Source organism: Aureispira sp. CCB-E (assembly GCF_031326345.1).
Classification (GTDB): Bacteria; Bacteroidota; Bacteroidia; order Chitinophagales; family Saprospiraceae; genus Aureispira.
This window is the reverse complement of sequence record NZ_CP133671.1, coordinates 461,371-576,713: the sequence shown is the minus strand read 5'-3', so window position 1 is coordinate 576,713 and position 115,343 is coordinate 461,371. Positions and strand designations below refer to the sequence as shown.

Genomic DNA, 115,343 nt, shown 5'->3' with positions numbered 1-115,343 from the left:
GCCAACAAAGCTCATGAAACAATTGGATTACGGCAAAGAATATCAATATGCACACGATTATCCTGGTAATTTTGTCGACCAAGAATACCTACCTAAGGAAATTGAAAATACCAAATTGTATGAACCAGGTCATAATCAGCGAGAAAAAGGTATGCGCAATTATTTAAAGCATTTCTGGAAAGAAAAATATAATTACTAGCGCTATTGATATCCACTTAGTCCACTTATTTTTCCGATAAAAATATTAACACAAAATATGAGAATTATACTACAACGTGTCAAAGAGGCATCTGTTACAATAGAAGAAAAAATCAATGCTCAAATTGGGCAAGGCTTGCTTTTGTTATTAGGAATAGAACAAGAAGATGGTCAAGAAGATATTGATTGGTTGAGCAAAAAAGTCTTAGACATGCGCATTTTTAGTGATGAAGAAGGCAAAATGAATCGCTCTATAAGTGATCTTAATGGTGACATTCTAGTCGTCAGCCAATTTACACTTCATGCCAATATCAAAAAAGGTACTCGCCCTTCATTTATCAAAGCTGCTAGACCCGAAATAGCCATTCCTCTCTATGAGAATTTTGTAACAACCATAGAAAAAAAACTAGGAAAAACAGTCGCAACAGGTGTATTTGGTGCCGATATGCAAGTAGCTCTTGTTAATGATGGTCCAGTTACCATTATTATGGATTCTAAAAATAAAAACTACTAATTTCTTCTTCTATTTTAGCGTTCTACATACCATTCATTGAATAAAACTCGCCGTTCATTGAAAAAATTAAATAGAACTAAACATTATGGCTCTTTTTTGGTCTTGTTTGTGTTCAAAAATAAATAACTAAACTTGTCGAGTGGATCGATGTTAGTAACACGTGCTATTTAGACAAGAGTACATATAGTACGAACTATAGAGTATAACAAGCAACTAAGAAAGTAAAAAACAAGTATAACAAATCATGGATTCAATTACACAAGCGACACTTGGTGCAGCGATGGGACATGCCGTTTTGGGAGAAAAAATGGGTAATAAAGCTATTTTGGTAGGTGCAATTGCTGGTACGATTCCAGACTTAGATATATTTTCAAGGCTATTTCTAGATCATCAAGTCTATGGATTGGTTTATCATAGAGGGATTACCCATTCCATTATTTTTACGCTGGTGGCTTCACCAATATTTGCTTGGCTTAGTTTGCAGTATTACAAACAAGGCTGGCACAAAAGCGCCATGACTCAAAAAGTTTTAACAACTTGGTGGTTGCTTTTTTATGGAGTCATTGTTGCTGCCTTGTCTTACTTGACCTATTCTACCCAAAGTCTAGTAGCAGGTGGGTTGGTAGGTATTTTTGCTTTAGGTTTTATTCCATTGATTAATAGTTTAAAATATAACTACGAACATCGGGCATCCATTCAATATGATCCTTCTCTAAGAAACTGGACATTAATGTTCTTTCTTGCCTTTTTAACCCATTGGATTATTGATGCTTGTACCGCCTATGGCACTCAAATTTTTGAGCCTTTTTCTCGTTATAGGGTAGCCTTCAACAACATTTCAATTCTTGACCCGCTTTATACTGTTCCTATGATTATTGGCTTAGTAGGCGTCTTTTTTGCTAAGAAATATACCAAGCAGCGCTTTTGGAATTATCTTGGCATTTCTATAGCAACACTGTACATGGCTAGCACCTTTTATGGCAAATCTATCATGAATAAAGTCGTTGCAAACAGCCTTCAGGAGCAAGGAATTGAATACACAGAATACATTACTTATCCTACCATTTTAAATACGGTTCTTTGGCAAACAACAGTCGCTACAGATGATGCCTATTATTACGGAACCTATTCGCTATTGGATAAGCAGCCTACTATTGAGTTCATCAAACTTCCCAAAAATCACACTCTGATTGACAAATATCAAGGTGAAGAATATTTAAACATTTTACTTTGGTTTGCGAATGGTTATTATAACTTGATTGAACAACCCGACGGTAGCATTACGTTTAATAACCTTCGTTTTGGTATGATGGGCGTTCCTGAAGATAGTACTATTCCACTGGAAGATCGTTATATTTTTCGTTTTATTCTCACCGAAAAAGATGGTCATTTTGACGTACAAGAAGATAGAGATGTGGAACGCATCAAAGTTGGTGAAATGGCTCAGACACTTTGGAATCGCATAAAAGGCAAATAAAACCATGGAAGAACTGAAAGCAGTTATTCAACAACTTGTTCCCTTAAATGCTGTAGAATGGCAAGCACTAACTGCTTTATTTCGCCTTGAGCAATGGAAAAAAAATTCTTATTTTGCTCAAGAAGGACGTTATGCTAGGCGTTTTGCATTCGTACAGTCTGGCACTTTGCGGGCGTTTTATAGAAATGCTAAGGGAGAGGAATACAATAAGACATTTTTTACGTCTAGGCACTTTGTTGGAGCTTTCTCCTCTTTGATTAGCAAAGACATTAATCTTATTAACATCCAATGCCTTACACCCTGCGAACTCTTCGTTGCCGAGTATCGTTCGTTTACCAATTTGTTTGAACAGTATCCCAATATAGAACGCATTGCCAGACTCCTAGCAGAACAGTTTTTTATCCGAAAAGAAAAGCGAGAAATTGAATTGGTCATGCTAGAAGCGAAGGAACGTTATGCGATTTTTCAAGAAGAACACCCTTACTTAGAACAACAAATACCTCAATATCACATTGCTTCCTATTTGGGAATTAGCGCCACTCAGCTTAGTAGAATTAGAGGCGAACGAAAGTTGAAATAATGATATCTTTTGGCTTTTTTCTTTACCTATGTAAATGTTTTTGACTTAAGATTAGTAGAATTTTGTGTTGTTAGTTATATGCTTTAAAGACAACAAACAATACGAATTATGAAATTAAGTGGAAACAAAATTTTGATTACAGGCGCAACAGCTGGCATTGGCTTGGCTTTATTAAAAGCTTTTTTAAAAAACGACAATCAGATTATTGCTCTTGGAAGAAACGAAGCGCAATTAAAAGCATTGGCACAAAAAGATGCTCGAATAAGCCCTTTTGCTGGTGACCTTAGTTCTCAGGAATGCCTAGAGGAATTGGTTTTATTTATAGAACAAAAACACCCAGACTTAAACATTTTAATTAATAATGCAGGAATGCAGTACAATTATCACTTCTTAAAAGAAGCACACCTGCCAAGTAAAATCACCCAAGAAATTAATGTGAACTTCATCGCTCCTATTCAATTAATTGCATTATTATTACCTACTTTAGAACAAAATGAAAATGCTGCTATTATAAATGTATCGTCTGGTTTGGCCTTGGCACCAAAAAAAATGGCTCCTGTCTACTGTGGTACAAAAGCAGGAATCCACATCTTTTCGCAAGCCCTACGTTACCAATTAGATACCATAAAGGTTTTTGAAATCATTCCTCCTTTAGTAGATACGGCAATGACAGCAGGTCGAGGTAAAGGAAAAATTAGTCCGCAGCAACTCGCACAAGAATTTATGCAAGCCTTTCAAAAAGATGTTTTTGAAATCAATATAGGAAAGGTAAAATGGTTGAAAGTAATACAACGAATTAGCCCTTCTTTCGCTGCCAAAATCATGAAAGGAAACTAGGTTCGCCTACTTTACTATCTATACTAAAATTTAAAATACCTTTCGTACAAAAAAAGCACTACTCCCTGTAAAGGAATAGTGCTCTATAAAACTATATTCAGTTATATTTAGGATAGTTCCTATTTTGTTACAACAACTTTTTTCGTCGTGTGCTGTGTTCCTGTTTGAAGGACAACAAAGTAAACACCACTTGCTTGATTTGTAAGTTCTACTGGTATGCTAAACGAAGCATCTGAGTAAGTATACTCTCTTAATACTTGCCCCAATACATTGGTCAAACGCACCGTTGCTGTCTTAGCCTCTGTAAAGGATACTTGTACTTGGAACGTTCCTGCATTAGGATTTGGAATAACATCAAAAGTAGATAGATTTGGAATTTGATTCAAACCAACGATATTGATCGTTACAGATGCAACCGTTGTACAACCATTGGCATCCGTAATTGTCACATCGTAAGTTCCGTTATTAACCAATCCAGTTGCTGTTGCGGTTGTTTGGTTGTTTGCCGCAGCATCCCACTGATACGTGTATCCCGCTGTTCCACCTGTCCCTGCTGCTGTTGCAGAACCATCTCCATTATCAACGACTGTTCCAGAAAGTGCCGTTGTTGGTTCAGTCATAGTTACACTAGTAGACGTATTACAACCATTCGCATCTGTAATGCTGACAGTATAGGCATTCGCTGCCAAACCCGTTGCAGTTACCCCTACTTGTCCATCACTCCATATCGCCGTAGTTGCCCCTGTACCACCTGTTGTAGTAACGCTAGCAATACCATCTGCTCCTCCATTACAAGAAACCGCATTATTGACAGTAGCCGTGGCGACTAGTGCTGTTGGTTCACTCACGATTACAGCTACGTCCGTACTACAACCATTGGCATCTGTAATTGTCACAGTGTAAGCATTGGCAGACAAGTTGCTAGCTACAGAGCCTGTTTGTCCATTACTCCATGCATAAGTCAATGCTCCAGTTCCACCTGTTGCGGTGGCTGTAATTTCTCCATCAGATGCTCCATTACAACTGATTTGTGCTCCGTTATAATTACTAGAAACGGATACATTCGATGAAATTAAACTTGGATTGGTTAATGTTGCTGTTGTTGTGGTCGTACAGTTATTACCATCTGTAATTGAAACCGTGTAAGTACCGCTTGACAAAGCCGTAAATGAGCCTGTAAACTGATTGCCAGATCCAATATTGTAATTATAAGGTGCTGTTCCTCCTGTTCCCCCTACGGTAATACTTCCATCTGAACTACCATTACAAGTAGGATCCGTTGTATTCGACACGGCTCCCGTTAGAGCACTGGTGGGTTCTGTGATAGTAACAGGAACTGTTGTTGTACAGTTATTGCCATCGATCACTGTGATGGTATAATTATTGGCAACAAGCCCACTAAATAAACCAGATACCTGACTCCCAGAACCAATATTATAAGAATAGGCTGGTGTTCCTCCTACTGTCGAAATTTCAGCCATTCCAGTTGCTCCTCCAAAACAAGCAACATCTGAACTTGAACTCAACGAAGCTGTTAAGGCAGCAGGTTCGCCAATAGAAACACCTACTGTTGCTGAACAAGAAGCATTATCTGTAATTGTAATGGTATAAGTTCCTTGACTCAATCCCGCAAAAGTACCAGATGCTTGGCTTCCTGCACCTATATTGTAAGAATAGGCTGGCGTTCCTCCAGAAGCTGTCACCGTGACACCTCCATCATTCCCACCATTACAACTAACATCTGTTGTAGCCGCAATCGCTCCTGTCAAGTTACAAGATACAGCAGCTTGAATGTTGATGTTATCCACATAAACATGTTGTCCGTAACCTGATAAATTCAAAAAGGCAACTCGTACATGACTAGCACCATCGTAAGCACTCAAATCAACTGTTTCTGTGCGCCACTGTGCCGCTGTTGGTACAAAAACACTGGTTGCATCTGGTGCCGTTGCCAAATCACTTCCTCCTTTTAAATAAACAGGCGTATAGGATGTTCCACAATCCGAATTAATAGCAACAATCAAGGTATCGCTATAGGTAGCATCATAACGAGCATAGGCGACGTCAAAAGTCAATGATGTTCCTGTTTGACCGGTTAAATCCAAGGTAGGAACAAAGAACCAATCGTATTGACCTGCAAAATTAGCCGAATAATTATCCATATGCATGCATCCAACATCAACGGCTGTTCCAAAACCATTCACAGAGTTATCATAATCCCAAACATTACCATCTCCGTTTTGATCTAATAAAATAATATCCGTAGGAACAGCGCCTCCTCCAAATGCTTCTGCATAAGGCAATGCGCTTGTTGCTCTATATTGGCTCACAACAGACGTTTCATCGTTATTAGGATCTGCATCGGTCCCTGCATTAGGGTTACTAGTAAAGGCACGGAATGTAAAAATAGCTCCCCCTGCTGGAATATTAACTAGAGGCAAACTTACTGTTTCTGTAGCACCTGCTGCTAAAGATCCTGTCCAAGCAAATGTGCCTATTGTTCCTGTGTTAACTTGATAATTAATGGTTACCGATGTTAAGGTTGTTGTGCCAAAGTTCTCTAAAACCACCTCTGGGACAAAAGGATCGTCACAAATTGTCGTACTATCAACAGGGTTGGTAATACTTGAAATTCCTGCATCCAAACCATTGGCTACTGTTCCTGCTTGAATGTTGATATTATCGACAAACATACGTTGCCCATAACCTGATAAATTCAAAAAGGCAACTCGTACATGGCTAGCACCATCGTAAGCACTCAAGTCAACGGTTTCTGTGCGCCATTGTGCTGCCGTAGGAGTAAAAATAGTTGTCGCATCTGGTGCGGTTGCCAAATCACTTCCTCCTTTAAAATAAACAGGTGTATACGATGTTCCACAATCTGAGTTAATAGCAACAATCAAGGTATCGCTATAGGTAGCGTCATAACGAGCATAAGCGACATCAAAGGTCAATGATGTTCCTGTTTGACCTGTTAAATCCAAGGTGGGCACAAAAAACCAATCGTATTGACCTGCAAAGTTAGCCGCAAAATTATCCATTGCCATGCACCCTGTTCCTGCTGCTGCTCCAAAACCATTTACGGTCGTATTATGTCCCCACTCGTTTCCATCTCCATTTTGATCTAGTATAATAATATCGGTTGGTAGTGCTCCCCCGCCAAATGCTTCTGCATAAGGCAATGCGCTAGAAGTTCTGTATTGGCTCACAACAGACGTCTCGTCATTGGCAGTATTGCCATCTGTACCACCATTCGGATTACTTGTAAAAGCACGGAAGGTAAACACGGCTCCTCCTGCTGGAATAGCAACCGTTGGTAATGTTACGGTTTGTGTTGCTCCTGTTGCCAAAGATCCGGTCCAAGAAAACGTATTAATTGTTCCAGAGTTAACTTGATAATTAATCGTTGCAGATGTTAAGGTAGTTGTACCAAAGTTTTCCAAAACTACTTCTGGTGCAAAAGGATCGTCACAAATTGTTGTACTGTCAACAGGGTTCGTTATGTTTGAAATTCCTGCATCTAGAGAATTAACAGGCGTACAGGGGAAATAAGTACCCGCTAATGTAGTTATACCGCTATTATTAGGATCTAACCATACTTTTAACTGTCTATTCGCGGCAGCACCATTGGATGTCCAGTGATACGACATTTTACCATAAGCATCTGGACTATTTGGACTTGTACAAAAAGAGCTACCTCCTGTTAAGGTTCCTACAATTAGTCCAGCACTATTAAACAAAGGAGAACCCGAAGAACCACCTTCTGTGACACCATGTCCATTTGTTGTAGCAATCCAAGACAAGCCCCAATGGCTATTCAATCCTGAACCATTCCAACCTGTTGTTGCTGTTGTTGCTGAAAAAGTAGAAACTTTTTTGATGTCACCTGCTGGGTGGTGAATGCCATAACCGCCTGTAGTGGCAGCTGTACTTGCATTCCAACCTGCAAAAAATACATTATAACTAGATGGAATGGCATTGTTGATTTCTAATAGTAAAAAATCTGATCCATTGTTTCCACCACCACCATTACTATGCGCTCGCATGGTACAACCTGTCAAAGATTGATTGGCTAAGGTTCCTTGCGATGATGGACTCGTACATCCTGATGCTTGATAATTAAAGTAAAAAATCCACTGTCCAAAATCAGAAGCAGATGCTATTGATGAGTTCACTCCTTGTGTTCCTAGAGCACAGTGTAGAGCGGTTAAAAAATAGCGATCACAGTTTTGCAAGGCATTATTAACCATAGCTCCAGAACACCAACCCGCATTGCTACCTACTCGCACCAAAATACGCGCCACAGCATCCCGTTGCTGTATCTTTCCATTTCCTTCTGGCGTACAATTCACATTGACTTCGCAAGGATCAGAATCACCAAAATTATCCGCCGACTTGGCAAAACGATACATATTACCAATTCCGTCAATCGTAAATTGCCCTTGTCCAGCTACATTGGAAGGTTCCAAGTATTCTACAATAACATCATCGCTATGGATTGGTCCTAGAGCAAACTTACCACTAACTTGGTTGTTAGCACTCGTAAAACCACCTAAAACTTCTTTTTTGTCAATACTATAAACGTATAATTTTGCTCCTTGGGGAATTCTAAAATTACTAAAATACAAAACCATTCCCTTAGCATCTTTGGCTTGTATACGAGTTCTCCAGATTCGGTCTCCATTCGGATACTTATCCCAAACTCCTTGTGCGCCCAAGGCAATACTAGTTGATTGAATTTTAGTGTTAAACATCAAAACACCTTTTGCATCACGCTCTGTATTTTCATGGTTGATGGTAGCCATATCTAATGCAGGCATTGTTACTAAAGGAATATTTTTATTGAGGTAAAAAGCTGGCGTAAAACTTTTAGGCATAGAGCCATCGTTGATTTGCGCAAAAGCTGTTAAACTACAAATAAAAAACAACGTAGTGAGTAAACTAATTTTTTGCATACACTTTCTGTTTTTGTTTTTGGTTATAAGAATATGTCGATTTTAATTTTTGCATTAACTATCCTTTGCTTTTAGAATGTAAAAGCAAGAGAGATTATTTTTGGAGATAGTTTAAGAACCCAAATCCCCTTCTTTCTCCAAACAATACTGACATTATAGGTAGTAATTTGTTGCTTTTTTATTTTTTTTAACAACAAAAGATTAGCGAATTATTAAGCTAAAACACTCCTATATAAATTAGGAATTTTAGAGTATTGGTTTGTTATTATTTTTTCAGGACAAAAAGCGGATTATGAAAATTATTAAGTAAGTGGTCAGAAAAAATAATAACAACAAATGAGATTATTTTTTTGAACGATTACTTATTGCTGTCTATCTAATAATTTTCTAGCAGTACCTTTCTATGTCCTTAACAAATGCAAAATATCTTATCTGGGAGATATAAAAATCGGTCTGTTGAAATGATTGTCTATTCTTTTATTTTATAATACTCCATTGAAAAAATCAACGTAGTAATGTATTTAATAACAATTGTTAAAAATAACATTTTTTTGCAGTTTCCTCCCATTCCCTATTCAATATTTTTTGCAAAAACGAAAAAAATAGAAAACGACACCAACATTGCTATTCCTTGTGTACCAAGTTAATACTACCTAACATTTAGCACAAGGTAGGTGCAGAGTTATTGGAGCTTCTATTTAAATTAGATTGTTTAGTGCAAAAAACTAAGTTTACACTCTCATGAACGTAGCGAGTAATAATCAACAGAGTATTAATAGTAGTTAGCTGCGCAGCTAACTATTGTATTAAAATATCAGACATGTACTTCAATATTACATCATCTATCTTTTGTAGCGCAAAAATAAACGATTGCGAGAAGCAATTCTAGTCAAAAAAAAGCCTCAACTTTGATTTTCAAAACGAACACTAAACACACAAAAACCTACTAAGCAAATAATTACATATTCAAAAAGTAAATTTTCAACAAAAAACCTATTTCTCTTTCTTGTTTTCCTTTATCTTCTCATCTATGGTATCGTCTTCAACCTCTTCTGAAAATCCTTTTTTCCGTTTAGATTGAGAGTCACGACTAAGCTCGACGGGGGTCAAGTCTAATTCCATCATATTTTCCCATCCAGGATTTAAATTAATTGGCTTCGTGCTAGTAGTCAATTCAGCCTGTCGATTCTCCTCATAACTTCCGACATCCCAACGACCATTTGGCAATGCATCATGAATCACTCGAATTGTATAAGTATCCGTAGGAATGTTTTTATAAATAAAAGTCATTTGAGTAGAGTCCTTTACAATTGCTTCTTGCACTAAATTGCCTTTAGAATCTAACAACTGCACCACATATTGTAGCGTACTATCAGCATTTTTGATAACGGCTGTTACGCTCCCATACTTATCCTCTGGGTTAATCGTATAAATTCTAGATAATGTATCTTGATTCATCAAACCTAAATAATCCGTTACTCCTTCAGGCAAAATCATCAATTTATATCGAGCACCAATTTGCCATTGATACTCTAACTCTAAGTGTTGTTGAATGGCAATAGAAGGTCTGGGAACAGGCAAAAAAGTATCTTGCAACACCTCCTCATAGATTGTATCTAGGCTTATTTCCTCTGTAAGGCTATCGATTATTTCTGTTATTTTCATTTTGACCACGGATAAGCTAGTATCTCTTAATAGTAGAATTTGATTGGTATCTACAGCCACAATTGGTCTTGTGAAATGAAGTTTTAAATTTTCAAAAGGATGCTGTTCAATGGCAAGCGTATCTTGTAATGGAAGCAAGACAACGACAGGACCTTTGCTGCTTTTTCCTTCTGAAGATGCGGGACGTGCTCTTTTTTTATACCATCTCAAATTAGTAGCTGTTTCAAGGTACGCACGACGCTCCTTTGCTTTAACTTCTAGGGTATCTTTCAAGTTTTCAGCTTCATTTTGCAGTACAAACACCCACTTTCCTGTATCGGGCATGGTTCCATCAAACCATAATCTGAAAGTATCTTGTCCTTGTTCTATCCAAGTTTTAAAATCACTAGGAGCATCTAATAATTGAATGCGATTAGGACTTTGAACCTTATTATTTAAAGTCACTTTTAAAGCTCCGTATGCTTCTAGTTTACTACTAAGAACTCTTGTTTCAGCTCGCTCTTGAAACATTCTTAACCGAAACACAGGTTGTATGGTGTCATTAATCTGAAAAGAAGAATCTAAAAACGCAATGGACTCATTATTTTGGTTGTACTTATAATCTCTGTTCTTATCATCCAAAGCAAATATTCTATAACGCCCCTTCTTGAGGTACTCCAATTTAAAATTGCCTCGTGCATCTGTTTTGGTAAAATAGTATGGTTTTTCGGTTTTAGGCACACTGTCAGCTAAATTTTGATACAACATGACCCAAACATCCGCTTTTGGGGCTCTTGTTTCGGCATCAACAATCTGCCCAGAACAAGATAGCGAATCCAACTGAGGCCCAGTAGAAAAAACCATTTTTAGATTGGAGGCACTATTTCCTTCGGTAATATCTTTAATTGCATCACCAAAGTGAATGATATAGGTGGTACTATCTTTTAGAGGCTCCTTCCATTCTACAACAACAGATTTATTTCTAACTTTTATATCTGGTCTTTTTTCTAAAGGAGGAGAAATAACAACTTGTGTGTATGCCGCCTCCAATTTGACCCACTCATCAAAAGTAAGAATAACTTGGTTGTCTCTAAAGTTGGTACTTGGGTTGGGTGTCGAATATTTTTTGGTATGGATTCTAGGGGGCTGCTTATCTTGAGGTCCTCCTTCGGGCGCTCTAGGTTCTGCACAACTGAATACTAAACCTAAAAAACAAATGCTCCACCAATAACCTATAAGAGTTGAATATATTTTGTTCTGCACTGTACGTCGATATTTTTTTTTAACGATACAAAAGACGTGCTTTTTGAGAGAACTGACAATAATTCTACAACACTTTTCTCGAAATTAGTTTAATTATAACACAATTATCAACAATCCTCACAGTTCCTTAAGAAGAAGGAAGCCATATCCTTAGAGAATATGGCTTCTATTTATTTCATGGAAAAAAAATCATTGGTGATTATTAGACATTATCAAGAATTAATTTGTACGGCTAAAAAATAGCATTTTCCAATTTCTCTGCGTTGAAAAAAGACTCAAAGACCTACGAGTATGCTCGTTTTTTTCGCCTTGATAAATTGGAAAATCAATATTTTTATTTCTCATAAAACCAATTCGTGATAATATCTATTTTTTCTTTGCTTCTTTGATTTTTGCATTGATTTTGTCGATCAATTGATTTTGATATTCCATTTCAGAAGCTTGTTTTTCCTTGGCTTCATTTTGTTCTTCTATCACTTTCTGAGATTCGTCAATTGATTTTTGAGCTTTTTCAATGGCTTTCTTCTCTTTTTCTATTCTTCGTTCTTCTTTTTTCTGTGCTCGTTCGATTTTTTTCAACTCCTTATTCATTATCTTCAATTTCTTCTCCTCTATTTTGAGTTGTTCTTTCATTAGTTCTGCATAAACCATCAAATCAAATTGGCGCAAAAATTTCTCAGCAGCAGGATAACGCTCAGGGTGATCTTTGGAGGACAAATAAGTAACCCCCAAATTAAACCAAACGACAAGTTCTGCTCCATCTCCTTTTTGATTGATTTTGGCACGAACGTCAACCATGTTTTCACTCATTTCCTTCAACTCTGCATTGTCCAAAAAATACTCTCCTTGTTTGCGATCATAACTAAGTTTACCTTTGTATTTTTTAGCATAACTTTTCCAATTTTTAGCAATCGTCTTTGCCGAAGCTTTGGGCCAACTAACGACCAAGGCATTTGCAGAACCTTTGCTCATAGAACGAGTTTCTTCTGTTACTTTAAATGTAAATTCTGGTACTTGCGCCAACAAACCAGTTTGGAAAGCCAATAGTGTTACTATAAGTAGTAAATTTTTCATCTTAATATCGTATTTTAAATGTGTGATTTTTATCAAATTTAAGCCTTTTGATCTTAACAACAGGAGCATTTTCTTGCCAAAAGGACTTACATTTTCGCCAAATAGCGTTTATCATTATTTTTTGAAGTGGATTAAAAGAAAGAACATGGTATCCTTTTTCTTCCACCACCTTTGAAGTGTTTTTTATCATAAACAGATTGCCCTACCTGTATTATCAACAGCACGATTCATTAGAATGTTCAACGAGTGATATTTTGAAATACTAAATGAGTATTTATTCTTTTTTACAATCAAAATTCATTAAATTTAATATGGTTATTCGCTATCATTATTTCGTAAAAAAAACGTATCAATTTGATTAATAATAATATATTATTATTACTACTTAATTCCTTAAAGAATTTATAATCAAGCTAAAAACCCACGACCATAAAGTAGCAGCGCAGCTAAGTACTACACTATGTATTAAAGGTTATGCATGTAAAAAGTTATGAGAACAGTTACGATATCTTTTGATTTTTAACACTAGGGAGTAATTTACTCTTCTGCTCTTCTTTTACTGCGTGAGCCTTCGGGTTCTTGATAAAAGAAGCAAACCACGAAGTAGCACCGAAGGTAATCAAGACCCAACACTGCGATTAGATGATTTTTACTGCTTATACAAAATTTACTTACATAATCTTTATTATCTCTTTTTTAAAACACAAAATACAGTTTCTAATCACATACCTATCCTCACTTATTGATTAGAATCAAGCAACAAAATAGACTATTACTTAGAATCATTGTTTTTTCTTGATTGCTCAATATTGTTCTAGCGTCCCACTATTAGAAATAGTATCTCTACTCGTACACCTAATTAATATTTCATAAAAAATAACAGCTCAATGAAAACTTATCTACTTATTCTTTACCTTCTAGCAACTTGCTTACAGTACTTACAAGCACAAAACTATACCGTTTCTACTTATATCGGGGATGATGGAGATTATTGGTCTGGGGCATATATTTATAAATTTTTTAGCCTTGGTACAAATCTTTCTGACGAACAGGATTTGCCTTTCAATTTTGACTTTTATGGGCAATCTGTTAGCAGTTATCGAATTGCACATAGTGGATACATTACTTTTAATACAGCAAGTGCTGCTTCTATTAATTCCAATACGGCATTGCCCAATACTTCAGGTCCCAACAATGCCATTTATGCGCTTTGGGATGACTTTACAACAGCAAGTACTATTTCTACCAAAACCTACGGAACTGCCCCCAATCGAGTTCATCAAATTACTTGGGCAGGATTAAACTATCCTGGTGCAGCGCCTTGGCAAGACGATATAACTGTCAGCCTTAATTTATATGAAAACTGTGGTGATTTTGAAATCGTTGTTATAGATAATAATATCCTTCCCTCTTCCTCCTTCTATCCGATGCTCAATACAACTATTGGCTGTGAAAATGCAACAGGCACCTTAGGTACTCAAATAGCAGGAAGCCCGAACTATATTCCATCTGATCCCAGTTGGGACAAAGCATTGTACGAGGTACATCGTTTTCGTTGGAACGCTCCCATCGTTCATGATGCTTCCTTAATTGGGATTGATATCGACAATCATCTTTCCATAGGAAACCATACCTTAAAAGGTTCTGTAAGAAACGAAGGCGATGCTTCTCTGACTTCTTATGATATTAACTATAGCTTGAATAATGGTCCTACACAAACTGCTTCTATTTCTGGTGTTAATGCCAGTAATTCTCAAAAAAGCTTTTGGACACATACAGTTCCTATTCACATTAGTAGCCCTAATGATCAATATGAATTAAGAGTCTGGGTCAGCAACGTAAATGGTATGCCAGATGAGATGAGTTGCAATAATGTTTTAACCGAATACATCACAGGCATTAACAACAATAGCAGTCCTAAAAAAATACTCCTAGAAGAATTCACAGGTACTTGGTGTGGCTACTGTATTGATGGAGCAGTGATCATGGAAAATTTAGTTGCCCAACATGGTAGTAACTTGATTCCTGTAGCCATTCACGATGGAGACTCTATGGAATTCAACGATGGGCTTCGAACAGCATTTTCTGTAGCTGCTTATCCTTCAGGAATGATTGATCGAAAAAATAGTACTTCTGGTACAACGTATACCCAAGAACCTTCTGGGCGTGGAAGTTGGTCATCCTTAGTATCCAACCAATTAAATAGCTTTACACCTGTTGATGTTGACATACAACACTCTTGGAATCCCAACACAAGAGTTATCAACGCAACCGTTTCTGCTAATTATAGTGATAACTCAGCGGGAGATGCTCGCATTGTATTAATGGTTGTTGAGGATAGCCTAACTGGTCAAGGCAGCGGTTGGAATCAAGCTAATTATTACAATACAACAACTGGTCATCCTTATTATGGAGCGGGTAGTTCGGTTGTTGGTTTTACGCATCGTCATGTATTAAGAGATTATGTAGAAGGTGGCTGCTTTGGTGTGGATGGGGTTATTCCTCATCACGTTAGTGCAGGCAGTAATTATCAACACCAATTTCAATATACCCTCCCTCCCAATATCAATCCCAATAAAGTGACGTTGGTTGCGGCTATTGCCAAATATATGGATACCAATGACGCCATGTATATTGGAGTTAGAGGGCAACGTTATATTTACAATGCTGAACAAACGCATTTAATGACAATGACCAATACAGTTGCTATAGAAGACAACGCCGCTAACGTACTTGTTTATCCTAACCCTACCAATGCTCAAGTAAAAATTGATGTTAACAATTATAATGGCTCAATTATTACAAAAGTATTCAATCTTGCAGGGCAACTTTTAGAAACAAATAGCTCCACAACTATTGACCTTTCTAATTATGCAGCTGGTTTATACTTATTTCAAGTACATTATGAGGATAAGGTTAAGCATATCAGAGTCGAGAAGGTAGATTAAAATTTAGCAATACCAAATGAAAGGACAAAATGAAACAGAATACACTAGGTCTCTTTTGTTTTAACAGTGGTATTTTCAGAACTAAGCTATCATCAATTAGAGAGGCAACTTAAAAAATTAAGTTGCCTCTTCGATTAAATATTTTCTAAGAATAGTTAGCTACACTGCTACTATTCTAATATATGTCATCAACTAGAATAATTTTTCAATAACTTGCTCAATAGAAATACCTTCTGCTTCTGCTTTATAATTACGAACCACACGATGGCGCAATACATATTTTGCAATTGCCTTCACATCTTCGATATCTGGCGAGTATTTACCTGTAATTGCAGCATGACATTTGGCAGCAATAACCAAGCACTGTGATGCACGAGGTCCCGCTCCCCAAGAAACATAATTATTAACAAAATCCGTTGCCAATTCAGTATTGGGGCGAGATTTGTGTACCAAACCTACTGCATATTCCAATACATTGTCAGGAATAGGAATTTGACGCACCAACTGTTGAAAATAAACGATTTCAGCAGCAGTTAACACCGAGTGCACCTCTTGATTGTTGATAGATGTTGTTCCTTTTACAATATTTACCTCTTCTCTATAACTTGGATAATCTAAGAAAATATTGAACATAAAACGGTCTAATTGAGCTTCTGGCAAAGGATAGGTTCCTTCTTGCTCAATTGGGTTTTGTGTGGCTAGTACCAAGAATGGCTTTGGCAATAAGTGGCGATGCCCCGCAACCGTTACACTGCGCTCTTGCATGGCCTCCAACAAAGCTGCTTGTGTTTTAGGGGGCGTACGGTTAATCTCATCGGCCAATAAAATATTGGTAAACAAAGGACCTTTGTGAAAAGAAAAATTTCTTTGTTCATCCATCACCTCTGAACCTGTAATATCTGAAGGCATCAAATCTGGCGTAAACTGAATGCGTTTAAACTCCAAGTCCAAAGCTTTGGAAATTGTATTCACCAATAAGGTCTTAGCCAAACCAGGCACACCTACCAATAAACTATGTCCATCACAAAACAGCGAAATCAGTACAGTTTTGACAACATCTTCTTGACCAACAATTACCTTACCTATTTCTGCTCGTAACTTTTGATACGATTCTGCCAATGCATCAACCGCTTCTACTTCATTCTGAAATTTCATTATTTTTATTTTTACATATATTACAACCTGCAATTCAATAGAATAAAAAAATCTATTTCGTTACTTGCCTTAGCAACAACAGTTTGTAATGCATAAAGTTTATTTTGCTTACTTAATCTTGGTTCAAAATATAAAAAACTTGGGGCAATATCCTCTTTTTGGACTGTTAAAATATGTTTAATACTTCCTCCAATAAACAGAGGGAGAAATATTGACCAACTCTAACCCATCATTTTAACTACAAAAAAAGCTGTATGTTTGGCACACACAGCTTTAATTTTTTTGATTTAGATAACTTAAGGGCGAACACTATTCGCATCAAACCACTTTTTCAACGCCGCAGATGCTCTAGCTTCCTCCAACTGATCTCCTAAATTTTCCATTTTTATTTCTATATAATTATCCGCTATTTTTTTGTCAATCCAATCAACGATATAACGGCCTTTTTTAGATTCTAATGCAGCTGTTCTGATCTTAGAATAATCATCTTGTAGATTGGCTACATGTGGTTCTGTTCGCTTCAACAACTTAACAATTCTAAATTGTTTGTCTCCAGTTCTTGTCTCATATTCAATTACTTTCGTAATATCGCCCTCGTTCAAACCATCAATTGCAAAATAAATAGAAGGTTCCAAATCTCCCAATTCAAAATAAGGTTCTCCAGTCATTGGGTTCATAATTCGTCCAGCTCTTGTTTTGCTGAAATCCTCTTCCGAATACGTTGCAATTCCTTCTGCAAAGGTAATACTATCGCTCAAAATCAAATTGCGAATACTATCCAAATTCTGGTAAGCTTTTTCCCTATCTTCTGTTGTAATATCAGGTCGAATCAAGATGTGTCTGGTGTTAATTGTGTTTCCCAAACGATTGATTAATTGAATAATATGATATCCAAATTCTGATTTAACAACTTCCGAAACTTCATTCGGCTTCAACTGATAAGCTGCCGCTTCAAACTCAGGTACTAGTGTACCTCGGGGTTGCACGCCCAGATCACCTCCCAATGCGGCAGAAGCACGGTCATCAGAATATTTCTTAGCAAGTACAGCAAAGTCAACGCTATCTTCTACAATTTGTAGCATTAGATTGCGTGCCATTTTACGAGCTTTTGCATCTTCAATAGGGTTGATTTTAGGTTTGATTACAATTTCAGCTAACTCTACCTCTGAATTAAAATAAGGCAAACTATCTTTTGGGATATTCTTAAAAAATTCTTTTACCTCTTTGGGCGTAATCGTAATAGAAGACATAATTTGTTGCTGCATGCGTTGTTGTACCAACTGATCTCGCATTTGATCGCGCATAAAATCCTTCATTTCCAAAGGTGTCATCCCATAAAATTCTTTAAATTTTTCAGGATTGTTGTTCATATACGCCAATATTTGGGTTACACGACTGTCTAGTTGAGCCTGAACTTCCATATCTCCCACCACAACACTATCTTGCTCTGCTTCTGCCAACATCAGTGCATTTGCCAATAGTTGATCAAAAACCAACCAACGAGCATCTTTAGGCAAATCAGCTCCTTGACTTTGACTTTCTAACATTTTTAGTTGTGCTTCGACATCCGACTGTAAAATAATATGATTTCCAACTACTCCAATTACTTTATCTACTTGTTGACGTTGTGCTGACACCAATACAGAACCCAAAGCCCACAATAGCACCAATATCCAAATTTTTTTCATTATTATATTTATACTTATTATTAATAGTAATATTCCATGGTTTCTTTTGATTTCTTATCTGAAGAATAATCAAACACCTTTCCAATAAAGAGTATACATTCTTATTAATTACTTAAACGTTAATTCGGACACAAAAGTAAAGCTTTATCTTTGGATAACCTATCTATAATTTTCAATTTTTGAAATTATACCTTGCAAATCATATTAATAAACCTCAAAAGCACCTTCTTTTTTTGCCTTCTCATATACCTCTTTTCGAATGTCTTGCAATATTTTATTGCGACGTTGATGCAAAATAATTCGTTTAATCTCATCTTGCACCTGTGGCAAAGGAGCCGCATCTTCTTTGTCTCTATATTCAAAAATTTGTAATAGGTATTGATAATTATCATCCATTCTATCTAAAACAGATTGATTTTCACGATGCCTATTGCCTATTGCATCTTCAGGAAGCTCTTTGACCAATTTGTCATATTCTATCCAAAGATCTTCATTTAAGATATGCACCGTTTTATTTTTGGCACAAAAAAGCTTCACTCGTTCAAAATCTACTCCGTCATCAGATTTAAACCATTTTTTCAATTTTTGCAGCTCAGGAGTTCCTCTTTTTACTTTGACGAAATGACAGCGTGCCCAACTAATTCCTGCTTGGTATTGCTCTTTATTATTACTATAATAATCTGCCAATTCTTGGGGTGTCACCTCTGTATTCAATCGTTGATTAATCAAAGCTTCCTCATAAGCATTCATAATCAACGTTGCTTCATAAGCCTTGACCATTCGTTCAATTTCTTCTGTAACTCCAATATTTTGTTTGGCTACATTTAGCATCAATTGGTCTCGAATCCACTGCTCTGTGTGTACTTTTAATTGATATAAACTATCTTTGGGAGTCATTCCAGCGCCTATTCCAACAACTGCAGAGGGGTATAAGTACTGCCCTGCCGCTTGCGCTAAAGGTGTTTCATCTTTTTCTCCTGAGACAGTTCTTTTTTCCCCGCAACTCACCATTAAAGATAGACAAGGAATTAACCACACTATATATTTTACCATTTTATGTTTATTAATAGTTCATTGATTACTTTATGGCGTACTAATTTAAGCCTACTCGGTTGTCACTTTGTTGGTTTGCTACGCTGTTACGAACTGGTTTCAACGAACTACTATTTTTTATATTGAAAATTTAATTTGTTATAAAAGCTATCGTCGTTAAGCCTTTGTTTCTGTATAATTGGTCACCTCTTGGAACACATCCTCTATAGTGGATACTTTTTGATGCATTTCAAGCAAAATATTCCCCTGCTTGACCGCAAAATTAAAAATAGCTGGACGGATATCTTCTTCGCTCAACGAGGTGATTAAATAAGTATGTCCCTCCAACGCTCTTAGCTTCTGAATTGGAGCACAAGCCTTCAACTGCTTTTCATTTACTTCTTTTGCAAAAGTAACCATAATTTGTTTTTCCTTCGAAGCATTACTTTGTAGCATCTCGATAGTATCGTTAGCTACCATATTTCCTTGGTTGATGATAATAACACGATCGCAAAGTGCTTGTACTTCTTGCATAATATGAGAAGAAAAAATGACTGTTTTTTCTTTTCCAAACTCTCGTATCAACTTCCGAATTTCTATCAATTGATTAGGATCCAAACCAGAAGTAGGTTCATCCAAAATCAAGACATCTGGGTTGTGCAACATAGCTTGTGCCAATCCTACACGTTGGCGATATCCTTTAGATAATGAACCAACCAGCTTATGTTGTTCTATTGTCAAACCAGTCCGTTCTATCATTTCTTCGACAGCAGCCATTTTATTATTCACTTTGTGCAAACCTGCTACAAACAATAAATATTCTTTGACATACATATCTAAATACAAAGGGTTATGCTCTGGCAAATAACCAACCCTACGACGTACCTCTATTGGATTTTCTACAACATCATAACCACACACACTAATACGACCTGCCGTTTGAGGAATAAAACAGGTAATCATTTTCATCGTGGTTGTCTTTCCAGCACCATTGGGTCCCAAAAAACCTAAAATTTCTCCTTTCTTGGCTTCAAAACTAATATTATTAACGGCTTTTTGTGTGCCATATACTTTCGTTAAATTGGATACAATTACTGACATAATTATTAATTTTAATACTTCGTGGATTTTTTTACAAAAACAAAAAACACATCCCACTGACAATCAATCTAATTCAATTTTTCTTTCACGAAGTAATGTAATTTGATTTCTTCGCCTAATTCCAAGCCAAAGAATAGTTATTTTTATTCAAATTCAAATGGATTTGTGTCTTTATACAACAACCCATTTCCTTTTCTCGTTGCGATACTAAAACGGTCTAATTGGATGGCTTGTTTTTCACGATTCCAAAAAAATGTTTTCATTTTTAGTTTTTTAACATTATTATAAATAGGCTCGTGGGCAAAGCGCATAGATAAATAAAGCCGTTGCCAATCTCTTTGAGCATTGGTTTGTGCTGTAGCATCAACACCTTTCCAAACCAACAAAGAATCCTGTTCATCCCTTATTTCGACCACCAATGTTCCTTGGGGTTGGTACAACATCGTATCTACTACTCGTATGTCTACTGCCACATCCAAAAACTCATTATTTCGAGGCGTAAGTTGCTCCAAACTCATGGCAAAAGTAGGCCCCCATTCTCCCTCTTGTTGATAATAAGTATTAGCAGTTATCGAATCCTGACGAAGATTCGTTTTCTCTATTTGCCAACCAGCTTGTTCTGTTTTATCAAAATCCATATCTATCTCAAAATCAAACTCCCAAGCTACTTTCTGGGCTTCCTTATTCTTACTTAGAATATAATATTCGTAATTAATACCATAACTTCTTTGATACAAATAAGGATAATAATATCTAGCCATTTGCAGATGTGCCTCTGGAATTGATCCTACAATTAAATACGAAGTTACACTATTCTCCAAAATCTCCCTAAATTCTAAAAAAGAGATTGGTGGTTTAAAACTCTCTATGTGTTCAAAATTACTAGCATAGGCATCTTTATAATATTGCAAATATTCTGGGTTTTCTCCCAAAACAATACAAACATCCTTTGATTCATGTGCTGCTAAAAATGCCTTGGTGTGCTTAATAAAATGCTCGTAAGGATGGGTATGCACTGTTTTGAAATGTTGTCTTGTTACTACAAGAGTTGTGGTATTGATGCCTAAAATCACCCCTACTAATAAAAACTTCATCCGTGATGGTATGTCCTTGGGAAAAAAAGAACACCAAAAAAACAGAAAATAAGGCAATGAGAACAATAAATGCGATTCTCTCAAAATGGGTGATTTATAGACAGAGTACAAATAACCAAATGTTATAGGTGTTATAAATAGAAATAGACTTCCCCAACGTGCTTTTTGATTTTTTTTGAACGTCTGCTTTCCGTATTTCAGAATAGATCCAAACAATAATAATAAGGCAAAGCCCAAGCACCAAAAAGAATAATGAAAGATGTATTGAAGATGATTGCTAAAAAAGCTTGGTGTTGGAATTGCATACCATAAATGCCCATCGGCATGCAGTAATTGATAGGTTGTAATACTAAGATGTGGCAAAAACAGTACAACCATTGTTATTCCTGCTGCCACGTATTTTAATAGGATTTCTTTACGCATCCATGCAAAGCCCCAAACACCTAATATTCCTGCAAAAATAAGGCTAAAATAGTGGTTGTACATAGATGCTGCTCCCATCACAACAAAACCTATCCAATAGCGCTTTTCGGTTCGTTGTTGCATCAATAACTGCGTCCAACAATACGCCATTAATAAGGTGCAAAATAAACCACTTTGATATTGTCGAGCAATATGGCTCCACCAAATAGGAAATTGCAAGGTTGAAAAATAAGCCAAGACAATCAACCCCACTGTTTTCGAAAACCAAAGTGTCCCCAAACGATAGACCAACCACAACGATGCAATTGAAAATAGTAAAAAAGGGAGTTTGATTGCCCATTCAGAAGTTCCAAAGATGGATGTCCAATAATAAACAAAAACATACATACCCACAGGATGCGAATCAACTTGCTTGATGTTTTCTATAACAGCCCCTACTGAATCATAACTAACCTTTGACCAAGTGCTTAATTCATCATTAATGAACGAAAAATCCATTGGATTGCCAATTCGAAGACCAATCCCTATCAATATACACAACAGCAATAAGATTTGATCGCTGTTCATTCTTTGGCTTGATTCTGGAGCCATATTCTCATTCATGTAAGTATGAAGTTATAATTGGTTTAAATCAGATTTATCTAGAATTTATGCTTGTTATGAGGCAAAAAACGCAGCTCTAGCCTTGTTTTTTCAATGCAACAAGAGACAGAATGTCTCCTAAAGGTATTACAATATTAATTGTGACTTCATACTTAAATCCAATTACGTTCTTTGATTCTTTCCAATCCAATTTAAAGCAGCACTTAATTGAGGATGTGTTCTAATAAAGCCAGCAACATCGCGAGCCCAGACTTGGTATGCCAATTTGGACGGATGTACGCCATCGCTAAAAAATATAGCGTTCTCAGAGGGCACATTAAAGCGTTTTCGCCAATCGTTCATCGTAATTCGATTGGAATAATAATACGTATTTTTATGCAAACGAACCAACTTATCTAACTCTTCTCCCAACATCTTCTCCAAACTGCCCAGAACCATTTTAATTGTTTTGGTAAAAGCAGGAAGTTCTTTGATTGGGGGCATATTAATAAACACAATCGGAGCATCATTAAACTTCTTCTTAAGAGAGTGTATAAGCCGTTGAACATCTTTTTTCCATCTCGAAGGATTGTTCAATTGAAACGTATCGTTTCCGCCAAGCCCAATTACGACCAAATCAAATTCCTTTTCGGTAATCTGAGGCACAAGCATTTCCTCAACTTTTTTGGCTGTAAAACCTCGTTTAGCGTATACTTTCCATTCTACATTGATGTTAAAAAAAGCCGCTAGCTCTCTAGCCAAAGTACCTGTAAAACCTTCTTCATGCGTTTTTACGCCAACTCCTGCTATAGAACTTTCTCCAATTGCTAAAACCCTCAGTCTTTTATCAAGACTTCCTGAAGCCAATCCATTGCTCCCTTCTGCTTCTGGCAATTTAGGAAATTTTGCTTTGATTGCCCTTGCTTGAAAGTACATAATAGGAAGAAAAGGAATTGCCAAAATTACTTTTATAAAATATTTTAGGTTCATTCTTATAATAAATATTAATAAATAAGCGGACGAATATCTACAATGCTATTGTTAGATTTGTTTTAGGGTTTACTTAATTAACCACAATAGGAACTCTCGCAGGATATAGCATCCATCCTAATATCGGACCTGCAATAACATCTACTTGTAGTTCATACTGCCCTGGCTCCTCTGGCATTTTGACCCAAATATATTGATAATAATCACTTTGAGCTAGTAAGTCCACCTCCAAAGGGTTTCTATTTCCTTCCCAATCAAATACCTTTCCATCCTTCCACCAATGATAAGCGACTCTAATTTGATCTGAATTTAGCGATTTTGAACCAATATTTGTCAATTTGATTAAAATATTCTCTGTGCTATTGCTTGGATAGGGTCCCTTAGGATAGGTCTTTATCGTCAGAAACTTTCTCAATGTCTCTATACTATCTAGCTTTGGTACCCATCCGTTCAGGTAGCGGTATTTTCCTGATGGAAAGTTAAAATATTTTTTATTAACACTCTTGTGCTGATAAATGCTATCCGTTCGATCATAAAAACTCCGATAAGTAAACAAGTACAAATTTGTATCTTGCAATGTCTGCATATTCGCAGAATCTTGCCATAACCATTCTGTATCTCTGATTATCTGAATGGTTTTTCGGTCAGGGTTCAACCCAAATAATAACATTGATTCCATTCCTAACGTAAAACTTGGCTCACAAAATCCTGGGTTCCACCAATCTTCTCGCATAATAAATTTATTCCCCTCCATGTTCTGGGCTGTTTCAATGACACGATGCATATAATTCACTCGATGTGTAAAGGGCTCAATAGCCATAGAAATTAACACAAATCGATAGAGTATAAGACTAAAAATGGCAATACTAAACCATTGTTTTCCTTTCTTTGTGAATCGAGTACTCAAATCCATAAACAATGGATAACAGGCAACAAAAATCAATGGATAATAGCACTGTTCTTGGTATCTAGAATGGCGAATACCAGGATAAGTTAAAGCAATAATATATTGAGTTAAGATCAAGAAAATTAAATATCCGATAGCGATCCCATAACGGCGTTCCTTAATATAGAATCCAAAGGTAATTAAGGCAATAATCCATACTTCTTTGTAATACATTCCATAGAAACTAAATAATGGCTTCACATAGTTGTTCCATCCATAATTATAACCTCGCTCGGTGAGATTGAGTACAAATTGCTCCATTTTTGCAATTTCGTAACTGTGCGCTGTCAAACATTGCTTTATCACAAAACAGGTTATAACAGCCAATAATACTAGTACGTATTGTTTCCAATATTGAAATTTGTACCTTGCAAAATGCAAGAGTAGAATGCCTCCTATCATAAAAATAATCAACTGATAATTGATCACCATTGTTATCACCAAAAGAAACATATAGAGTTGGTGTTTCTTTGAAAAGTCATTGGTATTTAAGACAATAGCAAATAATGCTAAAAAGCCACTTGCATAATACAATTCAAACCCTGGAGCACAAAAACCATGTAAAATACCTATGGTTTGAGTCCCGACTAGTAACCACCCTATTTGATGATTATTCCAGCAATAACGCCCGATCCAATAAATGGCGTAAAAGAAGAGGACATGCCCCACCGAATAGGCTAATAGAACAATTTTGAGCGGCAACCCTAGTTTGATGCAGATCAATGGTAGCCATTGAGAGAAAATACGCATAAACCGATTCAGTTCCATCCAAAAACTTTCGTAGTGCACGACTTTAGAAAGAAAAAATCCCGAATCGCTATACAAGCGCTCCTGAAAAAACCACAACGCCAATACCGCCCAAATACCAAAGGCAATATGAGTCAACCAATCATTGATCTTTTGGTACTGGTCATTTAATTTCATTTTTCGTGATTTTCAAAACCAAAGCTTTAGTTGATACTATTCAAGCAACTTACTGGTAGCAATTGCCTCTAACAAATTTGATTGTTATTTATCTACAAATATCTCTAGTTTCAATTGATCAATAATAACATCCGTTGTTCCCTTATTCCAAACATAAACTTTCAACGTACACCCTGCCAAGGTATTGGGGTATGCATCAGCCACTTTGAGTTGATTCCATTTATTGGGGTTTAAACTTTGCTCTAGTAGACGTTCCCCTCTCCACAAAATAGTTTCCTGTTCATTTTGAATAGAAAAGACCAGCAAAGCTGTTGCCGTTTGGGAAATCTGCTCCTGCCCTACTTTCATCCAACAAGAGGTACTAATATATAGATTTTGATCAAGAAAGGAGTCTAAAGGATAAGTATATGTACAAGAATAGGTTTGAGCGTTTACGGTATAAGCAGTAGCACCTTTAAATACCTGTTTGTTTTGCAACAATTTAGGCTCATAAGAGCTCCAATATGGTGGTGGTGGCGTTTCAAAATCTAAGACACTATTCCTTAACAACACTTGATCTTCTTTTATTAACTCTGCCTTCATTTGCTCACCAATAAATGTCGATAGCCTCCTTGCAGATTGTTCCTCCAAATGATTCCCATCATAGGTAACATAACTAGTGCGGTTAGGAATGTCAATCCAAGTTCCGCCCACAGCTTCAAACTGAGTTTTGATCGCTTTTTCGGGATAATATTGCATTTCTATTGCTTCAAAATGCGCTGCGGCAGGAGGTCGAAATCCAAATACTTCTATTCCTTCGGCTTCCCATGCTGCTACTTTTTGTATTAAATTCTCTCGAACAGCGGTACTAAACTCGACTTTGGGATAGGTATTTTGAATATGCCAATATTCAATCCATTCGTCTCTTGGTAATTTATCAGAAGCAATCCAACCATTAGATTTATACACTTGATAATAGCCTGACTTCTTATCCAAGGCTTTGTTCCTTATCACCTCTGGGCTGGTCGGATCAAAAAAACTCAAATAAGGATTAATGTTTTTGCGTTGCCAAATTTCAATAGGATGTCGTTTTTTTTCTTGCCAATGGTGTGGATTGGCTAAGTTTTCATCTGCCAAAGAAGAAGCCGTTACGCCTAAAACAATCATGCGTCGGTTGGAATTAGAATCTAACAAGCTTGCCCCTACATTCATAAAGGCTGTATCTAAACCTGCCGATGAAAATCCATAATTAAAAACATCCAATGTATCGACCACTGTTAATGCTTCCTCTATCAATTCTGGATTAATTCCTCTATAAATTCTAGAATCACCAATAAAAACTACGTCATACAATCGATCGGGCGCTACTTTATTGCTCCAAAACCAATCGGACTGCATCGAAGAAGTAGGAATAGAAGGAAAATACCATCCTCCTATTGCCAACAAGACAAGCGTCAAACCTAAGCTATACAAGATTCTCTGATGGTACGTATGCATAAATTTAGAATTGAAAATAGATAAACTCAGAAGCAGGTCCTCTGAAATAAATACACGCCGTAATCAATACGGACATACTAACCGTATCGTATAGAACAGTTTTAGTCGCTAAACGCAAGGTTTTGTTCCTTCGTTTGATAAAATACCAAACCTCTATTCCTATCCCCAGCCCTAAAAATAGAACAGTGTTAAAATAGTGTGTGATAATAATATTCGTCCCCTCTAAATTAGTAGAAAATAAGTTACCTAGAATAGCCATGGCTTTCTCAAAACTTGGTGCTCTAAAAAAGACCCAAGCGATTACTACTTGAAACAATACTATTCCCAATGCAATTACTTTTCCAACTGCAAAACGATGCAAGTATTGAGGCCATTTTGTCAGACGCTCTACACTAAGGCAAAGGGCATGTATAACGCCCCAAATAATAAAATTAAGTGCTGGACCATGCCACAACCCCGAAACTATCATAGTTATCCACATATTGTAATGCCCTTTCCATTTAGAAGTTCGAGTTCCCCCCAAAGGAATATAGACATAGTCTCGAAACCATGTAGACAATGAAATATGCCATCTCGACCAAAAATCTCTCAAAGAAATAGCATGGTAAGGATGGTTAAAGTTGCTCTTAAATCGATAACCCATTAGTTTAGCTAGACCTCTTGCAATAGAACTGTAACCTGCAAAATCAAAGTAAATTTGAAAAGAAAAGGCAAGCATGACCATCCACCAATAAATACAGGAAGGTTGTGTATTGTTGTTCCAAAACGACTGATTTACAATTGGAGCTAAGTTGTCTGCAATAACCATTTTTTGAAAAAAACCATAGACCATCAACCGAAGCCCCAACCATATTTCAACAGCACCAACAGGCTGATTTTTTGCCAATTGCTGAAGCATATCTTTGGCTCGTATAATGGGACCTGCGACTAGCTGCGGAAACATGGACAAGTAAGCAAAAAAGTGCCAAATATTTTGTGTTGCCCGCAATCTGTTTCTATAAACATCTATGGTGTAGCTCATGGACTGAAACGTATAAAAACTAATTCCGACAGGAACAATGAGCGAAAAACTAGGCAAACGGCTGTACAAATCCCAATTTACACCAAACAATAGAGCAATATCATCAATGGTTCCTGCCAAAAAACCACTGTATTTAAAAATTGCTAAACTTCCGATGTTGGCAATGAGGGATATTATCAGCCAAAAACGCTTGTTAACGTCTCTTTTTTGCATTCTGAGCGCAGCACCATAATCAACCAAACCACTAAATACTATCAAAAACAAAAATCTCCAATCCCACCAACCATAAAAGACAAAAGAAAAAACGACAATGCAAACCCAACGAGTCAAGTCCTCTTTTTTTGCCCAAATCCAGACCAAAAAGAAAACAATAAAAAACACTAAAAATACAATGGAGTTAAAAAGCACGTTTCATCTATTTAGTAGCAATTAAGTCTTGTTAGTCTTTTAGTAATTGAATGCTAACTTGAAGATCATCTATCAATATAGGTTGTTGACTATTGTTCCAACAATAAACCTGCAATTGCTCTCCTTTCTTCTGAGGGGTGTATTGTAGGTGCTGTGTCATACCATTCCAAGCCGTTCCATCCAATAAATGTGTAGAAAGTTTTTCATTTTTCCAAAGTAAGCTTTCTTTTTCATGCTCAATAGAGGTAACCAAGGATATTTTTTTGCTAGCCTCTAAATCCACTCCTTTCACCCAACAGCTAGTACTAATTTGTATCTTTTGGTTAATCCACGAGCTATCTAAGGTTATTTTGTAAGAACAAGAATAATTAGAAGGCTCTACCCGAAAAGCGTTCTTACCACTAAATGCCTCTGTTTGTGTCAGAGCACTTTTAGGATAGTCTGTCCAAGAGCTATCCATTGGATATTCAAATAGCTGAATGCTTTTTGCTACTGTAGCATAAGAAGGTTGATTTTTCCCAAAGAAAGAATTGGGGCAATTAGGAGCGTTCACAAAATCTGTTATTTCCCAATCTATCGTTAAAGCATCTGTAAGTATTTTTTTATTTGAGGCATCCAATGCAATGGCAACAACCTTTTTTTGCTTGTGCGGATGCGTTGGATCTATTACAAATGGGTTAATCCACAAACCATCTACTGCATTTTTGGGCACAATTCTGTATTTTTGGATAGAATGATCCGCAAATTTTAGATAAATAAAAAACTGCTCGTCTTTGTAGAAAAAGCTCTTCATTCTTTGTACCAAAGCCTTATCAAATGAAAGTTTTGCTCGTAACAAACCCGCCATATTAGAAGGACTCTTTACCCATTCTCCCCATGTCGTTTGATTGGTTCGAATGATACTTGAAGTTGTCTGTAAAGGGTATTTGCGTTGTTTGTAAACCAAATAATTTTTGTCTTGATACCACAACTCGTAGTGTTGGAGCAAAGTCAACATAGTTTGCGGCTCATCATTCAGCAGATGTCTATAATCTAAGCTAGACATCGTGCCTATATCCAAGCCCGTTGTAATTTTATTCAAATCCCAAATTAAATAAGTTGGCGCTTGATCTGATTTAAAATGATTGGCATCTTGCAAGTCCAACCAAGATGTATAAGCTGCATAACTTTGTAAGATAGGTCTTGGTTGAAAATTAAAGCCATTGGCAGGAATGATGGTATAGTCCCAAGGGTATACATCTACCGTTGCATTTCCTATTTCTTGAACAATTTTTTGAGGCAGTCGATTACTCGCTATATTTTTTTGAGTAACTTTTTGGGCATGGACTTTTATAGCATCCAAACGTTCTATGTAAGTTACCAAATTAACGACCCCATCCAATAATGGATAGGTTCTCGCCTGATAAGCATAAGCATTTTGCATATTTAGGTTAAAAAGTGCCAGTGCTACCCCTGCAAAAACTAAAAAAGACAGCTGTTGTTTGCGATTAAAAATATAGAATAATAAGAATGTTATAATGGCGTAATGATACGTTCCTCTAATATGATAAACGTCTTCTCTTGCCATTCCATGCTTCCATGCCGCAAATAAACTTAATGTAGTAAGGGCAGCAAAAAACAAACTTCGTTTGGAACGATACACCAAAGGATACCCAAATGTAAATATTAAAAAGGGCGTTAAATACCACCAATTGTTAACAGGATAATACGCTGCCGCAGAAGAATTGTCTTGTGCTAAATTAAACAAACCAAAACAGTATCTAAAAAAACCAGTACCCGTACCATACATGGCTAGCCAAAGTGTAAAAATAAATGCCCACAAGACTAGTGCATCAACAATAAAAAGCTTGTATTTTTTCTTGACAATGGCTTCGTATAACAAAAACGAACCACTAATAATACAGGTGATAATCCCAACATAAGACTTGATATAAAAGGCAAATCCTGTTAGCAATAAAGCTATGTATTTATCTCTTTTTGTTGAAGTTTCAAAGTAATTGCAATAGCTTAATACAATAGAAAAAATAAGTAAGAAAATAAAGTTCGATAACAAAACAACTCCATATGCGCCGACAAAACCAATCAACCATCGCAAGGAGTTTTTAGAGTCTATCAACCGAACTAATTGAGCTGATAAGAATATCTTGAGCAAGACTTCTACGCTAATTGCTAATTCTATATTAGAGATAGTAGGATAAACTAAAAAAGCAAGTGGTCCATGTGGGAATATGACATTTTGAGCTACCTCCCACTGTGTATTAAAGAAAAAATTAGAGATCCACATCATAGGTGGATCAATACCGATGTTATAACTAAGGTGAATGCTTGGGAAGGTAAAAATTGCTATCGCTATCCCCAATATAATGATTGATGCGAATTCTTTGAGTTTGGAATAAGTAGCTGCAATTTTTTGTCCCACTAGTCGCCATTTTAGAAGCTATAAATAAAAATGCTCTTTGACAATTCCTATTCAATATTTAAGCAATTGCCAAAGAACGATCCTGTCAGTAGCACTAAAAGTAACTAAGAAATTGGTTAATTCAAAAACAAAATCTTACAAACGCCCTTTTGAGTTCCTTCTTCATTGACAACAAAAACCAAATAAACCCCTGACTGCGCTCTTCTTCCATTGTAATCTGTTCCATTCCATATTGCTTGTCCTCCCAATGCAGTCGTCTCATAAACCAATCGACCACTGGCATCTGTAATTTTCACATTGGCTTCATCTACCAAGTTAGAAATAGCAATTGGTCCTGTATAACCAGGCTCTACAGGGTGAGGGAAAACGACTACATTTTCTTTTTTCATTCGATTCTGTCCAGTAGTAGCCTCACCTCTAAAAGACTGAATCCCAACTGTACTAGAAATATATACCGTTCCAGTAACTCCATCTATTGCTAAATGATTGACTTCGTTGTCAAACAAAGGACTATTTTCTTTAGTAAAATAAGCGAGTTGGTTATAACCATCGGCTGAAAGTAAAAACAAACCATTGGTAGTTGCGACCCACTTTCTATTAGCAGCATCGACCACAATATCTAAGATGGTTTCCCCTTCCAATAAATATCCATTAAAATTATCTTGCGTAATAACAGGGCGATTTCCTCCACAGTCATTGTCAAACACATTAGAAGAACAATTAAAGATCGTAATTCCCGCATTCGTTCCAACCCAAATAGTTCCATTTTTATCAGCTACCAAGCATTTAACATCATTGTTAGGCAATACAGTATTGTTATCTCCCAACTGAATGCTTCTATCGTCTGTATCATCGTCCAAATCTCCGCTATCAAAAACGGTTATTTTTCCAGTAATATGTTTCACCCACTTATAACCATTTCGATCAATTACGACCTCCTCTACTTGAATTTGATTGCTAAAGTATGTGCTAGGAAATGCTTTCCAGCTTCCATCTCGTTTTCTTACGGTCAAGGTGGCATCAAAAGTCCCCGAATTAGTCATCCAAACATTACCATCATCATCCACAGCCAATCCCAATACTCTTGTTCTAGCATTATCTCCATTCGTACCTTCTAGAGGGACATCAGAACTATACTGATCAAATACAGATACAGTTCCATTAGCATCCATTTCTAACACACCACTCATAAAAGAGCCTACGTATATTTTATTGTTAACAGGGTTACTAATAATTCGAATCGGATCCCAAAAAGTATCTGTTAGCACATTCGTTCTTGTACTAAATTCTTTCCATTCACCATCTTTATAACTATAAAAGCCATTTCTACTAAAATAAGCCGTAATAGAGTTATATGGAGCAGAGGCTACCCAAAGTGTTCCTTCTTCATCCACGTGCATGTCAGCGACCAAATTACTTCGTGGTGAGTTCGGTTCAATGTATTTAAAATCTCTGTGCATATATGCTTCATCAGCAGCCCAATGAATATTGTCTTGATCAATCACTATATCTTTAACTCGCCAAGAGCGAGCATACGATTTTGTTTCGATTGTATTGGACACATCAATTAAATAATAAGTAGGGGTATTGGTCGTAATAATTAATTTATTTTGGGCATAATTTAAAGACATATTATAGTGTGGAACAAAATCTCCTGTTCCTGTTGGTCTCCAAAAGCTAATAGCCTGTCCTGCTGCCTGATCGAAGCCATCAAAATGATGCCATGTTCCGTTATAATATTGATACAATGTATCTTTTGCTGCGGCATACACTCTATCATTAAATGTAATTAAATTTCTAGAAGAATACGATGCAATATTAAGATTTACATGACTTCCTTGAAATTGCCATGTTCCAAAATCCAACAAGTTTCGACCATCCATTATTCCTTTGTAAATTCCTTGATCTGTCGCTATAAATAAAGTGTCTCCGTATTGAGTACAAGCATTTACATCAGCTGGCGTAAACGTTGTTTGGCTAAACGCCTCTATATCTAAGTCATAAACTACCAATCCGAAAGAACAAGAAAAATAAATTTGTTTTCCAGAACAATAAATCTGGTTAATCGACTTATCTCCAATGATGTTATTATTAGTAATAATAGCAGATAGATTAACAACTTGACCATTATCATATAACAAGTCAATATTTCCATTTGTGTAAGCAATTACCAATAGCTTCTCAGAGCGATTATACTCTATGGTTTTTATCCGCATATCGCTCAAACCAGAAACCTTATTGAGGTGCTCTAATGATTGGTCTTCCTTGTAAACTTTTAGAATAGCTTGGGTAGATGCATAAAATACGGCATCGTCACTTTCTGTCAACGCCACCATACTCTCATACGACAAGTGCGAGCGCCACTCCCCTAATGCTACGGGATTATCTTGTCCTAATACTTGACTACTAATTAATGCAACTAACAGGGCTGTTAAGCACTTTATTTTATTATATATCATAACCTTATACTCTAATTTAAATCTTTAGACTGTACATTTATTTAGTAGAGCAGACCACTAATAACGTTTAGCTACATTACAACTGCATAAGATACCAAACCTTTGCAGGGTAGCACTATGAGTATAATTCCAACAGATTGTTACGAGTAGTAATAAAAAATAAATTAATTGTAATTCATCTTTTAAACAACTTCACTATTATATTTCTCAAATTTAAAAAATGTATAGGTAGATTCTATAGAATATCGTTTTATATTGTCAAGTCAAGGTAATTAATAGTATTCCTTTGCCATTTCATTCGGCATTCGATTAATTAACAGTCTGTTTTTTCAAACGTGCCCAATACGAAATACGCTGCTTTGAGTAGACACCAACCATTTCATACTAGCATCCTACTAGAACGCCAACTCACAATTCACTGTTCCATCCCTAAAATATAAAAAGAACAGCCAAAGACTGTTCTTTTTAACCCTATGTTTCGCTATAAAAATAGCAATTTAAATTTTAGTTGCGTTTCAGTTCAGGAACAGGTTGAGGTGGGATTGCCACCTCTAGCTTTTAACCTATTCCATCCCAAGCTGCAAAGTAAGTAAGTAAGTAAGTAAACTTGTTGTTGTAAGTATGTTGTTGTTGTTGTAAGTCAATTTCAAAATAACAGTTGAAAAATACTACTGATTGCTTTTTTGGTCGTAATGTTTTAGCAGTATTTTTCAAACTGTTAGAACTATGTTTTCTATTTCTACTGTTTAATCAAGGTATTTTGATATAGAAATAGATGCCTTTTATTTAAATAAAAACGGTTTTATACGCCTGTTATTGGTGAAAACGAGGGTAAAAAAAAAAGGGTTGGGTCTTTTTTTATTTTTTTTTACAATTCTTCAAAAAAGATTATTTTCTCTTTTGCACCTTAGTCTATTTCAACTCTATAAACCCCGCTACAATGGGCATTTCAAAAAAAAAGCCTGTATAAATGTACGTTAGAAAAACATTTATACAGGCTTCATTTTTTTTATTCTAAGTTTATTCTTTTTCCATCGGCAGGTTTGCTTGTACTCGATCAGAAGCTACAACTCCCATGGTAGAAACAGGCAACGAACTTTCTTTGTATCCCATACACTGACCAGAGATGGTATACTTTTGATCAGGCTCTAATCGCACCTCTATTTCTCCTTGAGCATTTACATCCAAAACCGTTTCTTCTTGTGTAAACTTATTTTTGACAACTACTTTAGCATCGCTCAAAGGTCTAGAATTCGCAACATCCATTACTTTTAAGACAACAGCAAGCACAATATCTTCGCTAGGTGTCGGTGTTGGTTCTGTATTTACTGGAGGATTGTTGGTTGGGTTTCCAGTTGAACTAGGATTGTTGGTTGGTGTCGACTCCGTATTCGTTGGATCTGATTTGTCGTCAGGAAGTGGAGTATTCTTTGGCTCATCAGCCTTCGGTAAATCTATTTCTCCTTTGTTAGCCTTATCCGCCAAAAAAGCAATGTACTCATCATCTGTCATACCATCTGGGCGTTTAGGAATATCGCTTAAAATAACAGGATGTTCGATTTCTGAAATACCAATACTCGTTCTAGGTGGAATTCCCTCTGGCAAGATTTGTTTTTCGGCACCAACCAAAACAAATTTAAAAATATCATAACTCTTAGCTCTATTAGACGATAAAAAACCTTGAGTTTGATCATCTGACATAATAAAAGAAACGTCACTAAAAGAAGAATTAAACGGCTGCCCTAAATTTTCGATTGGCAACCAATCTACTCCATTTCCAAGTGGACGAGTGCGAAAGATATCATAACCACCAAAACCAGGGTGTCCTTTTGAAGAAAAATACAAATCTCCATCTGGATGAATATAAGGCCAAGCATCATCTTTCTCGGTATTAATATCTTTTCCTAAGTTAATAGGATACGTCCAGCTATTGTCCTCATAATTACTCATCCATATATCTAGCCCTCCAAATGTTCCCTTCATATCAGAAGCAAAATACAAGGTTCTGCCATCGGCTGATAGTGTTGGATGTGTAAAATTACTTCCTTGCATTAAAAATTCCAATGGGCGCGCTTCTGTCCAACGACCATCTCGAAAAGACGAAGTCCAAATTTGCAAAACAGTTCCTCCATCTCTTGTTGGAACACTTTGAGAATAAAATACATGCAGACCATCTCTTGAAAAAGCGGCAGGACCATCGTGGCGTTCGTTACTATTCAAAGATTGTGTAAATTTTTCAGAACGTTTCAAATTTCCTTCGGCATTAACACCACTTACACGCATATTCAAAAAGCCCCTTGTGCGCATATCCCCCAAATCTTCGCCCAATTCATCCGAAGCAAACACAACCCCATCTCCGTAGTACGTAATTCCGATTTGGCGAGTAGCAGTATCATTAACCAAATCTTGGTTTAAGATATCAACATTCGTAAACAAAGGCTCAATATTCTCAATATCTTTACATTGCTGTATCAACGCGGCTGGCTCAGTCGATTCTGGGTTCTTTTGAGCATATATTTCAAATTGCTTGATGGCTTCGTCATACCTTCCCAAAGACATTAAGACTTTTCCATATTCCAAATAAATAGATTGTCGGTCATCCCCGTATTGCATGACTTGCTGATACAGTTCTTTAGCTTTAAATGGATAATCCATTAAGCGGTAACTATTTGCCAAGTTCATTTTTGCATCTACCCCTAAAAGCTTCGCTCCCGCAGTAGAGTTCCACAGCTTTTCGTATTCTACAACAGCATTCGTATAGTCTTTTTCTTTATAAAAAGCATTTCCCTTTTTTAAGTGCTGTATTCTTTGGGCATGAATATTGGATACAGTTAGCAAAACGCTAAATACTAGTATTATAATTCTCATATTTTTTTTTATTTGATAACGTTTTGCTAAGATAGCAAGTTTTGCTTATTTTAGACAAGCTTTCTTTTACAAAACATTACTTTTCTTATAAAAATACTTAATTCCCAGAATCAATAAGAATGATTCTCTTTCAATTGATAAAGTAGTAGTAGTATTATAAGCCCTTTAGTGTTGAGAGTACACATTTGATGAGAACTCCTAAAATACAACATTATTTTGTGAAATCCTTTTTTTAAGCAAACAAAAACAAAAAATTATGAAAACATTAATGCTTACACTTTTTGCTCTTTTGGCTTTGGTGTCAACTAGTTGGGGACAAATAGAATCTCCTGTCAAAGAAGAGACAAAAGCCAACAGCAAAGGTAGTTTTAACGCCTTAACAATGGAATTACCTGGCACAACAGCAAAGGGGGTCAACAAAGCTTGGGGGAAATTCATCAAGAAGCTAAAAGGCAAGACAAAATTCGATCGTAAAATGAACGAATATATTGCTGACGATGCCACGATCAAAGATATGAGTGACAACACCGTCGATATTATTCTAAAAATCGAAGAAAGAGGTCAAGAAGGAACAGCAATAGCTGTTTGGTTCAATTTGGGTGCTTCTTATCTCTCCTCTAAAGATTATCCCGAGCGCTACCCTGCTGGTGAGAAAATACTAAAGGATTTTGCCAATGTAGTATCAGCAGATATGATTGAAGCAGAGCTAAAAGAAGCTGAGAAAAAACTAAAAGAATTGGAAGATGCCCTCAAAAAATTAGAAAAAGAGGAAGCTCAACGCACAAAAGATATTGAGACTTACCGTGCTACCATTAAAAAAATGGAGGACAACATTGTAACAGCAGAAAGTGATATCAAAAAAAGTGAAGAAGAACAAGGCAATACAAAGTTGACAATTGAAGAGCAACAAAAAATTGTTGAAGAAATTCAAAAACGCTTAGATAGCGTAAAATAACTCGCTAAATTATTTCGAAATTTTATTCATACAAAGCCACCTAATGAGCTTTTGTCGTTCTTTCACACAGATCCAAAAGCTTAATTCGGTGGCTTTTTTCATGAAGTTTGTTTCCTTTTGCAACAACTTCTACCAAAACAGATTAACATGCAAAACACCGCACTACTTTTTATTATTTTCTTTAGTTGTATCGGTTACAACACGCAAGCACAGGAGGGTTGGACACTTTGGTTCAACAAGAATCAATTTGCCGCTCAAGATATCCCCAACTCGTTGCTTGAAAAACAACAGAAACTGTCCGCTCGTTCGTATGCTAATGTCAATTGCATTGGCTTAGCCCCTGACGGAGGATGGGTTATTTCTTATACCAATACAGCTCAGCAACCAACTGAATCGCACCTGTCTTGGGACGGTACTCATCGTGACTTTATGGCTATCTTGCAAGATATAAAAGCAGCAGGTTCTTCCATTCAACAAATTGCTTTTTCTCCAATTAACTCTTACAACAAACAAAGTTGGATTATTTTATATGATAATAATGAAGCCAACTGGAAAAATATTGCCCCCTCTCTAATCGACAAAATTATAGAACTCAATCAAACTAATAGAACAATAAAGAGTATTGGATTATCTATTAATGGAGGTTGGGTTTTGGTTGCTGATGACAATACTGTTTTTTGGGAATTGATTCCTGAAAAAATGATTTCAGAAATTAAGTTATTACAAAATAGCAATAAATTAATTCGATACGTTTCTTTCAACTTAGATAATGGTTGGGTTATTCTTTATGATAATAATGGTGCCAGTTGGGATAAAATTCCCAATAGCTTAATCACGCAAATACAAACACTACAAAAGCAAAACGAGTTTATCAAAGGAATTAATTTTTATACTATCAAAGGAAAATTATAAAATTTGAGTTGCTAGATAAGTTTTCAAACACCCCCTAACTCCATCTTTTCGCAACTGCACCTCTGTCCTTTCCCTTATTTAGGTCGATAACAACAAGTGTCAACAAACAGCGTGTGGAAGTAATTAAAAACGTATCAAGTAGTTATTTCGGTTACAAAAGTTTATATCTTTGCCAAAACTTTAATTATTAAGAATGATAAATCGCAGCAAAGCACCTCATATACAAACTGTTGGAACACTCAATTTACATCGTCCTATTGTTCATCAATTAAGCAATGGAATTCCTGTTTATGAAGTTAGTTTAGGTAGTCAAGATGTTATAAAACTAGAACTTATTTTTAAGGCAGGACGTTGGTGCGAAAAAGAAAAATTAATTGCTCGTATTACCTCTCAACTGCTCAAAGCAGGGAGTCATCAGCACAATGCAGAGCAGTTGGCTGATTTTTTTGAGTACTATGGTGCTTCTTTAAATATATACGATGGTTTTAACACCGTCAATATTCAAGTGTATTGTCTTGCCAAGCATCTAAAAATGCTGCTTCCTATGCTAGAAGAGTTGTTGACAACTCCTGCATTCCCTACCGAAGAATTGACAAAATTACTCAAACGCAATCGACAAAATTTAAAGGTGCAACTGCAAAAAAATGATGTAGTGGCTTACCGTTTGTTCACCGAAGAGTTGTTTGGATCTGAACATCCCTACGGCTACAATTCATCAGAAGATTCTTTTGACAAGGTTACACTAACTAGCATTCAACAACATTTCAAAGACAATTACACTGCAAATAATTGCACTATTTTTGTTTCTGGTAAGGTTTCTACAACAATTATTGAGTTGTTAGAGCAACACTTTGGTAGTTTGCCTTCTAGCACGACTGCTCCAGCCCCACAATGGGAATTAGCTTCGTTGCAGTTACCAAAAAAAATTCATCAAGTACTTTCTGACGACAGCTTACAAGCTTCTATTCGTATTGGACGACGTACTTTTTCTAGAGAACATCCCGATTGTGACCAATTTTATATGCTTAATATGGTATTGGGTGGATACTTTGGAGCTCGGTTAATGCAAAACCTTCGAGAGGAAAATGGATATACCTATGGCGTTTACTCTTCTTTAGAAACACTGCGTTATAGTGGTTACTGGTATATTCACACCGATGTAGGAAAAGATGTTAAAGATGCAGCCTTAACTGAAATATATCGCGAAATAGAACGTTTACAAGATAGTCCCATTCCTTTACAAGAAATGGAAATGGTACGAAATTATACGTTGGGCATGCAATTAACCGCCCTAGATGGTGTATTTAATGTCGCTAGTATCCTTAAAAGTTTGGTAACAGCTGATTTGGATGATTCGTATTATTACAAATTTATTCAAACCATCAAAACGATTACTCCTGAACAAATACAAGCGATGGCTCAAAAATATTTAAACAAGGAGGACTTACTAGAAGTTGTTATTGAATAGTAACTTTATTATTTCGTTCTTTGATTCATTCATTAGTATTTAGCTATGCTGCTACTGCGTGGTTGTGGACTTCTTGTATCATTCCATCTTACTTATCAAAGAATTTATTACGTTAAAAACCAATGATGTATCTAAAAACTATTATTAGCCTCTTTTTTTGCCTCTACTTAGGACAACAACTACAAGCGCAAGCACCAGAAGTTTGCGCTCGTTTACTCTTGGGTTCGGGACAAGACTCCGTTACTTGGCAAGGGACTCCCTGTGCAGGTTTTGGAGGTTATGTCATTTTGGGGCAAGAAAATAATACAGGACCATTTATTCCTTTAGATACAGTTACAACAAACAATATTGTCCATTCTAATCCTAGCGAATCAATTTGGAACTATCAAGTTGGTATGTTATGTAACGGTACATTAACCAGCCTTTCTACAACGGTTAGCAATCAACGACCAGTTACCCCTGATTTGTTAAGTGTGAATATTGTTGGTAATTTTCCTGTTATCAGTTGGTCTGCCAGCCCTAGCCCAGAAGTTATTGGTTATCAACTATACAAAGAAAACCCTTATGGCTCAGGGAATTACTTTCCCTATCCCAATGCTAGCACCATCATCACCACAACAACTTATACCGATGTTACTGCTGTTGATTTGCTTGCACGGTATGCCATTATTGCTGTCAGTTCTTGTAACAAAAGTCTTCTTGGCTTGGGTGACCCTGTTGATGGAACCACAGGACCTCATACATCAATGGTTCTTCAAGGTACAATTGATTCTTGCAGTCGTGCTATTTCGATCCAATGGAATGCCTATGAAAATTGGAAAGATGGTGTTTTAAACTATGAAATATGGTTGAACAAAAACGGCACTGGTTTTCAGCGTCTGGAAACGCTTTCTAGAACGGCTACACAGTATAATTATAACAATGCGCAAGACAACGATATTTTAGTTTTTCAAATCAGAGCAATAGAAAAAAACAAGACTAATCAGGCACTGTCTAACCACTTGCGTTTTGATGTTCGGGTCAACCGTCCTATGGATTTTCTACATTTAACCAAATTAACCGTTACAAATGATAATGAAATTGACATCAGTTGGGAATGGGATACTGATGTTGATTATGCTGGTGGCAACCTTTTGAGTGGCACAAATCGGAATGAATTATCCTCTCGCTTGTCGTTACCTGTCATCGGTTCAGTAGCCAATGGTTTTACAGACAATCAAGTAGAACCTTACAAAAACAGTTATTATTACCAAGTTCAAACAGAAGATGCTTGTGGACATATTGTTACTAGTAATTTAGGGCAGACCATCTTCTTAGAAGCAGAGGCTTTAGAAAACTTTGAAAATCATATTACTTGGACCGCCAATACATTGGAATATGGCACGGTTCAAGAATATTGGTTGTACAAATATACGGGCAATTCTCCTCAACGCATTGCTATTTTACCTCCTACGACTCTTTCCTATACAGACGTCTTGGATGTAACCAATGAAAATGAGGCAGAAAATTGTTATTTTGTTATTGCCAATGTCAGCTTAAGTTTTCCGAATGGTCAATCCACTTTTACTCAAAGTCAATCCAATAGAGGCTGTGCGGTTCAAGGCTCTAATATTCAAATTCCCAATGCGGTCTCTCCCAATGGAAAAAATCGTTCTTTTCGTCCTCTGATTGTTTTTAGTCGTAGCATTCACAACTACTCTATGCTTATTTTTGATCGTTATGGTCAACAAATTTTTGAAACCAACGATCTGTATGATGGATGGGACGGCACGAAAGATGGGCAATCGCTCAAAATGGGTATGTATGTGTATTTGATTCGATTTCAAGCACCTGACGGTACTTGGATTGAACGTCGTGGAACGGTGATGCTGGTGCGGTAGGGGCGGTTATTTTCTCTTTAATCTCTTTCGATCCAATTACTTTATCTAAAATTTCATCTAGTTTATACTTTAACTTAAAGTAAGTTCTCAATAAACTCTTTCTAATAAAAGTTCCTTTTTTTTCTTCAAAATTTTATTAATATTCTAAACCTTTCTTCACATAAATTTTAAGGTTTTATCACTCTCCTCTATTGCTTTTCTCCTCAATCATTTGTAAATTGCTAGTTTATTATTTATTATAAAAAAAGAGAAGATAATAACACACAACAATTATACATATGAAAACAAAAAAAGAGATTGTCGATAATTGGCTGCCTAGATATACGGGCACAGAACTAGAAGAATTTGGTGAATACATTCTCTTAGTCAACTTTAGCGGCTATGTGGTAGAATTTGCAGAGATGCACAATGTGGAAATGAAAGGTTTTGGCAAAGCCATGCAAACAGCTACCGCAGATGGAATTACAATTATCAATTTTGGTATGGGAAGTCCTAATGCTGCTACAATAATGGATTTGCTAACAGCAATTAGCCCCAAAGCTTGTCTATTCTTAGGAAAATGTGGGGGATTGCGAAGTGATAAAAATAAAGTAGGCGACCTAATTTTGCCAATTGCTGCCATCAGAGGAGAAGGTACGTCAGATGATTATTTCCCACCAGAAGTTCCTGCACTACCTGCCTTTGCTTTACAAAAAGCAATTTCTACCACTATTCGTGACAATGACCTAGATTACTGGACAGGGACAGTTTATACCACCAACCGCCGAGTTTGGGAACACGATTTGGAATTTAAAGATTATTTGCGAGCCATTCGTTGTTTGGCTATTGATATGGAAACGGCAACTTTATTTATCACAGCTTTTCGCAACAAAATTTCTGCGGGGGCATTATTATTAGTATCTGATATGCCAATGACCCCTGAAGGTGTCAAAACGTCACAAAGTGATAATGCTGTTACAAAAAATTTCGTTAACAGGCACTTAGAGATTGGAATACAATCACTAAAACAATTAATTAATAATGGATTAACTGTTAAACATTTGCATTTCTAAGTTTTACGGTGCTATAACGTATTAGACACCATTACGATTCACTAAGGACATCTGGATAAAACCGTATGTCCATTTTTTATGCATTGTGGTAAATTTCGCTAACTTTGTTTTGTTCCTTACTCCGTCAAAAAATCAACGGAGTATTATTGATTAATACTTTGTATAAAAATGTTTTTATAAACTCGGATTTAACGCATTGTTCTTAAATCCTGCAACTACATTAATAAAATGAAATTCCATATAGAAATTATTGTTGATATCTCTTTTGCGAAATTACTAGAGTTGTTTGAGAATCCTGATAATTTAAAAAAATGGCAACCTAATGTTATCAGTTTTACTCCCCTATCTGGCGAAATAGGTCATGTTGGGGCTACTGCCGAAATTCGTTACAACATGGTTGTAAAAGAAATTGTCATGAAAGAAACTATTCTGAAACGCAATATTCCAGATGAATTTGTATTGCGTTATGACTCTGATGGTGTTACCAATACCGTCACCAATAATTTCAAAGAGATTGCTCCCAACAAAACTCGCTGGATTATGGAGAACAACTTCAAATTTAGTGGTCTTATGAAATATGCCGCCTTAGCAATGAAAGGCATTTTCAAAAAACAAACAGAACTAACGATGGAGCGTTTTAAAAAATTTGCTGAAGAAATTTCCAAAGAAGAGGACTAGCCCTCTTAATACTATACTTGATTAGAAGATTTGAGTCAATACATTACTATTATTCCTCTTTTAATCTTCTAATCAAGTATATCGCACCATTCTTTAACCTTTTAATCTCCCGATTTGAATGAGAATTGCATGCACGCTCTTGCTTTGTGGCCTCACTATTTTATCTTTTGGGCAAACGGTAGCTCCTGTTGATTTGAATAATATTACAATAGCACGAGATGAATGGGGCGTTCCTCATATTTTTACCCAAACGGATGTTGAGGCAGCCTATGGTCTAGCTTGGGCTCACTGTGAAGATAACTTTGAACAAGTCCAAGAACCTTTTTTAGCTGCCAAAGGAATATTTGGAGCTGTACTAGGAAAAGAAGGCGCTTTATTTGATGCTATTAGCTTTTTGATAAAATCTAGGGAGGTCGTTGAAGAAAAGTACGAAACTACTTTTTCGCCCAAATTCAAGCAAATGCTAACAGCTTATGCCAGTGCTGTCAATCGTTATGCCGAACTGCATCCTAAAGAAATTAGACACAAGAAATTATTTCCAATTACACCCAAAGATATTGCCGTTGCCTACAATATTTCAACGTCTTTGATTTCTAATATTCAGTTTAACTTAGGTCGTTTATTTGAAAATAACTTAGAGCCCATCACTTCTAGCAATAAAAAAAACTTGAGTGCGGGGTCAAATGGGATTGCTATTGCACCACACAAAACACAAGAAGGCAAAACTTTTTTAGTTTCTAATTCTCATCAACCACTTCGCTCTTACTTATCGTGGTATGAAGTCCACATCCATACCGAAGAAGGTTGGAATTTTACAGGAGCAACATTTTGCGGTGGTATTACTCCTTTTGTCGGCACCAACGAGCACTTGGGATGGACGCACTGTGTCAATTACAACGATTATTCGGATGTTTTTGAACTAAAAATGCACCCAAAAGAAAAATTAAAATATCAACTGGATGGAAAATGGTTGGATTTAGAAGAACGTATTTGGAAAGCAACTGTAAAAGTTTGGATTTTTAAGTTTGGCATTAGAAAAAAATTTTATTGGAGCAAGTACGGTCCTGTTGTTAAAAACAAAACTGGTTTTTATGCCTTGCGTTTTCCTTCTAATATGGTTATTGGTGCTCCTGAGCAATGGTACCACATGAATAAGGCAACTAATTTAGACGAATTTAAAGCAGCACTCAACCTTCAGCAGCAGCCTAGCATTAGTACGACATACGCTGACAAGGAAGGCAATATTTTATTTGTTGACAATGGTTTGTTTCCTTATAGAAATCCCAATTATAATTGGAAAAATATAGTTCCTGGCGATACCTCAGCAACACTATGGGCACCCAATTTCATGCCCATGGATAGTATTCTAACGGTAGAAAACCCTCCCTCTGGATATGTATTTCATATGAATGGAACAGGTTTTAATTCTACAGCAGATGCTGACAATCCTAATCCTGCGGACTACAACCCAACGATGGGATACATTACAGGAAATCTCCCTAGACAATTACGATTTAAGGATTTGATAGCACAATACGATCAACTGAGTTATGAAGATTTTAAAAGAATTAAATACGATTATAAACATCGTTTCCCGCTCTATACGAGAACCATACAAAATTGGGATTTGATTAGACACTTATCTCCAAAGAAATATCCTAAAATTGCGGATATTATTGCTGTTTTTTCCAAATGGGATGGCAATGCAGATGTTCACAACAAACAAGCAGCTATCTTTCTTCTTTCTACAATTTATATTTCTGATTATAGAAGCGAAAGAGGACTCTCTGATATTCCAGGCACAATGGAAGAAGCGACTTTTGCCGATGCCTTACTATATGCTAAAAAATATCTTTTAAAGCATTTCAAAAGCTTAGAGATAGAACTAGGTGATTTGCAAAAACATGTTCGAGGTACTAAAGTAGAACCTGTTGGGGGCGTTGGTGAATCTATTGCAGCCATGTATACAGTCCCTTGGAAAAAAGGTATGCGTCAAAGTGACTTAGGAGAATCGTTTATTCTTTTTGCCACTTATAACAAAAATGGTGTTGAAAAAATAGAAAGCATCAATTGTTACGGTGCTTCTAATCGCCCAGAAAGTCCGCATTACAACGATCAAATGGATTTGTATTTACAACAAAAAACAAAGGTAATGAGTCTTAATAAGACAACCATTTTAGAAACCGCTAAAAAAATCTATCATCCTCAGTAATTGAAATAAAAAAACTACTTTGGTGACTCCATTGTTAGACATTATAATAGAGTCACCAATTGTTGTTTATAACTGATTAAAAGAATATCATGTCAACCCAAGTATTACTCCTTTCTGAACGCCCTAGTTATTCCTCAATCAACTGAATGCCATCATCAGGATTTTTAGCTCCTACTTGTGTGATTTTGTATCGAGCAGAGAGCATTATATAACGTCCTAATGTATTGGCTCTACTCTCCAAAATCATATCATTCTGGCTAATGCGTCGAACAGATAGTTGCTGATCTAAAATATTAAATACTCGTAGCTCAATTTTTAATTGGTTGGCATCTAAAAACGTTCGGCTAATTCCCGCTGACCACATTGGAATGTATATGTTCTCCGCAAAAGAAGGGTCAGCATATATCTTATAATCAAAACTTGTATTGATGTTCCATTTTTTTGCAATAGTCACTTTTACATCGCTATAAGCAACATAGTTGAGATAACTTGTATTGAGTGAATTATTAATTGAGAACGCACTTTTATTGAAGTCTATTCGAGTTCCAACGATTGCATCAACTATTTTCTTTTTACGATTTTCTAAACTTGCTTTAAATGTATACCGCTGCGTCAACTCCTCGTTAGCAACTGCATTAATTTGACTTGTTCGTTGATTCACTTCAGCATTTACTCCTATATTAAACTTGATTCCCAAGACTTTGATTGGTCGACTAAAACTCAAGTACAATCGCCCTTGATATCCCACCGTTGTATTTTCTGGTTGGTAACGTATTCGCAAGTTTTCATCAATTACCTGATTGTCTACAATCTGATTTTGTAATACTGTAAAAGAAGCATTTGCAAAAAATGAAGTAAATGAGAATTGTTCAAATAAGTTGTATTGAATATCTATTTCGTGGTGGTACTCTGGATTTAAATTAGGATTACCAATATACAAAGCTAAAGGACTATTATTATTAATAATTGGTTGTAACTGTTGTATTTGAGGCTCTTTTATCCTTGTTTGATAACGAAAATCCAAATTACTTGAGTTACTAATTTTATAATCTAGAGCAATTGCGCCCAATGGATAATAATAAGTTCTTGCTAAATCAGCTTGACCATTGGTAAAAATTCCTTTGAGGAAACTGCGTTGCAAAGCGGCTTCTATTGTAATGGTATAGGGCTTTTGATTCCGTTGGAAACGTGCTGTTAGGGTTTGGTAATTGTATTCTTTTTGAAATAGATTGCTCAATGCGGAATTGATTAGATTATTTCCATGCTCAATATCATATACTTGCCGATCTTTTGTATCTAAATTCAACATTCCGACCAACTTAATATCTAAAAAGTTTCGTTTACCGAGCGGCTCTATAAAAGAAAATTCAGCTCCATAAATTTGCTGATTGCCCAGCACCAGTTGATCCTGATTCAGAGAATCGACCAATTGTAAACTACCACCATCATTGTACAAATTAGTTGTCGAAATATTGGTACTTGTTTGATTGTCTTTGCTATAACCAAACACCAAATTTGACATTAATACTCGTCCTTTTTTCTTGAATTTTTTTCGATACAGTACGTTAGAGTTTAACCCCCATCCCAATTGTTTTTGGTTATAACCTTGATCAATTTCATTAAGCAACTGGTTGTTTCCACCAAAACTCTGTTCTCTTGTCTGGCGATTAGATGCAGCATCATTCCATTTGAACCTTATCTCAAATTTTAAGTCTTGTGTTGGGTCAAACTCATGCGTAAAAGTCGAATTAAGGTTGTGATTTCCTGCTTGAACAGTACTATTAAGCCAACTATTACGAATAAAAAACTGATTGAGATTGACGGATCTCGAAAAATTATACGCATCCTTTTCTCGATTTAGAATACTATAAAAATAATGGGTGCTCCATTCTGTTTTATTACTAATAAACCAATTAAAATTGACGCCTCCACCAATTGTTTGTGCGATTCCTTCTTGATTATTCATCAATAAAGCTCCTAAAGGATCATCTTCACTAATTTCCAAATTAAGGCTTCCACCAGACATCATGGATTGAATGCCTCCCATCAAATTAATATAATCCATAAAGCTAAAACTTTCCTCATTGATATTATTAATTGCCCCAATGGTAGACAAGCGCACTTTTGGATTAAAATAATTCAAACTTACATTGCCCAAATAACGATGGTTTTCTGAAGTAGCTTCAAACTGATCTGGAACAGAGTAACCATATCCACCTTCTAAGTGTCCAAAAAAACCATGCTTTTTATCTTCTTTTAGGGTTAGGTTAATGGTCTTTTTTTCAACACCATCATCCACACCAGAAAACTCAGCCATCTCTGATTTTCGATCATAAACCTGAACTTTATTAATCGCATCAGCAGGCAAATTTTTCATTGCCACTTCAGGATTATCTCCAAAAAACTCTTTTCCATCGACTAAGATTCGATCTACTGTTTCTCCCTGCGCCTTGATCGTTCCATCACGTTCGACCTGCACCCCTGGCAATTTTTTTAGCAACGCTTCTACATTATCGTGTTCTTGTGTTTCAAAAGCATCTGCACTATACTCTAGCGTGTCCCCATTCATACGAATAGGAATACGTTCTTCAACGACCTCTATAGATTCTAGCAACTCACTTTTTTCTTTCAAAACAATAGTTCCCAAGTCCATTTTTTGGTTCAAGTCCAGTATCTTTTCATAATCTTCATACCCCATGTAACTAATTTTCAACAGGTAATTCGTTCTTTTAGGTGCTGTTATTTTGAAAATTCCCTTTTCATTGGTCAGTGCATATTCCTCCATGGTAGAGTCTGGTAAATTTAATAGCAAGACCGTTGCACCAACTAATTCTGTTGCATTTTCATCTGTCAAGGTTGCTGATAATCCGTAATAATTTTGTCCATACCCAAAAAAAGATAGGCATAAAAAGCAGGTTGTAAAAAAGATACATTTCATAATTAAGAAGAGGATTGATAAGGTGAATTAAAGTGATAGCATGCAGCTTTTACACTGCATGATCTATCACTCAAAAGCACAAGCTATTATTGGTTATGGTTTATCGTTCAATTGTTTCGGTTTGAATAATAATATTGCCATCTCCACCATATTCATCCGCCATTTCTTTTTGTTTTTGTTCTACAATTTCTTTGAATTGAGCAGCCGTTACTTTTTTACCTTTTTTAGGGGCGACAATTTCTTTTCGATCTACTTTTTTAAATTCTACTTTAGTCGCATCAATCTTATAGGTACCATCTTTCATACGGACACTTAGAATTGCACCAGGTAACCCATGAAAACTACTAGGTCCCACTTCTACAGGAATAGCATTAGTAAACCAAGCTTCTACCGTTTCTCCATCTTCTGAAGAAGTTGTGGTAGCTTTAGTACAGGTATAACCCAATATTTCCTTTGTTTCTTTTGTTATTTTCCATTTTTCAGGTTTGGTTTCGCCAATTAGGAATTTTTTTCCAAATAGCTCTCGGCTTTCTATAGAAGATCGATTCTTAATGTTGTAGAAATAAGCACTTTCTGGAACTTCCATTTTTATTTCAAAATCAATATCTGAATCCCCATCTTGATAGGATATATCTTGCTCTGTCTCTTCTGGACTATTGGTATACAAAGATGCCTCTGGATGAAAGGTTAGTACATTTTGAGAAGACTGCTCTGTTGGTATTTGTGCCTTCATTTCTTCTGGAAGGTTTTTTAATTCCTCTAAATTGATATCTAATTGTATGGTTTCTGTATAATGGATGGTTCCTTCTGTATTTTGTGAAAAAGCTGGACTGATTAATAATAATAAAAGTACGCTTGCAAATAATGACTTCATTCTTAGTTGATTTTATAAGTTTATGATTGAATTATCTGTAGGCTGCTTAATTTACTCTTGAGCATCTTGTGTCGATCATTTTGCCAACAAACAGCCATTGAATAGCCAAACTACTTGTTTATAATTCGTGCAGCTATTCGACCTTACAAAGGTAGAGGGAAGAAAAGTTAAGGGGTGTTGAATAAAGTTAATTAAGGTTAAAACAGCATTTTTAGGGATACTATAGACCTTTATTTTTTGCAAATTTTTTCAGAGAACTAAAAAATGAAAACAAGTTTAGACGGCTTGGCACTATTTTCAATACATACTTTGTATCTTAGGTGATAGTCTACTAAAAAACAGGTAGTTTATTAGTCACAGGTAAACTTTATGATTAACTTTTTTTACATGAAATTAAGTCTCTATCGATTTATTTTTTATTTCTTTTTAACAACTGTTCTTAGCTACTTTCCTAATATTTTGCTAAGTCAGGGACAGGTTCCTCAGCGTTCTTGTACTCCTCCTTCTGAACAAGAGTTGGGGCTGTTGCTTCAAGAAATTATTTCCACGACACAACATCAAGGGCTTCAAATTGGAGGAGTAATAACAGGAGCTTTTTCTCAAAAGGAACAAATGGATTGTGTTTTGTGGCTAAAAGAACAAACAACCAAAGGAACAACGACCAAACGTCAAATCTTTAAATTGGTTTGCCAACAGTCACAGTGGCAAATTGTTGGACAAGACAACCTCCCTCCTGGTATTCATCTATCTGAAAGAAATTTTATAGACGTTACTGGAGATGGTCTATTGGAATTGGTCTATAGTTTTTCTTATGTTAATCAACAATGTATTGATGGCTGTGCTATTGCCTCCTTTCAACAAGATCACCTTGATGTTTTGTATCAAAAAAGTGAACAACATCATTGTCAAGATATTGATTGGAGTCTTTATCAACAATCTATGGGTTTACCGTTTATCCGTTATCAATTAAATTTAATAGAACACCCGACAGAACCTTACATCATAGAGAAACGATTTGTAAAAAAATTTCAAGGAGGGCATTCTCAAGAAACAGTCATTCAACAAGCAAGCATTGACAGTTCTTCCATTCAACTATTTTACCATCAAGGAAGCAAACAGTTTATAGAACCGATACAAGCCTCTTGCAATGCATTGGCTTTTGAGAACAATGTCATTGATATTCGGCATCCAGCCGTTCGTCTTGCACATCAACACATCAACAAAAATGCTAAACAATACTTTGATATTGAAGGGGTCTATAAGGCTAATTTTTCTAATAAAGATCAAATTGATTATCTCTTTTATACCAATACATTTCAACACCATAACCAAAGTCCAGTCAGGCGAAAAGCAATTAAAATCGTTTGTGATGGTCTGGCATGGAAAATAGCAGGCATTTTATACGTTTCTGAGCATTTTTCTGCACAACATATTGTCGATGTCAATGGAGATGGTATAGACGAAATTATAGATGAGCAAATACAGCCTGAAAAAAATGGTTGTACCAAAACGTACCGCATTCTCTCTTTTCAATCTAAAGTTGGGCAATTAATTTATAGCCATAAAAATCGCTATACCTCTTGTACCAATCAGCCTCCTACTCCAAGCCCTAATAATGGCACGCCTATCGGATTAGAATATACCATTCATTTTGAAGATGTAGACAATGATGGTGTTAAAGAACTGATACAAACTTCTGGGCAAGAAAAACATACCTTTGTTTACAATAGCCAACAAAATCGCTACATTCTCGAACGTTAAGTCAAGTTGAGTAAGGTTAAATAAGGTTAACAAATTCGACACGGCATTAATATCTTATGTATCTTGTTGTATGAATTTTGAGAAACAATATAAAAAATCGACTATTTTCTTCAGTATTAGCCTTCTTTTTTTGATTGCATTTTTAGGCGTTTGGCTACAAAACATCTATCAAGATAAACAAGAAGAATTGGAAACTGAAGTGAGTTTTTTGTGGCTAAAATCAATCAAAGGCATCGAGGAAAAGAGTTTTTCCAAACTAATTTTTGCAACCATCTCTGAAGTAACAGATTCTAGTAGTTTTACAGACAAACAAGAACACATCCAATCCATCATTAAGCGAACATTTGGAGATAGCGTTCCTCATGAGTTCAAAACCATTGAAAAAAAGACAGGTGCTAAGCAATTTATTTTCAAAAGCAAGCAAGAACATCAAGATGTCGAAATCACATTCGAGCAAGAGGATAGCAGCTTTTATTCTATTGACTCTCAAAATACGCAAATTACCATTAGTACAGACATAGACTTTGTTTCTGAAAGTTCCGATTCATTCTTTGAGAATATTTCATCTAGTCAGTTGCAATTTTTGGAAGTATTCTCTCTAGACACCAATCTCGTTAGTTCTAAATTAGAACAAGAATTAAAACTTGCTCAATTGCCTATACGTTATCAAATTCATGCCCTTGAAGATTCTATTAATACCCAAGACATGATGAACGATCGCTTTTTTACAGAAACAGCAACAGGAGGAAAATATAGACTGGAACTCGATTATGCTGCTTTTTTTCTCTTAAAAAAAATGTGGTTGGAAATTTTCATGAGCCTGCTGCTATTAACTGTCATCACCGCTTCTTTTTACTACATGCTAAACAGCTTAAAGGAACAAAATAGATTGGTTACCATTAAGAATGACTTAATTAGCAATATTACCCACGAGTTAAGAACACCTATTTTCACAGTATCGGCAGCATTAGAAGCCCTCGAAAGTTTTAATGGTCTAGACAATCCCGAACGAACAAAAGAATACTTGACCATTTCTAAAAATGAGCTCAATCGATTATCCATTTTAGTAGAAAAAGTTTTAAAAACTTCCTTGTTTGAACAAGATGCTCTAAAAATCAACTACGAAGTTTTTCCAATTGCACCATTGTTGCAAACAATTTCTAATTCGTTGCAACTACAATTAGAGCAAGAAAATGCGCAGTTAGAAATTTCATTTCAAGAAGCAAGTTTATTGGTACGTGCAGACAAAATTCATTTAACCAATGTTATTTACAACTTGATTGACAATGCGTTAAAATACAAAGCTGCTCGTCCGTCCCAAATTCAAATAGAGGTTTTTAATACGCCAACTCAAACTAATATTGTTGTTAGTGATAATGGTATTGGAATTCCTGAGGCATACTTGAATCAAATTTTTGACAAGTTTTTTAGAGTTCCCAAAGGGAATCAACACAATGTCAAAGGATATGGTTTGGGGCTGAATTATGTTTCTAATATCATACAACAACATCACGGAACGGTTACGGTTCGGAGCCAAGAAGGCGAAGGCAGTCAATTCACTATTTCACTTCCTAAATATTCAACAACATGAGCGCAATAAAAATCTTTTATGTGGAAGATGAGATTTTTTTATCTAAAATCATCAAAGAAAGTTTAGAAAGTCGTGGCTATGAGGTTTGCTTGGTTCGAGATGGTCGCTTTGCCGAAGAAGAATTTCTTGCCTTTGAACCAGACATCTGCGTCTTAGATATAATGCTACCGAATAAGGATGGATTTGAGATTGGACAAATGATCAAAGCAGCCAATCCAACCATTCCAATCTTGTATCTTACAGCCAAAGACCAAACAGATGACGTTTTGAAAGGCTTTAAAATTGGAGCCAATGACTATATCCGAAAGCCTTGTAGTATCGAGGAGTTGATTGTTCGAATTGAAAATCTTTTATTATTAACCTCTAAAAAAACAGCAACTGAGGCAACCAACAACTATGAAATCCGCATTGGTGATTTCACTTTTTTTACCCATAAGTATAGTATGCAACACCTTGATGGCGAAAACATTTCGTTATCACACAAGGAGGTAGAATTGCTCAAGTTATTTGCCCACAATATCAATCAAACCATTAACCGCCAAGATATATTGGATCAGGTCTGGGGCGATGACTCTTTTTTTAATTCTCGAACATTGGATGTTTATATTACCAAACTGCGGGGGTATCTAAAGAAAGATAAACACATCAAAATTATAACCCTTCGAGGAGTTGGGTATCATTTTTTAGTAGAAAAAGCTAATTCTTAATTTGGTATTTTATTTTCAGCATCACATAACGCCCTAGGAGAATCGATTGATGTTCGGATATGACACCATCTTGATTATAGCGATTTACTTGCAAAGCTTCATTAAGTAAATTTTCTCCCATCAGCTCAATTTTCAACACATTGTCTTTCAAAAATGTTCGGTTGATTCCTGCCGTCCAAATAGGTACTGCAATCGCATCGCCATATCCTGTATTGGTATAAATCTTATACTCAAAATTACTGGTCAAGTTCCATTTTTTGGCAATCGTTACTCGAACTTTCGCAGCGTAACTGTGATTGATATAAGAAACATTTAATTCACTATTATTGGCATACAAAGCATTTCCAACTACTAGTTTGGCGGTAGCTAAAATGTCTACAATTTTTTTCTTTTTATTACTTAGTGTTAAGCTTGCATTATAATCGTGATTGAGTTGCTCCGTCAAAATCCCATTCAACATAAGAGGACGTTGATTTAGACTTGCTCCTCCTCGCAAAGCTACCTTCATTTGTAGTTTTTTGAAAATAGTATTATAACCAAAATGTATCCCTGCTCGATAAGTCAGACCATCATTGATAGGTTGATAAATAGCTCTAAGATTTTCGTCAAATGTTTGGGCTTGGATAATTGTATTTTGTGTTAAGTTAAAATTTAAACTGGTATAGAAGTTGGTAAAAGTCAATTGTTCCCACCAATCCAATCGAATCCGAATATTATGATGATATTCAGGTTGCAAATCGGGGTTTCCTATTCTCAATACCAAGGGATTTTGGTTGTTAATAATCGGTTGTAGTTGTTGCAACTGAGGCTCAGAAAAACGAGTCCGATAGGTCAATGTTATTTTTTTGCTTTTGGAGATGTAATACCGAAATCTAAAGTTACCTGTTGGGAAATAAAACGCTTGAATAACTGGACTTGAAGCGGAAGCTACGACACCTTCTAAGGCACTTCGCTTGACACCCAAACCAATGTTTAGCTGATAAGCTTCTACTTTTCGTTTGAAGGTAATATTTAGTTCTTGATAATTATAATGCCTCCAATAAGCATCTGAAAAAGCAGTATTTTCAATTCGTTGCTGCCCCATTATATCATAAGCAGTTTGACCATTCTGTTCGTTTTTAATTCCTCCCAAGAGCTTAAAGTACAACTTATTGGATGTTCCAATTGGTTCTCGAAACGTTATATTTCCATTGTAATTCTGTTTATCCCCCATACCAATTTGTTCTTGTTGTAACGTATCCACAACCTTTAACACCCCATTGTCATTATACAACTCTGTTAAGGAGTTGTTTTCAGAATCGTTATTATTAAAAGTAAAATCAGAGGCTATATTAACAACCAATTCTCGACCTTTTTTCTGAAATTCTTTTTGGTAATTTAAAGAAGGAGCAATCGAAAAACGCATGGACTCGGAGACATAGGCTTGGTTAAGTCTATTCTCCAAAGAGTCATTGCTTCCTAATGTTTCCTCATTGATGGATCTTTTGTTGCCTCCAATCTGGTATCTTGTCCGACATCGAAAACTTATTTGCTGAGAAGAATCTATTTGATGCTTGATACTAGCAAATAAAAAATGCATTTGTGGATAGGATAAGTTTTGCTCTATGCTATTTCTTATGTACTCATTGTTGGGCAATACAGATTCTCTATAACTGTTTCTTTCAATGGTTGTCAAACTATTATTATAATAATACGTCAACCCTAACTCTGTTTTTTCAGAAGCAAAGATATTCATATTCATTCCAGATGTTATAGATCGAATAATTCCTGGGCGCAAATTATTAGAAGCCCCCCTCATATCACCCACGGGATCTATTTGCCCTGATTCATTCACATTGTTAATATTACCAAACAGGGTTGTGCGAAATTTAGGGTTGAAATAATTAAGGCTTACCACTCCTTTGTATCGATGGTTTCCCAACTCCGCAGGCAAGTTTTTCACAACCCTTGGCGGTAACGTGTAGCCATATCCCAATTCAACATTTCCTATTAACCCTGTTTTAGCAGACTCCTTGAGTTTGAGATCAATTGTTTTTTCATCCTCTGTTGTTTCAACTCCTTGTTTATTTTTTTTGGTATCGGTAATATCGATGTTCTTAATCGCATCTGCGGATAAGTTTTTAAGAGCAGCTTGAGCATTATCACCAAAAAAAGTCTTCCCGTCTACTAGGATTTCGGTTACTTTTTTGCCATTCATGGTAATCACTCCATTGGGATCAATCTCTAAGCCTGGCAATTGTTTCAATAAGCTTTCTACATCATCATGTGTCCGAACATTAAATGCGGCAGAATTGAAAGACAGTGTATCTCCTTTCATCTGAACAGGAAGGTGTTCGGCTGTAACTTCTACCCCATCCAACAAAGTATTTGCCGCCTCCATTTTCACAACTCCTAACAAAGTATCTGTTGCGAGTAACAATGTTTTGGAGTAGGCACGATAACCCAAATAACTTATTTGCAACAAATACGTACTATCCCTCTTAGCTGATAATTGAAATTTTCCAGCGTCGTTGGTCAAACCATACGAAGAAAAACTAGAATCGGGCAAATGCAACAAAACAACCGTAGCGGCAATCAGAGGTCGTCCTTCTTCGTCCACAACACTCCCATTTATGCTTGCTGTTTTTTGCGCATGTAAGGATGGATAAAAAAAAGAAAATAGAAACAAACAGAAGATAAATGGTCTCATAAAGATGGAAGATAAAATGCTAGTGCTAAACAGGGTGCTGCACGGAACTTTTTAAAACTTCAAATTTAGGTTTTTTTTATGTTAACTGCGTTGTTTATGAACTGATATTGTTTTTTTGAGTACAGCAATCATCTAAAAATTATAGGCAAAAAATACGTTTATTTTTTGCCTATAAAGCTGATTTGATCACTCAACTAGCCTATTGATAGGTTTGTACTTATTCAAGAAGAATTAACCCACCTCCTGCTGGTGATGGTTGGTTTCCTCCCATCTTATTAATCTTATACGATACAGAAAGCATAAAATAACGTCCCAATAGGTTCGTTTGAGTCTCTGTAATATTAGCTCCCCAATTGTAGCGATTAATTCTGAAAGCCTCGTTGAGTATATTCTCTGCACTCAACTCAATTTTGAGTTGGTCTCCCTTAAAAAAGGTACGGCCAACACTTGCCGACCAAATAGGAATAGCAAAGCTTTCACCATAGCCCAAGTCGTCAAAAATAGTATATTCAAAATTCGTTTTGAGTTGCCATTTCTTGGCAATTGTTACCCTTACTTTTGCATTATAACTATGCGTGAGCGACGTAACATTCAGTGCATCGTTCTGTGAATAGTAGGAGTTATTCAAGTTTGCTCTTGCCGAAATAGATAAATCAACTATTTTTTTCTTTTTATTTCCAAACGATGCATACAAATTATAATTGTGGTTCAATTGTTCTGAAGCTTCCTCATTCAGCAAAATTGGCTGTTGTCCCAAGCCAGCTCCTCCTCGTATATTGTATTTGATTATCTTTTTAATCTCACCATTATATCCAAAGTGGAATCCAAAGTTAGAACTTGTTCCAAAATTGACAGGTTGGTAGGTTCTTCTAAAGTTATCGTCAATCGTCTGTTTACTAGTAATGGCGTTTTGTGTTAGATTTCCATATAAAGAAACATATAAAGATGTAAATGTCAACTGATCCCATAAGTTATAACTTAACCACACATTGTGTCTATATTCAGGAATCAAATTTGGATTTCCCAAACCAATAGATAGTGGGTTCTGGTTATTCAGCATGGGCTGCAATTGATTTAAATTGGGTTCTTGTACATTCGTTCGGTAATTAAGATTCAACGATTTGCTTTTTGTAAATTTGTACTTGAAGTTCGCATGACCAACAGGATAATAGTACGTTTGGTTGATGACCGTAGCACTCGAAGCCAAGATTCCCTTAAGTCCGCTGCGTTGTATTCCTGCTGATAATTTCACCGACACCTTTTCTCCTTGATGTTTAAAATCCGTTGTGAATGCTTGAAAATTATACTCTTTTTGATACAAATCTGTCAAAGCACTATTAAGTACTTCTACCTGTTCTTTGATATCATATGCCTTGCGGTCGTTATTTTCTACACTAAACCCAGCTCTTAGTTTAAACTCAAAATGATTTTTATCTCCCAAAGGTTCTGTATAAGCAAATTCAGCTCCATACACTTGCTTATCATTGGCAGAAGTTTGATTTTGATTTAAAGTGTCTATCGTTGTTATTTGTTGGTTTTGATACAATCTTGTTTGTGAAAAATTATCAAAGATATCGCCATTATTAGCCAATGCTATTGCTACATTTGCCCACAAAGAACGTCCTTTTTTAGGTAATTTTTTTTGATAATGAAGATTAGAAATTAATCCCATTCCCACTTCATCTTTTCGAGAATTCTGATTAATATCATTCTCTAAGCTATCGGTTCCTCCCAGTGTTTCAGAATATCGGTCATTGTCTTCATCCGAATCAGTATACTTCATTTTTAAACGCAAACGAATTTCCTGTGTGCTGTCAAACTTATGAGAAAATTTGGTATTAAAAACATGACGTTGTGCTAACAAAAACTGACTATTTTGGCTATTGGTGGTATAAAAATTTTCGGGAGCAATAGACCGACGGAATGTTTTGGTCAACATCGACTTATTGGCATTGGTATACATATAATGAGCACTTAACTCTGTTTTTTCTGAAATGAAAAAGTTCACATTAAAACCACCTGTAATAGCCCGAGTTTCTCCAGAAGTATTGCCCCATAATAAGCTCAATACAGGATCGTTCCAACTGTTTCCAATCGACATGCCCGAATAACCAGACATAAAATTATCATAACCACCTGTCATTCCTTGAAAGTCTTGATATGAAAAGCCAGCCTTGTTGACATTATTAGAAGCGCCAATAATAGAAATTCTCATTTTAGGGTTAAAATAATTGATCCCTAATTTGCCTTGATAATAATGATTGTCAGGATAATAACCATATCCCCCCTCAATATTCCCCATATAACCAACCTTTTTGTCTTCCTTCAAGGTCAAGTTGATCGTTTTACTTTCGTTCTCATCATCTGTACCTGTCAGTTCTTCTTGGTCTGTTTTTTTGTCAAATACCTCTACCTTTTTGATGGCGTCTGCTGGTAAGTTTTTTAGGGCAGCCTTAACATCCTCTCCAAAAAACTCCTTGCCATCCACCAATATTTTTTCTACTTTCTTTCCGTTGATTTTAACGGTTCCATCTTCCTCAATTTCAACACCTGGCATTTGTTCCAATAGCTTCTCTACATCATCGTGTGCTTCTACATTAAACGCAGCAGAGTTAAATTCCAGTGTATCTCCATTCATCCGAATGGGAATATGCTCTGCCTCTATTTGAGCTGCCTCAAGCATATTGGTCGCCTCTGTTAGTACTACTGTTCCTAAGTCATAATCTTTGTCTAGTGTTATGTCTTTTATAAAAGCAGCATATCCAACATAGCTAATTTGAAGTTGATACTCTTTGTTTGCTTCCCCTGTTAATTTGAATTTTCCATTATCTGTAGACAGTCCATAATTAGCAAAAGAAGAATCAATCTTGTTCATCAAAACTACGGTTGCCGCAACCAAAGGGGCTTCATTCTCATCTTGCAAAACACCTGTAATGCTATGCGTTTTTTGTGAGAATAGTATTTGGCTAAAAAGAAGAAAAACGAATAAAGAAATAGTTCGAGTTGACATTTTGTTTTGTTTTTGGGTGATAATCTGTGAGCATAGATTTTGTTCAAAAGTGCCTTATTATTAGCATTGTAGGCATTGTTTTTTTTTGCAAAAAACAATTTTTTTAATTGTTATAAAATTAATTGCCTTCCATTGACAAAACTTTAAGAACTACAGGTCATCTATTCAGCGAATTATATCGTGGAATTTAAGGCGCTGCTCTATTAATACGAATTATTATAATAGGTTACACCTTCAACAAAAAATGTGACAAAAGCAGTACGCCCTTGTCACATTCATTGCTTGACATTTACCCTCAATTTACAACCTAGTGTAAGTTGCTAAACAAGTATCTATTCGTTGATTGGTCGTATCGTTGATCATATATTCAATTCGGATCAAAGTATCTACTACCCAAGTTCCTGTTCCTGAAAAAATCGTGTCGTTACTTTTCCAATCTATTTCAAAATTAGTAAAGTTCGTATGTGTGGCAGGCACTGTACGTCCTGTATTACCCAAATTAGATAAGGTTAAATTAGCCTCATCTACCGCAGCAATGGTACTGTTATAGGTAGTTGTTCCTGCATTGGGTCCTATACAGCTATCCGATACAGTATAAGAACCAATCATTTTTGTTGTCCATGTTACCGTACAAATTCCATTCAGATCTGTTTGGTATCCTCGACTACAAATACATTCTCCAGAAATCGCATCACAAACGCCATTATCGCAAGACACACCTTCACAAGGATCTGTTTCACAAGATATTAACACAACAAAAATAAAAACAGTAGACATAAAGAAACGCACGATATTACTCATATAACTTATTGATTTATTAATAATTAAACGTGATGATTGAATCATTGACTCTTACCATATTTAGAGCCACAAAATAAGCAAATATAGGCTTGTTATACAATTTCTGCTAGAAAATCCATGTATAGAAAAGCCTGCTACTCGTTTATCATCGGGAGCTACACAGGTATCCAACCAATTGACATGGTTAATAGTTTCACCAGCGAAACTAACGACATTTGAAATTATATTTATTTAATTCATAAATCAGTGCCTATCGATACTTGCGAAGTTTCAAAAGGAAACTATAAAATTTAACATCCCAAAATAATGTCTAAAAAATGCTCTAAAAGCCCTTGTTTTAGGGATTTTTCAGGTCTTTTTTTTGCGATTTTAGCACTCTATTTTGACTCGTATGTCCTATAAATGCAGACTTATGGCAAAATTAAATATAATTCCGTTTATCGTTAGAACCGCTGTAGTTTCACCTTGCATACTATAATAATACATATAAACCTATTGTCTATGCAGTCAATTTTATAGCACTCCATTAAGGCTTCTTTCTAATGATATAGTAGTTCGTTGATTAGCTCCCTGCGGTCGTGAGATCGCTATCGCTTAGTTGTTTACTTTTTTACAAAAAAAACAAAAAAACACATTTATATTAGCTTGATAATCAAAATTTTAACACAGAATGCAATAAATACACAACTTATTGATTATCAACTGCGCAGCACTCACGAAGTAAACTAATAAAGTTTACTTCGTGAGCGCTGCGCTTTTAGTTAGCTTCGCTGCTACTGCGTGGTTTCAACGAACTATTGATGATATAGAAAACGAATAAAATACATCAAAAGGCTATGCTAACTATTTACATTAACATATAAATTTAAAAATACTTTATGAGAGATTACTTGGGTATTTTCGCATTTGTCCTCCCCTTTGTTTATTCCTGTGACAAATAACCCAATAACAAGATACAGAAGCATTGAATGGTGCTATAGAAGATTCAGGTGTAGAGGACACTTTTTAAATACAATTCAAGGAAAAGGTGGCTCATTTTCATTTTCGCCTCCACGCTTAGTAAGGGCTTGCTCATTTTGTCGATTCAACCAACGATACATCATTGTAGAAGCAGAACTAAAGTTATTTTGAAACAACGCATCTAGTTTTTCCTGAATCTCTGTTAGTTTCTCTTTTTGTTTTCCTTCGTCTACGATATAAATAGCTTGTATATGTTGGTAAATAAGCTTTGAGTATGCGATAAAAACCTCTTCTCTTGGCGTTTTGTATCTATGATTTTGTATTAAGTTATACGCTTCTCTTTCAGCCAATTCTAATTCATTTCTAGAATAATACAAGATTGTCAAGAGCAACCGAGCATAGACAAAATCATTTTCGGGGCGCTGTTGAATGTTGTGTTCCAAAAGCATATCCATAGGTTTTTGATATTCTCCCTGCATCACATAAGCCCAACATAACATATATTGTATACGGTACATAACTTGGGGAACCTTTTTCCACGCTCCTTCATTCGACTCGTACCATTCGATCGCTCTATTGTAAGCTTCCAAACAAATCAAGTTTGAAATGTAATTAAAATAAACGGCTGCCTTTTTGGGCGTGGACAACATCTGCGCCTTGTTCAAGGCACGAACATACAACTCATCTGCCTTTTGATATTCTTTCAGCAAAAAGTATTCAAGTCCAACCGTTATTTCTACCATTGTAATTGAATGTTTTAAAGTAGGGTGTTTGGGGTATTGAGCTAGCAATGGTTCTGCGCATGCTAGAGCCTTTTGAAGGATATTAATTTTTTCTGTTCCGCTTAAGAAGTAACTTTGAATTCTATAATCCAAAAAATCAACTAAAGTATCGCTATCCAAGTAGTTCTCTCTTTTATAATAATGAGGTCCCCGTCGAAAATCATACTTTTGCCCGCTCAAGGCATACAAATTGCCTTGAATAAAAGCATCTTTTAATTCTAACTCTTTGTAATCAATCTCCATTTGAGCAACTGTAGCTTTTAAGGCTTCTTCCGTAAGCAATTTTAGCTCCTCATACAAAGCAGTGTTAACTTCTGATGAAGCTGTTTTGTAACTAAAAAACAAATTGATCAACTTAACTTTTAAGGAATATAAGGATTCTGCTACGGCTTTTTTATAAAGCTTCTTCCATATCTGCTCAAAAAGAGAAAACTCCTTTCGTTCTAAATAAATTGTCATCAAACTCAGCTGTGTTTCATCTGAGTTGATACGCAGATTTTTGCGCCAAACTTCTTCCACCATAAAAAGCTCTAATTCTCGATTTAACAACCTTAACTCATTTCGAAACAACGCATCTTTTTTAGTAGTATACTGAGCATTAAACGTCTTAAAAAAAGCCATTTCTTTATCCACTTTTTGATGTTTCTTCAAATAAGCATAGAGTCGCTTTAGAGAAGCTCTTTTGTGTGAATGGAGCACTTTCTTTTCAAAGTGTTTCAATTCACTGGTGGTCATAAGCTGTATTATTTCAATGGTTTTCAATACTTTATTATTTTTTATACGCTTCTTATTGTACTATATTTTATCACAAATCCGAATTTTAAATTTGTTATCATGATTTATCCAACCTACTTTTACAATCGTTAGAGCAACATTCAACAAAAACGCCATCCATACAATCTATATCTATGAAATATATAGTCTTAATCAGTTTGTTTTTTTTATTAATCAGTTGTGACCCAAGTGTTGATTGTAAGCGAATTATCACCAATAATTCGAATCAAGACATTTGGCTAATCAATTTAGACACCGCTTTTTGCAATACATTTGATAGCATTTTAGTTGTTCGTAATACCAGCTATGTATTGGATGTAGATCATGACATAGGAGGCTCCTTACGTCAATATGAAGATTGCCAATATTACCCAATAGCCTACTGTATGGATAGTTTAGGGACTAGTATTGCAACCGATAGCTCATTAAGCCTTTCTTTTCCTCTCACACTAGATGCCAATTGGATATATCAAGTTATCAAACCTGGTAAAAATGGCAGCTGCGAATGTAGGCTTAGCATTACCGATGCCGATCTTCAATAAAACTCAATATTGATTCCTCAAATTATTTTTTTAGCGGCTACCTGTTCATTCTGTTTTGTCAACCAACGATGTAGCATTGTAGATGTATAAGTAAGTTTTGTTTCATACATTTTGTCTAATTCCTTTTGTATTTCTTGCAATTTAGTACGGCGTTTATCTTTATCAGCAATGTAAGCTGCTCGTAAGTGTTGGTAAATAAGCTTAGAATATTGAATAAAAGCAACTTCTTTTGCCAATTTGTAGCGGTCATTTTGTATAATATTGTACGCCTCTCTTTCAGCTAGTTCCAGTTCGCCTCTTGAATAATACAAAATAGTTAACAATACACGTGCATAGATAAAATCATTCTCTGGTCGTTGCTGAATGTTATGTTCCAAAAGAATATCCATCGGCTTTTCATAATCTCCGATCATGATATATGCCCAACACAGCACCCACCCAACTCGATACGTTACAAGCGGAGAATCTTTCCAGTCCTCTCCACTATTTTCGTACCATTCAATTGCTCTCTGATAATCGCCCAAACAAACCAAATTAGAAATGTAGTTAAAATATACCATTGATTTTTGAGCAGGATGTAGTACCGCTACATTTTTTAATGCCGAAACATAAATAACATCTGCCTTACTATGTTCTTTTAATAAGAAATATTCAAGTCCTATGGTCATTTTCATCATAGGAATAGATGCCCTTAACTTAGGATGTTGTTCTTCCAATAATTCAGCCTGTTTCAACGCTTTTTGAAGTACCCTTATTTTCTCTAATCCATCTAAAAAATAACTTTGAATATTGTACTCCATAAGTGCAATCATATCATCATTCGGCACAGGGTTGACGACACGATAATATGTTTTAGCCCGATGGAAGTCATACTTATGCCCATTTAAAACGTATAAATTTCTCTGTATATAAGCATGCTTTAACTCCAGTTCTTTATAATCTACTTGCATTTGGGCAACAGTGGCCTCCATTGCTTCTTCCAACAATAATTTTATGGCACAGTACACGTCCATATCAATTTCTGACGAGGTTGTTTTATAGCTAAAGAACAATTCTATTAATTTAACTTTCAACGAAAACAAACCCTCTTCTTTAGATTTCTTGTAGAGCTTTTTCCATGTTTGTTCAAATAAATTAAACTCCTTTCGTTCTAGATAAAGTTTTATCAAACTCAGTTGCGTTTCATCCGAATTGATACTTAAACCTTTCTTCCATGCTTGTTCTACTATAAAAAGCTCCAATTCTCGATTCAATAACCTTAATTCATTGCGAAAAATAGCATCCTTTTTAGAAGTATAGGGTGTATTAAACACCTTTAAAAAAGCTGCTTCTTTATCTATTTGAGGCTGTTTTTTTAAGTAAGAATATAATTTTTTGAGTGTCAATCTTTTGTGTGAATTTATCACTTTTTTTTCAAAAAGCTTTAATTCACTCTTAGTCATAACACTAAGTATTTCAATTGTTTTCACTGACATTTTGCGTTTATTATTCGGGTATTACAGCATTTTTTTTCATCACAAAGGAGAAAATTCATGTTGTACTCATAATGTACATATCCTAATTTTGATACAACTAAACAACTATTATTAAAAAAATAGAATTCTCAACCAACTTAATTACCCTTTTTAGTTCCAATGCTTTATTAGGTTGAAGATTCTGTATAAAAAACCAAACAACAATGAAACCAATTATTAAAAAAATTTGCTCTATTGCCTTGCCACTTGTGGTACTTTCTTTTGGTGCTTGTGATGACCCACCACCACCGCCCTGCAATTCGATTACCATTTCAGATTTCAGCCATTTTAAAACAGACCAAACCCTAACCAATCACTGTGCTGGAGTAGATTATATTATTAAAGGTAGCTCTTATTATGACGTTACAGCCAATCTAAAGGTTGAAAGTGGTGTTACGATTCAATTTGAAGATGGAACAGGCTTAGCCATCCAAGAAACAGGCAGTATCAATGCCATAGGAACTTCTGCCGAGCCAATTACTTTGATGGGTTCTAGTGAAAATGCTGTTGGTGCTTGGTTGGGCGTTATTGTTTATAGCGATAAAACGGCTAATATACTAGATCATGTGACCATCAAAGGCGCAGGAAGTGATGCCTTTAACTCCAATGGCGAAAGAGGATGCTTAGTCATATACGCCGACTCTAAAATTAAAATAGACAATTGTACCTTTGAGAATAGTGCTGCTTATGGTATAAACTCCAATTATACGTCCGCTCAAATCACTTCTTTAATGAACAATAAATTCAACAACAACAATACTCCGATGCTTATGAGAGCTAACTATGTGAATATTGTTGATGCCACCAATTCTTTTTCTGGTAACACCAATTCTTACGTACATATGAGAGTTGGAAATGAGATAAAAACGACTCAAACATGGCAGGCGCTTAGTATACCTTACCGTTTAACAGCTTCTAGTGGGGGAATTTTTGGAGATCAAGAAATTGGGAATAGCGGAAAACTAACCATCAATGCTGGTGCAATAATCGAATTTGAAGTTCAAACAGGATTGCACATTGACGATGGTGGTGCTTTGATTGCCGTGGGAACTCCCAATAACAAAATCCAATTTAAAGGCGAAGATGACCGCTCTGGTATTTGGAATGGCATTCAATTTACCTTTACTCAAAGTCCTTTTAATGAAATTGGCTATGCAACAATAGAACATACAGGAAGCGATAAAGGAGCGATTTATATGTGGGCAGACCCTGTTATTAATATCCACGATGTTTCTATTAATGATGTTTCTAACTGTGCCTTTTACGATGCTCCCAAAGGAGCTAACGATGCTGCCAATCCCAATTTAACTCGTACCAATATAAGTTATAATAATGTGGTCAGTCAATACTGCAAGGGAAATTAATTTAATTTTCATATTAAATATTAAGTTGTTTGAAGTTAAAAATACTTCAAACAACTTCGTTTTTTAATTTGTCATCAAATCATTTTTATGAAAACTCTCAGGACTTTATTTTTATTATTTATCTGCACTTGCGCAACTTACACCAAAGCACAAAACGTAACTATTCCTAATCCTAATTTTAAAAGTTATTTAATTGGGAACAATGCTATTAATACAAATGGGGACAATGAAATACAAATAAGTGAAGCTACTGCATTTACGGGTACGATCAACTGTTCTCTCCGCAATATTACCGATTTGACAGGAATAGAAGCGTTTGTCAATCTTCGAGTTTTAGATTGTAGTGTTAACCAAATTCAAAGCTTAAACCTAAGTCAAAATGTTCATTTGGAAGAATTGCTCTGCTTTGGCAACTGGTTGCTAAATTTAGATGTCTCTCACAATCCCAAACTAAAGAAATTAATTGCTTATACAAATGGCTTTACAACTATCAACCTAAATCAAAACCCTGACCTAGAAGTTTTAGCGGTTTACTTCAATCAAATTAATACAATTGATCTTAGTCAGAACCCTAATTTAATGACGTTAAATATTGGCAACAATCAACTCTCCAATTTAGATATAAGCCAAAATCTAAATTTACAAAATCTCTATATTTATAACAATCAAATAACAAACTTAGATCTGAGTCAACACTCTACTTTGTTCAATTTTAGTGGTAGTAACAACCAATTAAGCACATTAAATATCAAGAATGGAAATAACGCTAACTTTAATACTTTTAACACCTCCAATAACCCTAATTTAACCTGCATAGAAGTCGATGACCCCGTATTTTCTACCAATAATTGGACAAATATAGACTCTACAACGACTTTTAGCACAACCTGCATAACGAGTATATTACAAACAGAGAATACCTTAGAAAATATTTCTATATACCCCAACCCAATAGAAGATAACATAACAATTGATTTGGGACACTTGTGCCATAGTGTTTCTGTAAAAATTACAGCATCAACAGGGCAAACCCTATATACACAAGATCTTGGCAGCACCCAACAAATCAATCTAGGTGTAAAGATGTACAATACAGGTATCTATTTTGTAACCATTCAGACAGAACAAGGCACACACACATCCAAAATACTCAAACAGTAAAGCACAAAAAGCAAGAAGGAATTATGCGTCAATCGCATAATTCCTTCTATTTTATATCGTTCTTAACAATCGTTTCATCTAACGATTACGACCATATTGCTCATGACTAGACACCCAATCCGAAGAAGAAATAGCCGATCCCAAAGAAATCTCTCCTGCCAAAACAACGCCAGCAATAATTTCTGCCAACTTATTGACACGGTCGCGACCGACACAATCTAGCATTTGTAGACATTCTTTTTGTGTTGCTAGTCCTGTACCACCTCCATAAGTAGCTATAATTAAAGATGGTATGGTGATAGAAAGATACAAATCGCCCTCTTTTGTGATTTCGGCATAAGTGATTGCCGCCGATGATTCCGAGACATTAGCAACATCTTGTCCTGTTGCGATAAAAATAGCTGTAATAGCGTTGGCAGAATGTGCTCCATTATTATTAGCACCGGACAAAATTGACCCTACATTCGATACACTAGAGTGGTACGCCAATTGTTCTGGCTCCACACGCATATGTTGAATTAGTACATCTCGTTTTAAAACGATTTCAGCCGTCACACGCTTACCACGTGTACGCATGATATTCACTTGAGAAGCCTTTTTGTCAGTAGCAAAATTAGACTCCAAGTAAAAATGCTTAATTGGGTTTTCTTTGTAAGCTTCTAAAATCCAACTACAAGCAGCAAAAGTCGCACGACCTACCATGTTTTGTCCTGCAGCATCTCCTGTGGAGTAATTAAAACGCAAAAAAGCGAATTTGTTAGACAAATAAGGATCTATGTACTGCAAACGAGCTACACTTGAAGTTGCTTCTGCTTCTTCGGCTATTTTAGCAAAATGTTCCTTTGTCCAATCCACAAAGTCACGTGCAGCACGAGCATCTTCAAAGACAAATACAGGAGCACGTTGCATGGCATCACGCACTACGGTACATTTGACACCTCCACAAAGATTCATTACTTTGATACCACGATTATAAGATGCCACTAATGTTCCTTCTGTTGTTGCCATAGGCACCAAGTACTCACCTTGTGCGTACTCCCCATTAATTTTAATAGGTCCTGCAATTCCCAACGGAATTTGAGCTACTCCTGTAAAATGCTCACAATTGCCAGAGAGCGTATGTGGGTCAAACGAGTATTTTGTTACATGCTCTAATTTTGCACCAGTATAATCTTCTGTAAATTTTTGACGTTCTTTGATAGCATGATCAGAGTAATCGTCATTTTTGTCTCTAGGAATCGTTACTCTAGAATCATCTTTTTTCGAAACACCATCCTCTACATCTAAAGTCAAATCTCCAAAAGGATCTGCTGTGAATGTTATTTCTAACTTGTACTTTCCTGTTTGTAAATGCGGAATAGCACAAACCATATTAATGGTTTCTCGTAAGTTAAATTGAATTGGATTGCTACTAGAAACGTCTTTGGCAGATAGTATCGTTCCATCGCTCAAATGTAGTTTTATGGAATCTAGCGGCACTTTTTGTCCATCAATTTTAACTTCTTTTAAACCTGCAAATGTAGCGTCACTCAAACGGTTTTTGACTGTAAATTGGACACCACCATCAATGTTTTCTAAGCTATTAAAAGTATATAACTGTTTAAGAATTAAGCTCGGAATTTTCATTATTAAAATTCATTTATTGGGTGAAATAACAAATTATGTAGGACCACAATTCTTTCATAGAAACATTGTATATAAAAGAATTATTAAGTTTAATCTTTAAGTTAGTAAATACTTATGAATATTTACAACCAAGGAGGGGTCTTTCTTATAGAAGATTTGATAAAAAATGTGCTTTAATACTACTATTTTGGTAGTCTCAAAAACCGTATTAATATCTTTTAAACATTACTCTGCTACTTCTTTGTACAAAACATGGAGCAAGACATCTCCTACCGATTCCAACGTATAAGGGTCTATAATTTGCATGTTATCATTGTGGGTATGCCAATGGTCTCCAAAACGGCGCTCTGGGCGATTTTCTTCTCTATTCATAACAATTTGGCCATTTGCATCTCTCAACACAGGGCGGTTGATAATATCAATTGTTTTGATGCCTCCTATATCATTAACATAGACATGGTCATCAATCAATTGATCGTCTTTCTCTTTTACAAACAATTCATTTAAACCCAATTCCAACGCTTGATTCCATACAATATTTACAATTTGTCCAGCACGAGCTAAGGAAACCCCTTCCTTGGGAAACTGTGCTCCAGAACGACCAACCATATCCAATAAAATACCAAATCGTGGTTGCACTTTCATATTGTGCTGATTTCGACTCCAATATTGTGCCCCCAAACACCAAGTTTGTTCTGCTGGTCTAGGAGTACCTGATTCACCTTGATCTTCAGCATCAAAAAAGACAATTTCGATACCTGCATTTAAAGGATTTTTGCTAACGGTACGAGCCAATTCCATCAAAACGCCAACGCCACTTCCACCATCATCAGCCCCTAAAATTGGTTCTTCTGTTCGTTCGGTATCTTGATCCGCCATGCGTCTAGTATCCCAATGTGCACACAAAAGCACTCGCTCATCAGCTTCGGGTTTATAAGTTGCTATGATATTTCGTATCTTCATAGGTTTATTATCAAACCCTTCTATTTCTGCATCTTGAAATTTAACTTCCCATCCATCATATGATTCCAAAGTTGTCTTTATCCATTCTGAACAAGCTTTATGTTCTGCTGTTTCAGGTACTCTAGGTCCAAAATCCACTTGTTTTTGTACAAAATAGTAAGCACTGTCCTTGTCAAAACTAGGCACAAAAACTTCTGGTTCTGGCTTGGGATCTGGGTCTATAACAGGAGGTTTGGTAGGACTCTCGCAACCTACAAAAATAGAAGTTACCAATAGTAGGCTAAAAAGAATTGAAATAATATTGGGTAATGTTTTCACTGTAATTTTATTTTATTAAACTTCTGATTCTTTATTAGTTCGCTCAAACGGCATGGTCGATAATCAGTATTATTCCCTTCTAACGCAAAGGGTTTTAAATCTAATTATCAACCTAATACAAAACACTTTCTTATGTTTTATTAAAAAAATCAGCGAACTATTAATTCTTTACAATATGACTATACTAGTTCACAACTAATGGTATTAACTGAACTTTTAATTCGTTGTTTCTATTAATAATCTTAAGCTATTAATACCTTCTAAATTAGCTTCCCTAGTGTTTTGTTTGAATACAATTTTGTGTATTCCTAGACGATTAAATTGGGTTTTGATAATAAAAGGAATTTTTCGATTGCAAACCTCCGTACCACAATCATCACTTTTCCAATTACCTTTAGAATCAGCCAATTCCAAAGAACATAAATCTTCTCGAATCTGCTTCTTTAATTCAAAGGTTTCAACCAAACAATAAATATTTTGATAGGCATAATTCGCATCATGATTCACTTCTATAAAAATATCATACAGTTGGGAAGTATCTTGGATTTCAAATTCAAACTCAATAAAATTATCGGCTGTCCAGACACCATTTTCAATAATAGTTGTTTGATCGTAAACTGTGCTACAACTAGCAAGGTTTAAGCATAAAACAAAAACAGTTGCCCACTGCAAAAATAGCCGAGAGCAACTGTTGAAATTAATCTTTTTTTGTGGAGTTGTTAGTATCGTTTTTAGCATTGTTATTAGACTTCGGTCCTTGATTTTTTCTTCTATTCCTATTTCGGTTACGATTTCTAGAATTCGTTTTATTTTTAGGAGTTGTATTTGAATTCGTAGAGTTACTATTGGGATTTGAATTTACTTTTTTCTGTCTTGAATTAGTAGTTCTTTTGGAATCTCCCGACTTATTATTAGCAACTGTTTTATTAACCGTTTTATTTTGTTGTTTTGATTTTGTCTTAGGATTATTATTGGACTTCTTGCTTCTATTAGAGCTTTTGGATGTTCTCTCTGTCTTGCTTTCGGTCTTATTTGCAACTGGTTTATTCGAGTTTGATTTATTGGAATTGTTCTTATTTTTATTCTTATTACGATTTCGGTTGCGATTTCGTTTTTTCTTCGTTTCCAATTGTTTCAATTCCAAACTTCCAGCACCATCCACAAATCCAATTTCTTCTGTCTCTTCGATAAACGTGTTGGGTTGCGTTACATCTTTTAAATCTTCTGGTAAAATACCTTTTTTGTTTTGGGCATTTAATTCTTTTACTTGCTCCACAGACAATTGATGTACTTCCGAAATACCAAACTCAGTTCGATAAGCAAAATACATAATTCGCTTAAAAATGTCCGTTTTAATTAAAATAGCATTTCCTTTTTTGGTTTTGATGCTATTCACATTTTTAGGGAACTCTTGTAAAACTTCCAAATACGTATTCAACTCATAGTTCAAGCAACATTTCAAGCGCCCACATTGCCCCGACAACTTAGACTGATTAATTGCCAAATTTTGATAACGAGCAGCAACCGTAGAAACAGATTTAAAATTAGTCAACCATGTAGAACAACACAACTCTCTTCCACAAGAGCCAATCCCTCCAATACGAGCCGATTCTTGACGGGCCCCAATTTGACGCATTTCGATTTTTACTTTATACTCTCTAGCAAAAACACGAATCAATTCTCGAAAATCAACTCGTCCATCGGCTGTATAATAAAAGGTAATCTTTCGTTTGTCACCTTGGTACTCAACATCTCCAATTTTCATTTCCAAGCCTAAGTCCCGCACAATTACACGCGCACGAATCATAGCTTCTCGCTCAGATTCTCTTGCATTTGTCAAACGCTCTAAATCGCGCTCATTAGCAATTCTCAAAATATTGGGCAACACCGCATTATCTTTGATACGATGTTTTTTGAGTTGAATATGCACCAACTCCCCCATCAACGACACTTTTCCTACATCGTATCCACTTGCTGTACTTTCTACAGCAACATGGTCACCTGTTGCAATGTGTACAAATTCTGGTTTCTTGAAAATTTCCTTTCTTGCCCCATTTTTAAAACTGACTTCAACTAAGTCATAACTTCCATAATCAGGCAAATCAATATGTGACAACCAATCGAAGGTATTTAATTTATTGCAGCCACCAGTAGAGCAGCCTCCCTTGCTTCCACACCCTTTTGGCGTGCCATCGCTACCACTCGAACAACTCGAACATCCCATTCCGTATATATATTAATACAAACCACTTTTAGTTTGTTAGATTTGATAATGAAATAATACCTATTTTTCAAAAAGGTTATCAGCCACAATAAGCACGCTTCTATAGGTATTGTTTTTTATTTTGGTCGTTCATTGATATTAGTTTGACAATCAAAAGCAATAAATTCAAAAACCACTGACTATCAAGCTAATATTTTTTTTTTCAACGAACTATTGTTATTTAAGAACGATTTTGAATTTCTTTTGGTAACAATCCACTAAAACGAATACTTGTTAAACAGATAACTAGCCAACTAATTGGGCTATGTTTGAGGAACAGATTAGCTTGATGTTGTACACTACCTCGCAGTTTGAGCTATTAGTGGACTATTATTTTCAAAAAAAACCTCTTTACCTAAAAAGGTATGACTTACAAAAATAATAAAAAATACGAAATAACTCTTTAAGACTTCGTTAAACTTCTAAAGCAAAGCCTTCTCGACGAGTGTCTCCAGCAGCGTATAAGCTGCTATTTTTGCGCTGTATAGTATGAACACCTCCAAAATACATGGCTGGTTGTTCCCATTGTATGACTTTTAACGAATCTTGAGCAAGATGCTTTCCAACAAAATCAGGCTCGAGGTTTAACTCTAAATGCTCGTTGTGTAGTCGGGCGGCATGAACGGCCTGCTCAACATCCATTTTAAAATCAATTAAATAATGCAATACCTGCGCTATTGCCGCAGGAATACGACTTGCGCCACCAGTTCCTGTAGCAATTTCAAACCTACCATTTGCATCCAAAACCAAAGTAGGTGCCATCATAGACGACAGACGCGTATCAGGTGTCCACGAATGGAAGCCATTTGGCAACAGCGACGCCTCTCCTAACATATTATTGAGCATAATATTTGTCTCAGGAACCATATACCCACAACCTTCTCCATTGGACATAGTGATGTTAATTGCATTTCCCTGCTTATCTACGATATTAAAATGAGAAGTACTGCCCCATTTTTTATTTAGATTGGTCACACTTCGCTCTATCCTAAAAACTTCATCAATGACTTGTTGCAACGTTTGAATATGTTCTTTGCTAAAAGCCTGATAATTTTGCTGGTATCGCTTCTCTAATTTTCGCATGACCAAGCCTAAGAGTGTTCCTCCCATACTAGGCAATGGATTGGTCAAAATAGTTTTATCTCGATACTTGAATGACAAGGGTCGACTTACCTTCACCTCATATTCCAATAAATCCTTTTCTGTCAAAAAGCCACCTTTTGCTTTACTATCAGCAACCAAACGCTGCCCAAATTCACCCTCATAAAATTCCCGCTTGCCTTCCTTAACTAAGAATTCTAAATAATCAGCCATGGCAGGCATTTTTAAAAGACTTCCTACGGGTATTGGCTTTCCGTCTGGGTAGAAAATTTTTCTAGATTCTTCCTCTTTGGTCATAATTGCTTCTAAAACACGAATATCAAAGTACTGAAAATCATTAATCGCTACTCCTTTTCGAGCCAACTCTAACGCAGGTTCTATCAAAACAGACATGGGACGACTAGCAAAATGCTCGTGTATATAGTAAATCCCTGCAATAATTCCAGGAACAGCTATAGACCCCATACCAACATGAAAAGTTTCTGTTGTAGAGCCAAAATTTACAACCATTGGACCAAAATCGACTTCTGAAATAGGTCGTTTTCTCTTGGGAGTTTGACAAAAACAATCCAAAAATATAGATTGTCCTTCAGCAGTCAAGATATTGGCAAAAGCTCCTCCTCCCGCTGAACTCATACAGGGTTCATTAATAAAAGAGGCAAAAAAAGCAGCAATAGCTGCGTCAAAAGCATTTCCACCGTCTTTTAAGATTATTCCTGCAGCTTCGGCTGTTTTTTTATGCCCTGCTGCTATAATTCCATGCATCATGCTAATTTTTATTGTAAGTACAATTCTAAAATAGTTCGTTGAATCCACGCAATAGAAGTTAGTACTTAGTAACGCAGTTAACTAAAAGCGTAGCGCTCACGAAGTAAACTGACACGATTTTTCTTTTGTAATAATGTAACAATCGTTTAGAATACAATTGTTTTAATAGTTAAAAAGTCTAGAAGATACCCAATGTTTTTCATCTTTTCAAATCTTCTTTTCTGCTTCTACAAGCAAGTTATTAGCTTGCTCAAACGCACCAATAGAAAAGAGTTAAAATACTAGTCTTTTGCATTTTAAGCAAATAAAATTAATATAAAGTATAAAAAATTGATTTTAAAAGATTTACACCAAATACAATATAAATGTTTTTTTTTAGTCAAAAATTAGAAGTTGTCAATATATAAAATTACTTTTGTGCTTTATTTATTTTAAATTTTTAATGATGAACAACGGAACAGTTAAATTCTTCAATGAATCAAAAGGATACGGATTTATTACTCCAGATGACGGAGGAAAAGACGTATTTGTACACGTAAATGGACTAATCGACGATATTCGCGAAGGAGATAAAGTAAATTACGAGACTGAAGAAGGTAGAAAAGGGCTAAATGCTGTAGAAGTAAAATTAGCTTAAGTATTACTTTTTTTAGTAATCTATTTGGAAAAGCCTATCATTCGTGGTAGGCTTTTCTTATTTTATAAATGTAAACAGTCACCGCATTCATTTAATAATCATCTCCTTTGTCGTTTTTTGGTTGGATATTTGCTTAACTCTTCTTGTCATATTCCATTTTGTTTAAGAGGATTATTTTACTCCATTAATATCCACCACTATGATTCGTTATTTTTTTGTAGCACTCATAATTCTTGTTATCAACCATCACGCACATGCTTGCTCTTGTGATTGCTTTCAGACGGATGTTCCTGTAGAAGAGATTGAGGGATTGGTTATCAAGAAGAAAAGTGATTTTATTAGTTCTGTCATTTTTGAAGGCGTATTAAAACAATCCAAAACCCAAGCAGAACAACTTCAACTTACTTTTTCTGTCCAGTATTATTACAAAGGGCAACAAGCAACCACAGAAATCGACATTCTAACCTCAAGGGGAGATTGTGGTTTTAGAGCACCAATTGGTGATACTTGTCTAATTTTTGGCTACGAATTCAATGGAGAACTACATACTTATTCCTCTCAATGTTCAAGAAGTGTTGGGCAAACTAATCAGCAGGAAAAATATACCCGATACAAACGTTTCATGGAAATTATTACAAAGAAACCAGATGGAACCTATCAATTTTCTCCTCTAAAAGAAGATCCTTATGTTTGCAAAACATCAAAAAGTCAGATTACTCATCCAGTAAGTTTGATATTTAATATCAAAGAAAATAAACTAGATGGCGAATGGGTTTTGTATAATTTTGATGGAGCTATTATAGAAAAAGGTCAGTATAAACAGGGCATTCGTACAGGTGAATGGATGTTGGGCAGCAGAAAGATACGCTTTGCAACTCCCAAGCCCGACTAAATATCTCCTTAAATTTGTTCTAACATAGTGCTAGGTACCCACCCTATCAAATGATTGGGTAGTTCTATATGCGTCCAACTATCTTGTACCTCTAATATAGATACCTTTACTCCTTCAAAAACCAATTCTATTTCTTCGCTAGACAAGTCTGGCTCTTGGCGCAGACCTATTTGTTCATTAACAACAATAGCAGCGTTGGAGCTTGTCTCTAATTCCTTTTGTTGGAAGCCCCAAATCAATGGAAAAAAACTAGAGCAAAAGAAAAGAATAGCGATTCCTTTAAATAAGGATTGATGTTGCCATTGCCAAACAACAACAGCTGTTACTCCCATAAAAATTAAACACAAAAACAAAACAGCCCAACCTGTAGAACTAAATGTCCCTACAATAGAATGCCACCACTGCACAAAAAATAAGGCTTCGGGTGCCTTATAAGTATCTTCTATCCGTTGTTGTGCTGCTTGCAAGTTATGTTTCGCATCGGTATGTTCTGGAGCCAACTTTAATGCTCGTTCAAACTGTACAATAGCAAAGCCAAGCTGTTTGTTATTATAATAAGCCAAGCCCAAATTATTATACAAAGCAGGAGAAACCATATCTGTTTCTAATATTTGTTCGTATAGTTTTATTGCTTCTTTGTACTGACCATTCTCCTGTGCCTGAACAGCTTTGGCAAAATCAGTAGCTGTTGAATCGTTGGCTAAAGCCCATTCTGTTACCAATACAAACAGCAGCACAACTTTCCACAACAAGGAACTCTTTTTCATCTCTAATTGGTATTTTAGCTCATTAATTGAATTAAATCCGTACTTTCTTGATACACCTTTTCCATGGATTCGTGATTCGTCAAGCCTGCAAAAAGTGCCATTTCTGAAGTTTGCAAAATACTTACCAATGAATCAATTTTTTCATCCGCAATATCTTGAGCGGCTAGTTTTTGTCGCACGTTATCTTTTGTCAATTCAACTGTTGGTATATGATACTTATCGCTTACAAAGCCCAACAACGCTTTAGAAATTTCATTAAAAAACAGTTTAGAATCATCGAGATCCAAAGCATTTTTAGCTGCTTGCAAGCGAATAGAAGCTTCTGAACCTGCATTTCTCTGTTTCCGTTCCTTGTCTGAAATATTATTCAAATCATCATATTTTTTCTTCCATTGTAAAAAAGCAATGAGCGCTATAAATGGAAAAATTGCCAGTCCCCAAAACAATACAGACCCTAAAAAAACTCCCTTCTTTTCTCTTGAAAATTGAGCTGTTTTTAAAGGCGCTTTAAAACTCATTAAGTCCATTGATTCTGTTTCTTTTATTACGAGTGGCTGGTCACCAGCTGCATCCCGTTCTGCTTTGGTAGGCAAGTTACTTTTGCCTGGCACTACCTCAATAGTAATTGAAGTATCAATGGTTACAAACTTTTTTTCTTTAGAATCAAAATAAACAAACTTTGGATTTGCGGTAAAGGTTCCTGTTGCTTTTGGAGTCAATACATATTGAAATTCCTTGACACCTCCTAACAATCCCCCACCTTCTCGTATATCTTCGTTGATATTAGGTTTAAATTGATCAAAGTACTTTTTATCAACCCCAATATTAGGAGCCAAAACCTGCTTAATATCCCCTTGTCCACGTACACGAAGGGTCAACTCTAATACATCATCAGAAGTGATTTTATTCTTAGACACATGCGCTTGCATTCTATAATTCCCTACGGCACCAGAGAACCCCGAAGCTGCTCCTCCTAGTTCACTTACATTTAACTCTACTGGCAAACTTTTAATGGTATAGGATTCTATTGCAAAAGGATTAAAAAGGCCTCCCCCCTGATTCGATGCTATTCCTATATTCAGAATAGCTGGTTCTACAACGATTGTTCCTGGCTTGGAGGGAAACACAACAATTCTTCGAATAATCTGTGTATAATATTGATCTCCTTCCACAACAACAATCTCTGGGCGATCCGCAAAACTTCTAAGATAATGAGAATACATATTTTCAAATGTAGGCTCTTTTACCATCTCTGTTTGCTCTATTCCCACCTGCGTATAAATTCGTATATCAACCGTCACTTGCTCTCCAACTACAGCATCTGTATTGCTCAACTCTGTTCGTAGAAACACTTTGCCTGCCAAGTCTGAATTGTCTTCTGTGCTTGGTCTATCTACTACCTTTACAGTCAGTGGCTTGCTTTTTAACGTTTTTCCTTTATTAGTAATTACTTTAGCTGCACCAATTTTGTACGTTCCTGGTTTATTAGCAACCACATAATAACTATACGATTCATTGGTAGAACTTCGACCATTAACATAAGAAAACGATTGCCCAATATTGGGGCCTTGCGCTTCCAAGCCATTAAAACTTGGTGGGTCTATTTTTTTAACTTTTGCATTTTTTAATTGAAAAGTCACTTCAAAAGGGTTCCCAACCAGCACCTCTCTTGCATTACAAATAGCTTCAAAGCTAACTTGTTGCCCCCAACTCCATGAAAAAGACAGTGTCGTAAGCAAAAATAAAAGTATGTTGGATAATTTCGTCGCCTTCAAATCTAGTTTAGTGCTTTAATTCTCTTGTTGAATAGTGTATCTAATATTATAATCATTGTTTGACTTCGCTATTTTTTATTTGCTCTAATCAATAGATCAGCTCATTTAATTAGACAAACGACAAGTCTCAGAAACTCAAACAAAACTTCATTAAGAACCTTATATTTTGTAAACCTTTTCTTTCTTTTTAGGCTTTTCTTTTGGAGCAGGCTGTGGATAATACTCTGGCGGCAATGTTTTAAACATGTCGTCAAAACTTTTTAACATCTCATCCATTCCTTGTCTAGGATTTCTTCTTCCTTGATTAAAAAAAGGATCATTAAAGAAAGGATTATTTCCAAATGGGTCTTGAAAAGCATTATTGAGTGGGTTGTTGCGATGAGGGTGTTCGATCTTCTCAACAACAACAACAGCAATATCCTCGGATAACAACATACCTGTTTCTGTCTCAATAGTAGTAGCTGGAATAATAAAAACACCTAAATCCATTGGCTTTAGGATGTAAGTATACGACATGGATTGTGTCATATCTCCATTAATAATAGACATTGATTGACTCGTCATTGGTCCAGCAAGTAATTGAAAGCCTTCTAACGCTGGAGGCTCAAAAGAGGCAATTGCCTTTGCATTTTTTAAAGTAAATTTCAATTCAAATTGCTCCTCTAAAGCAATGGTATCGTAAGCTACTTCCACAAAAAAAGAACTGCTCTTTTCTTCTTGAGCAACACATGAAAACCCCGTTAGTAATCCCAACAGGATTAAAAATAGTTGATTGTTCATAGTTTTCTAGTTTTGATAATGTCTAAAAATTTAGGTCTTTTTTCAATTCTAATTTTAAGCAAAAAATAAGCTCAAACAGAAAAAAAAGACCTGCTTAACAAGGTTTTAACGGACGATTACCACCTGCAAGCAAGTAAAGATACGACTGATTTGGATGAGATACAAGCTAAAAACATAAGAATTTGACACAAGACTACCCTCCTGCTACCAAGCTTTCTCTGGTTTCTTGGTTTTAGAACGTTTGCGTTTCATCAATTTCTCTTGTACTTTTTTATCGTCCTGCTCAATAATTTCTAGCAAACGATCAACTTCATCCTTAGACATCTCTTGAGGTTCTAAATCAGCTGGATTTTTTTGATTTTCATTATCAATTGGCTGATTCTCCTTAGGTTTTTCAGATGGTTTATCCTGCTGATTTTCCTGTTTATCTTGTTGATTTTTTTGGTCTTTCTGATCTTGATTTTTTTGATCTTGGTTTTGCTCCTTATTTTGCTGTTGTTGTTGCTGTTGTTGTTGCTGTTGACGTAATAACTTATAAGCAGTTGCTAAATTATTCTTTGCATCATAATCTTGGGCATTGTTTCGCAAAGCATTTTTGTAAGAATCAATTGCTTCCTTTAAATGTTTTTGTCCTTTTTCATCCAACATAGCAGGTCCCTGTCCTTGTTGTTGCATACTACGTTTAGCTTGCGCCAAACGCGTATTTCCAAAATTATAAAATGCCTGTGCTTTTTCTTTATTTCCTTCGGCTGCCTCTATTGCATTTTGGTAATAAGTCGCTGCCTCATCGTACTTTTGGCGCTTATATAAGCTATTTCCCAAATTAAAATTGCCTTTCAAAGAACTACTATTGCGCTCTAAGGCTTTTTCAAACTTTTTAGTCGCTGTTTCAAAATCTCCTTTTTCATAAGCAATAGTACCATCAAGTAAAGCACTATGTTCGGTTTGTGCCATTATTAGATGGCTCAAAAATAATATCAAAAATATACTCCAATATTTCATAGTAATGGTTTTAGTTTTGAAGTTGTTTAAAACAATTTGAACTGTTTCCCATACAATTTTGACTTTTCTAACTCTAGTAACAAACGTTTTGCTTCCAAACCATATGCAAATCCTGTTAAGCTTCCATCTGTCCCTATTACACGATGACAAGGTGCTATAATCGCAAAAGGATTATTGCCTACACAACGCCCCACAGCACGAACAGCATTTTTAGTACTTACTTTTTCGGCTATCTTCAGATATGTTGTTGTCCTTCCGTACGGTATATTCAGCAATTCTGTCCAGACTTTTTGTTGAAATAATGTTCCTTGCTCCAACTTTAAATCAACCGTGAATCGTTCTAACCCTTTGTTAAAATACGCATCTAGTTCATCCACACAAAGTCTCATATAGTCAGGCAGTTGTCCTGCAAAGTCCCTTGACGTTTCATCAACAACTATGGACATTATTTTGTTCATACTTCCTGTAATTACCAAACGACCTATAGGGGAATTGTAATAAGTTTTCATATGATTATCTAGTAGTCCGTTTAAAAATCATGTTAAATTGAGGTGCTACGCAGCGCAACTACCTCTGTTTGCCGAGTAAGCTTGTACTAGTAACACAAAAACGCGATTCAAAAGCGTAGCGGACGATTAGTTATCATAACCTTTCGTACGTTAACAGAATTATTCATTAACAACTTGTCCTATCTTTTAGCGATTACCTTAATCAATCATTAAAAAGATTAACAACCGCATTTTGTTGATTTACTTAGGAGGAATTCCTGGTTGTCCGTTATTAAAATATCGTTTGAGCAAAATCGGCGAAAAATTACTAACATATTTGCTAATCAGCATAATCATAGCATGTGCTTCCTCTACATCCAAACCTTCTGCAACCCTCGTTCCTTTTAGGACTACTTTTTCTCCATGAACTGAAAAAGCAATACCACATAGTTGCAAATTAATTTGTAACAACTCTCGAAAAAGAACCGTTTGTGATTCATCAGGAATTTCCATAACAGGGGCAACAACCTGTAGATAAGCTACTTTTTCTATTGGGTCGTTCCAAACATCAATCCAAATAGTATATTCTCCTCGATGTAGTGTCCATTCTCCCTCTTGTTCTCCTCTAAATCTAGTTGGGTCTAAGCCAATTTTTTCAATAGCTTGTTCAACTATACCGTAGTATTTTTTTAAATTTAACATCCGTAAATTTAGTATGCTTTTAATTTTGTAGTTCTTACATTATATTTAACTCTTTGTGTTACCACAAAAAACCTCAATAGGTGTAAAAACAGTGTTCAATGGTTCGCTAAAAAGTCATGTTACATGAACTATCAAATTCATAATTCGTTTAGTAAATAAGTGGATCCCCAAACGTATCAATAAAGATTCGTACCAATCAATCCCATGTTACACCATACCTTGTTAGAGATGAGTATAAATAGTCATGGAGTAATTATACTGAACTGCTCTTACATGAGCTCATCGAAATATCAAAAAATTAACGAACTATAAATCGTTTACTACTCAAAATTATGAAAAGAATTGCAGATTTATGTATATCAATACACTAATGTTTTCTTAAAGCGACAAATACTAGTTTTATTCAGATTAAATCATCTACTTGCTCAATAAAAACACTATGCTTCAATCTCTCCGATCTATCCTATTTAGTTGGCAAATTTTACTTAGGTTATTAGTTGCCTTTGCAATTCCCTCTTTTTTCTTCTCTGGTATTATGACAGCAGCTGCCGACAACATTAATAGTTTTTTGGGAGGAACAAAAACGAAAGCACGAATTGGCTTGGTTGGCAAGAGCTATGTTCCCAATGATTTATTACAAAAATTTGAGACAACAGCAACGCTAACTGATTTGCAGCAAGAAGAAGAACTGTTGGAACTTTTGGATAAAGATAGCTTGGATATTGGCGTTTTATTTCCCAACAATTTTGCCAATGACACCAATCGTCAAAAAAAAATCAAGGTCTATTATAATGCCGTACAACACGGTGAAGAAGCTCATACAGCCTTAGATATTTTAGAAAATTACGAACAAAAACTGGTGCTTAACAAAGTAGAAGCAATGGGATTAGCTCCCGAAATTGTCAACCCCATTGTCATTCAAAAAACCAATACGTTTAATGCCTTTATTACCATTGGAAAAATCATGGATAATATCAGAGGCATTGTTTCCAATGTGCTTAACTTCTTATTCATTCTTCTTGTAATCTGGCTAACTAGAATATTGGTTCTAAGAGCTTATTATAGAGCGCCTAAAAATTTTCTCACCAACCTAATTCTTATTTTCTTAGTAACTTTGCTAGGTATGGGCTTAGCATTTGTTGGTTTTCAAGCTGGTTTAGATGCCGAGCAAGTAGGCATGGTTCGTAGCATTATACTAAGTATTGAACAACTTTTAGTTTGGAACAAATTAAGCAGTATGCTCTTGTTGTGGTGTCCTACTTGGTTATTTATTATAGGAATATTTGGCTGTATTGCTGCCTTTAGCAACTCTATGGTTGCTGCTTATACCCGTACGTTTTGGGCTACTATTGTTATTCATGCTATTGCCTTATACGGGTTGGTTCCTATTCAAGAAATGAATGCAATAGATCCTTTTTTACCCATTTTAAATGTTTTTAGAGTTGGGCAATTGGCCATGAAAGGCACCTTGGATACAGGAAGTTGGACCATTGCTATGGTGGTATCTAGTATTGCTGCGGTAGTTTTATTGCTACTTTGGAGAATGTTGTATCAAAAATCGGATGAAAATGATCTATAGGGGTGACTACTACTAAGTTTCTTTTTACAATTGGTCGCTATTCTTATCTTAACCGAAATTATATTTAAGCATAGTAGTTAGCTACCCTGCTACTGCGTGGTTTAGCCCAATAGTTTTAGCTTTTGTCGCCTATTCTGGTTTCCTCTATACCTTTTAATACTACCCTTATAACACGCCGCAATAAAAACGCCCATCTCTAATCCAACAAAAAAAAAGAGCCTGCTAAAAAGCAAGCTCTTCATTCTATTGGTAGATTAAATTCTATTTATTGTGACAATGAGAAGCGGATCGTCAAACCACCTTTCAAACTAGTAATAGGGAAAGACGTTGATACAGCTGGTATCGTTTGCGTATAATCAAAGAACAGACGGAATGTCAAGCGATTATTTGGAATCCATTCCAACGATGGTGAAATACGAATCGTTTGCATTCCTCGCGTAGCAACCGATTGATCTTGATCTAAGATATGATTGACCGTTTTGTCATCACGGAAAGAAACATCACATTTCAAGTTCAACTCATCTTTAGCAATGGTTTTTCCAAAATCAAAATTGAAATCCATTTCACCCAACTTGATTTTTTCTTTTTCCTTTTCTTTCTTTTTCTTATTCTTAAAGAACTCAATTGGTTTAAAGTTTTTGAATTTCCATCCAAAACCAACCGTTACATCAGTTGTATTTTGTTCACTCAATTGATAGTCAATAAAACTCATAGACAAATTTCTACTTGTTTTATATTGGAAATTTAAAGACAAATCATTTTTGAAACGCATGTCTACCCCAATCAAAGGATTGAATGATTCAGAAATCACCAAATTAGGGATTTCAAAGCTAGAATAATAGTTTTGACTATTAACATCTTTTCCATTGGTACCTGTTGGTGCCAACGTAGACGCAAAATCCAAATCCGTAACAAATTGATTGACTGTTAAGGTTGATTTGTAGCCATGAGTTAAGCTAAAACTAGAGAAAATTTTATCTAAGCCAGGCATTTTTGACAAGCCATTATAGGTCAATTTCCAGTTTGGCAGAGGCATCGTATTACGGATATCTCCTAACTCTATATTATTAGCATCGCGCCCCGTATAAGCCGCCAAGAAAGCAGGAATCAAAACATCTTGTTGATAACGACCATATCCTTCTGTAAAGCCAGGATTGGTTTCTGTGTCATCATGCGTTCCTGTCCCTTTGCGTTGAGAAATAATAATTCGATTGCTCTCAAAGGTTTCAAAGTTGACCGAAGAGTTCGTTCCTTTGGTTCCCTCCTTATCAAAGAAAGTAGCTAAAGGCAAGTAGGTCATTTTTACAGTACCACTCAACATACCATTCAAATGAGAAAATTCGTCATTGCTAAACTGATCTTCTACCTTGAACAACTCTTGATAGTTCTCTGTAATCGTCTTATCCAAATCAACATCAATTTTCAATCCTTGAATGGGTTCCAAAGTGACTTTTGCTGAATAAGTTTGAGTATGCGTTTGTATCAAAGGTTGATTTTGATAAATACTTGTTGAAATCCAGCCACTCTCTGCGGCTTTGTCCAACCAAGTACGATCTGGCTGCCACCCCGCAATAAAGTCCCATCCTGGTCGTGGACCTGGGTTGGTATTCGTTCCCGTATAGTCTTGACCAACATATTTGGAGGTTCCCATAAAACCAGGAAGCACTGTCGTAAAGTTTTCATTGTAAGTCACCCTCGCTCGTTGCAACAACATTAATGGACGAATTAGAGCACGCTCTGCGCCACTAGGTTGCCTTTTTTCTCTAATTTTCTTGACTTCTTCTCGCCAAGCCTTGCGTTCCATTTTTCGTTTTTCCTTTTCCTCTGCACGCTTCTCAGGATCTTCAATCTCTCTTAGAGGTGGATATTTTTTCTTTTCAGGTAATTTAATTTTTTCTGGTTTCTTCTCTTTGCCTTTACCACCAGCAGAAGGACGTTTTGGAGTTCCTATCTTTTTCAGATAATTCCACTTGTCATACAATTTCTTAAATTGGAAATCTCCTGTAACTTGACGTTTTTGAGAGTTTTGAATAACATTTCCTAAGCTATCCAAACCCAAGGTGGCAGCAGTCCAACTGTAGGTTGCTGAATACTGCCCTTTAACAGTTACCCAGTCGAGTGCAGGTATATATTTTAGAGGTAACGTATAGCTAGCACTGACATTATGTTGGTAGTTCTTAGTTCGACCAAAACGTTTGATATTGTTCCACAAAACATCCCTTTCTACTTGCTCATCAATTCTACCTTCTGGTTCATCAATAATTGCGTTATTCGTAGCCGTGTAATTCAAACGCAAGGACTTAAAGATATTCCATTGCAAATTATAAGCTCTATCCCAAATAAACTTCTTATCGTAATAAGTACTAGTAGTTGCATCTGTAAATCGATACGTTGTTTCCCCAAAATTACGCTTCAATTCATTTCTAAAGCCAATGGCATTAGGCAATGGATTAATGTTAATTTCTCGAATGAGTCCCAACCATTTTACAGCATTTTTATTTTTTATTTTATTAATCGCCTTTTTAAATGGATAAATCGGTTTAACTCCAGGAGAGTAATTATAATCCAAAACTCCTCTATGCTCCGTCCGTTCTTCTCGTTCAATTATTGGTGAGCGGAAAATATTACTCGATTGTGCATACGTAAAGGAGAAATTAGAAATATCTGTTGGTAATGGGACAAATTTAGACGTTCTTCCCTTTCGAACATTTGTAAAGTTAAAACTAGAAATCGTTCGTATGGTTCTCGCTGCTTGTCGAATAGAATCTCGTCTTCTCAAATCAGAAATAGAAGCCAAACGTTGTTCTAAAGGAACATCCAGTTGATATGGATCAAACTCTGGCGTACTAATCTCTTGAGAATACTGCGCATAAAAAGGAATGCTTAATTTCCATTTTTCAGGAAAGAACTTGTCCAATTTCAAAGAACCTGAAATATCGTATTGTATCAACTCCTCACGACTACGCTCTCCGACACTTTGGTCGATATTTCCAAAACCAATGGATTGGTAACTTCCCGATGCCGTCAATTGTCCAAAATCGGCTAGTTGAACATCCAATCTCGCCAAACCAGCAAATCCACCTCGCTCGTCAAAACCAGTCAAACGCAACTCATTAATCCAAATCTCTGCACAACGTGCCAAACCATCGTCTTTGCGGTTGCGTACCCCAACCATTACCCCTTTTACTTGCCCAAGTGTTGGGTTACCTTTTACTCTAATAATATTATTTCCATCAAATGACTCATACAAATCACTCAAGGCAATTCCTTTCACTTCTCTATCGACTTTTACTTGACGTAGTAATTCGAGTGGGAAATCAAATTGATTTTCTTCCAACCAAATATTTTGATCGTCTTTGATTCCTCCACTTTCGTCTGACATTGTCAAAGGAATTTCATACTCATAGTAGTTATTTTCAAAATCACTTCCTATTCGCATAAACATGGTCATGTCTCCAGGATCATTTTCTTGCTCTCCTCTCAAATTTTCTGCATGAACATACATTTTTAAACGTTCATAAACCCGCATATCCAAGTCTACGATTTTATAAATTCCTCTAGCATCTCCATCTTCTAGGTTACAAACTCTCAACGCTTGCGATTGTTCATTTTGTTGTGCATTGGTAACAGAACCAATCACTTGTTCACGAGATACACCAGGAGGCAACACATAATTAAATGGAATTTTAGAACCATTTTCTTCAATATTTACTGCAAATACATCAAATGTTGTGTTACTTGGATCTTCTGGAGGAATAATCAAACCTGGCAAGGTCAAATCTCTGATATAACGTCTCCATTGATTGCGAATCAAATCTAGACGAGCCATACGCAATGTCGTTTTCTCTTCAAACCCTGTCATATACATTCTCATAAATCGAATGGCACGGAAATCAGAAATTCCTCCGACACGACTGGTAAATTTATCCACAGGGATTTTCAACTGATACCAATATACTGTCTCTGGTCCATTAGGGCCATCATAGTTCATACGAACAGAATCAATGGTATACTGAGTAAATGCCATTTCATCACCATTTTCTCTGCGAATTGGAATATGATAACGATAGTACGACTCTTGCTCGTTTAACGTATTATCTTTGTTTAAATCCTCTGTATCTGGAATGTTGGTAGAAGTTGAAATAGCCTGATTATTGGTACTCTGATCATTAGAAGAGTTACCCTGTGGGTTGTTATATTTAATATAACGATACAAAGTTGGGTCTTCTAAGTTTCCTGAAGGAATGTTGGCAGGATCATCATAAAAGGCATCTCTATAAAAACGGAAGTTATCTCCTGCTGGGTCATCTTGAATGCCTTGGAAAATACCTGGTGCAACAATTCGTTGCATGGCACTTAGATAAGAAGCATAATGCTGACGTTCTCCTTCATCATCAAAGCCATCCAAACCAATATCTTGTTGGTCTCTAATAGCAGGATCATTGTCAAAAGCACGTGTCACAGCTTGTGTTCTTGGAATTCTTGACCAGACAGTTTCATCTGTACTAGTATTAGAATTGGCGGCTGGTATCCCATTCTCAAAGAACAATCGAGAATCTTTTAAGATATCTTCCGAAACATCTCCCAACTCAATATACAAGTCTCCACCATTACCACCATAACCTTCTTTAAAAGGACTCATGACCCACATTTCGACAAACTCAATATTAGAAGCCTCAAAATCAGTATTTGTCAAACTACGCATAACACCTCCCCAACGATCAGCAGGGTTGGTAAATTCTCCTGTAGCTGGATCTATGTTTGTCGTATCAAAGTTATAAGGTCCACGTTCCTTCGGTCTATAAGACAAATCAAATGTACGTAGTCCAGTATAGGTTAAACCTGTATTTTGAACATTTTGAAAAACCTCTTGTTGTTGAATTTCGCGTGTATAAATACTCTTAGAACCAGAGGTAAAATTTAAAGCAGGTTCCAAGTTATACCATGCTATTCTTGCTCTGTTTTTATTGTATTCCAAATCATTTGACAAACTTGCTTCTGGGAACAAAGGATTAGAAAGGTCACTTCTTGGCGTACTTGCCAACACCCAATTTAAACTTGGAATAGACAAATTAAAATTGCTCGTTGATCCCTCAAAATCATCAATAAAAACAACTCCTCCTTCGTCATTAGCTTGATTGATAATATCTGGAGAACCAGGAATTAAATGTGCAAATTCTGCTGAAAACGAAATATTTGACATTGCCTTGGTGCTAATCAATGGTATTTTATCTATCAAACGAGTTAACCAAGGTGCTTCGCTGCTATATTGTACGTCAAACCCATAAATACTATTCGAAATAGGGTCATCCCCATAATTTACCTTCTGTGTAAAGGGGCGTTCGTTTAAGTGCAAAAAGGTAGCTCCAATATTCAGATCTTTATTAACAAAGTAATCAAACCTTGCTCCAAAAAAGCCTTGTTGATTAAACCCAAAGGTAGCATTGTCCTCAAAAGCAACTCGAACTGGCTGTCCAGAATTCAAATAAGCCTCATTCAAAATTTTAATTCTTCCCAAATTATAATCAATCGTATAATCCGTACCTTCTGTCAATGTACGTCCACCTGCTGTTACCACTACCGACCCTTTCGGAATATTAAATCCTCCCAAGGAAATTTCAGAAGAAACACTAGACTTGTAACGACCTCGTATAATGTATCGATTAAACTCTGGAAATTCTCTTGCTCTTGTAATTGTAGAATCGTAGAGCTGGTTGTATAGATATTTTTGAGAAATAGGATGTAAACTTGCAGGATCACCAGGTGTTCGATAAAACTCTCCAGCCAACGAACTTCCAAAAGGCTCTAAAACTGGAAAAATGACACGTCCGTTTCTAGGCAAAATCGTTGTCCCTGGGATATAGTCAAACTGTCCATCAGGAATAGGGTCTCTTGCTCTGTTCAGATTATCTAAGTTCAACATCGTAATCAAGGGCTTTCCTTCTGGTGGTCCCTCTGGCAAAAATCGCTTCTCTCCTCCTCCTGGGTCTTGATAAAAGACATCCAGCATAAAGTCTTCTTGATTAATTTGATAGGCTCCTAAGGAATAAATGTTTTTCATCATTAAGTCCCAAATTGGCAAATCAACTCTTGTTCTAACTCCCTTTAATAATTTTAAATGCATTACATTCAAAGTGTCAGCATTCAAAGGCAAATCTTGTGCAAACTCCCCCACTTGGTATATCTGACCATTATAAGTATATTGATAAGCCACTGCGACTACATCTGTTGGCTTGATCGACACATTGACAGATACGAACCCAAGTTTAGGATCATAGGTAAACTCTGAGGGCGACAATTTACGGGCTCTGATTTTCACAAAGTCTTCTGCATCACTCATATTAAACGGGGCACCTTGTAAAGCACTAATAGATGTTTGAAGCCCACGAGCGTTCCCCGAAGGAGTCCCATTTTCACTAGCCAACAACTCTTTATATAAATCATTGGCATCATTATCTGGTAGACGATTGTTTCTTAAATCAATCCCTTGTTCAGATGCGGTCGAAGGATTGTATTGGTTGCCACTAACCATTTTGCTAGGATCCGTTTCTCCCAAATCTGCATAAGCCACGACATCTCGAACGCCTTCGGTTACATTTCGATCATTGGTTACCCATACTTCTATTTTGGTAATATTAAACAGCGTATTGATCTGAGGTAGCGTCGTTAAATTCTCTTCGTAAGTAGCACGGTTGTAATGAGAAAGGAAGAAATGTCGATTTTCATCATAATTATCTGCTGTTACCTCAAAATCTTGCAATTGAGAACCACCTTTGATTTGAATTTCTTTTCGTTTGGTTTGACTTTGAGAAGCAACCAAAGACATTTTTAAACGACCAAATTGCAAATCTGTGCGAAAGCCAAATAAATTTTGGCGCCCCTGTATAAGAGAAGAACGCAATGGAAAACTAACGTTACCTGCTTCTATTTTTTTGATAATGTCATCTTCTGAACATTCTGTATCACTCAAATATTCTACTTTAATTTGGCGATCAAAATCAAAGGTAGCTTGTGTGTTATAGTTAAAAGACAGCTTTAGTTTTTGCCCAATCTTACCGACCACACTCAGCTGAATATTCATATCAAAATCAAAACCACCTTGTTGTTGCTGTTGTTCAGTCAAGATAGGATTTGCGATTCTTTGATAATCAAAACCAAATGTCAAACCTATATTACCTTGAGGTCGAACATCAATTGTTGAACCACAAAACAGACGCTCAACCAAGCTATTGCTAATTCGATCTTGATAAGGCGCAACAGGATCACCTCCAACTTTTCCTACTTTATTCATTTGAGATAACTCCTTAAAATAGGCTTTGTCCTCCTGTTCTGCCCTCCACTTAAAGTATTCATCGGGAGTTAAGTACATTGGAGATCGATAGTAAGATCCGTTGATCGTTTCAGTAATGATATACAGATTACTTTCTGCATCATACTCTACATTTTTTTCGATTACTTTGGGGTCCTTTAAATCAAACGGATTTTGTTTGTTCGATACATCTACCTCTGGTCTATCCTGTATTGGAGGCAAGGTGTCTGGCATAAAAAAGGTTGGCGAAGCCCAAAAATCTTCCTCTAAATAATTGAGAGTGTTATAGTCTGTACTCCATCCTGCTACTGTATAGGTACATACTACCCAAAAGCACAAATTCAGTGTCTTGAAATTCATAAAAAACTGCTTGGTTATTAAGACGAACGGTCTTTTGTAGACTCGCCTCATCTAGGTCCATTTTTAGGGCATTGGTAATGCTCTGAAAAAGAGTGGACTTTAACAAAATGACTCCAAAAATATTTAATTTTCGCTGATTCTCTTATTTCTAAGACAAAGATTTTCTAGCTAACAATAGATATATCCTATTTTAGTAGTCAAATGCTTGCTTTGTCTATTCATTTTTCAAAAATGGTCGAAAAATTTAATCTAGAAAATTATAATTGTGTAGAATTGAACCTTATATCCTGCTATTTTGTTAAACAATGTAATGTGTTTCTTTTTTTTAGTGTAATTCTGCTTCGTAAAATCGAAAATAAGATATTGAGTGCTGATAATGATATTTTTTAAGATTCATCATCCATAAAAATAGCGAAGTAGTAAAGTTCCTCACAACTTTTAATCGACACGAAATAAAAACATTAGGCAAATCAACAAATTATTTTTTTTTAGATTTACTTAATTTGGTCTTTTTTTTTCTCAAATTAAAGTAGGCTAGGAAGAAAGTTGTCCTAAAGCTTGTTTAATTAACTCCCCTGAATCCTGAATATGAGGGGTCGTTTTCAATATTCGATTCAGCGCTTTTTGGACTAATGTCTTATTAAAACCTAACGCAACCAATGCAGATAATGCTTCTTCTCGAATAGTGTTATCAACTGTTAAAGTTTGTGAAATTGCAGCACTTTGTGCCCCTCCTTCTTTCAAAACCTTATCTTTTAACTCCAGAATAATACGCTTAGCTGCTTTGGGACCAATCCCCTTGGCACTCTTTAATACTGCTATATTCTCTGAAACAATAGCCGATCTTACTTCTCCTGGTGATAAGGTCGATAGCAAAACCCGTGCAGTGCTAGGACCTACCCCCGAAACAGAGATTAATAATCCAAAAATCTGCCTTTCTTCCTCTTCTGCAAAACCGTACAAAGTTTGACTGTCTTCTTTTACAATAAAATGAGTTAAGATTTTTAATTCATTCTGATTTGCTATTTTATTATAAGTATTTAGTGTAATGTGCACATGATATCCAATGCCATTGGCAGTTTCAATAATAATATCTGTTGGACTTTTTTGGGTTAACTTACCTTTGATGTAGGCAATCATATTATTTATCTTAACGTCGTGTTTAACACACAGAGACAGTTTACAATGTAATCAACGCACAAAACTATAAAAAAGCTAGTACAATAATTATTTATCCTTTAACTCTTAATAGTTTTTTTAACAAAATGAAAACATTTGCACACCCTTTTTACTAAATAGTGCATCCTTATCTATACTTAAATCATTCAAAATATGAGAACTACCATCTTAACAATTTGTTTTTGTAGCATTTTATTAAGTTGTCAAAACGACAATCAGGTTGTGACTGCTCCCAAAACAGAAATTCCACCACAACGAACCATTCCACTAAATATTAGTCTAAATATGACACAACCTAGTTATCAATTAGGGGACCCCATTACGTTAAGATTTGTCATAAAAAATAATACTTCAGAAATAGTTTCGTTTTGCAAGCTCAATTCTCCTGCCAATGGTCAAAATTGGAACAACTGTTTTCAAATTAAAGACAAAAAAGGTAATATAATTCCTTTTGTAGGCAAAATCCCAACTTATAGTGGTGCGGTAGAAGACAGCGATTTAATTAGTATTGAAGGCAATGGAGTTCAATTATACACCATCGACTTAAGACCTCGATATGCCTTAGATCAACCTGGCACTTATAGCATTCGGTTTATTGGAGATCAAGTCAATTTACTTTCCAATTCGTTGCCTGCTCGATTTACAATAAAATAAAACACCACTACTTCGTGGAAAAATCGCATCAGTTTGATTATCAACAGAGTGCACTTTTGTTACTTAATTCCTTAAAAAACTGATAATCAAACTGATGCAAAGATGCTTTTTTAGTTTCTCACAAAAAAGCTAAAAAATACACAAAGTACTAAACACAATAATAATCAACATTTTCTTAGAGTGTGATACTCTATTATAACCCAACAAAATACAATACAATGAAAAAAATATTTCAGTTATTAGCACTTGGTTTTAGTGCTACGTTTATTTTCTCCTGTCAAAATGCTACTGTAGATAAGGCATTATACCTTGAAGAAGTACCGAATGCTCGTGCCATGGATCAAAAAGCTCTATCTAAAGTTGAGACTGTAACGGAAGGGGCTAACTATACTTATCAAGTGAGTCCTGAACCGATACAAAATGAAAAACTTAATACCGAAGAATACGATAAAATCAATGAAAATACCTTTAAAGGTGTTGCTCAAACACCTGTTTCTACCTTTTCTATAGATGTTGATAATGCTTCTTATAGCAATATTCGTCGTTATCTAGAAATGGATCAAATGCCTTTAGCCGACGCTGTTCGCATTGAAGAAATGATCAACTATTTTGATTATGACTATCCCCAACCGCAAGGGCAAGATCCTTTTTCGATTAATACAGAAATATCTACCACTCCGTGGAATTCTGAACATCATCTCATTCATATAGGTTTGCAAGGCAAAGACTTGGATTATACCGATTTAAAATCGTCTAATTTGGTTTTTCTTATTGATGCCTCTGGTTCTATGAGTGCTGAAAACAAGCTCCCTTTACTTAAAAAATCCCTAAAACTCTTGTTGTCTGAGTTGGATGACAAGGATAAAGTTGCCATTGTTGCCTATGCAGGGGCAGCAGGTTTGGTTTTGCCTTCCACTCCTGCTTCTGAACATGAAAAGATTTTAAATGCTCTTGATGGGATTAATTCTGGCGGGTCAACTGCTGGAGGTCAAGGTATCGAGTTGGCCTACAACATTGCCAAAGAAAATTTGATTGCTGATGGTAACAACCGAGTTATTTTAGCAACAGACGGCGACTTTAACGTTGGGGTTTCTTCATCTAGTGAGCTTGTTTCGCTTATTGAAGAAAAACGAAAAGACAATATTTACTTGACTATCTGTGGTTTTGGTATGGGCAATTATAAAGATGGTCGCATGGAACAGATTAGTAATGCAGGGAACGGCAATTATTTTTATATTGATAACATTCGTGAAGCCAAAAAGGTATTCGTTACTCAGATGCGTGCCAATATGTTTACAATCGCCAAAGATGTAAAAATTCAAATTGAGTTTAATCCCAAAATGGTTAAAGCTTACCGTTTGATTGGGTACGAAAATAGATTGTTGGCGAACGAGGATTTTGATGACGATACCAAAGATGCAGGAGAACTAGGTGCAGGTCATACAGTAACTGCCATTTACGAAGTGATTCTTGCCAATTCAAAATCTACGCAAATAATTCATCAAGCTGCTGATTTAAAATATCAAACGACTAAGGTTTCAGGAAACGAAACCGACTTAATGACCGTGAAATTTCGCTACAAACCCATTCAATCCGATCAATCTATTTTGTTGGAGCAAGTACTTAAAAATACAGCTATTACCAACTTAGACAACAGTTCTGATAATTATCGCTTTTCGGCAGCCGTTGCTGGTTTTGGGATGTTATTAAGAAATTCTAAGTTCAAAGGTTCGGCTACCTATGATAGTGTTTTAGAACTAGCCAAAGGTGCTTTAGGTAATGATAAAGAGGGATACCGAACAGAATTTTTGCAGATGGTGCAATCAGCCAATACGTTAGAAACACTAGAAGCAAATTCAGAGAACTAATTCTCTCCGTTATTTCCAGTAAATAAATAATTTGCTCCCAATAAAACAAGCCTGCTTTTTATTGTTGAAACAAGTGCTATCGATCTTTAGTCTAATGCATTTCACAAATAAAAAGCAGGCTCTATTTTGGCTATAAGCATTTCATATAATGCTAATCGCCTTCTTTTAAACCCACACTTTGGAGTATTTTTATTTCTATCCGTCTATTCTTCACCCTTGTCGCTTCGTATGCATTGCTGTACAATGGTCTCTGTTCACCATATCCTTTGTAAGATAAGCGATTCTTATCAACTTCTTGAGACAACAAATAATCGTAGACATACCTAGCTCGCTGCTCAGAGTAAACTTGATTTACAGAATCGTTTCCAATATCATCAGTATAACCTCCAATCTCCACAACCAACTCTTTATGTGTTTTTAAGGCTTTTAGTAAAGTTTTAATATCTGAATTTTTACTTATATTTTGAATCGTAGACTTGCCTGCTTTAAAATAAATATTGTGCAAAGGGATAGAACTATTTTCAGTAATTGATTCAGGAACAATAAGCAAATGATTTATAGTAACTTGAATTTTAGAACTGTCTATAAATTGAGGCATTTCGGGGCATATATAATTTCCTTCTTTATCCAACAAACGATACTTTTCGTTAGGTTCAAAATCACGAATCATCATACGAATTTTTTGGTATCGACTGCTTCGATTAGCACCATCTGTCCCCAAATCCCAGTACCGAATAGCTTCTGCGCTAGTATATCCACAAAATTGTTTTAACAAAACGGCTGCAATAAACCCAGAAGCGTGCCATCCATTCCAACAATGCAAATAAACAGGTCCTTTTGAAGCATCAATTCCAGATTCATATACCAACTCTATAATTTTTTGTACATGTGATGAATCAAAATAATCCAATTGATAGTATTTCATTTGATTGTTAGCCCCATGTACACAACTACAGGTGTCGATACTATCTACAGATTCAAAATTTGTTCGATAAAGATAAACTGCTGCCGAAAATCCTTCGTAACACAAATTGTTTATACCATCTTTGGGGAGAGGGTTATGATTTTTTCGTTTATCAGTTTTGTGAAAATAGTTGTTGGCACCTCCTCGGTAAGCTACTCCATGCAAAACACTTCTCATATTGCGAGTGCCATATAAAGGCAAACAACCATTCCCCCAGTTATCTGTTATTTTGTACAATAAATTTTCCTCTACATAACGCTCCTTATAAAAACTAAAATCTAAGTCAATTATAGGTTGATAACCTTCACAATAGTCTTCGCAAGGTATAAATTCAGCCGACTCTTTCAGTTGCCCGAACAAAGCAATAGGTAAAATCAGATTAAAAACAACATACCATACGTTCTTGTGTCTTAGAGTTTTCTTTTCCATATTTTCCAAACAAACTTTAATAAGTTCTACATTAACCAATTAATACAATTCATTGTAGGACAAATTTTAATATTAGTTCGTTGAAACCACAACAGAGGGGGATTATTTTAACTTAATAGATTAGTAAATTCACATCTATATCCTACTAAAGCCATAAATTCAATATTAAGACATATGCCTATAATTTTGAATTTATTAATATACTTTAACAAAAAACAACCTGTTAAAGTATAACCTCGTCCCCCCCACATTGCTTAAACGTGTGTCTTTGCAATCACAATAAACTGCTGATAATAAAGAGACTGTATACTATTGTTTTTATTCTCTAATAATTTTTCTATGTCCTTTATTAGTTGCCTTAATAATTTAGAATTTTTCTGATAAATTGCTTCTCCCAACTGACGAACTAAGGAAATTTCTAATTGATAAGCGTTGAACATACCCGCTCCTTTTTCTAACTCTATTGCTGTAAATGTTTTTCCTAATAATAGTTTAACCCAAATCGTAGCAATTATTATAAAATCAGTAAATTCAGTGGCTCTAGTTCCTGCTTCTAACAAATCCTCATATAAAGCCAAAAGATCGGTTTTATTTACTTTAGGGTATTGGAAAAAATAAATATTAGCCTTTTCCATTAATGCCAAATCCAACCGTTCATCTTGCTCATGCTTCTTATAAAAAGCTACTAATTGCTCCCATTTTTTTAGTGCAAGGCGGTATTGTTTGCTAGAAATGAGAATGCTAATGGTGTTTCTAATTTCCGATTCAGAAGTTGGATATGGCAAGTTAGGATGAGCCGTTTCGATTCTATCCCTTTCTTTTAGCGCTTTGGCTGACTCATTGTATTGCCCTCTATAAAAATAAAATATTGCCTTTAGTAAGAGCAGATTATAGGTTGTTAACTTAGGGTAATGAGCCATTGCAAAAATCATTGGCATTTGAGGATGCTCTTTCAAAATAGCTTCTAACTTGTTCAAATGTCGAACCAATGCATTCGTAGACTTGTGAGTGCGCCCAATTGCCGTACACCCTTTGCTAAATGCAATATAATGGTAGAGTAGTGTAAATCTGGGCAAGTCTTTATAAGGCTGTATCAATTTTCGTACAGCTTTTAGTACTTCTTGATAATCCTCTATTGTTTTTATACGATACGATTGTTGGTGATAATAATGCAATTTCTGCAAAGCATGATTCCATTCAACCGCTTTTAACAAACGCTTTTCGGCATCAATAAGTGCCTTGTCACCTCCTATAAACAAACACTGCTGGCAGTATATAATCATATTAAGTACGCCAGGTAGCAACTCAAATAAATTTAGTTTTTGGCAATGCTTTTCTAATTTGAGGGCTTTCTCCAAAGCATCTTTAAATTGGTTTTTATTAACCAAATAACGAATAAAACTCAAACTTTGTTCTTCTTTTGAAGAATGCGTCTCTGTCTTTTTCAAATAGTGATACAACCACTCTATTAACTGCTGCCTTAATTTATAAAAACGGTTGATTAGTTTGGTGTATTCTACTTGGTCTACTTCTTCTTTATAAATAACATTAATTGCCCTTGGAGTTTTAAATGTTGTTTCTATTGTTCTCAAAAAATGAATTAGCCGCAACATTTTAGGCGACTTACCAAAAGCATGATCCAACACAATTTGACTAGTGGGGTTTACTTCACAAAAAAGAAGGAAAAGTTCTTCATTCATTAGATAGTCTATTTCAGAGTAAGTGTGTATACAGTATTTTCGCTCAGTAGACGAATTTTGTGCCATTTTTGGAGTACCAACAAGAATATTCTTCACAAAAAATGAACTAAAGCACATTAACGTGAGAATCACTTAAAATACTAACAACCAACAAAATAATCAACAAAAAACCATCATATCATACCTAAAAACGATGAATATACATTGTCTATATTTTTTTTGGGTTTAATGTTTGATTTAGTTTTGGCACGTTCAAACAAAGGTAAAAAAAAGTACTCATCTAGCTACCTAATTATTATCATAATCTATTTTGGCAAGCTGTAAAAAGGATACTTTTTAGCCCTTATTTTTTCACCATTTTATCCAATACTATTTATTATGAAAACATACATTTCATTCTTATTATTTACCTTAACCCTACTTTTTCTGAATAGTTGTAAACCAGATGATGTATCAACAGATAGCAGCCAACTGCTAGTTATAGAAAACGGAGCCATGTCTGCTGAGCCAGGGCAAAATATTACATATAGTGCTGCATTAATTGACGCTTCAGGCAACAAAACTACGGCTACCAATGTGACTTGGTCTAGTGGCAACTCTTCTGTTGCAAGTATTGGAAGCAACGGGCAAGTTACCATTAGCGAAGTTGGCGTTACAACAATCAAAGCTTCCGTTAATGTAGGGGGAGTAACCCTAACAGCCGAGGCACCGCTAAACATTCAAGTTCCTGGTCTATTTGCTGTCGCACCTTCTGCTATTTTAGTAGACACCGATTTCCCAGATATTCAATTAGAAGCGGTTTATCTTGGAACAGGTTCTACTACGTATAGTTATCAATCTAGTGATGCCAATGTTGCCACAGTATCTAATACTGGAATGGTTAATTTTGTAGGAGTTGGTAGCTGTCAAATTACAGTAACAGCCAATGGTTTGACAGGAACACCTGTTGTTACTGTTCCTGTTGTTGTCTTAGGACCAATTAGTGTTCCTCTACCAGTTTCTCGTATTGTACTTAGCCCCAATTCTAATACTATTTTAAAAACAGAAACAACACAATACAGCGCAAAAGCATACAATATCGACAATCAAGAAGTTAGTACTAATTTCAGTTGGTCTGTTGTAGATCCTAATATCGCTAGTGTTGACGCTTCTGGAAATATTACGCCATTAAAAGTTGGTACGACAACTATTCGTGCGACTGCCGAAGGAATTACTGGTAGCGCCGAGTTGGTGGTTGCTCCTAACAAAGTAATTATTGTTGATCCATACTACGCTACTGTTCCTGCTGGTCAAACCAAACAATTTACAGCCAAACAATACGATGTTGTTCGAAATAGTAACGGAGAATTAGCTTTAGGCGCAATGACAACTCCTTCTAACTTAACATGGGAAATCCCAACTTATGGGTTCTCTATTTTTGATATCGCTACCATCGATAATAATGGTTTGGCGACCGTAAAAAGCAATGCTACTCTTGGCTTAATTACTTATGTGATTGCTTCTCACCCTTCTGATCCAGATATAGAGCCAGGTGTTGGGGTTCTTTCGGTTGCTGTCAGTTCTGGAAATTGCAACTGTGGTGCCCAAGATATAGCTGCTGCAAGTTTGAACTTGACTAGTCCTAACAATGTAACTCTAAGTATCGGGCAAACAGCTCAAATTCAAGCAGAGGTCTTAGATAACTCAGGTAACCCTATTAGTAATGCTGCATTAGTTTATTGTAGTGATAACGTACAAGTTGCCGATGTAGATTTTAATGGCGAAATTTCTGCTACTAGCTTTAACGCTGGTACAGCAACCATTACGGTTTGTCATGGTAACCTAAGTGAAACAATTACGGTTAATGTTCAATAAAATAACACCCTGATTATCAATCAACAAAATGAATATTTTTCAAGTAAAAGAGAAAAAAGTATTTTTTTTTTGCACCAAATACACCAAAAATTAATTTACTCGCATCTTAGTAAATAGAGTAGTGTTCATAGAACCTTTTTAGTTGAGTTTATTCATCTTCAAAGATTGAGAATAAAAGAGCCTGTTGCCCACAGGCTCTTTTCATTTTTAGTATACCAATCTCGATTTTTGTCTTAATTTCCTTTTATCATAACTAAAGCGTACCTTTGTGGCACAAAAATTTACTTTTGATTTTAAGATAAAATAATTGAATTATGTTCTTACAAATGTTCAAATCAAAAATTCACTGTGCTACAGTGACAGAAGCCAACCTTAATTACGTTGGTAGTATTACGATTGATGAAGATTTAATGGAAGCTGCTAATATATTTGAAGGAGAGCGTGTGCAAATAGTAAACAATAACAATGGGGAAAGATTAGAAACCTATGTTATTAAGGGAGAAAGAGGCTCAGGGGTTATCTGTTTAAATGGTGCTGCTGCTCGCAGATGTCAAGTTGGCGATATTATTATTATTATCGGTTATGCTTTTCTATCACCTGAAGAGGCGAAAACTTTTGAACCAACAATTGTTTTTCCTAACGAAAAGAATGCTTTAAACTAGGTTCCTTAGTAGTGCTTGTCCAAACAAAGTTCTTATATAGTAAATAAGTTGTTGAGTGTAGAATCTTAACAACTTATTTTTTTTATGATGGTATCCTTGCTTTTTGATAACTCCCTTCTAAATAGTTGACAGAAAATAACAAAAAGAAACTATAAATACCAAGCCCTATCGCGCTCAAAAGTGTATTCTCTGTCATAAATGACAAGAATATTGTTACATAAAACAAGAGAAAAAATAGATTCTTATAGTTTTGATGGTAAAAGAAAGGGAATAAAAAACAACTCAGAAAAAATAGCAACCCGATGATTCCTGTAGCTGCATACAATGTCAAAAAGAAATTGTGAGGATACATGACTTTTTGATCTGGATAATGCGCCTCATATTGCTTGGCTTGCTCATCATTCAAATCTCCAATCCCAACCCCAAACCAAGGTGATTGTTGCGCTACATCCCACGCTATTTTGTATGACAACAAACGACGAGTATCTGAATACTCCCCAATATGTCCCTGTCGATACATATCCCAATTGTGTTTGGTCAAATCAACCTTGGTTCTAATACTTGGAACATACTTGTATGCCAAATAAGGCACCACACACATTCCCACTAATAAGATCATTCCAATCCCATAATGCCTTTTGCTCAGCATATAATACAAAACCGTTGTTCCTATTCCTCCATACAAGACCAAAAGACCAATTCTCACCGATAGTAAGTGTAGTGTAATGATCAGAAATAAGACAAGAAAGCGGAGCAGCCATTTCTCGCTTGCATTCTTCCAATGAAACCCTTGCTGGAGCAACCAAAATCCTGCAAAAACAGCTAGATTTATCATCAAACTGAATCGAATATGCTCTCCATTTGGTGTTGGAATAGCTTTGCTCACAATTAGACGTTGTTGCATTGCTTCATAGTGTAGTCCGTAGTTGACTAAAACTCCTAAACAGGCAATCACCATCATATAAAAATAGATGGCCAACAATTCTTGATAGGATTTTTTAGAAAAAGTTGGCAACAGCCCAAACGCAATAGGCAATATGAGTAGTGGCAAGGCTATCCGCAAACGAACCATGGATGCCTCCCAATTATCAGAGGTCAAAGCACTGAAAAGAAATAATACAAATATACCTAATGTAGCGATGAACGATTTGTTTGCCCCAATACGTTTCCAATCTTGTTTTATTGTTGGAGATAATATACCCAAAACTACAAATCCAATCATGGACAGTGTCAACAAAAACTTAGAACAAATTAGCCCAATAAATAAACTTATACAGGTAGCATAAATTAATTTTTGTCGAGGATATTGTCCTAAGAAAAACTGTATTTTTGACTCCATAAATGACTGGCAGACTTACTCTATAATGTAAATTGAATATATTTGATTGTTCTATTGTCCTTTAGGTGCATTTCTTCATAAAATGTCTTAATATCCAACTCAGGAAAATCCAACTCTTGAGCATAAATATTATCATTTTGATACAAGATTTCAATTTGCTGTTCTTCTAATACTTCTAAGGTGTATTCATACAACTCTGGAGAATCTGTTTTTAGGTGCACACGATTATTGTCCTTTTTGAGAATATGGCGATACACATCCAAGAATCTTGGTGCTGTAGTGCGTTTTCGTGCCTTTCCTAATTGTGGATCAGGAAATGTAATCCAAATTTCGGATACTTCTCCTAGAGCAAAATAGTATTCCATAAACTCTATTCTAGCTCTTAAGAAAGCAACATTTTCTTCTTTGTTCAACAAAGCACCATTGGCTCCTGTCCAGAGGCGATTCCCTTTGATTTCAACTCCGATATAATTATTTTCAGGATACATTTTTCCTAAACCACGTGCGTAATGTCCTTTTCCACACGCCACTTCCAAAATAATTGGATTGTCATTTTGAAAATGATTTTGCCATTGCCCTTTCATGTCTACATCATTTCCTTGATAATCTACGACAAGTGGTGTATTATGTCCTTTAGACGAATAAACATTGGGAAAGGTTCTAATGGCTGCAAATTTTTGGAGTTTGCTAAGCTTTGTCATTGGTTTATATTTATCACTAAGAGCAAATCAAGAATCTAGACCTGCTACAATTTTTCAGCAATTATTAAAAATAGAAGTATATGACCTTACTACTTCATGACTTTTTGTAAAACGAAAAAAGCCACGAAGTAATGAGGTGTTTAGAGTCCGCAAATATACAAACTTCAGTGAACTTTTTGGAATAGAGCAATTAATTGCTCCGCAAGCATACATTTTGCGAATCTAAAATTTTTATACTCCGATTCTTGTAAGAAACGATTCTAGTTTGTAGCAACCGAACGGCTTTATAGGTTAATAATTCTGATTGTTTTGTCGTCATAGTCTATATTTCCAGAACGTTTTAGTTTGTTCAAAACACTACTAACCGTTTGACGAGAAGTAAAAGTAAGTTTACCAATTTCTGTATTGTTCAAGAATTTCTTAACAATTAAGCTATTATCCTTATGTTTTCCAAAATCTTTGCCCAACTCCAAAAGAAAGTCAATAATTCTAGTCGTAGAGTCTTTGTATATAATTTGAGCAATTTGAAATTCTACTTTTCGCAACCTCAGACCAATTAGTTTGTACATTGCACGATTAAACGCCTTGTTTTTTGACATAATATTTTGAATCACATCAATATGCAAAGTGCAGACGGTGCAGTTTTCGGCAGCAACAACAAAATCGTTGGAATTCCCATCTGCTAAAGCCAATTCGCCAAAAATATTTCCAGAATTCAAGAGATATTTTAAGTTTTCTTCTCCATTTTCGGTGTAATTACCCACTTTCACAGCCCCTTCTTTCAACAAGTAAATTGTTTTTTGAGAGTTAAAAGGAAACATAATTGGATCATCCTTCTTATAAGGCTTATGAATAGAAGTTTCTGCCACTAATTTTAATTCTGTTTTAGTGAGCACTTTAAAAATATCAAATTGTTCTAAATACCAAAGTTTGGTTAACGTTTGCATGCTTATTGTTTTTACATCAAGGTTACTTCTAAAAACGATTGTTTTTCAGGGTAATCAGTGGTATAGTGTAAACCTCTACTTTCTTTGCGAGTAGCTGCTGAACGTGTAATCATATAAGCAATTGTAATTAAGTTTCTCAACTCACAGAGTTGCGGCGATATAGTAGTTGTACTATACAGTTGCTCTGTTTCTTCGTACAAAATATGCAAGCGATCGAAGGCTCTTTTTAAACGCACACTTGATCGAACAATTCCCACGTAACTACTCATAATTTCTTTTAGCTCCTTGATACTTTGTGTAATCAAGACCAACTCATTAGGGTCTGTTGTGCCTGTAGCATCCCAATCTGGAATCCCCGCCTGAAATTCTGTATTATCAATACGACCTGAAATATCCTGCACCACCCGTTCTGCATAAACTAATCCTTCCAACAAAGAATTGGAAGCTAGTCGATTGGCCCCATGCAAGCCTGTACAACTACATTCTCCACAAGCGTACAAGTTTTGAATAGAAGTCTGCCCCATTTCATCCGTTTTAATACCACCACAGATATAATGTGCCGCTGGAACCACAGGAATTAAATCTTTCATTGGGTCGATTCCAAGGCTAATACACTTATCATAAATCGTTGGAAAATGAGCTACAAAAGCATCTTTATCCAAATGAGAACAGTCCAACATCATGTAATCTTGTCCTCGCATCTTCATTTCGTTGTCAATCGCTCTTGCCACAATATCTCTAGGTGCCAAAGACTTTCTTGGATCATATTTGTGCATAAACTCCTCTCCTTCTGGTGTTTTGAGAATGGCTCCAAAGCCACGCACCGCCTCCGATACCAAAAATGCAGGGTTTTCAACAACAGGATTGTACAAAGAAGTTGGATGAAATTGTACAAACTCCATATTTTCCATGCGCCCTTTGGCTCTATAAAACATTGCCATTCCATCTCCTGTAGCGATACTAGGGTTTGTCGTTGTCTTATAAACCTGTCCAGCTCCGCCAGTAGCTACAACGGTAAATTTGGCTAAAAATGTTTCTATTTCCTTGTTTTGAGTGTTCAATACATACGCTCCATAGCACTCTATATTAGGTGTTATACGAGTAACTTGTTTACCTAAGTGGTGCTGTGTAATTAAATCAATTGCAAAGTAATGATCATAGTACTCAAGGTTCGGATAACTTTTTGCTTTTTCATTCAAAGCCCGTTGAATCTCCCAACCAGTCAAATCCTTAAAGTGTAAAATTCGATTTTCTGAATGACCACCTTCTTTTCCCAAATCATAGTCACTTAAATTTTTGTCAAAACGCGTCCCCCACTCAATCAATTCTCGCACTCTCGTTGGACCTTCTTTGACAACAATATTGACAGCATTCAAATCACAAAGACCGTCTCCTGCATCTAGCGTATCTTCAATATGCTTGTCGAAAGAATCTGTATCAAAATTCCAAACGGCAGCCACTCCACCTTGTGCATAACGTGTGTTGCTTTCCTCCTTGGTAGCTTTTGTCAAAACACAAATTTTTTTGTCGGGATGACGCTCTGCCATTTTTATGGCAATAGTTAAGCCTGCAACTCCTGATCCAATTACCAATACATCTATTTGCTTCATCTTGCTTGCGTTAGTAGTCCATTATTGCTAACTTTAAACAAAACCACATCAAACTAATGATCAATAACAACTCCCTCAATAAATATATATAGAGTTTGTTTCTGATGTTGTTCATATGGTTTTATCGGACTATTATTATATTCGATTATAATTAAAAAATATCATGACCTATATCTTCTATAACACACTCTAAAAACTTGTAACAAGTTATAAGATAGTGGTTTGAATCTATCACCTTGTAATATAAAAAAAGCCGCTTACTTTTTAAGATAAGCTGCTATAAAATGTCTTATTTTTGACATCCTCTTCCTTTCTCTTCAGCAAAACATCTATTTTTTGTCTATCTTCTCTATGTCTCTCCAAGATATTTTGAGTAAGCTAGGTAAAACTCTATAATAATTATGCCCCATAATAGCCTCCAAATGCAATACTCCTAAAATTTTAATCCAACCAATCAATATTGTTTGAATGGTGTTTTTTGAGAAAAAAAATGCTAACCATACTGATTATAATATATTTTATAATTTTTTTATCGTGGGAAACAGCTACAAATGTTTTTTAAGCATACCATCTTTTTAATTATCATGCAATAAGTTTAGTTTGTACTACTACTACTGCCCCTATATACAATACCTATTTTATCATTATTCAATTAAGTTATCGAATGACACAACTCATAAGATCAATACTATTTTTTATTTTCAGTATTTTTCACTTTCAATTATTTGCTCAAAATCAAGCATATGTTAATACGCCAGATTCTTTGTACTTAATTGATGTGTCTACTTGTAGGGCTCGAACCATTGGGAAATTAGATACTGTATTCCTTGATATTGCGATGAATCCTGTCAGTAAAATACTCTATGGTATAGGTTATGATTATAACCTATACAAAATTAGCCGAATCGATGCAACAATATCTTTAATTAATAATATTCCAGTCTATCTAAATTCCTTAACATTCTCCAAAAAAGGTGTTTTATATGCCATGGGACAAGGGGATCGAATATACACGATTGACTTATTCAGAGGAACTGCCACTCATATTGGTAATACTAGTTTGTGGGTGGACCCAGATGGAGACATTGCTTTGTTAAATGGCAAGTTATACTTATCAGCCGTTGTTCATGTTCCTTATGGATCAAAGTTAGTAGAAATAGATATTAAGAATTTAAATAAACCTAATTTCCCAAATACTAAAAATAAAGGTCGCTTCAACTCACTTAGTAATGTATTTGGGCTCGCCTCTATTGGTTGTTCTCCTGAACTATATGCATTTTCGGGAAAGAACGTTTACAAAGTTCCCAACCAAAACCCTGCACAAAGAGTTTTACAGTGTTCTAATATTATTCCTGGTAATATCTTGGGGACGGCTTCTTTGGCAGAAGATATAGATTTTTCAAGCTTAGACTTGGTAGATACAACACATATTTGTCGAGGAAATAATGCAATTTTGGATGCTAGAGTCCGCAATGCTAGTTACGTTTGGCAAGACAATGCTACTGTTTCGCAATATACCGCTTCTACATCTGGTCTTTATTCAGTCACTGTATCTATAAACAACTGTACACAAACAGATAGTGCCTTTGTTTACGTTACGGATTATCCCTCGCTTGACTTGGGCAAGGACACTACTTTGTGCGAAGGAGAATTTTTAACGTTAGATGTTTATCAAAATAATTCTACTTATCTTTGGCAAGATGCGAGCACGGACCCCAACTACACCATCAATCAGAGTGGAATCTATGCCGTTTCGGTTACTCTGGATAACTGTGTTAGTACCGATAGTATTTCTGTGAGTTATACTTCTATGCCTGATTTTTATTGGGACGACTATCCAACAACGATCTGTGAAGGCAGTTCTTTTGTATTGGACGCCACCCATATGCACTCATCAACAACCTACACTTGGCAAGATAATTCTACTAGTCCTACCTTTTGGGTACAACAAGCAGGTATTTATTCTGTATCTGTTAGCAATATTTGCGGAAGTAAGACAAAGGAAATAGAAGTATCAACCAAGGAATGTGATTGCTTTGAAGGAATACCTGATATTTTCACGCCCAATGCCGATGGTGTTAACGATACATTTGGTCCAGTTACAAAATGTGATTTAGAAATTATTAATTTTGAAATTTACAATCGTTGGGGACAAATCGTCTATCAGACCAACGCCAATTATGCCCCTTGGGATGGGCAATTTAAGGGACAAATTGCCGCTTCTGAGGTTTATATTTATTTACTCCAATATTACGATGATTATGGGGTACGTGTTTCCAAGAGAGGAGAAGTAACTCTAGCTCGATAAGTGGATAAAATAAGAGCCATCATTTTGAAAATGATGGCTCTCTTGTTATAAATTTAGCTAAATTCTTATAGCATCTATTTTTCTCTTGATAAGCAGCAACAAATAGTTATTTCCACCCGTGTAACTGAAACCAGCCAGCACGCTCAATGACATTTTTAGAATAGTCTCTCCCTGTCGTATAATAATCTACTCCATATCCCATTCTATAGCCATCCCAAGCACGTCTAGGACCACAATTATATCCTGCTACTCCAGCTTTGATTAGTTTAAAACTCATCTCCCAGCCTGCTTTTTTCTCAAAATACAACATACAGTTCTTCAATACAGCTCCACCATATATAATATTTTCTCTTCCATCCGCCCATTTGCCCGATTGAATAAACGGCACATGCCAACGATCATCGACCTGCATCAAACCTCGTCCATGGCCATGATCCCCTGTTCCTCCTGGTCCAGGAGGTGTTAATGCCAATCCCCAGTGAGATTCACGAGAACCTAAACCAGCAATAATTGATGGAGGAATACCATATTTTTCAGCTACTTTCTTGACGGTGTATTCGTACTTTTTTAACTCTTCTAATTGTTGTAGTAAGGTTCTATCCCATTTAGAATAAGATGTTTGAAACGTTGTTGATGGGTTTTTAGGCGATGGCTTTTTAAGTAACAAAGACCATGTATACGGTCCTACAATTCCATCGGCACCGAGCCCTTTTGAAGCTTGAAACAAGCGAACAACATTTTCTGTATAAGCTCCAAATTCACCATCAGGGCGAATTCGGTACCCCAAGCCTTTTAATAGAGTTTGTAATTCTTTTACGTCATCTTTTAAGTGTGGAGAGGTATGGCTAAAGCCATCGTATAATCTCAAAGTTGGTCTTCCCATGTGTTAAATGTATCTTTTTTATCGGGTCTCAAAAAAAATAGTCTTAGAAGTTTAAATACCCCGTTGGTTATTCCATGAACAACTATTTTGTGGTTTAAACGGAGTAATAAAGTTAGCCTCATAGCAAAAACTATACATCGCCCCAATAGTATTCTTTGTGTTCAATCAAGCTTCCAAATAAGCATTACTATTAGATCACGACTAAATTTGTATGATTCAATATAAGTAATCGTTCAAAAAAATAATTCCATTTTTTGTTATTATTTTTTCTGACCTCTTACTTAGTATTTTTTATTTATTAGCATGATTAAAATCCACACAACCTCTCTGAGAATGTTTGTTTTTGCTTCTTCGCTAATATGATAAAGAATTTTGACGTAAAAAAGTTTAATCTTTAGGGCTGATTTATCCCCTATAATAGTATATATGATGCATCTTTCTTCTTCAAAAAACTTTAAAATCATACTTAAAAAAAGCAATTCATTCAACTCAAAACCACTAATTGAATAGGTTTATAGTCTGATACTTAGATATATTGACACTATTTGCGTACCTTTCAGTTTTTATATTTTGCCAAAAACTTAAAATCTTGCAAAGAAAAAGTATGATATTTCTAAAAATAGAAATAAAAAGCGTGTAATACCAAATTTTGAAACAAAAAAACAATGTTTTTGTTAGTTTTGTACCACGTACGTCTATTTTCACGTTTTCCCCTCCCTCATTACTTTAGCCCATGTGACTTATAAAATAAGAAATGAATCGTCTAATATACATAAGCATTCTCTTTTTATTCCTCAGTGGTTGCTTGTCTGTTGGTTATGCTCAGTCTGATGTAGAGCAAACATTAGCCCGTGCTTACAAACATATCCTAGATGCCGAAAAGTATTATGCAGAAATGCAATATGTAGAAGCAAAGGAATCCTACCAATTTGCTGCACGCCTTTATCGAAACAATAACTTACCTGCTTACTATGCTATTTGTTACAATGGTATTGGAAACATTTATATTGAGTTGGCACTCTATGAGGAAGCAAAGAACAAAGGCTTTGAAAAAGCACTACAACAACTTGCAGAAATAAAAAGTATCGACCCTAGTTTTGAAATAGATAGTAACCTAATTGCAGACGCTTATGAAGGGTTGGGACGTTACTACAGTAGTATTTCTACGACTCTAAGAACTGATAGAGGAGTAGAAACCAAGATTCACTACAAAAAAGCTTTGGAGTATCACGAAGCAGCACTTAAAATTCGCAAAAATCTACACGGTGACATACATCAAAAAGTTGCTCTTTCTTATTACTACATAGGTCGTTGTTATCGTGGTTTTTCTAACAAAGATTTTGTCCATATTAATATAGATGGTACACCAATTCAAAAAGAATTAGAATATCTAAATAAAGCGCTCGATATTCAATTGCAGACAATTGGAAAAATGCACTATCAAACAGCAAATACCTATCAAGCGATTGGCAATTTCTTTTATGAAACACAAAAGGATTATCACAAAGGACTGTCCTATCATCAAAAAACATTTGAAATCCGCAATACATTATTTGATAACAACCATCTGCAAATTGCCTCTTCTTATATTGATATTGCCATTTATTATCGAGTCATGAACATCTATGATCGAGAATTAAAATGCCTTGAAAAAGCACTCAAAATTCAACTCAATGTCTTAGGAGCAGAACACGTAGAAGTGGCTAAGAGCTACTATCTCTTGGCCAATCGTTATAGAAACAATGGTTCTTTGGCAAAAGCTTTATCTTATTATGAATATGCTCTGCTGATATTTGAAAAACTAAAACACAAAGAAAGTTTAGAAATTGCCGAAGTGCGGTTGGCCTTGGCACTTTGTTTTCGAACGTTAAAAGAAAGCAATAATGAATTGGAGCAACTCAAACAATCTAGAAAAATCTATGAAACAAATTTGGGTCGTAATCATCTAAAACTCGCTCCTGTTTTTTTAGAAATAGGAAATTATTACCTCAATCAAAAAGCGTATGATTCTACGTTGTTTTTTTATCAAAAAGCATTAAAAATCAATCAGCAACAATTGGGCTTAACCCATTATTCTGTTACGAATATTTATGAAAAAATAGCCAATATTTATCGTTTGCAAGAATTTCCTGACAAGGAATTTAGTTATTTGATGAAAGCGTTAGAAACCAAACAAGATGAGGCATACTTAATTAATGAATCAAGGGTTAACCAACGCTCGAATTCTCAACAATTAGATTTTTCGATTGACAAAGAAAATCGTAATAGAACACTTGAACAACAACTCTATAGCAGCTATATGGGATTGGCTGATTTTTATCATAGAGCTAAAGAATATAGGCAAGCACTTTTGTACATCCAAAGAGCACTTGCAACAGTTTGCCCTAGTTTGTACGACCAAACAATTAATATTTATACCAATCCTTCTACTCAAGATTTGTCTCGTAATATTGCATGGCTTGGTGCTTTAGAGCAAAAAGCCAAACTAATTCAGCAACTCTATAGAGAAAGACATCGTATTAAAGATCTAAAGTTTGCTATTGAAACTTATCGCCAAGGGATTGAGGTTATTAACTCATTACGAAACAATTTTAGCTCGATACAAGCTCGACAAGAACTTAAGAAATATTCTCTCCCCGTTTACGAGGGTGCGATTACTGCCCTATATCTTATGTATCAACAAAGTGAAGACGCAAAATATTTGGATCAAGCTTTTGAAGTGACAGAATACAGTAAAACATTTGCCCTGCTTCAGGGGTTACAAAATAATCTTGCTCGTGGTAGTAGCAATATCCCTCCTCAATTATTAGAGTTAGAATCTACGTTGCGCAATCAACTCGCTTATTATTCTAATTATAAGAATAGAAATGCGAAAGATAATCAAGAATTTGACAAAGCTTATCTAAAAACAAAACAATCTTATGATTCTCTGATTTTTGAATTGGAACGCCAATACCCAACCTACTATCGTTTAAAATACGAAGCTAAAATTACATCTACGGATGAAGTTCAATCTCAATTACTCCAACCCAAACACGTACTCTTAGAATATTTTGTAGGAGATGAATACATTTATGTTTTTAAGATTGCACCTCACAAAAAAGAGTTTTTCCAAATTCTCATTCCTCAAAATTATGAGCAACTGGTATACAATTTAAGAAGTGCTTTAACTAACTATGACATGATTGGAGAGCATCCACAATGGGCTTATCAAGCGCTAATTGCTGCTTCGCATAAATTCTACTTAGAGTTTTTTGCACCACTCATTTCACCTACCGATCTTGTTGAAGAAATCACGATTATCCCAGATGGAATGCTCAATTATATTCCTTTTGAGGTCTTGATAGAAAAGCGTCCAGAAGAACACAAAATGCAAGATAGAGACTACAAAGAATTAGCTTTTATCCTAAATAGATACAGTATTAACTATAATTATTCATCGACACTATGGATCAATAATACACAGGACAAACAAGGTCAAAACAATGGAAAATGTTTAGGGTTTGCGCCATCTATTCAGTTTGCCACTAATCAAGATAGTTTGCCTTGGACTCAAAAAGAGTTGAATGCTATTAAAGCTATTTTTGATGGAGAGTATTATTATGGAGAAGAGGCCAATAAGTACTTATTTAAAAGAGTTTCTAATAAATTCAGTATCATCCACTTAGCGACACATGGAATTGTCAACATGGAACATCCTATGCGCTCCATGCTTTCTTTTGCTTCCTCAGATACAAGTAATAAAGACAATGCCGCTCTCTATGCTTACGAAATTCACAATTTAGCGCTAAATGCCGACTTGGTCGTTCTTAGTGCTTGCGAGACTGGATTCGGTAAAGCTATTCGAGGAGAGGGTGTTTTGAGTCTAGCACGGGCATTTTTGTATGCTGGTGCCCCAAGCGTTGTCACAACACTTTGGGAGGTCAATGACTTTACTAGCGCTGCTCTTATCGAAACTTTCTACTCTAATTTAGCTATAGGAATGAACAAACCTGCTGCTTTGCAACAAGCCAAACTAACATTCTTATCCAAAACAGATGAAATATCGGGACATCCTACTTACTGGGCAAGTTTTATTTCTATTGGGAATGCTAGTCCTATTGAAAAAAAACGTTCTTGGAGTTTTTTAATTGGAATTATAAGCCTTTCTATCTTACTCCTTTTATTACTTTTTAAAGTATTTCAAAAATCAGAAAGACATTGAACAAAAAATCACTCTAGAATAAAATTCCAGAGTGATTCTCAATAATTTGCCTAATCTTTTGATTAATTGCTATACTTATTGTTCACTAGCTTGTTTTCTCCATTCATAACGAACACAACGAGCGGCAAAGCTTTTGATTTTTTTATCTAAGTTGACAATATCAACTTGCTTCAAATCTGCCAACTGCTGGAATGTTGTAATGCCTTCAGCTTTTAGTTTTTCGGCCATTTTTTCTCCAAGACCTTTTAACACTGTTAAGTCATCATTCTCCAATTGTTCTGCAACTTCTTTTACCTTTCCTGCTGCTTTTTTGACTTTTTTGTCAACTTTCTTTTCCACTTTTTCTTTTACTTTCTTTCCCTTCTTCAGCTTGCTACTAACCATTTCCTTTGCCTCTTTCACTTTTACATCAACCGTTTTCTTAGCCCCCTTGACCTTCTCTTTAGTATCTTTAATAGTTTCATCAATGATCTCTTTAACTTCCTCAACAGTTTCTGAAAATGCTACTCCTTCTTCTTCCAAATCAGCTTCAATTTCTTCGATTTTGTCTTCGTTACGTTCCTTGCGATTGCGAACCTCTTCTTTGATCAAAACACTCAACTCATCAAATTTAGATTCTAAAAGCGTTAATCGATCTTCGATAGTAGTATAAATTCGATTTTCAAGTCCCAAATAGCGACTCTCCATCTTTTCATAACGACTCTTAATTTCCTTGCTTAGTGTCTTTTTTAATTTTTTCAACATTGATTGTTTCTGTTTTTCTTTAATAATTAATTGATTTTGGTCTCGCAAAAGTACATTAACATAAACAAAGTTTTGAGTTTTTTGTTCAAAAAAAGATGGCAAAATTCATTTTTCTCCTTGGTTTATTAGCCTTTAAATATATAATTTCTCCTTATTTTTACATTTTTTAAGTTTGGGTTATTTCTGTACCTTTTTACCTACAGTTTCCAATAACCTCATAACCAACTATATACCAACCAACTAACACTAGAAATCCACCAACAACATCTAATAATCAATTGAACACACCTATCTCTAAGAACATCACCAAACAACAAAGCCAATGAGAGCGTTTCTCATTGGCTTTGCAAAAGTGGGAATAGAAATACAATTTAAAATTGTAACCCGACAAATAGTTGAAACCCTAGATTTCCATCAATATCATTTCTCTGAATATACGAACCATCACTATTCAAATCTTTTAGAGAGTAGTCGTATTTGTTGGTCGTAATATCTAATAAACTATAACTAAATCTTAGTCCTAATCGAAGACCTGGCGTGAAGTAATAAGAAACACCAGCTTGAAGAGTTAAGTCAACTGTCTTAAATATATGTTCGTTAGCTTTGTCTTCTACATCTGTAAAGTAATAGGCACTTGGTCCTCTAGGATAATAACGTGTTGTACCATCAATTTTGGCAGACTTTGCTGTATTGTCATACACAGCACCAATTTCGTCCTTGATCATTTTATAATCCAAGTCCATTTCTATAAATTGAGAAATGTCTGGATTATCTGCATTTAAAATATCAGCATCACCAAACTTGATTGTTCCCAATGCTTTTGAATCAATTAAGAAACCTATTCCAGCCCCTACGTCAAATTGCAATCGATCGTCTAATGCCTCGAAGTAAAACATGACAGGAACTTCTATATACGCATTGATAATATTCATACCGACACGACGCTTATAGTTTTTATCCGTTCTTTTTTCATAGCTACTCCCTATTTTATTGTAACCATAAATCAAGGCTTGCTCTGTTCCGTAAGCAGGTAGTTTCAAGAAAGAATTTTCGGCGGATGCACTATAGTAGGTTCCCTTCTGCACAAAAACTACTTCGGCAGCCAATCCAAAACGCTCATGCAAGGGCAACTTAACCGTCCCTCCTGCCGAAACTCGAACAGTTAATTTATTGGTTTCGTCTACTCCATTCTCTTTGGGACCAAACATTGTTGCAAAACTTGCTCCTGCCCTCAAACCAAATTTGGGTTTAAATAAGTCTTGTGCTTGTGTTGTATAACCTGCCAAAAAGCAGATTACCAATACACTCACCTGTATTGTCTTAATAAAATTCATGTTCATTTTTCTATGTGTATAAATAGGGATTATCTTTGTCCCTTTCCAAAATTATGGTGTGAATTCTTATCTTGTAAATATTCTAAAATGTTAAAAGCATCTAACAAAACACTTAATAAATGCGCACAAAGATAACAAAAGGCTTTTATAATTTAATAGTTCTGCCATTTTTTGCTTATCTAGCTACTCGCTTATAACTCTATAAAACAGAAACAATTTTAAATTGGTTGGGCTAGTTCAATCGATTTTTTTAACAACATTTTATTCGCCTAATACTTTGTGGATTATTGATCGTATTACTGTTTGGTATTCGATGTGTTTCGGGCATGGCTAGTTTTTATACAAAATGATAAAACATAAAACAACAATTGAATTAGAACCTGCTGCTTTTAAGATACAGTATCAAGATTACTTGTTATCCATTGGCTCTTGTTTTGCTCAAAATATAGCTCAAAAGTTGCAGAATATTTTCTATAATGTTTCCATTAATCCTTTTGGCACTCTATACAACCCCATTTCTATTCGCAATAGTTTGGGCTTACTTCTAAACAAGTATGAGTTTCAAGAAGAGGATTTGTTCTTTCACAATGGTCTTTGGAATAGTTTTCAACATCACAGCTCATTTTCATCAACCACAATTGAGGAAACACTTGAACGGATTAACATCGAATTAATAAAAGCAAGAACTCGCTTAAAAAGAAGCAACACCTTACTTATAACTTTGGGTACAGCTTGGGTTTACGAGCTTAGAAAAACTCAAAAAGTGGTGAGCAATTGCCATAAGTTTCCTGCCAATAGATTCAAAAGAAGACGCTTAACTGTTGACGAAATTGTAAGCAGCTTAGGTCCTTTGTTAGAATATCTAAAAGAAAACACACCAGACCTTAATATCATTCTTACTGTCAGTCCTATCCGACATTTAAAAGATGGTTTTACCGAAAACCAAATAAGCAAATCAACGTTGTTATTGGCTGTACAAGAAATGGTACAGAAAGCACGTTTTATACATTATTTTCCTGCCTATGAAATTATGATGGATGACTTGCGAGATTATCGTTATTATACTGATGACTTAATCCATCCTAGTTCTTTGGCCATTGAGTACATTTGGGAAGCATTTGCTCAAAGTTATTTAGCACCAGAAGAAGCGTCTTTAAGGAAAAATATTTATAAGTTGCACAAAGCCATACAACACAAATCTTTTAATCCAAGCTCTAGTAGTCATCAAAAATTTGTGCAGCAACAATTAAAAAATATTCAAAAAATTAAAACAAAAGTGCCTTCTTTGGACTTAAAACAGGCTGAAAGTCATTTTTTAAATCAATTAATACAGACCTAAAGTAACCGCTCCCAAAAGCATTTGTAGAATTCTTTAGTTCAGCATGTTACTTAACGACAACATAGTTGTGATTCATCAAACAAAGTATTACTTTTAAGAAGAGAATTAAGCATTCTACTTGATCTGCAAACTCATTTCATTATTCATCATCTTGTATCGTTAATACCATATGCAACCAATCATTCGAAAATATTCCCGCTATATTGGCGCATTGCTTTCTATAACGATTGCTTGCTTAATCATTTATTACTTTAGTGATATTTTTACTTGGGTAGTATTGGCCTGGGTTATCTCCTTACTAGGCTCTCCCTTGATGAAGTTAATGGGGCGTATTCGGTACAGGGGATGGGAAATCCCGAATAGTATTCGTGCCTTAGTTGTCCTATTCCTTTTTTATGGCATTTTTGGACTGCTCTTCTATATCTTTGTTCCTGTAATCGTCAAACAAGGACAAAACTTAGCAGAAGTAGATTACACAGCCATCGTCACAAGTTTAGAAGAACCTATTGCTCATTTCAATGATTGGTTGATTGTCAAAGGTCTCTCTGGAGGGGAATTATCGACTTATGCCGATTCTACCAACTTAATAGAAG

The 115,343-nt window shown here is 35.7% G+C and carries 74 protein-coding genes (2 of these 74 only partly in view); 30 read left to right on the top strand and 44 right to left on the bottom strand.

Annotation, left to right across the window (positions count from 1 at the left end):
* The 5 genes from QP953_RS02140 to QP953_RS02120 all read left to right on the top strand — a co-directional run.
* Nucleotides 1–199, top strand: the final stretch of a protein-coding gene (locus QP953_RS02140) for a replication-associated recombination protein A (protein WP_309553812.1). 1,091 nt of this gene lie to the left of the window's left edge; the window shows 199 of its 1,290 coding nt (coding positions 1,092–1,290); its start codon lies off the left edge, out of view; its stop codon occupies nucleotides 197–199.
* Between the two features lie 57 nt (nucleotides 200–256).
* Nucleotides 257–712 (top strand): D-aminoacyl-tRNA deacylase, encoded by a 456-nt coding sequence (gene dtd / locus QP953_RS02135; RefSeq protein ID WP_052597799.1) that lies wholly within the window; start codon nucleotides 257–259, stop codon nucleotides 710–712.
* 244 nt (nucleotides 713–956) lie between these two features.
* Complete coding sequence (locus QP953_RS02130; RefSeq protein ID WP_309553811.1) at nucleotides 957–2,189, top strand: metal-dependent hydrolase; 1,233 nt, start codon at nucleotides 957–959, stop codon at nucleotides 2,187–2,189.
* A gap of 4 nt (nucleotides 2,190–2,193) precedes the next feature.
* Nucleotides 2,194–2,769, top strand: coding sequence for a Crp/Fnr family transcriptional regulator (locus QP953_RS02125; protein WP_309553810.1), 576 nt, complete (start codon nucleotides 2,194–2,196; stop codon nucleotides 2,767–2,769).
* Nucleotides 2,770–2,877: 108 nt separating this feature from the next.
* Complete coding sequence (locus tag QP953_RS02120; protein WP_052597796.1) at nucleotides 2,878–3,606, top strand: SDR family oxidoreductase; 729 nt, start codon at nucleotides 2,878–2,880, stop codon at nucleotides 3,604–3,606.
* 119 nt (nucleotides 3,607–3,725) lie between these two features.
* Here the strand turns inward: QP953_RS02120 and QP953_RS02115 are convergent, their stop codons facing one another.
* The 3 genes from QP953_RS02115 to QP953_RS02105 form a co-directional block, all read right to left on the bottom strand.
* A complete protein-coding gene (locus tag QP953_RS02115; RefSeq protein WP_309553809.1) occupies nucleotides 3,726–8,561 on the bottom strand; it encodes a T9SS type A sorting domain-containing protein in 4,836 nt (1,611 codons plus the stop codon).
* 993 nt (nucleotides 8,562–9,554) lie between these two features.
* On the bottom strand, nucleotides 9,555–11,468 hold the full coding sequence (locus tag QP953_RS02110; protein WP_309553808.1) for an Ig-like domain-containing domain: 1,914 nt from the start codon (nucleotides 11,466–11,468) through the stop codon (nucleotides 9,555–9,557).
* 366 nt (nucleotides 11,469–11,834) lie between these two features.
* A complete protein-coding gene (locus QP953_RS02105; RefSeq protein ID WP_309553807.1) occupies nucleotides 11,835–12,542 on the bottom strand; it encodes a hypothetical protein in 708 nt (235 codons plus the stop codon).
* A gap of 887 nt (nucleotides 12,543–13,429) precedes the next feature.
* On the opposite strand from QP953_RS02105, the gene QP953_RS02100 reads away from it, so the two are divergent.
* On the top strand, nucleotides 13,430–15,490 hold the full coding sequence (locus QP953_RS02100; protein ID WP_052598160.1) for an Omp28-related outer membrane protein: 2,061 nt from the start codon (nucleotides 13,430–13,432) through the stop codon (nucleotides 15,488–15,490).
* 192 nt (nucleotides 15,491–15,682) lie between these two features.
* On the opposite strand, the gene QP953_RS02095 is transcribed toward QP953_RS02100, so the two are convergent.
* The 12 genes from QP953_RS02095 to QP953_RS02040 all read right to left on the bottom strand — a co-directional run bounded on the left by QP953_RS02095 (nucleotide 15,683) and on the right by QP953_RS02040 (nucleotide 36,076).
* Nucleotides 15,683–16,645 (bottom strand): MoxR family ATPase, encoded by a 963-nt coding sequence (locus QP953_RS02095; protein ID WP_052598159.1) that lies wholly within the window; start codon nucleotides 16,643–16,645, stop codon nucleotides 15,683–15,685.
* Nucleotides 16,646–16,941: 296 nt separating this feature from the next.
* Nucleotides 16,942–18,333 (bottom strand): peptidylprolyl isomerase, encoded by a 1,392-nt coding sequence (locus tag QP953_RS02090; protein ID WP_052598158.1) that lies wholly within the window; start codon nucleotides 18,331–18,333, stop codon nucleotides 16,942–16,944.
* 204 nt (nucleotides 18,334–18,537) lie between these two features.
* Nucleotides 18,538–19,386: a hypothetical protein gene (locus QP953_RS02085; RefSeq protein WP_052598157.1), complete on the bottom strand. Its 849-nt coding sequence runs from the start codon at nucleotides 19,384–19,386 to the stop codon at nucleotides 18,538–18,540.
* A 156-nt stretch (nucleotides 19,387–19,542) separates the two neighbouring features.
* Nucleotides 19,543–20,466, bottom strand: coding sequence for a gliding motility-associated ABC transporter ATP-binding subunit GldA (gene gldA, locus QP953_RS02080; protein WP_052598156.1), 924 nt, complete (start codon nucleotides 20,464–20,466; stop codon nucleotides 19,543–19,545).
* Between the two features lie 143 nt (nucleotides 20,467–20,609).
* Nucleotides 20,610–22,586 (bottom strand): glycosyltransferase family 39 protein, encoded by a 1,977-nt coding sequence (locus QP953_RS02075; protein WP_309553806.1) that lies wholly within the window; start codon nucleotides 22,584–22,586, stop codon nucleotides 20,610–20,612.
* 162 nt (nucleotides 22,587–22,748) lie between these two features.
* Nucleotides 22,749–23,555, bottom strand: a complete 807-nt coding sequence (locus tag QP953_RS02070; RefSeq protein WP_052598154.1) for an SGNH/GDSL hydrolase family protein — start codon at nucleotides 23,553–23,555, stop codon at nucleotides 22,749–22,751.
* Nucleotides 23,556–23,628: 73 nt separating this feature from the next.
* Entirely contained in the window at nucleotides 23,629–25,425 is a 1,797-nt protein-coding gene (locus QP953_RS02065) for a hypothetical protein (RefSeq protein ID WP_309553805.1), read from the bottom strand.
* Nucleotides 25,426–25,509: 84 nt separating this feature from the next.
* Complete coding sequence (locus QP953_RS02060; protein ID WP_309553804.1) at nucleotides 25,510–26,901, bottom strand: hypothetical protein; 1,392 nt, start codon at nucleotides 26,899–26,901, stop codon at nucleotides 25,510–25,512.
* A 4-nt stretch (nucleotides 26,902–26,905) separates the two neighbouring features.
* Nucleotides 26,906–28,330, bottom strand: coding sequence for an MBOAT family O-acyltransferase (locus QP953_RS02055; protein ID WP_309553803.1), 1,425 nt, complete (start codon nucleotides 28,328–28,330; stop codon nucleotides 26,906–26,908).
* Between the two features lie 31 nt (nucleotides 28,331–28,361).
* Entirely contained in the window at nucleotides 28,362–30,749 is a 2,388-nt protein-coding gene (locus tag QP953_RS02050; protein ID WP_309553802.1) for a hypothetical protein, read from the bottom strand.
* 116 nt (nucleotides 30,750–30,865) lie between these two features.
* Nucleotides 30,866–33,208, bottom strand: a complete 2,343-nt coding sequence (locus QP953_RS02045; RefSeq protein WP_052598145.1) for a two-component regulator propeller domain-containing protein — start codon at nucleotides 33,206–33,208, stop codon at nucleotides 30,866–30,868.
* Between the two features lie 1,020 nt (nucleotides 33,209–34,228).
* Nucleotides 34,229–36,076 (bottom strand): tetratricopeptide repeat protein, encoded by a 1,848-nt coding sequence (locus QP953_RS02040; RefSeq protein WP_309553801.1) that lies wholly within the window; start codon nucleotides 36,074–36,076, stop codon nucleotides 34,229–34,231.
* 256 nt (nucleotides 36,077–36,332) lie between these two features.
* On the opposite strand from QP953_RS02040, the gene QP953_RS02035 reads away from it, so the two are divergent.
* The 7 genes from QP953_RS02035 to QP953_RS02005 all read left to right on the top strand — a co-directional run bounded on the left by QP953_RS02035 (nucleotide 36,333) and on the right by QP953_RS02005 (nucleotide 45,233).
* A complete protein-coding gene (locus tag QP953_RS02035; protein ID WP_052598142.1) occupies nucleotides 36,333–37,031 on the top strand; it encodes a hypothetical protein in 699 nt (232 codons plus the stop codon).
* 147 nt (nucleotides 37,032–37,178) lie between these two features.
* Entirely contained in the window at nucleotides 37,179–37,943 is a 765-nt protein-coding gene (locus QP953_RS02030) for a hypothetical protein (RefSeq protein WP_309553800.1), read from the top strand.
* Nucleotides 37,944–38,136: 193 nt separating this feature from the next.
* Nucleotides 38,137–39,411, top strand: a complete 1,275-nt coding sequence (locus tag QP953_RS02025; RefSeq protein WP_309553799.1) for a pitrilysin family protein — start codon at nucleotides 38,137–38,139, stop codon at nucleotides 39,409–39,411.
* A 122-nt stretch (nucleotides 39,412–39,533) separates the two neighbouring features.
* On the top strand, nucleotides 39,534–41,291 hold the full coding sequence (locus QP953_RS02020) for a gliding motility-associated C-terminal domain-containing protein (protein WP_309553798.1): 1,758 nt from the start codon (nucleotides 39,534–39,536) through the stop codon (nucleotides 41,289–41,291).
* A gap of 278 nt (nucleotides 41,292–41,569) precedes the next feature.
* The gene (locus QP953_RS02015) at nucleotides 41,570–42,343 is read left to right on the top strand and encodes an AMP nucleosidase (RefSeq protein ID WP_052598134.1); all 774 of its coding nucleotides are present in this window, start codon (nucleotides 41,570–41,572) and stop codon (nucleotides 42,341–42,343) included.
* Between the two features lie 228 nt (nucleotides 42,344–42,571).
* The gene (locus tag QP953_RS02010; protein WP_309553797.1) at nucleotides 42,572–43,021 is read left to right on the top strand and encodes an SRPBCC family protein; all 450 of its coding nucleotides are present in this window, start codon (nucleotides 42,572–42,574) and stop codon (nucleotides 43,019–43,021) included.
* Between the two features lie 118 nt (nucleotides 43,022–43,139).
* On the top strand, nucleotides 43,140–45,233 hold the full coding sequence (locus tag QP953_RS02005; protein ID WP_309553796.1) for a penicillin acylase family protein: 2,094 nt from the start codon (nucleotides 43,140–43,142) through the stop codon (nucleotides 45,231–45,233).
* Nucleotides 45,234–45,360: 127 nt separating this feature from the next.
* On the opposite strand, the gene QP953_RS02000 is transcribed toward QP953_RS02005, so the two are convergent.
* Complete coding sequence (locus tag QP953_RS02000; RefSeq protein ID WP_309553795.1) at nucleotides 45,361–48,171, bottom strand: outer membrane beta-barrel protein; 2,811 nt, start codon at nucleotides 48,169–48,171, stop codon at nucleotides 45,361–45,363.
* Nucleotides 48,172–48,271: 100 nt separating this feature from the next.
* Nucleotides 48,272–49,045 carry a GLPGLI family protein gene (locus QP953_RS01995; RefSeq protein WP_052598125.1) on the bottom strand — a complete coding sequence of 258 codons (774 nt, stop codon included), beginning with the start codon at nucleotides 49,043–49,045 and terminating at the stop codon, nucleotides 48,272–48,274.
* 387 nt (nucleotides 49,046–49,432) lie between these two features.
* Between QP953_RS01995 and QP953_RS01990 the strand changes: the two genes are divergently transcribed.
* The 3 genes from QP953_RS01990 to QP953_RS01980 all read left to right on the top strand — a co-directional run bounded on the left by QP953_RS01990 (nucleotide 49,433) and on the right by QP953_RS01980 (nucleotide 53,104).
* Entirely contained in the window at nucleotides 49,433–50,806 is a 1,374-nt protein-coding gene (locus tag QP953_RS01990; protein ID WP_156039817.1) for a hypothetical protein, read from the top strand.
* 70 nt (nucleotides 50,807–50,876) lie between these two features.
* On the top strand, nucleotides 50,877–52,397 hold the full coding sequence (locus QP953_RS01985; protein WP_309553794.1) for a HAMP domain-containing sensor histidine kinase: 1,521 nt from the start codon (nucleotides 50,877–50,879) through the stop codon (nucleotides 52,395–52,397).
* A complete protein-coding gene (locus tag QP953_RS01980; RefSeq protein ID WP_052598121.1) occupies nucleotides 52,394–53,104 on the top strand; it encodes a response regulator transcription factor in 711 nt (236 codons plus the stop codon). Before QP953_RS01985 ends, QP953_RS01980 begins: the two co-directional genes overlap by 4 nt.
* Here the strand turns inward: QP953_RS01980 and QP953_RS01975 are convergent.
* From QP953_RS01975 to QP953_RS01960, 4 genes are all read right to left on the bottom strand, one after another.
* Nucleotides 53,094–55,793, bottom strand: coding sequence for an outer membrane beta-barrel protein (locus QP953_RS01975; RefSeq protein WP_309553793.1), 2,700 nt, complete (start codon nucleotides 55,791–55,793; stop codon nucleotides 53,094–53,096). The genes QP953_RS01980 and QP953_RS01975 overlap by 11 nt on opposite strands.
* 217 nt (nucleotides 55,794–56,010) lie before the next feature.
* Nucleotides 56,011–58,803, bottom strand: a complete 2,793-nt coding sequence (locus QP953_RS01970; RefSeq protein WP_309553792.1) for an outer membrane beta-barrel family protein — start codon at nucleotides 58,801–58,803, stop codon at nucleotides 56,011–56,013.
* A gap of 300 nt (nucleotides 58,804–59,103) precedes the next feature.
* Nucleotides 59,104–59,604 (bottom strand): hypothetical protein, encoded by a 501-nt coding sequence (locus QP953_RS01965; RefSeq protein ID WP_309553791.1) that lies wholly within the window; start codon nucleotides 59,602–59,604, stop codon nucleotides 59,104–59,106.
* A gap of 1,016 nt (nucleotides 59,605–60,620) precedes the next feature.
* Entirely contained in the window at nucleotides 60,621–62,081 is a 1,461-nt protein-coding gene (locus QP953_RS01960) for a hypothetical protein (RefSeq protein ID WP_052598111.1), read from the bottom strand.
* A 173-nt stretch (nucleotides 62,082–62,254) separates the two neighbouring features.
* On the opposite strand from QP953_RS01960, the gene QP953_RS01955 reads away from it, so the two are divergent.
* Nucleotides 62,255–62,662, top strand: coding sequence for a hypothetical protein (locus tag QP953_RS01955; RefSeq protein WP_052598110.1), 408 nt, complete (start codon nucleotides 62,255–62,257; stop codon nucleotides 62,660–62,662).
* Nucleotides 62,663–62,679: 17 nt separating this feature from the next.
* Here the strand turns inward: QP953_RS01955 and QP953_RS01950 are convergent, their stop codons facing one another.
* Entirely contained in the window at nucleotides 62,680–64,104 is a 1,425-nt protein-coding gene (locus QP953_RS01950; protein ID WP_309553790.1) for a hypothetical protein, read from the bottom strand.
* A 236-nt stretch (nucleotides 64,105–64,340) separates the two neighbouring features.
* Here QP953_RS01950 and QP953_RS01945 point away from each other — a divergent pair, with 236 nt between their 5' ends.
* Together QP953_RS01945 and QP953_RS01940 are read left to right on the top strand one after the other, a co-directional pair.
* Nucleotides 64,341–65,540: a hypothetical protein gene (locus QP953_RS01945; protein WP_309553789.1), complete on the top strand. Its 1,200-nt coding sequence runs from the start codon at nucleotides 64,341–64,343 to the stop codon at nucleotides 65,538–65,540.
* 87 nt (nucleotides 65,541–65,627) lie between these two features.
* Nucleotides 65,628–66,701 (top strand): T9SS type A sorting domain-containing protein, encoded by a 1,074-nt coding sequence (locus QP953_RS01940; protein WP_309553788.1) that lies wholly within the window; start codon nucleotides 65,628–65,630, stop codon nucleotides 66,699–66,701.
* Nucleotides 66,702–66,779: 78 nt separating this feature from the next.
* Here QP953_RS01940 and QP953_RS01935 read toward each other — a convergent pair whose 3' ends face one another.
* The 5 genes from QP953_RS01935 to QP953_RS01915 form a co-directional block, all read right to left on the bottom strand.
* The gene (locus tag QP953_RS01935; RefSeq protein WP_052598104.1) at nucleotides 66,780–68,327 is read right to left on the bottom strand and encodes a hydroxymethylglutaryl-CoA reductase; all 1,548 of its coding nucleotides are present in this window, start codon (nucleotides 68,325–68,327) and stop codon (nucleotides 66,780–66,782) included.
* 225 nt (nucleotides 68,328–68,552) lie between these two features.
* A complete protein-coding gene (locus tag QP953_RS01930; protein WP_052598103.1) occupies nucleotides 68,553–69,608 on the bottom strand; it encodes a M28 family peptidase in 1,056 nt (351 codons plus the stop codon).
* Nucleotides 69,609–69,824: 216 nt separating this feature from the next.
* On the bottom strand, nucleotides 69,825–70,346 hold the full coding sequence (locus tag QP953_RS01925) for a gliding motility lipoprotein GldH (RefSeq protein ID WP_052598102.1): 522 nt from the start codon (nucleotides 70,344–70,346) through the stop codon (nucleotides 69,825–69,827).
* Nucleotides 70,306–71,832 (bottom strand): regulatory iron-sulfur-containing complex subunit RicT, encoded by a 1,527-nt coding sequence (locus tag QP953_RS01920; protein WP_309553787.1) that lies wholly within the window; start codon nucleotides 71,830–71,832, stop codon nucleotides 70,306–70,308. The genes QP953_RS01925 and QP953_RS01920 overlap by 41 nt, the downstream gene beginning before the upstream one ends.
* Nucleotides 71,833–72,285: 453 nt before the next feature.
* A complete protein-coding gene (locus QP953_RS01915; RefSeq protein WP_309553786.1) occupies nucleotides 72,286–73,740 on the bottom strand; it encodes a gamma-glutamyltransferase in 1,455 nt (484 codons plus the stop codon).
* A 445-nt stretch (nucleotides 73,741–74,185) separates the two neighbouring features.
* On the opposite strand from QP953_RS01915, the gene QP953_RS01910 reads away from it, so the two are divergent.
* Nucleotides 74,186–74,377, top strand: a complete 192-nt coding sequence (locus QP953_RS01910) for a cold-shock protein (RefSeq protein WP_052598101.1) — start codon at nucleotides 74,186–74,188, stop codon at nucleotides 74,375–74,377.
* A gap of 199 nt (nucleotides 74,378–74,576) precedes the next feature.
* Complete coding sequence (locus QP953_RS01905; RefSeq protein ID WP_309553785.1) at nucleotides 74,577–75,269, top strand: hypothetical protein; 693 nt, start codon at nucleotides 74,577–74,579, stop codon at nucleotides 75,267–75,269.
* An 8-nt stretch (nucleotides 75,270–75,277) separates the two neighbouring features.
* Here the strand turns inward: QP953_RS01905 and QP953_RS01900 are convergent, their stop codons facing one another.
* The 6 genes from QP953_RS01900 to QP953_RS01875 form a co-directional block, all read right to left on the bottom strand.
* Complete coding sequence (locus QP953_RS01900) at nucleotides 75,278–76,036, bottom strand: tetratricopeptide repeat protein (RefSeq protein ID WP_309553784.1); 759 nt, start codon at nucleotides 76,034–76,036, stop codon at nucleotides 75,278–75,280.
* A gap of 14 nt (nucleotides 76,037–76,050) precedes the next feature.
* Nucleotides 76,051–77,775, bottom strand: a complete 1,725-nt coding sequence (locus tag QP953_RS01895; RefSeq protein ID WP_309553783.1) for a BatD family protein — start codon at nucleotides 77,773–77,775, stop codon at nucleotides 76,051–76,053.
* Between the two features lie 195 nt (nucleotides 77,776–77,970).
* The gene (locus tag QP953_RS01890) at nucleotides 77,971–78,591 is read right to left on the bottom strand and encodes a BatD family protein (protein ID WP_052598097.1); all 621 of its coding nucleotides are present in this window, start codon (nucleotides 78,589–78,591) and stop codon (nucleotides 77,971–77,973) included.
* A 204-nt stretch (nucleotides 78,592–78,795) separates the two neighbouring features.
* The gene (locus tag QP953_RS01885) at nucleotides 78,796–79,593 is read right to left on the bottom strand and encodes a tetratricopeptide repeat protein (RefSeq protein WP_309553782.1); all 798 of its coding nucleotides are present in this window, start codon (nucleotides 79,591–79,593) and stop codon (nucleotides 78,796–78,798) included.
* A 26-nt stretch (nucleotides 79,594–79,619) separates the two neighbouring features.
* Nucleotides 79,620–80,102 (bottom strand): methylated-DNA--[protein]-cysteine S-methyltransferase, encoded by a 483-nt coding sequence (locus tag QP953_RS01880; protein ID WP_309553781.1) that lies wholly within the window; start codon nucleotides 80,100–80,102, stop codon nucleotides 79,620–79,622.
* 240 nt (nucleotides 80,103–80,342) lie between these two features.
* Nucleotides 80,343–80,783 (bottom strand): YbjN domain-containing protein, encoded by a 441-nt coding sequence (locus tag QP953_RS01875; protein ID WP_052598094.1) that lies wholly within the window; start codon nucleotides 80,781–80,783, stop codon nucleotides 80,343–80,345.
* Between the two features lie 439 nt (nucleotides 80,784–81,222).
* Here QP953_RS01875 and QP953_RS01870 point away from each other — a divergent pair, with 439 nt between their 5' ends.
* Nucleotides 81,223–82,362, top strand: a complete 1,140-nt coding sequence (locus QP953_RS01870) for a hypothetical protein (RefSeq protein ID WP_309553780.1) — start codon at nucleotides 81,223–81,225, stop codon at nucleotides 82,360–82,362.
* A 265-nt stretch (nucleotides 82,363–82,627) separates the two neighbouring features.
* Here QP953_RS01870 and sprA read toward each other — a convergent pair whose 3' ends face one another.
* On the bottom strand, nucleotides 82,628–90,031 hold the full coding sequence (gene sprA, locus QP953_RS01865) for a cell surface protein SprA (RefSeq protein WP_052598092.1): 7,404 nt from the start codon (nucleotides 90,029–90,031) through the stop codon (nucleotides 82,628–82,630).
* 534 nt (nucleotides 90,032–90,565) lie between these two features.
* Nucleotides 90,566–91,171: a Holliday junction branch migration protein RuvA gene (gene ruvA, locus QP953_RS01860; RefSeq protein ID WP_052598091.1), complete on the bottom strand. Its 606-nt coding sequence runs from the start codon at nucleotides 91,169–91,171 to the stop codon at nucleotides 90,566–90,568.
* Nucleotides 91,172–91,363: 192 nt separating this feature from the next.
* Between ruvA and QP953_RS01855 the strand changes: the two genes are divergently transcribed.
* Both QP953_RS01855 and QP953_RS01850 read left to right on the top strand, forming a co-directional pair.
* A complete protein-coding gene (locus tag QP953_RS01855) occupies nucleotides 91,364–91,864 on the top strand; it encodes a hypothetical protein (RefSeq protein ID WP_309553779.1) in 501 nt (166 codons plus the stop codon).
* 218 nt (nucleotides 91,865–92,082) lie between these two features.
* Complete coding sequence (locus QP953_RS01850) at nucleotides 92,083–93,732, top strand: von Willebrand factor type A domain-containing protein (protein WP_309553778.1); 1,650 nt, start codon at nucleotides 92,083–92,085, stop codon at nucleotides 93,730–93,732.
* A gap of 151 nt (nucleotides 93,733–93,883) precedes the next feature.
* Here QP953_RS01850 and QP953_RS01845 read toward each other — a convergent pair whose 3' ends face one another.
* Nucleotides 93,884–95,125, bottom strand: a complete 1,242-nt coding sequence (locus tag QP953_RS01845; RefSeq protein ID WP_309553777.1) for an OmpA family protein — start codon at nucleotides 95,123–95,125, stop codon at nucleotides 93,884–93,886.
* Nucleotides 95,126–95,379: 254 nt separating this feature from the next.
* The gene (locus QP953_RS01840; protein WP_309553776.1) at nucleotides 95,380–96,825 is read right to left on the bottom strand and encodes a hypothetical protein; all 1,446 of its coding nucleotides are present in this window, start codon (nucleotides 96,823–96,825) and stop codon (nucleotides 95,380–95,382) included.
* A gap of 378 nt (nucleotides 96,826–97,203) precedes the next feature.
* On the opposite strand from QP953_RS01840, the gene QP953_RS01835 reads away from it, so the two are divergent.
* Both QP953_RS01835 and panD read left to right on the top strand, forming a co-directional pair.
* Nucleotides 97,204–98,679, top strand: a complete 1,476-nt coding sequence (locus tag QP953_RS01835) for an Ig-like domain-containing protein (protein ID WP_052598086.1) — start codon at nucleotides 97,204–97,206, stop codon at nucleotides 98,677–98,679.
* A 314-nt stretch (nucleotides 98,680–98,993) separates the two neighbouring features.
* Nucleotides 98,994–99,341: an aspartate 1-decarboxylase gene (panD, locus tag QP953_RS01830; protein ID WP_052598085.1), complete on the top strand. Its 348-nt coding sequence runs from the start codon at nucleotides 98,994–98,996 to the stop codon at nucleotides 99,339–99,341.
* 82 nt (nucleotides 99,342–99,423) lie between these two features.
* Here the strand turns inward: panD and QP953_RS01825 are convergent, their stop codons facing one another.
* The 4 genes from QP953_RS01825 to nadB all read right to left on the bottom strand — a co-directional run bounded on the left by QP953_RS01825 (nucleotide 99,424) and on the right by nadB (nucleotide 103,938).
* Entirely contained in the window at nucleotides 99,424–100,680 is a 1,257-nt protein-coding gene (locus tag QP953_RS01825; RefSeq protein WP_052598084.1) for an O-antigen ligase, read from the bottom strand.
* 20 nt (nucleotides 100,681–100,700) lie between these two features.
* Nucleotides 100,701–101,381 (bottom strand): tRNA (guanosine(46)-N7)-methyltransferase TrmB, encoded by a 681-nt coding sequence (trmB, locus tag QP953_RS01820; RefSeq protein WP_309553775.1) that lies wholly within the window; start codon nucleotides 101,379–101,381, stop codon nucleotides 100,701–100,703.
* Between the two features lie 284 nt (nucleotides 101,382–101,665).
* Complete coding sequence (locus QP953_RS01815) at nucleotides 101,666–102,328, bottom strand: Crp/Fnr family transcriptional regulator (RefSeq protein ID WP_052598082.1); 663 nt, start codon at nucleotides 102,326–102,328, stop codon at nucleotides 101,666–101,668.
* Between the two features lie 11 nt (nucleotides 102,329–102,339).
* Nucleotides 102,340–103,938 carry an L-aspartate oxidase gene (gene nadB / locus QP953_RS01810; RefSeq protein WP_052598081.1) on the bottom strand — a complete coding sequence of 533 codons (1,599 nt, stop codon included), beginning with the start codon at nucleotides 103,936–103,938 and terminating at the stop codon, nucleotides 102,340–102,342.
* A gap of 664 nt (nucleotides 103,939–104,602) precedes the next feature.
* Here nadB and QP953_RS01805 point away from each other — a divergent pair.
* Entirely contained in the window at nucleotides 104,603–106,246 is a 1,644-nt protein-coding gene (locus QP953_RS01805) for a T9SS type B sorting domain-containing protein (protein ID WP_309553774.1), read from the top strand.
* Nucleotides 106,247–106,352: 106 nt separating this feature from the next.
* On the opposite strand, the gene QP953_RS01800 is transcribed toward QP953_RS01805, so the two are convergent.
* Nucleotides 106,353–107,129, bottom strand: coding sequence for a peptidoglycan-binding protein (locus tag QP953_RS01800; RefSeq protein ID WP_052598079.1), 777 nt, complete (start codon nucleotides 107,127–107,129; stop codon nucleotides 106,353–106,355).
* A gap of 754 nt (nucleotides 107,130–107,883) precedes the next feature.
* Between QP953_RS01800 and QP953_RS01795 the strand changes: the two genes are divergently transcribed.
* The gene (locus QP953_RS01795) at nucleotides 107,884–111,333 is read left to right on the top strand and encodes a CHAT domain-containing tetratricopeptide repeat protein (protein ID WP_309553773.1); all 3,450 of its coding nucleotides are present in this window, start codon (nucleotides 107,884–107,886) and stop codon (nucleotides 111,331–111,333) included.
* Nucleotides 111,334–111,408: 75 nt separating this feature from the next.
* Here QP953_RS01795 and QP953_RS01790 read toward each other — a convergent pair whose 3' ends face one another.
* Nucleotides 111,409–112,077 carry a hypothetical protein gene (locus QP953_RS01790; RefSeq protein WP_156039814.1) on the bottom strand — a complete coding sequence of 223 codons (669 nt, stop codon included), beginning with the start codon at nucleotides 112,075–112,077 and terminating at the stop codon, nucleotides 111,409–111,411.
* A 371-nt stretch (nucleotides 112,078–112,448) separates the two neighbouring features.
* Nucleotides 112,449–113,411 carry an outer membrane beta-barrel protein gene (locus tag QP953_RS01785; RefSeq protein ID WP_052598076.1) on the bottom strand — a complete coding sequence of 321 codons (963 nt, stop codon included), beginning with the start codon at nucleotides 113,409–113,411 and terminating at the stop codon, nucleotides 112,449–112,451.
* A gap of 346 nt (nucleotides 113,412–113,757) precedes the next feature.
* On the opposite strand from QP953_RS01785, the gene QP953_RS01780 reads away from it, so the two are divergent.
* A complete protein-coding gene (locus QP953_RS01780; RefSeq protein ID WP_309553772.1) occupies nucleotides 113,758–114,750 on the top strand; it encodes a GSCFA domain-containing protein in 993 nt (330 codons plus the stop codon).
* Nucleotides 114,751–114,919: 169 nt separating this feature from the next.
* Nucleotides 114,920–115,343, top strand: the 5' portion of a protein-coding gene (locus tag QP953_RS01775; RefSeq protein WP_309553771.1) for an AI-2E family transporter. 974 nt of this gene lie beyond the right edge of the window; 424 of the gene's 1,398 nt are visible here — the first part of the coding sequence; it begins with the start codon at nucleotides 114,920–114,922; its stop codon lies beyond the right edge, outside the window.

What these genes read in the sequence shown, in the direction of transcription:
- QP953_RS01815 (WP_052598082.1), bottom strand. Translation starts at nt 102,328, where the DNA reads ATGCAAACGTTAACCAAACTTTGGTATTTAGAACAATTTGATATTTTT.
- trmB (WP_309553775.1), bottom strand. Translation starts at nt 101,381, where the DNA reads ATGACAAAGCTTAGCAAACTCCAAAAATTTGCAGCCATTAGAACCTTT.
- QP953_RS01800 (WP_052598079.1), bottom strand. Translation starts at nt 107,129, where the DNA reads ATGGGAAGACCAACTTTGAGATTATACGATGGCTTTAGCCATACCTCT.
- sprA (WP_052598092.1), bottom strand. Translation starts at nt 90,031, where the DNA reads ATGAATTTCAAGACACTGAATTTGTGCTTTTGGGTAGTATGTACCTAT.
- QP953_RS01955 (WP_052598110.1), top strand. Translation starts at nt 62,255, where the DNA reads ATGAAATATATAGTCTTAATCAGTTTGTTTTTTTTATTAATCAGTTGT.
- QP953_RS02070 (WP_052598154.1), bottom strand. Translation starts at nt 23,555, where the DNA reads ATGAACCTAAAATATTTTATAAAAGTAATTTTGGCAATTCCTTTTCTT.
- gldA (WP_052598156.1), bottom strand. Translation starts at nt 20,466, where the DNA reads ATGTCAGTAATTGTATCCAATTTAACGAAAGTATATGGCACACAAAAA.
- QP953_RS01985 (WP_309553794.1), top strand. Translation starts at nt 50,877, where the DNA reads ATGAATTTTGAGAAACAATATAAAAAATCGACTATTTTCTTCAGTATT.
- QP953_RS01900 (WP_309553784.1), bottom strand. Translation starts at nt 76,036, where the DNA reads ATGAAAAAGAGTTCCTTGTTGTGGAAAGTTGTGCTGCTGTTTGTATTG.
- QP953_RS02000 (WP_309553795.1), bottom strand. Translation starts at nt 48,171, where the DNA reads ATGAAATGTATCTTTTTTACAACCTGCTTTTTATGCCTATCTTTTTTT.
- QP953_RS01875 (WP_052598094.1), bottom strand. Translation starts at nt 80,783, where the DNA reads ATGTTAAATTTAAAAAAATACTACGGTATAGTTGAACAAGCTATTGAA.
- QP953_RS02010 (WP_309553797.1), top strand. Translation starts at nt 42,572, where the DNA reads ATGAAATTCCATATAGAAATTATTGTTGATATCTCTTTTGCGAAATTA.
- QP953_RS01905 (WP_309553785.1), top strand. Translation starts at nt 74,577, where the DNA reads ATGATTCGTTATTTTTTTGTAGCACTCATAATTCTTGTTATCAACCAT.
- QP953_RS01870 (WP_309553780.1), top strand. Translation starts at nt 81,223, where the DNA reads ATGCTTCAATCTCTCCGATCTATCCTATTTAGTTGGCAAATTTTACTT.
- QP953_RS02030 (WP_309553800.1), top strand. Translation starts at nt 37,179, where the DNA reads ATGCAAAACACCGCACTACTTTTTATTATTTTCTTTAGTTGTATCGGT.
- QP953_RS01925 (WP_052598102.1), bottom strand. Translation starts at nt 70,346, where the DNA reads ATGCTAAAAACGATACTAACAACTCCACAAAAAAAGATTAATTTCAAC.
- panD (WP_052598085.1), top strand. Translation starts at nt 98,994, where the DNA reads ATGTTCTTACAAATGTTCAAATCAAAAATTCACTGTGCTACAGTGACA.
- QP953_RS01995 (WP_052598125.1), bottom strand. Translation starts at nt 49,045, where the DNA reads ATGAAGTCATTATTTGCAAGCGTACTTTTATTATTATTAATCAGTCCA.
- QP953_RS01990 (WP_156039817.1), top strand. Translation starts at nt 49,433, where the DNA reads ATGAAATTAAGTCTCTATCGATTTATTTTTTATTTCTTTTTAACAACT.
- dtd (WP_052597799.1), top strand. Translation starts at nt 257, where the DNA reads ATGAGAATTATACTACAACGTGTCAAAGAGGCATCTGTTACAATAGAA.
- QP953_RS01915 (WP_309553786.1), bottom strand. Translation starts at nt 73,740, where the DNA reads ATGATGCATGGAATTATAGCAGCAGGGCATAAAAAAACAGCCGAAGCT.
- QP953_RS01975 (WP_309553793.1), bottom strand. Translation starts at nt 55,793, where the DNA reads ATGAGACCATTTATCTTCTGTTTGTTTCTATTTTCTTTTTTTTATCCA.
- QP953_RS02130 (WP_309553811.1), top strand. Translation starts at nt 957, where the DNA reads ATGGATTCAATTACACAAGCGACACTTGGTGCAGCGATGGGACATGCC.
- QP953_RS02100 (WP_052598160.1), top strand. Translation starts at nt 13,430, where the DNA reads ATGAAAACTTATCTACTTATTCTTTACCTTCTAGCAACTTGCTTACAG.
- nadB (WP_052598081.1), bottom strand. Translation starts at nt 103,938, where the DNA reads ATGAAGCAAATAGATGTATTGGTAATTGGATCAGGAGTTGCAGGCTTA.
- QP953_RS01960 (WP_052598111.1), bottom strand. Translation starts at nt 62,081, where the DNA reads ATGACCACCAGTGAATTGAAACACTTTGAAAAGAAAGTGCTCCATTCA.
- QP953_RS02020 (WP_309553798.1), top strand. Translation starts at nt 39,534, where the DNA reads ATGATGTATCTAAAAACTATTATTAGCCTCTTTTTTTGCCTCTACTTA.
- QP953_RS02025 (WP_309553799.1), top strand. Translation starts at nt 38,137, where the DNA reads ATGATAAATCGCAGCAAAGCACCTCATATACAAACTGTTGGAACACTC.
- QP953_RS02040 (WP_309553801.1), bottom strand. Translation starts at nt 36,076, where the DNA reads ATGAGAATTATAATACTAGTATTTAGCGTTTTGCTAACTGTATCCAAT.
- QP953_RS01795 (WP_309553773.1), top strand. Translation starts at nt 107,884, where the DNA reads ATGAATCGTCTAATATACATAAGCATTCTCTTTTTATTCCTCAGTGGT.
- QP953_RS01945 (WP_309553789.1), top strand. Translation starts at nt 64,341, where the DNA reads ATGAAACCAATTATTAAAAAAATTTGCTCTATTGCCTTGCCACTTGTG.
- QP953_RS01840 (WP_309553776.1), bottom strand. Translation starts at nt 96,825, where the DNA reads ATGAATGAAGAACTTTTCCTTCTTTTTTGTGAAGTAAACCCCACTAGT.
- QP953_RS02035 (WP_052598142.1), top strand. Translation starts at nt 36,333, where the DNA reads ATGAAAACATTAATGCTTACACTTTTTGCTCTTTTGGCTTTGGTGTCA.
- QP953_RS01920 (WP_309553787.1), bottom strand. Translation starts at nt 71,832, where the DNA reads ATGGGATGTTCGAGTTGTTCGAGTGGTAGCGATGGCACGCCAAAAGGG.
- QP953_RS01965 (WP_309553791.1), bottom strand. Translation starts at nt 59,604, where the DNA reads ATGAGTAATATCGTGCGTTTCTTTATGTCTACTGTTTTTATTTTTGTT.
- QP953_RS01910 (WP_052598101.1), top strand. Translation starts at nt 74,186, where the DNA reads ATGAACAACGGAACAGTTAAATTCTTCAATGAATCAAAAGGATACGGA.
- QP953_RS02105 (WP_309553807.1), bottom strand. Translation starts at nt 12,542, where the DNA reads ATGAAAAATTTACTACTTATAGTAACACTATTGGCTTTCCAAACTGGT.
- QP953_RS01845 (WP_309553777.1), bottom strand. Translation starts at nt 95,125, where the DNA reads ATGGAAAAGAAAACTCTAAGACACAAGAACGTATGGTATGTTGTTTTT.
- QP953_RS01940 (WP_309553788.1), top strand. Translation starts at nt 65,628, where the DNA reads ATGAAAACTCTCAGGACTTTATTTTTATTATTTATCTGCACTTGCGCA.
- ruvA (WP_052598091.1), bottom strand. Translation starts at nt 91,171, where the DNA reads ATGATTGCCTACATCAAAGGTAAGTTAACCCAAAAAAGTCCAACAGAT.
- QP953_RS02085 (WP_052598157.1), bottom strand. Translation starts at nt 19,386, where the DNA reads ATGGTAAAATATATAGTGTGGTTAATTCCTTGTCTATCTTTAATGGTG.
- QP953_RS01825 (WP_052598084.1), bottom strand. Translation starts at nt 100,680, where the DNA reads ATGGAGTCAAAAATACAGTTTTTCTTAGGACAATATCCTCGACAAAAA.
- QP953_RS02125 (WP_309553810.1), top strand. Translation starts at nt 2,194, where the DNA reads ATGGAAGAACTGAAAGCAGTTATTCAACAACTTGTTCCCTTAAATGCT.
- QP953_RS01970 (WP_309553792.1), bottom strand. Translation starts at nt 58,803, where the DNA reads ATGTCAACTCGAACTATTTCTTTATTCGTTTTTCTTCTTTTTAGCCAA.
- QP953_RS01850 (WP_309553778.1), top strand. Translation starts at nt 92,083, where the DNA reads ATGAAAAAAATATTTCAGTTATTAGCACTTGGTTTTAGTGCTACGTTT.
- QP953_RS02075 (WP_309553806.1), bottom strand. Translation starts at nt 22,586, where the DNA reads ATGAATGAGAATATGGCTCCAGAATCAAGCCAAAGAATGAACAGCGAT.
- QP953_RS02090 (WP_052598158.1), bottom strand. Translation starts at nt 18,333, where the DNA reads ATGAAAAAAATTTGGATATTGGTGCTATTGTGGGCTTTGGGTTCTGTA.
- QP953_RS02060 (WP_309553804.1), bottom strand. Translation starts at nt 26,901, where the DNA reads ATGCATACGTACCATCAGAGAATCTTGTATAGCTTAGGTTTGACGCTT.
- QP953_RS01855 (WP_309553779.1), top strand. Translation starts at nt 91,364, where the DNA reads ATGAGAACTACCATCTTAACAATTTGTTTTTGTAGCATTTTATTAAGT.
- QP953_RS01950 (WP_309553790.1), bottom strand. Translation starts at nt 64,104, where the DNA reads ATGACTAAGAGTGAATTAAAGCTTTTTGAAAAAAAAGTGATAAATTCA.
- QP953_RS02005 (WP_309553796.1), top strand. Translation starts at nt 43,140, where the DNA reads ATGAGAATTGCATGCACGCTCTTGCTTTGTGGCCTCACTATTTTATCT.
- QP953_RS02115 (WP_309553809.1), bottom strand. Translation starts at nt 8,561, where the DNA reads ATGCAAAAAATTAGTTTACTCACTACGTTGTTTTTTATTTGTAGTTTA.
- QP953_RS01935 (WP_052598104.1), bottom strand. Translation starts at nt 68,327, where the DNA reads ATGAAAATTCCGAGCTTAATTCTTAAACAGTTATATACTTTTAATAGC.
- QP953_RS01885 (WP_309553782.1), bottom strand. Translation starts at nt 79,593, where the DNA reads ATGAAATATTGGAGTATATTTTTGATATTATTTTTGAGCCATCTAATA.
- QP953_RS01890 (WP_052598097.1), bottom strand. Translation starts at nt 78,591, where the DNA reads ATGAACAATCAACTATTTTTAATCCTGTTGGGATTACTAACGGGGTTT.
- QP953_RS01790 (WP_156039814.1), bottom strand. Translation starts at nt 112,077, where the DNA reads ATGTTGAAAAAATTAAAAAAGACACTAAGCAAGGAAATTAAGAGTCGT.
- QP953_RS02045 (WP_052598145.1), bottom strand. Translation starts at nt 33,208, where the DNA reads ATGATATATAATAAAATAAAGTGCTTAACAGCCCTGTTAGTTGCATTA.
- QP953_RS01780 (WP_309553772.1), top strand. Translation starts at nt 113,758, where the DNA reads ATGATAAAACATAAAACAACAATTGAATTAGAACCTGCTGCTTTTAAG.
- QP953_RS02120 (WP_052597796.1), top strand. Translation starts at nt 2,878, where the DNA reads ATGAAATTAAGTGGAAACAAAATTTTGATTACAGGCGCAACAGCTGGC.
- QP953_RS02095 (WP_052598159.1), bottom strand. Translation starts at nt 16,645, where the DNA reads ATGAAATTTCAGAATGAAGTAGAAGCGGTTGATGCATTGGCAGAATCG.
- QP953_RS01980 (WP_052598121.1), top strand. Translation starts at nt 52,394, where the DNA reads ATGAGCGCAATAAAAATCTTTTATGTGGAAGATGAGATTTTTTTATCT.
- QP953_RS01785 (WP_052598076.1), bottom strand. Translation starts at nt 113,411, where the DNA reads ATGAATTTTATTAAGACAATACAGGTGAGTGTATTGGTAATCTGCTTT.
- QP953_RS01835 (WP_052598086.1), top strand. Translation starts at nt 97,204, where the DNA reads ATGAAAACATACATTTCATTCTTATTATTTACCTTAACCCTACTTTTT.
- QP953_RS02065 (WP_309553805.1), bottom strand. Translation starts at nt 25,425, where the DNA reads ATGAAATTAAATGACCAGTACCAAAAGATCAATGATTGGTTGACTCAT.
- QP953_RS01880 (WP_309553781.1), bottom strand. Translation starts at nt 80,102, where the DNA reads ATGAAAACTTATTACAATTCCCCTATAGGTCGTTTGGTAATTACAGGA.
- QP953_RS01805 (WP_309553774.1), top strand. Translation starts at nt 104,603, where the DNA reads ATGACACAACTCATAAGATCAATACTATTTTTTATTTTCAGTATTTTT.
- QP953_RS02015 (WP_052598134.1), top strand. Translation starts at nt 41,570, where the DNA reads ATGAAAACAAAAAAAGAGATTGTCGATAATTGGCTGCCTAGATATACG.